Origin of the sequence: Bradyrhizobium sp. 186, assembly GCF_023101685.1 — a bacterium.
Classification (GTDB): Bacteria; Pseudomonadota; Alphaproteobacteria; order Rhizobiales; family Xanthobacteraceae; genus Bradyrhizobium.
In genome coordinates this window covers 6367062-6479977 of the sequence record NZ_CP082164.1, presented here as the reverse complement: position 1 = coordinate 6479977, position 112916 = coordinate 6367062, and the positions used below count along the sequence as shown (strand labels likewise).

Annotated in this window: 111 protein-coding genes and 4 pseudogenes (1 of these 115 only partly in view); 72 read left to right on the top strand and 43 right to left on the bottom strand. The window is 62.9% G+C overall.

Translation table 11 applies throughout. The annotated features are described in order from the left end of the window. The 7 genes from IVB18_RS31255 to IVB18_RS31225 all read left to right on the top strand — a co-directional run. Positions 1-894 carry the 3' portion of an AMP-binding protein gene (locus tag IVB18_RS31255; RefSeq protein WP_247984196.1) on the top strand. It extends 765 nt beyond the left edge of the window, so only the last 894 of its 1659 coding nucleotides appear in the window; the start codon falls outside the window, past its left edge; the stop codon is at positions 892-894. Continuing rightward, positions 891-1652 carry an SDR family oxidoreductase gene (locus IVB18_RS31250; RefSeq protein WP_247984195.1) on the top strand — a complete coding sequence of 254 codons (762 nt, stop codon included), beginning with the start codon at positions 891-893 and terminating at the stop codon, positions 1650-1652. The genes IVB18_RS31255 and IVB18_RS31250 overlap by 4 nt, the downstream gene beginning before the upstream one ends. Positions 1653-1662: 10 nt before the next feature. Then, entirely contained in the window at positions 1663-2448 is a 786-nt protein-coding gene (locus tag IVB18_RS31245) for an SDR family NAD(P)-dependent oxidoreductase (protein WP_247984194.1), read from the top strand. A gap of 40 nt (positions 2449-2488) precedes the next feature. Beyond that, positions 2489-3733 (top strand): acyl-CoA dehydrogenase family protein, encoded by a 1245-nt coding sequence (locus IVB18_RS31240; protein ID WP_247984193.1) that lies wholly within the window; start codon positions 2489-2491, stop codon positions 3731-3733. Positions 3734-3738: 5 nt separating this feature from the next. Then, positions 3739-4779, top strand: a complete 1041-nt coding sequence (locus IVB18_RS31235) for a phosphotransferase family protein (RefSeq protein ID WP_247984192.1) — start codon at positions 3739-3741, stop codon at positions 4777-4779. Continuing rightward, complete coding sequence (locus IVB18_RS31230; protein ID WP_247984191.1) at positions 4776-5459, top strand: nitroreductase family protein; 684 nt, start codon at positions 4776-4778, stop codon at positions 5457-5459. The genes IVB18_RS31235 and IVB18_RS31230 overlap by 4 nt, the downstream gene beginning before the upstream one ends. Before the next feature lie 78 nt (positions 5460-5537). Then, positions 5538-6689, top strand: coding sequence for a CaiB/BaiF CoA-transferase family protein (locus tag IVB18_RS31225; protein WP_247984190.1), 1152 nt, complete (start codon positions 5538-5540; stop codon positions 6687-6689). Positions 6690-6719: 30 nt separating this feature from the next. Here IVB18_RS31225 and IVB18_RS31220 read toward each other — a convergent pair whose 3' ends face one another. Both IVB18_RS31220 and IVB18_RS31215 read right to left on the bottom strand, forming a co-directional pair. Continuing rightward, positions 6720-7904: an ABC transporter substrate-binding protein gene (locus IVB18_RS31220; protein WP_247991775.1), complete on the bottom strand. Its 1185-nt coding sequence runs from the start codon at positions 7902-7904 to the stop codon at positions 6720-6722. A gap of 64 nt (positions 7905-7968) precedes the next feature. Continuing rightward, the gene (locus IVB18_RS31215) at positions 7969-9108 is read right to left on the bottom strand and encodes an acyl-CoA dehydrogenase family protein (RefSeq protein ID WP_247984189.1); all 1140 of its coding nucleotides are present in this window, start codon (positions 9106-9108) and stop codon (positions 7969-7971) included. A gap of 80 nt (positions 9109-9188) precedes the next feature. On the opposite strand from IVB18_RS31215, the gene IVB18_RS31210 reads away from it, so the two are divergent. From IVB18_RS31210 to IVB18_RS31190, 5 genes are all read left to right on the top strand, one after another. Continuing rightward, on the top strand, positions 9189-10055 hold the full coding sequence (locus tag IVB18_RS31210; RefSeq protein ID WP_247984188.1) for a GntR family transcriptional regulator: 867 nt from the start codon (positions 9189-9191) through the stop codon (positions 10053-10055). A 60-nt stretch (positions 10056-10115) separates the two neighbouring features. Then, complete coding sequence (locus IVB18_RS31205) at positions 10116-10925, top strand: enoyl-CoA hydratase-related protein (protein WP_247984187.1); 810 nt, start codon at positions 10116-10118, stop codon at positions 10923-10925. 47 nt (positions 10926-10972) lie between these two features. Further along, positions 10973-13174, top strand: coding sequence for an acyl-CoA dehydrogenase (locus IVB18_RS31200; protein WP_247984186.1), 2202 nt, complete (start codon positions 10973-10975; stop codon positions 13172-13174). A gap of 11 nt (positions 13175-13185) precedes the next feature. Further along, positions 13186-14373 (top strand): CaiB/BaiF CoA-transferase family protein, encoded by a 1188-nt coding sequence (locus IVB18_RS31195; RefSeq protein ID WP_247984185.1) that lies wholly within the window; start codon positions 13186-13188, stop codon positions 14371-14373. A gap of 118 nt (positions 14374-14491) precedes the next feature. Further along, positions 14492-15727, top strand: coding sequence for a cytochrome P450 (locus IVB18_RS31190; RefSeq protein WP_247984184.1), 1236 nt, complete (start codon positions 14492-14494; stop codon positions 15725-15727). A gap of 32 nt (positions 15728-15759) precedes the next feature. Here IVB18_RS31190 and IVB18_RS31185 read toward each other — a convergent pair whose 3' ends face one another. Then, positions 15760-16254: a MarR family transcriptional regulator gene (locus IVB18_RS31185; protein ID WP_247984183.1), complete on the bottom strand. Its 495-nt coding sequence runs from the start codon at positions 16252-16254 to the stop codon at positions 15760-15762. 210 nt (positions 16255-16464) lie between these two features. Between IVB18_RS31185 and IVB18_RS31180 the strand changes: the two genes are divergently transcribed. From IVB18_RS31180 to IVB18_RS31150, 7 genes are all read left to right on the top strand, one after another. After that, on the top strand, positions 16465-16785 hold the full coding sequence (locus IVB18_RS31180) for a hypothetical protein (RefSeq protein ID WP_247984182.1): 321 nt from the start codon (positions 16465-16467) through the stop codon (positions 16783-16785). 27 nt (positions 16786-16812) lie between these two features. Then, entirely contained in the window at positions 16813-18132 is a 1320-nt protein-coding gene (locus tag IVB18_RS31175) for a Rieske 2Fe-2S domain-containing protein (protein WP_247984181.1), read from the top strand. Positions 18133-18185: 53 nt separating this feature from the next. Then, the gene (locus IVB18_RS31170; RefSeq protein WP_247984180.1) at positions 18186-19148 is read left to right on the top strand and encodes a PDR/VanB family oxidoreductase; all 963 of its coding nucleotides are present in this window, start codon (positions 18186-18188) and stop codon (positions 19146-19148) included. 33 nt (positions 19149-19181) lie between these two features. Next, positions 19182-20405: an ABC transporter substrate-binding protein gene (locus IVB18_RS31165; RefSeq protein ID WP_247984179.1), complete on the top strand. Its 1224-nt coding sequence runs from the start codon at positions 19182-19184 to the stop codon at positions 20403-20405. Positions 20406-20478: 73 nt separating this feature from the next. After that, a complete protein-coding gene (locus IVB18_RS31160; protein ID WP_247984178.1) occupies positions 20479-21771 on the top strand; it encodes a CoA transferase in 1293 nt (430 codons plus the stop codon). Continuing rightward, a complete protein-coding gene (locus tag IVB18_RS31155; RefSeq protein WP_247984177.1) occupies positions 21771-22964 on the top strand; it encodes an acetyl-CoA acetyltransferase in 1194 nt (397 codons plus the stop codon). Before IVB18_RS31160 ends, IVB18_RS31155 begins: the two co-directional genes overlap by 1 nt. Then, complete coding sequence (locus IVB18_RS31150) at positions 22961-23419, top strand: zinc ribbon domain-containing protein (protein WP_247984176.1); 459 nt, start codon at positions 22961-22963, stop codon at positions 23417-23419. Before IVB18_RS31155 ends, IVB18_RS31150 begins: the two co-directional genes overlap by 4 nt. A 98-nt stretch (positions 23420-23517) precedes the next feature. Here IVB18_RS31150 and IVB18_RS31145 read toward each other — a convergent pair whose 3' ends face one another. From IVB18_RS31145 to IVB18_RS31135, 3 genes are read right to left on the bottom strand one after another with little or no spacing between them, the layout of a single operon-like run. Then, the gene (locus IVB18_RS31145) at positions 23518-24747 is read right to left on the bottom strand and encodes a pyridoxal phosphate-dependent aminotransferase (RefSeq protein ID WP_247984175.1); all 1230 of its coding nucleotides are present in this window, start codon (positions 24745-24747) and stop codon (positions 23518-23520) included. A 13-nt stretch (positions 24748-24760) separates the two neighbouring features. Continuing rightward, positions 24761-26242, bottom strand: coding sequence for an aldehyde dehydrogenase family protein (locus IVB18_RS31140; RefSeq protein ID WP_247984174.1), 1482 nt, complete (start codon positions 26240-26242; stop codon positions 24761-24763). 11 nt (positions 26243-26253) lie between these two features. Beyond that, positions 26254-26535: a helix-turn-helix domain-containing protein gene (locus IVB18_RS31135; RefSeq protein ID WP_247983521.1), complete on the bottom strand. Its 282-nt coding sequence runs from the start codon at positions 26533-26535 to the stop codon at positions 26254-26256. A gap of 38 nt (positions 26536-26573) precedes the next feature. Between IVB18_RS31135 and IVB18_RS31130 the strand changes: the two genes are divergently transcribed. Then, positions 26574-27704 carry an IS630 family transposase gene (locus tag IVB18_RS31130; RefSeq protein ID WP_247984173.1) on the top strand — a complete coding sequence of 377 codons (1131 nt, stop codon included), beginning with the start codon at positions 26574-26576 and terminating at the stop codon, positions 27702-27704. A 196-nt stretch (positions 27705-27900) separates the two neighbouring features. On the opposite strand, the gene IVB18_RS31125 is transcribed toward IVB18_RS31130, so the two are convergent. Then, entirely contained in the window at positions 27901-29625 is a 1725-nt protein-coding gene (locus IVB18_RS31125) for an IS1634 family transposase (protein ID WP_247983724.1), read from the bottom strand. Between the two features lie 347 nt (positions 29626-29972). Next, positions 29973-30434 (bottom strand): MarR family winged helix-turn-helix transcriptional regulator, encoded by a 462-nt coding sequence (locus IVB18_RS31120; RefSeq protein WP_247984172.1) that lies wholly within the window; start codon positions 30432-30434, stop codon positions 29973-29975. A 244-nt stretch (positions 30435-30678) separates the two neighbouring features. On the opposite strand from IVB18_RS31120, the gene IVB18_RS31115 reads away from it, so the two are divergent. The 15 genes from IVB18_RS31115 to IVB18_RS31045 all read left to right on the top strand — a co-directional run bounded on the left by IVB18_RS31115 (position 30679) and on the right by IVB18_RS31045 (position 43930). Next, a complete protein-coding gene (locus IVB18_RS31115) occupies positions 30679-31728 on the top strand; it encodes a substrate-binding domain-containing protein (RefSeq protein WP_247984171.1) in 1050 nt (349 codons plus the stop codon). Between the two features lie 65 nt (positions 31729-31793). Beyond that, positions 31794-33032, top strand: coding sequence for an ABC transporter substrate-binding protein (locus IVB18_RS31110; protein ID WP_247984170.1), 1239 nt, complete (start codon positions 31794-31796; stop codon positions 33030-33032). A 63-nt stretch (positions 33033-33095) separates the two neighbouring features. Then, positions 33096-33962: a branched-chain amino acid ABC transporter permease gene (locus tag IVB18_RS31105; protein WP_247984169.1), complete on the top strand. Its 867-nt coding sequence runs from the start codon at positions 33096-33098 to the stop codon at positions 33960-33962. After that, entirely contained in the window at positions 33962-35026 is a 1065-nt protein-coding gene (locus IVB18_RS31100; RefSeq protein ID WP_247984168.1) for a branched-chain amino acid ABC transporter permease, read from the top strand. Before IVB18_RS31105 ends, IVB18_RS31100 begins: the two co-directional genes overlap by 1 nt. A 2-nt stretch (positions 35027-35028) precedes the next feature. Next, positions 35029-35757, top strand: coding sequence for an ATP-binding cassette domain-containing protein (locus IVB18_RS31095; RefSeq protein ID WP_247984167.1), 729 nt, complete (start codon positions 35029-35031; stop codon positions 35755-35757). Continuing rightward, entirely contained in the window at positions 35754-36455 is a 702-nt protein-coding gene (locus IVB18_RS31090; protein WP_247984166.1) for an ABC transporter ATP-binding protein, read from the top strand. The genes IVB18_RS31095 and IVB18_RS31090 overlap by 4 nt, the downstream gene beginning before the upstream one ends. 84 nt (positions 36456-36539) lie before the next feature. Beyond that, positions 36540-38054, top strand: a complete 1515-nt coding sequence (locus IVB18_RS31085) for an amidase (protein ID WP_247984165.1) — start codon at positions 36540-36542, stop codon at positions 38052-38054. After that, the gene (locus IVB18_RS31080; RefSeq protein ID WP_247984164.1) at positions 38054-38356 is read left to right on the top strand and encodes an antibiotic biosynthesis monooxygenase; all 303 of its coding nucleotides are present in this window, start codon (positions 38054-38056) and stop codon (positions 38354-38356) included. Before IVB18_RS31085 ends, IVB18_RS31080 begins: the two co-directional genes overlap by 1 nt. A gap of 17 nt (positions 38357-38373) precedes the next feature. Continuing rightward, positions 38374-38841 carry an urease accessory protein UreE gene (gene ureE, locus IVB18_RS31075; RefSeq protein ID WP_247984163.1) on the top strand — a complete coding sequence of 156 codons (468 nt, stop codon included), beginning with the start codon at positions 38374-38376 and terminating at the stop codon, positions 38839-38841. After that, positions 38831-39511, top strand: coding sequence for an urease accessory UreF family protein (locus tag IVB18_RS31070; RefSeq protein ID WP_247984162.1), 681 nt, complete (start codon positions 38831-38833; stop codon positions 39509-39511). Before ureE ends, IVB18_RS31070 begins: the two co-directional genes overlap by 11 nt. Next, positions 39489-40226, top strand: a complete 738-nt coding sequence (gene ureB / locus IVB18_RS31065) for an urease subunit beta (protein WP_346732562.1) — start codon at positions 39489-39491, stop codon at positions 40224-40226. The genes IVB18_RS31070 and ureB overlap by 23 nt, the downstream gene beginning before the upstream one ends. Before the next feature lie 2 nt (positions 40227-40228). Next, positions 40229-41935 (top strand): urease subunit alpha, encoded by a 1707-nt coding sequence (gene ureC / locus IVB18_RS31060; RefSeq protein WP_247984160.1) that lies wholly within the window; start codon positions 40229-40231, stop codon positions 41933-41935. Then, a complete protein-coding gene (gene ureG, locus IVB18_RS31055; RefSeq protein ID WP_247991774.1) occupies positions 41932-42582 on the top strand; it encodes an urease accessory protein UreG in 651 nt (216 codons plus the stop codon). Before ureC ends, ureG begins: the two co-directional genes overlap by 4 nt. 26 nt (positions 42583-42608) lie before the next feature. Beyond that, a complete protein-coding gene (locus IVB18_RS31050) occupies positions 42609-43427 on the top strand; it encodes an urease accessory protein UreD (protein WP_247984159.1) in 819 nt (272 codons plus the stop codon). Between the two features lie 104 nt (positions 43428-43531). Continuing rightward, positions 43532-43930 (top strand): DUF2891 family protein, encoded by a 399-nt coding sequence (locus IVB18_RS31045; protein WP_247984158.1) that lies wholly within the window; start codon positions 43532-43534, stop codon positions 43928-43930. Positions 43931-43955: 25 nt separating this feature from the next. On the opposite strand, the gene IVB18_RS31040 is transcribed toward IVB18_RS31045, so the two are convergent. The 4 genes and pseudogenes from IVB18_RS31040 to IVB18_RS31025 form a co-directional block, all read right to left on the bottom strand. Next, positions 43956-45680, bottom strand: a complete 1725-nt coding sequence (locus IVB18_RS31040; protein ID WP_247984157.1) for an ABC transporter ATP-binding protein — start codon at positions 45678-45680, stop codon at positions 43956-43958. After that, positions 45659-46507, bottom strand: a complete 849-nt coding sequence (locus tag IVB18_RS31035) for an ABC transporter permease (protein ID WP_247984156.1) — start codon at positions 46505-46507, stop codon at positions 45659-45661. The genes IVB18_RS31040 and IVB18_RS31035 overlap by 22 nt, the downstream gene beginning before the upstream one ends. After that, positions 46504-47514, bottom strand: a complete 1011-nt coding sequence (locus IVB18_RS31030) for an ABC transporter permease (RefSeq protein ID WP_247984155.1) — start codon at positions 47512-47514, stop codon at positions 46504-46506. The genes IVB18_RS31035 and IVB18_RS31030 overlap by 4 nt, the downstream gene beginning before the upstream one ends. A gap of 62 nt (positions 47515-47576) precedes the next feature. After that, positions 47577-49206 (bottom strand): annotated as a pseudogene (locus IVB18_RS31025) (ABC transporter substrate-binding protein). A 462-nt stretch (positions 49207-49668) separates the two neighbouring features. Between IVB18_RS31025 and IVB18_RS31020 the strand changes: the two are divergent. From IVB18_RS31020 to IVB18_RS31000, 5 genes are read left to right on the top strand one after another with little or no spacing between them, the layout of a single operon-like run. Next, positions 49669-50598, top strand: a complete 930-nt coding sequence (locus IVB18_RS31020; protein WP_247984154.1) for an ABC transporter permease subunit — start codon at positions 49669-49671, stop codon at positions 50596-50598. Further along, positions 50595-51323 carry an ABC transporter ATP-binding protein gene (locus tag IVB18_RS31015; RefSeq protein ID WP_247984153.1) on the top strand — a complete coding sequence of 243 codons (729 nt, stop codon included), beginning with the start codon at positions 50595-50597 and terminating at the stop codon, positions 51321-51323. The genes IVB18_RS31020 and IVB18_RS31015 overlap by 4 nt, the downstream gene beginning before the upstream one ends. Positions 51324-51343: 20 nt before the next feature. Beyond that, positions 51344-52426, top strand: coding sequence for an ABC transporter substrate-binding protein (locus IVB18_RS31010; protein WP_247984152.1), 1083 nt, complete (start codon positions 51344-51346; stop codon positions 52424-52426). A 36-nt stretch (positions 52427-52462) separates the two neighbouring features. Next, positions 52463-52888, top strand: coding sequence for an OsmC family protein (locus tag IVB18_RS31005; RefSeq protein WP_247984151.1), 426 nt, complete (start codon positions 52463-52465; stop codon positions 52886-52888). A gap of 3 nt (positions 52889-52891) precedes the next feature. Further along, positions 52892-54223, top strand: coding sequence for an LLM class flavin-dependent oxidoreductase (locus IVB18_RS31000; protein WP_247984150.1), 1332 nt, complete (start codon positions 52892-52894; stop codon positions 54221-54223). A 1023-nt stretch (positions 54224-55246) separates the two neighbouring features. Here the strand turns inward: IVB18_RS31000 and IVB18_RS30995 are convergent. Beyond that, positions 55247-55759, bottom strand: coding sequence for an Lrp/AsnC family transcriptional regulator (locus tag IVB18_RS30995; protein ID WP_247984149.1), 513 nt, complete (start codon positions 55757-55759; stop codon positions 55247-55249). A 45-nt stretch (positions 55760-55804) separates the two neighbouring features. After that, on the bottom strand, positions 55805-55957 hold the full coding sequence (locus IVB18_RS30990) for a hypothetical protein (RefSeq protein WP_247984148.1): 153 nt from the start codon (positions 55955-55957) through the stop codon (positions 55805-55807). Here IVB18_RS30990 and IVB18_RS30985 point away from each other — a divergent pair. Continuing rightward, positions 55956-56252 (top strand): hypothetical protein, encoded by a 297-nt coding sequence (locus tag IVB18_RS30985; protein WP_247984147.1) that lies wholly within the window; start codon positions 55956-55958, stop codon positions 56250-56252. The genes IVB18_RS30990 and IVB18_RS30985 overlap by 2 nt on opposite strands. Before the next feature lie 105 nt (positions 56253-56357). Next, the gene (locus IVB18_RS30980) at positions 56358-57626 is read left to right on the top strand and encodes an IS256 family transposase (RefSeq protein ID WP_247984146.1); all 1269 of its coding nucleotides are present in this window, start codon (positions 56358-56360) and stop codon (positions 57624-57626) included. Positions 57627-57908: 282 nt separating this feature from the next. On the opposite strand, the gene IVB18_RS30975 is transcribed toward IVB18_RS30980, so the two are convergent. Genes IVB18_RS30975 through IVB18_RS30965 form a run of 3 tightly spaced genes read right to left on the bottom strand, consistent with a single transcriptional unit; the run spans position 57909 to position 60992 of the window. Then, positions 57909-58724 (bottom strand): MetQ/NlpA family ABC transporter substrate-binding protein, encoded by an 816-nt coding sequence (locus IVB18_RS30975; RefSeq protein WP_247984145.1) that lies wholly within the window; start codon positions 58722-58724, stop codon positions 57909-57911. 46 nt (positions 58725-58770) lie between these two features. Next, positions 58771-60114 (bottom strand): LLM class flavin-dependent oxidoreductase, encoded by a 1344-nt coding sequence (locus tag IVB18_RS30970; protein WP_247984144.1) that lies wholly within the window; start codon positions 60112-60114, stop codon positions 58771-58773. Positions 60115-60155: 41 nt separating this feature from the next. Continuing rightward, positions 60156-60992: a methyltransferase domain-containing protein gene (locus IVB18_RS30965; protein ID WP_256476443.1), complete on the bottom strand. Its 837-nt coding sequence runs from the start codon at positions 60990-60992 to the stop codon at positions 60156-60158. Positions 60993-61365: 373 nt separating this feature from the next. On the opposite strand from IVB18_RS30965, the gene IVB18_RS30960 reads away from it, so the two are divergent. The 5 genes from IVB18_RS30960 (at position 61366) to IVB18_RS30940 (ending at position 66831) form a co-directional block, all read left to right on the top strand. Next, entirely contained in the window at positions 61366-62805 is a 1440-nt protein-coding gene (locus IVB18_RS30960; protein ID WP_247984142.1) for an NAD(P)/FAD-dependent oxidoreductase, read from the top strand. 300 nt (positions 62806-63105) lie between these two features. Beyond that, positions 63106-64032 (top strand): TauD/TfdA family dioxygenase, encoded by a 927-nt coding sequence (locus IVB18_RS30955; RefSeq protein ID WP_247984141.1) that lies wholly within the window; start codon positions 63106-63108, stop codon positions 64030-64032. 21 nt (positions 64033-64053) lie between these two features. Continuing rightward, a complete protein-coding gene (locus IVB18_RS30950) occupies positions 64054-65112 on the top strand; it encodes an ABC transporter substrate-binding protein (RefSeq protein ID WP_247984140.1) in 1059 nt (352 codons plus the stop codon). Beyond that, complete coding sequence (locus tag IVB18_RS30945; protein ID WP_247984139.1) at positions 65109-65969, top strand: ABC transporter ATP-binding protein; 861 nt, start codon at positions 65109-65111, stop codon at positions 65967-65969. The genes IVB18_RS30950 and IVB18_RS30945 overlap by 4 nt, the downstream gene beginning before the upstream one ends. Beyond that, positions 65962-66831 (top strand): ABC transporter permease, encoded by an 870-nt coding sequence (locus tag IVB18_RS30940; protein WP_247984138.1) that lies wholly within the window; start codon positions 65962-65964, stop codon positions 66829-66831. Before IVB18_RS30945 ends, IVB18_RS30940 begins: the two co-directional genes overlap by 8 nt. On the opposite strand, the gene epsC is transcribed toward IVB18_RS30940, so the two are convergent. The 6 genes from epsC to IVB18_RS30910 are packed head-to-tail and all read right to left on the bottom strand — an operon-like array spanning position 66828 to position 72258. Next, a complete protein-coding gene (gene epsC / locus IVB18_RS30935) occupies positions 66828-67778 on the bottom strand; it encodes a serine O-acetyltransferase EpsC (protein ID WP_247984137.1) in 951 nt (316 codons plus the stop codon). The genes IVB18_RS30940 and epsC overlap by 4 nt on opposite strands. Before the next feature lie 39 nt (positions 67779-67817). Next, on the bottom strand, positions 67818-68390 hold the full coding sequence (locus IVB18_RS30930) for a flavin reductase family protein (RefSeq protein ID WP_247984136.1): 573 nt from the start codon (positions 68388-68390) through the stop codon (positions 67818-67820). Between the two features lie 49 nt (positions 68391-68439). After that, on the bottom strand, positions 68440-69672 hold the full coding sequence (locus IVB18_RS30925; protein WP_247984135.1) for an acyl-CoA dehydrogenase family protein: 1233 nt from the start codon (positions 69670-69672) through the stop codon (positions 68440-68442). Between the two features lie 23 nt (positions 69673-69695). Continuing rightward, positions 69696-70700 carry an NrtA/SsuA/CpmA family ABC transporter substrate-binding protein gene (locus tag IVB18_RS30920; protein WP_247984134.1) on the bottom strand — a complete coding sequence of 335 codons (1005 nt, stop codon included), beginning with the start codon at positions 70698-70700 and terminating at the stop codon, positions 69696-69698. A 17-nt stretch (positions 70701-70717) separates the two neighbouring features. Continuing rightward, on the bottom strand, positions 70718-71446 hold the full coding sequence (locus IVB18_RS30915) for an ABC transporter ATP-binding protein (protein WP_247984133.1): 729 nt from the start codon (positions 71444-71446) through the stop codon (positions 70718-70720). Next, positions 71443-72258: an ABC transporter permease subunit gene (locus IVB18_RS30910; protein WP_247991773.1), complete on the bottom strand. Its 816-nt coding sequence runs from the start codon at positions 72256-72258 to the stop codon at positions 71443-71445. The genes IVB18_RS30915 and IVB18_RS30910 overlap by 4 nt, the downstream gene beginning before the upstream one ends. Before the next feature lie 341 nt (positions 72259-72599). Here IVB18_RS30910 and IVB18_RS30905 point away from each other — a divergent pair, with 341 nt between their 5' ends. Further along, positions 72600-73691: an LLM class flavin-dependent oxidoreductase gene (locus tag IVB18_RS30905; RefSeq protein WP_247984132.1), complete on the top strand. Its 1092-nt coding sequence runs from the start codon at positions 72600-72602 to the stop codon at positions 73689-73691. Positions 73692-73704: 13 nt separating this feature from the next. On the opposite strand, the gene IVB18_RS30900 is transcribed toward IVB18_RS30905, so the two are convergent. Beyond that, positions 73705-75045, bottom strand: a complete 1341-nt coding sequence (locus IVB18_RS30900) for an LLM class flavin-dependent oxidoreductase (RefSeq protein WP_247984131.1) — start codon at positions 75043-75045, stop codon at positions 73705-73707. Between the two features lie 321 nt (positions 75046-75366). On the opposite strand from IVB18_RS30900, the gene IVB18_RS30895 reads away from it, so the two are divergent. Genes IVB18_RS30895 through IVB18_RS30880 form a run of 4 tightly spaced genes read left to right on the top strand, consistent with a single transcriptional unit; the run spans position 75367 to position 80524 of the window. Continuing rightward, the gene (locus IVB18_RS30895) at positions 75367-76977 is read left to right on the top strand and encodes an ABC transporter substrate-binding protein (protein WP_247984130.1); all 1611 of its coding nucleotides are present in this window, start codon (positions 75367-75369) and stop codon (positions 76975-76977) included. 6 nt (positions 76978-76983) lie between these two features. Further along, complete coding sequence (locus IVB18_RS30890) at positions 76984-77901, top strand: ABC transporter permease (RefSeq protein WP_247984129.1); 918 nt, start codon at positions 76984-76986, stop codon at positions 77899-77901. Then, a complete protein-coding gene (locus IVB18_RS30885; protein WP_247984128.1) occupies positions 77898-78806 on the top strand; it encodes an ABC transporter permease in 909 nt (302 codons plus the stop codon). The genes IVB18_RS30890 and IVB18_RS30885 overlap by 4 nt, the downstream gene beginning before the upstream one ends. Next, complete coding sequence (locus IVB18_RS30880; RefSeq protein ID WP_247984127.1) at positions 78803-80524, top strand: ABC transporter ATP-binding protein; 1722 nt, start codon at positions 78803-78805, stop codon at positions 80522-80524. Before IVB18_RS30885 ends, IVB18_RS30880 begins: the two co-directional genes overlap by 4 nt. Before the next feature lie 13 nt (positions 80525-80537). Here the strand turns inward: IVB18_RS30880 and IVB18_RS30875 are convergent, their stop codons facing one another. From IVB18_RS30875 to IVB18_RS30860, 4 genes are all read right to left on the bottom strand, one after another. Continuing rightward, positions 80538-81446 carry an aliphatic sulfonate ABC transporter substrate-binding protein gene (locus IVB18_RS30875; protein WP_247991772.1) on the bottom strand — a complete coding sequence of 303 codons (909 nt, stop codon included), beginning with the start codon at positions 81444-81446 and terminating at the stop codon, positions 80538-80540. A 271-nt stretch (positions 81447-81717) separates the two neighbouring features. Continuing rightward, positions 81718-81999 carry a hypothetical protein gene (locus IVB18_RS30870; RefSeq protein WP_247984126.1) on the bottom strand — a complete coding sequence of 94 codons (282 nt, stop codon included), beginning with the start codon at positions 81997-81999 and terminating at the stop codon, positions 81718-81720. Positions 82000-82026: 27 nt separating this feature from the next. Continuing rightward, positions 82027-83436: an LLM class flavin-dependent oxidoreductase gene (locus IVB18_RS30865; RefSeq protein WP_247984125.1), complete on the bottom strand. Its 1410-nt coding sequence runs from the start codon at positions 83434-83436 to the stop codon at positions 82027-82029. Between the two features lie 15 nt (positions 83437-83451). Next, positions 83452-83640 carry a hypothetical protein gene (locus tag IVB18_RS30860; protein WP_247984124.1) on the bottom strand — a complete coding sequence of 63 codons (189 nt, stop codon included), beginning with the start codon at positions 83638-83640 and terminating at the stop codon, positions 83452-83454. A 48-nt stretch (positions 83641-83688) separates the two neighbouring features. Here IVB18_RS30860 and IVB18_RS30855 point away from each other — a divergent pair, with 48 nt between their 5' ends. From IVB18_RS30855 to IVB18_RS30830, 6 genes are all read left to right on the top strand, one after another. Next, positions 83689-85008 (top strand): PLP-dependent transferase, encoded by a 1320-nt coding sequence (locus IVB18_RS30855; RefSeq protein ID WP_247984123.1) that lies wholly within the window; start codon positions 83689-83691, stop codon positions 85006-85008. A gap of 36 nt (positions 85009-85044) precedes the next feature. Then, on the top strand, positions 85045-85839 hold the full coding sequence (locus IVB18_RS30850) for a MetQ/NlpA family ABC transporter substrate-binding protein (RefSeq protein ID WP_247984122.1): 795 nt from the start codon (positions 85045-85047) through the stop codon (positions 85837-85839). A 30-nt stretch (positions 85840-85869) separates the two neighbouring features. After that, positions 85870-86121, top strand: a complete 252-nt coding sequence (locus IVB18_RS30845; protein WP_247984121.1) for a hypothetical protein — start codon at positions 85870-85872, stop codon at positions 86119-86121. A 43-nt stretch (positions 86122-86164) separates the two neighbouring features. Beyond that, positions 86165-86947 carry a MetQ/NlpA family ABC transporter substrate-binding protein gene (locus IVB18_RS30840; RefSeq protein ID WP_247984120.1) on the top strand — a complete coding sequence of 261 codons (783 nt, stop codon included), beginning with the start codon at positions 86165-86167 and terminating at the stop codon, positions 86945-86947. A gap of 68 nt (positions 86948-87015) precedes the next feature. Beyond that, a complete protein-coding gene (locus tag IVB18_RS30835) occupies positions 87016-88644 on the top strand; it encodes an FAD-binding protein (protein WP_247984119.1) in 1629 nt (542 codons plus the stop codon). Continuing rightward, complete coding sequence (locus tag IVB18_RS30830) at positions 88641-88961, top strand: ferredoxin family protein (protein WP_247984118.1); 321 nt, start codon at positions 88641-88643, stop codon at positions 88959-88961. Before IVB18_RS30835 ends, IVB18_RS30830 begins: the two co-directional genes overlap by 4 nt. 90 nt (positions 88962-89051) lie before the next feature. Here the strand turns inward: IVB18_RS30830 and IVB18_RS30825 are convergent, their stop codons facing one another. Genes IVB18_RS30825 through IVB18_RS30815 form a run of 3 tightly spaced genes read right to left on the bottom strand, consistent with a single transcriptional unit; the run spans position 89052 to position 91693 of the window. Beyond that, positions 89052-89876 carry an ABC transporter permease gene (locus IVB18_RS30825; RefSeq protein WP_247984117.1) on the bottom strand — a complete coding sequence of 275 codons (825 nt, stop codon included), beginning with the start codon at positions 89874-89876 and terminating at the stop codon, positions 89052-89054. Beyond that, positions 89869-90684 carry an ABC transporter ATP-binding protein gene (locus tag IVB18_RS30820; RefSeq protein ID WP_247984116.1) on the bottom strand — a complete coding sequence of 272 codons (816 nt, stop codon included), beginning with the start codon at positions 90682-90684 and terminating at the stop codon, positions 89869-89871. Before IVB18_RS30820 ends, IVB18_RS30825 begins: the two co-directional genes overlap by 8 nt. Before the next feature lies 1 nt (position 90685). Beyond that, the gene (locus IVB18_RS30815; protein WP_247984115.1) at positions 90686-91693 is read right to left on the bottom strand and encodes an ABC transporter substrate-binding protein; all 1008 of its coding nucleotides are present in this window, start codon (positions 91691-91693) and stop codon (positions 90686-90688) included. 469 nt (positions 91694-92162) lie between these two features. On the opposite strand from IVB18_RS30815, the gene IVB18_RS30810 reads away from it, so the two are divergent. After that, the gene (locus IVB18_RS30810; protein WP_247984114.1) at positions 92163-93767 is read left to right on the top strand and encodes an FAD-binding protein; all 1605 of its coding nucleotides are present in this window, start codon (positions 92163-92165) and stop codon (positions 93765-93767) included. Continuing rightward, on the top strand, positions 93764-94147 hold the full coding sequence (locus IVB18_RS30805) for a ferredoxin family protein (RefSeq protein ID WP_247984113.1): 384 nt from the start codon (positions 93764-93766) through the stop codon (positions 94145-94147). Before IVB18_RS30810 ends, IVB18_RS30805 begins: the two co-directional genes overlap by 4 nt. On the opposite strand, the gene IVB18_RS30800 is transcribed toward IVB18_RS30805, so the two are convergent. Next, positions 94131-94589: a VOC family protein gene (locus IVB18_RS30800; protein ID WP_247984112.1), complete on the bottom strand. Its 459-nt coding sequence runs from the start codon at positions 94587-94589 to the stop codon at positions 94131-94133. The genes IVB18_RS30805 and IVB18_RS30800 overlap by 17 nt on opposite strands. A 215-nt stretch (positions 94590-94804) precedes the next feature. Between IVB18_RS30800 and IVB18_RS30795 the strand changes: the two genes are divergently transcribed. The 3 genes from IVB18_RS30795 (at position 94805) to IVB18_RS30785 (ending at position 97128) form a co-directional block, all read left to right on the top strand. After that, positions 94805-95797, top strand: a complete 993-nt coding sequence (locus IVB18_RS30795) for an NAD(P)-dependent oxidoreductase (RefSeq protein ID WP_247984111.1) — start codon at positions 94805-94807, stop codon at positions 95795-95797. A gap of 13 nt (positions 95798-95810) precedes the next feature. Continuing rightward, complete coding sequence (locus IVB18_RS30790) at positions 95811-96593, top strand: class II aldolase/adducin family protein (RefSeq protein ID WP_247984110.1); 783 nt, start codon at positions 95811-95813, stop codon at positions 96591-96593. Positions 96594-96765: 172 nt separating this feature from the next. Further along, entirely contained in the window at positions 96766-97128 is a 363-nt protein-coding gene (locus IVB18_RS30785) for a VOC family protein (RefSeq protein ID WP_247984109.1), read from the top strand. A 40-nt stretch (positions 97129-97168) separates the two neighbouring features. Here IVB18_RS30785 and IVB18_RS30780 read toward each other — a convergent pair whose 3' ends face one another. Next, positions 97169-98449 (bottom strand): FAD/NAD(P)-binding protein, encoded by a 1281-nt coding sequence (locus IVB18_RS30780; protein WP_247991771.1) that lies wholly within the window; start codon positions 98447-98449, stop codon positions 97169-97171. Here IVB18_RS30780 and IVB18_RS30775 point away from each other — a divergent pair. Continuing rightward, positions 98372-98662, top strand: a complete 291-nt coding sequence (locus tag IVB18_RS30775) for a hypothetical protein (RefSeq protein WP_247991959.1) — start codon at positions 98372-98374, stop codon at positions 98660-98662. The genes IVB18_RS30780 and IVB18_RS30775 overlap by 78 nt on opposite strands. A 25-nt stretch (positions 98663-98687) precedes the next feature. Here the strand turns inward: IVB18_RS30775 and IVB18_RS30770 are convergent, their stop codons facing one another. Continuing rightward, complete coding sequence (locus IVB18_RS30770) at positions 98688-99602, bottom strand: LysR family transcriptional regulator (protein ID WP_256476439.1); 915 nt, start codon at positions 99600-99602, stop codon at positions 98688-98690. Between the two features lie 89 nt (positions 99603-99691). Here IVB18_RS30770 and IVB18_RS30765 point away from each other — a divergent pair, with 89 nt between their 5' ends. Both IVB18_RS30765 and IVB18_RS30760 read left to right on the top strand, forming a co-directional pair. Next, positions 99692-100615 carry a hypothetical protein gene (locus tag IVB18_RS30765; protein WP_247984107.1) on the top strand — a complete coding sequence of 308 codons (924 nt, stop codon included), beginning with the start codon at positions 99692-99694 and terminating at the stop codon, positions 100613-100615. Further along, positions 100612-101625, top strand: a complete 1014-nt coding sequence (locus IVB18_RS30760) for a DUF2891 domain-containing protein (protein ID WP_247984106.1) — start codon at positions 100612-100614, stop codon at positions 101623-101625. Before IVB18_RS30765 ends, IVB18_RS30760 begins: the two co-directional genes overlap by 4 nt. A gap of 540 nt (positions 101626-102165) precedes the next feature. Here IVB18_RS30760 and IVB18_RS30755 read toward each other — a convergent pair. The 7 genes from IVB18_RS30755 to IVB18_RS30725 form a co-directional block, all read right to left on the bottom strand. Further along, positions 102166-103104 carry an NAD(P)H-binding protein gene (locus IVB18_RS30755; protein ID WP_247984105.1) on the bottom strand — a complete coding sequence of 313 codons (939 nt, stop codon included), beginning with the start codon at positions 103102-103104 and terminating at the stop codon, positions 102166-102168. A gap of 86 nt (positions 103105-103190) precedes the next feature. Then, positions 103191-104012 (bottom strand): alpha/beta hydrolase, encoded by an 822-nt coding sequence (locus IVB18_RS30750; protein ID WP_247984104.1) that lies wholly within the window; start codon positions 104010-104012, stop codon positions 103191-103193. 134 nt (positions 104013-104146) lie between these two features. Further along, positions 104147-105157 carry a nitrilase-related carbon-nitrogen hydrolase gene (locus IVB18_RS30745; protein ID WP_247984103.1) on the bottom strand — a complete coding sequence of 337 codons (1011 nt, stop codon included), beginning with the start codon at positions 105155-105157 and terminating at the stop codon, positions 104147-104149. 105 nt (positions 105158-105262) lie between these two features. Further along, positions 105263-105661 carry a hypothetical protein gene (locus tag IVB18_RS30740; RefSeq protein WP_247984102.1) on the bottom strand — a complete coding sequence of 133 codons (399 nt, stop codon included), beginning with the start codon at positions 105659-105661 and terminating at the stop codon, positions 105263-105265. A gap of 162 nt (positions 105662-105823) precedes the next feature. After that, on the bottom strand, positions 105824-106198 hold the full coding sequence (locus IVB18_RS30735; RefSeq protein ID WP_247984101.1) for a hypothetical protein: 375 nt from the start codon (positions 106196-106198) through the stop codon (positions 105824-105826). Between the two features lie 44 nt (positions 106199-106242). Further along, on the bottom strand, positions 106243-106695 hold the full coding sequence (locus tag IVB18_RS30730; RefSeq protein ID WP_247984100.1) for a hypothetical protein: 453 nt from the start codon (positions 106693-106695) through the stop codon (positions 106243-106245). Then, on the bottom strand, positions 106692-107564 hold the full coding sequence (locus tag IVB18_RS30725; RefSeq protein WP_247984099.1) for an alpha/beta hydrolase: 873 nt from the start codon (positions 107562-107564) through the stop codon (positions 106692-106694). The genes IVB18_RS30730 and IVB18_RS30725 overlap by 4 nt, the downstream gene beginning before the upstream one ends. 147 nt (positions 107565-107711) lie before the next feature. On the opposite strand from IVB18_RS30725, the pseudogene IVB18_RS30720 reads away from it, so the two are divergent. The 6 genes and pseudogenes from IVB18_RS30720 (at position 107712) to IVB18_RS30695 (ending at position 112195) form a co-directional block, all read left to right on the top strand. Continuing rightward, positions 107712-108667: pseudogene (locus IVB18_RS30720) on the top strand (GlxA family transcriptional regulator). A 161-nt stretch (positions 108668-108828) separates the two neighbouring features. Further along, complete coding sequence (locus tag IVB18_RS30715; RefSeq protein ID WP_247984098.1) at positions 108829-109800, top strand: GlxA family transcriptional regulator; 972 nt, start codon at positions 108829-108831, stop codon at positions 109798-109800. A 168-nt stretch (positions 109801-109968) separates the two neighbouring features. Continuing rightward, positions 109969-110115 (top strand): annotated as a pseudogene (locus IVB18_RS30710) (GDP-L-fucose synthase); the annotation flags it as partial. Positions 110116-110190: 75 nt separating this feature from the next. Further along, complete coding sequence (locus IVB18_RS30705; protein ID WP_247984097.1) at positions 110191-110634, top strand: DUF2231 domain-containing protein; 444 nt, start codon at positions 110191-110193, stop codon at positions 110632-110634. After that, positions 110631-111965 carry a sorbosone dehydrogenase family protein gene (locus IVB18_RS30700; protein ID WP_247984096.1) on the top strand — a complete coding sequence of 445 codons (1335 nt, stop codon included), beginning with the start codon at positions 110631-110633 and terminating at the stop codon, positions 111963-111965. Before IVB18_RS30705 ends, IVB18_RS30700 begins: the two co-directional genes overlap by 4 nt. Positions 111966-111991: 26 nt before the next feature. Continuing rightward, complete coding sequence (locus tag IVB18_RS30695; protein ID WP_247984095.1) at positions 111992-112195, top strand: hypothetical protein; 204 nt, start codon at positions 111992-111994, stop codon at positions 112193-112195. A gap of 16 nt (positions 112196-112211) precedes the next feature. Here IVB18_RS30695 and IVB18_RS30690 read toward each other — a convergent pair. After that, positions 112212-112597, bottom strand: a pseudogene (locus IVB18_RS30690) (type II toxin-antitoxin system VapC family toxin). Beyond that, positions 112594-112851: a type II toxin-antitoxin system prevent-host-death family antitoxin gene (locus IVB18_RS30685; RefSeq protein WP_247984094.1), complete on the bottom strand. Its 258-nt coding sequence runs from the start codon at positions 112849-112851 to the stop codon at positions 112594-112596. The pseudogene IVB18_RS30690 and the gene IVB18_RS30685 overlap by 4 nt, the downstream one beginning before the upstream one ends. Positions 112852-112916 lie beyond the last annotated feature (65 nt).

Genomic DNA, 112916 nt, shown 5'->3' with positions numbered 1-112916 from the left:
CTGCTTGGTCTGAAGATCGGCGCGACCGTGATCTTTCAAGACATCTGGGAGCCCAGGCGCGGCGTCTCGATCATGGCCAAGGAGGGCGTCACCTATTCCGCCGGCGCTGCGACGTTCCTCGCCGACATGTGCGAGGCCGTCGCAGCCGGCGCAGCGAAGCCGGCTCAACTGCGCAAGTTCCTCTGCGCTGGCGCGCCAATCCCGCCGGCGTTGATCGATCGCGCCTATCGCGAGCTCGACCTCAAGGTCTGCTCGTTGTGGGGCATGACCGAGTCTCTGTCGAGCACGTTGACCGAACCCGAGCGCGCGCTGGAAAAATCGTCGAAGACTGACGGGCGACCGGTCGAAGGCGTTGCTGTGAAGGTGGTACGTACGGATGGATCTCCGGCTCCGGTCGGAGAGAAGGGACTGCTCAAGGTCCGCGGCGCGCAGATGTTCCTTGGCTACTACAAGCGGGCGGACATGGAGCCGTTTGACGCCGACGGGTGGTTCGATACCGGCGATATGGCCTACATGGACGACGAGGGCTACATCCGGATCGACGGCCGCATCAAGGACATCATCATCCGCGGCGGAGAGAACGTTCCCGTCTTCGACATCGAGAATCTGCTGTTTAAGCACCCGGCCGTGCTTTCCGTCGCAATCGTCGGATATCCGGATCCACGGCTGGGAGAGCGGGCCTGTGCCTTCATCATGCTGCGTCCCGGTCAGACGCTCGATCTGGCGGACGTGCAGTCCCACCTGGCCGAGCACAAGGTCGCCAAGCAATACTGGCCGGAACGCATTGAAATCGTCGCTGATCTGCCCAAAACACCGGCCGGCAAGGTGCAAAAATATCAGCTCCGCGAGATCGCCAAGGCATTCGCCGAACCGCCACACAAGGCCAGCGCATGACCCCCCGTCTCAAGGATCGGGTCTGCGTCGTCACCGGCGCGGCGCGCGGGATCGGTCTTTCGATTGCGGAGCGCTTCGGCCAGGAGGGCGGGCGCCTTGCCTGCGTCGATGTCAGCGCGCGACGGCTCGAGCCCGCGGTCAGCCGGCTGAAGGACATGGGGTTCGAGGCGAGGGGCTACGAGGTCGATGTCGGCAGGCGCGATGACGTTCACGCGCTCTTCGAGCGCGTCGAGCGTGAATTCAGCGCACCCGTGGCCGTCCTCGTCAACAATGCCGTATGGGCGCGCTTTGAGCCGCTGCCGCGGATCGAGGTCGAGACGGTCGAGCGGATGTTCGCGGTCGGCGTGCATGGCTTGATTTGGACCACGCAGGCCGTTGCTCCGCAGATGGAGCGGCGCGGCGGCGGATCGATCGTGAATCTCAGCTCGGTGTCGGCGTTTCACCCGGCCAAGGACTCGATTGCCTATTCCGCGCTCAAGGCCGGCGTCGTCGGGCTCTCGCGGGCGTCCGCGATCGAACTCAGCGCGAAGAAGATCCGCGTCAACGTGATCGCGCCGGGCATGATCGGAACACCGGCCTCGATCGCACAATTCGATGAAGTGACGATTGCGGCGCGGCAGGCCGAGATGCCGGCGGGGCGCTTCGGCGCACCGGAAGAGATTGCCGCGCTTGCGGCGTTCCTCGCAAGCGACGACGCCAGCTACATCCAGGGCGCGGTCATCACGGCCGACGGCGGTTGGACTATTCCTGCCAGATAGGAGAACGCGCATGAACCGGCTCGAGGGCAAGCGCGCGGTCGTCACCGGCGGTGGAAGCGGAATCGGTCGCGCCAGCGCCATTCGTTTCGCGCGCGAGGGCGCGGCCGTCCTGGTGGTCGGCCGCGCCGGCAATGCCGAGGAAACCGCCGCGGCAATCCGGGGCGAGGGCGGAGTCGCGTCTGCCCTGATCACGGACGCCTCGATCGAAGAGAACGTAGCGGCGATCGTGTCGCGCTGCGTCTCGGAGTTCGGGGGGATGGAGATCTTCTTCGCCAATATCGGCGTCACCGGGACCAACACGCCGTTGCTGGAACAAACGGTAGAAGAATGGTCCGAGGTCTACCGCATCAACACGATCAGTTGTTTCCTCGCCATCAAATATGCCGGCCGTCACATGACGGCGCAGGGTTACGGCTCTATCATCCTGACCTCGTCGGCCGCATCACTGCGCGCCAACGCCGGCGCGATCTCCTACAGCGCAAGCAAGGCGGCCGTGAACAATCTGGCGCAGACGGCGGCCAACGCCTTTGCCGGGACCGGTGTGCGCGTCAATGCTGTGCTGCCGGGGCTCGTCGAGACGCAATTGACCCGCAAGGTGTTCGAGGACGCACGTGCCCGCGGCGTCGAATCCAAGCTCGGGCATGTGACGCCGCTGAAGCGCCCGGGGCGCGCCGAGGAGATCGCGGCTGCGGCGGCATTCCTTGCCGGCGACGACTCGTCTTATGTCGATGGCCAACTGCTCTCCGTCGACGGTGGCGTCAGCAGCACCCATCCCTACGGTCGGATCGCGCTCTAGCAACGCTGTTGCTCAGGACAATAAGAACAGGAGAAGCGCCGTGGATTTCGAACTGCCCAAGGACATCACCGATAAGCTCGCAGAACTCGACGCGTTCATCGAGGCGGAGATCAAACCGCTCGAGCGCGACCATAAGCAGTTCTTCGATCACCGTCGCGAGAACGCCCGTACCGATTGGGACAATGACGGCCGCCCCCGAGACGAATGGCGCGCCCTGATCACCGAGATGGAGCGCCTCGCCGACAAGGCCGGGCACCTGCGCTACGGTCTGCCGAAATCCTGTGGTGGCCAAGGCGCGTCGAATCTTGCCATTGCCGCGATCCGTGAGCACCTCGCCGCCAAGGGCCTTGGTCTGCATAACGACCTCCAGGACGAGTCCTCGATCGTCGGCAACTTTCCGATCATCCCGGCGCTCGCCGACTACGGCACGGAGGAGCAGAAGACCTATATCGAGGGAATCATCTCCGGCAGGAAACACCTTTCGTTCGGCCTGACCGAGCCGGGGCACGGAAGCGACGCCACCTGGCTCGAGACCGCGGGCGTGCGCGACGGCAATCATTGGGTCATCAACGGCCGCAAGCGCTGGAACAGCCAGGTCGCCCGCGCGCACGCCAATCTGGTGTTCGCCCGCACGTCGGGTAAGCCGGGCGAAGCCAAGGGTATCACGGCCTTCATCGTGCCGACCGATACGCCAGGCCATAACGTTCTCTACAATCACTGGACCTTCAACATGCCCAGCGATCATGCAGAGACGGAGCTGCTCAACGTGCGCGTGCCCGATAGTGCAATCCTGCACAGGGAAGGTGAGGGGCTCGTCGTCGCGCAGCGGTTTGTGCACGAGAACCGTATCCGGCAGGCAGCGGCGAGCGCAGGCGCTGCGCGCTATTGCATCCAGGAGACGGTCAAATACGCGAAATCGCGCGTCGCCTTCGGCGAACCTCTCGCCAAGAAGCAGGCCGTGCAGTTTCCGCTGGTCGAGCTCTGGGCGGAATACCAGATGGTGCGGAATTTCATCTTCCGGACCGCCTGGCAGATGGATCGCCAGAACCCGCTGTCGATCAGCGACATGGTGTCGATCTGCAATTTCCGCGCGAACCGGCTGTGCTGCGAGGCGGCGGATCGCGCGATGCAGGTGCATGGCGGCATGGGCTACAGCCGTGCATTGCCCTTTGAGCACATCTACCGCCATCACCGTCGTTACCGTATCACCGAAGGAACCGAGGAGGTGCAGATGCGGCGCGTGGCGCAATATCTGTTCGGCTTCAGCGGCAAGAGCGCGAGCTGAGCGCGATGAACCGGCAGGCGGGCGATGGCAATATGGATTTCGACCTTCGTCGGCTCGACGCATATCTGAAGGAATGGCTGGGCGGGTCCGCGGAGACGCGGGTCACGCGCACCAGCGGTGGAATGTCGAACCCGACCTACTTTGTGACGCGGGGCGGTTGGCGTGCGGTGCTGCGCAAGCAGCCGAACAACGTGCTGATGCCGTCGGCTCACGCGATCGACCGCGAATATCGGGTGCTCACGGCCCTTGAGGGAAGCGACGTCCCGACGCCAAGACCTTACCGTTATTGCGCGGATCGGGAGGTCCTTGGCACGCCGTTCTATCTCATGGAATGGCTGGAGGGTCGTATCGTCTACGACTACGCCTTGCCGGGTTTTGCGCGCGAGGAGCGCACCGCGTGCTATCGCTCGATGTGCACGACGCTCGCCGCGATCCACAAGCTCGATTACAAGGCGGTTGGCCTCGGCGACTTCGGCAAGCCAGGAAACTACTTTGCCCGGCAGCTCAATCGCTGGTCCAAGCTGTGGGGCGAGTATCGCCGGGGCGACGATGACAATCCGGCGCTCGACAGGATGGTGCGCTGGCTGGCCGAACGCGTCCCCATGAGCGAGAGTCTTGCACTTTGTCATGGCGATTTTCGGATGGCGAATCTGGTGTTCCATCCGACCGAGCCGCGCGTGGTCGGTGTGCTCGACTGGGAATTGTCGACACTGGGCCATCCTCTTGTCGACCTCGCGTTCAACAGCCAGGCCTGGCGCATGGCACCGGACGAGAACGGAGGTCTGCTTGGCCTGCCGCTCGACGACATGGGAATCCCGAGCGAGCAGGATCATCTCGATCGCTACTATGAATGCGCAGGCGCGACCGAGCGGCTGACGGTGTTCCACCAGGTCTTTGCGATGTTCCGCGGCGCCGTCGGAAGCGCCGGCGTGGCGGCGCGTGGCGATCTCGGCAACAACGTGCTGCCCGACGCCGCAAATGTGGGCCGACGGCTCGCGCGTGCTTACGCAACGCGCGGAATGGCATTGATCGAGAGCGCGCCATGAGCATCGCGGAGCCCATGATGAATGTCGACGAGGCGATCCGCCTGCGGCGGTCCGTGCGCGGCTTCCTGCCGCGCGAGGTTCCGGAAGCGACGCTGCGCGAGGTTTTCGCGCTCGCGCAGTTCGCGCCGTCCAACTGCAACGTGCAGCCTTGGAACCCGCATGTCGTATCCGGAGACAGGCTCAAGCGGCTCCGTGAGGCGCTCGTTGCGGCGGGGATGCGCGACGATCCGATCAGGCCGGACTGGCCAGCCGACGGCAAGTTCACCGGGATCTATCGCGAACGCCAGGTCGGCGCGGCGCAGGCCCTTTATGGGGCCATGGGGGTTGCGCGGAGCGACGCGGCTGGACGCAAGCTCGCGTATATCCGCAACCACGCGTTCTTCGATGCTCCGCACGCCGTCTTCATCTTCATGCCGGAGCCTTTCGATACGCGCGAGGCGACCGACATCGGCATGTATGCGCAAACCATCATGCTGGCGCTCACCGCGCGTGGAATCTCCTCTTGCGCGCAAGGCGCACTCGGACTGTTTCCGGACATCGTTCGCGAACAACTCGAAGTTTCCGGCAACTACAAGCTGCTGTTCGGCATTTCGTTTGGGTATGAGGACGGCGACGTCAAGGCCAATGCGGCACGGGTCGACCGGGCAAAGATTGATGACATCGTGCGCTTTCACCGTTGAGGACGATCGGCAGGGGTACCGGGGTTCGATCGTCGTAAGTCGCAAGCCCACCGATTTCCGAGAAGAGGAGAGTTCGTCTTGACCGGCCCCCTGGATGGATTTCGTATTGTCGAAATGGGCGGCATTGGCCCGGCGCCTTTTGCGGGCGCGCTGCTCGGTGATCTCGGCGCCGACGTGGTGCGCATCGACCGTATCGCGAAGCCGGGCGTCGAACCGGAACTGCCCGCGCGGTTCGACTTCTACAATCGCAACAAGCGTTCGGTTGCACTCGATCTCAAGCAGCCGCAAGCGATCTCGACGGTGTTGAAACTCGTGGCGCAGGCGGACGCGCTGATTGAAGGTTTCCGTCCTTCGGTCATGGAACGGCTCGGGCTTGGACCCGAACCCTGCCACGCCGCCAATCCGCGTCTGGTCTATGCGCGCATGACGGGGTGGGGGCAGGAGGGACCGTTGTCGCAGGAGGCGGGGCACGACATCAACTATCTTGCGTTGACCGGTGCGCTGCATTGTCTGGGCGACGCCGACCGGCCGCCGCAGCCTCCGCTCAATCTCGTCGCGGACCTTGGCGGTGGTGCGCTCTACTTGACGGTGGGACTGCTTTCAGCCGCCATGGAGGCGCGGCGATCCGGGAAAGGACAGACGGTCGATGTCGCGATGATCGACGGCGTGACGCATCTGATGTCGGCCTTTCAGGCCTTCCGTCAGCAGGGAAGCTGGACCGAGCGGCGCGCGGATAACATCGTCGATGGTGGCGCGCCCTTCTATCGAAGCTACGCGACCAGCGATGGCAAGTTCATCGCGGTGGGCGCGATCGAGCCGCATTTCTACGCCAACCTGCTGAAGGTGATGGGTCTCAGCGGGGAGGCGCTTTTAGCCCAGAACGATCGGGCGGCATGGCCGCAGATGCGTGAACGCTTCGCGAAGATATTTGCCGGACGAACGCGTGATGAATGGGTCGCCCTCGCTATGGGACGCGACGCCTGTCTTGCACCTGTCCTCACAATCGACGAGGCGCCGACGCATCCGCAGATGGAAGCGCGAGACGTTTATGCTGCCTTCGACGGATTGCGTCACCCAAGCCCGGCGCCGCGCTTCTCCCGCACCCGCTCCGACCTTCGCCGACCGCCACCGGCGCCGGGGTGCGACAGCCGGGAGGTGCTCAAGGATTGGGGCATTCCGCGGGATGAGATCGACGCACTTCAGGCGGTTGGTGCGATGGCGGACGCCTGACGCCGGCCACCGCCGTCGAGAGATGCTGATCTATTCTGCCGAGACGGGATCGCCAGAGAGGGCCCAGCTTGTTCCATCAAACTTGGCGATCCGGAGGATCTTGAATGGCGTGTAGTCGCCGGGTGCCGTGCTGATCGAGACGCCGGGAAGCATCAGAGGCATCCGCGTGCCATGAAGCGAGGTCGCCTGACGGATGAGATTGTCTCTAGTCAGTTCGTCCCCGCATTTCTTCAATACGGCGGTGAGGGCGTTCACGTTCATGTAGGCCACCAGCACTGAATAGTCGTCCGGATTGGCCGATGGTGCGTACTTCTTCAGGAATGCCTTGTAGGTTTTCATTTCCTCATCGTCTGCCCAGGCGGGGTCGCCCGGCTGTTTGAGGAATTGAGTGGTGATCAATCCCTTTGACGCATCAAGGCCGGCGGGCTTCAAGACGGTTTCAACCGATGCCGTCGAGCCGCCGATGACATGGAGCGGGTTCCAGTTGAGCTCATGCACCTTGCGAATGGACTGAGCCGCGGCCTTTGCTGAGGACTGTTCGATCAGCGTATCGACACCCGCCGCCTTGAGCTGAACGATCTGGGAGTCGATTGTCGGGTCGGCCAGCTCATAGGAGACCTCGGCGACGATCTGGGATGCTTTGGGCCCAAGGCCGGCGCGCAATCCTTTGACATAGTCCCGCCCGTAATCATCATTCTGGAACAGGACGCCAATCTTCGCGTCCGGTCTGGCATTCAGGATGTATTTTGCGATGGCGCGGCCTTCGGTCTCAAAGTCGGGATAGAGCGGCACCGTCCACGGGAAAGTCTTCGGATCGTTGAAGCGACGTCCACCGGCAGTGATGAAGAGCTGCGGGACCTGCTTCGAGTTCAGATATTTCTGGATGGCGACGTTCGGAACCGTGCCGATAGTGCCGACCTCGGCGAGGATGCCGATATCCTCCACGAGCTTGCGCGACTGCTCCACCGCCTTCGGCGCGCTGTAGGCATTGTCAAGCTGCGTGAAATTGATCTTGCGCCCGTTGATGCCGCCTTGTTCGTTGATCATCTCGAAATAACCGACGACGGCGCGTCCTGCGCCGGCACCAAAGGCTGACGCCGGGCCGCTGAGCGGGGTTGATTGCCCGAGCTTGATTTCCGTGTCGCTGGCTCCCGGACCATAGGCCTTTTGCGCATGGACCGGCGCCGAAGCGAGCGCTGCTGATGCTGCAAGCATGCCCAGAGTCTGACGAATGCTGTTATGCAAAGCTTCCTCCCAATATTGCTTATTGTTTTGGCTCTTATCGTAGAAGTTCGCGGGCAATGACCATGCGTTGGATCTGGTTGGTGCCCTCAAAAATCTGGGTCAATTTGGCATCGCGCATCATACGCTCGACCGGATAGTCCATCGTGTAGCCGTAGCCGCCGAATATCTGCACGGCATCGGTGGTCACCTTCATCGCCATGTCACTGCCGACGCATTTGGCCATGCTGGCAAGGACGTTCAGACGCTTCCAGTCGCCGGCGTCGCCGGCGCGGGCGCACTCATAGACGAGCGCGCGCGCGGCTTCGATCTGCATGGCCATGTCCGCCAGCATGAACTGCACGCCCTGAAACTCGGAGATCGGCTTCTTGAACTGCTTGCGCTCCTTCGCATAGGCAACGCAGACATCGAGCGCGCCCTGGGCCAGTCCGACGGACTGGGCGCCGATGGTGGGACGGTTGAGGTCGAGGGCGCGCATCGAGGCGCGAAAACCCTTGCCTTCCTCTCCGACGAGATTTTCGACTGGCACCCGGACGTTGTCGAAGAAGATCGGCGTATTCGGTGCGCCACGAAAGCCCATCTTGCGTTCGTGCCGTCCGAAGGTGATCCCCGGCATGGTCTTCGGCTCGACGATAAAGGCGCTGATGCCGTCCGCGCCGGAACTGTCGCTCGTCCTCGCCATCACAACGATGAAATCCGCGACGACACCATAGCTGCACCATTGTTTGCGGCCGTTGAGGACGTAGCAGTCGCCGTCCTTCTTGGCGCGGGTGTTGATGGCGGTGACGTCGGAGCCGGCCTGGGGCTCCGAGATCGCGATCGCGGTCACGACGCCGCCCTTGGCGATGATCGGCAGGAACTTCTTTCGTTGCTCCTCCGAACCGAAATGGAGGAGGGGCATGATGAACATGGTGTTGAGGCAGGCGATCGAAGCGCAGGCCGGCGATATCTTTGCGATCTCCTCGCGCGCAATGCACGCCAGGGTCAGATTGCCGTTCGGCCCGCCATATTGCTCGGGGACCCAGAGCTGCATCAGCCCCATCTCGCCGAACAGCTTCACGATCTCGAGCGGGAAACGATCGGTCTCGTCGATCTCGGCTGCGATCGGCGCCACGTGCTTGGCGGCCATCTTCCGGACGTTGTCGCGGAACGCGACCTGCTCCTCGGTGAAATTCATCGACGACCTCGCCATATTTTCGTTGGGACGCCCAAAAAAAGGCTTCCATTGAATGGGTGATCCATTTAATAATTCATCCCATGTCGCGCAAGTCAAGCCCGCATACCGCCGTCAGTCCCCGGTCGCCATCGTCCAAGCGGCGGGATCGGGTCGCCGACCACCGCGCGGCCGGCACGCCGCCTCCGCCGACGTTTCGGCCGATTCACACCCGACGCGCCTTTGAGGAAATCTGCGCGCGAATTCGCGGGCAGTTGGCGCTCGGTGTCCTCAAGCCGGGCGACAAATTGCCGCCCGAGCGGGATCTCGCCCAGCAGCTTGGCGTCAGCCGCAATGTCCTGAGAGAGGCGCTGCGCAGTCTCGAGATGGCCGGGGTGCTCCGGCTGCAAAAGGGCGTCAAGGGCGGCGCTTTCGTTCAGGCGGGCGACACCAGCCGCATGAACGTGGTGATGCAGGACATGCTGAGCCTCGGCACGATCTCGGTGCGCGAGTTATCCGAGGCGCGGATCCACGTTCTGGATCTTGTCGTGGGTTTGGCATGCGCGAACGCGCGGCAGGCCGATTTCGCCGCGCTGGAGGCCAATATCGAGCGTACGGATATCGCGACAGCGGAAGGCCGGTTGTTGGACCGAGTGGAATGTTCGCGGGAGTTTTACAAGATTCTCGCTGCAGCGACCGGAAACAAGGTGATCGCCATGATCATGGATTCCGTCACCGAGATCCACATGCGCTTCGTCTATGCCAAGGTGGCGTCGAGCGGTGTTGCGATGGCGGGGCTGTCCGAACGGCGCCGGAAGTTCTTAACGGCGCTTCGCGAACGAAATGCCTCGTCCGCAACGCGCTTGATGCGCAGTCACCTGGAGGCCGTGCAACGCATGCTGGAGCAGGATCCCGGCGCGATGTCGCTTCAAGTCGCGCTCGCGGAGATGCAGCCCGGCATGAGGCGGTGAGCGGTGTGCGACCCGCGACACTAAAGTCTTACATCAATAATAATATGAACGGAGGAAGCTGTGTCTCAATATGCCAAGTATGAATGCCTGACCGTCGATGTCGCCGATAAGGTCGCGACCGTGACCTTGAACCGACCGCAGGCGCGCAATGCGATCAATCAGAAGCTGATCCGCGAACTCCGCACCATCTGGGACGATCTGGCTGATGATCACGCCGTCAACGTCGTCGTCCTGACGGGCGCCGGCGAATTCTTCAGCGTCGGCGGTGACGTCAAGGCAATGTCCGAGCGGCCGGGCGGCGATGTCCTCGAAGAGGGGGAGGTGCACGATCCCATGATCAGCCGGCGCGGCGTCACCCGCCAGCTCGAGCTCGACAAGCCTATCATCGCGGCGATCAACGGTGATGCCATCGGTCTTGCGGCGACCCATGCATTGCTGTGCGACATCACGGTGATGGCCGAAGACGCTCGCATCGGCGACACGCATGTGTCGCGCGTGGGCCTGGTTGCAGGCGACGGTGGGACGGTGATCTGGCCGCTGCTTGTCGGCGTCAACAAGGCCAAGGAGTTCCTCATTCGCGGGACGCTGTTGAAGGGCAAGGAGGCTGAGCGGATCGGCCTGGTCAATCATATCACGCCGCGCGCGGAGGTTCTGGCGAAAGCCCGTGAGATCGCAATCGAGCTCGCGAATGGTCCGACCTGGGCCATTCGCTGGACCAAGCTGTCGATCAACCAGATCCTCAAGGATCGGGTGAACATGCTGCTCGAGGCCTCGATGGCGCTCGAACAGGTGACATTCGAGACCGCCGACCACAAGGAGGCGACGATGTCGTTCAAGGCGAAGCGCAAGCCCAAATTCGGCCAGCGCTAGTTCCGCCCATGCACGCGACAGAGCTCCCAAGCGACGACATCAGGGAGATGCTCCGGGATTCCCTGCGCGGGTTTCTCGGCGAGCAGTGGACCGCCGATTGCGTCAGGCGTGGACCGTCTCCACAGGATGTTGCAACGATATGGAGCAAGCTCGTCGGACAGGGCGTCGCCACTCTCGGCTGCAGTCCTGACGAAGGCGGGCTTCGCGAGGTTGCGGTTGTGCTCGCAGAGCTCGGCCGCGCTGCCTGCCCGGCCCCGATGTGGTCCGCCGCGCTTGCCAATTTCTCACTCTTCACCTCGCAATCCGAGGCGGCAGTTGATCCTCTCAAAGGGCTGCACGCGGGCTCGGCCCGGATCGCGTTCTCATTTGGGGCGCTCGACCCTGATCGAGGCACCGGCTCGATCCGGGTCAGGGATGACCGTGCGAGCGGATTGCTTCGTTTTGTGGAGGCGGCGGGGAGTTGTACGCATCTGCTCGTAGCAATCGACCGGACAGTCCTGGGGCTTGTCGCGCTGGATGCGACAGGCGCCGAGGTCGTCCCGACCCGTGCCATGGGCGCCTGGGGTTTTTATGAGGTCCGGCTGAATTCAGCGCCGGTCGCCCTCATCGCCCTTGACGACGGCGTCCTCGACGATCTCCTGCTCAGGGGAAAGCTGGCGCTGACGGCGCGGGCGCAGGGCGCCGCCCGGCGTGCTTTCGAACTGGTGACGGACTACGCCAGAGAGCGTCACCAGTTCGGCCAGCCGATCGGAAAGTTCCAGGCGATCCAGCACAAGCTCGCGAACGGCCTCATCGCCCTCGAAGGCGTGCGCCTGCTCGTCGATCATGCGGCGAAGCTGCATGATCTGGAGGATGGCAATTGGCGTTACTTCGCCAACTGCGCCGTCGTATTTGCGAGCGATGCCTTGCGGCGGGTTTCGCTCGAGACTCACCACACGTTCGGAGCGATCGGCTATGCCGACGAACATGAGGCGCCCCTCCACTTCAAGCGAGTGCATATGGACACGATGGCGCTGGGCGGATCGCTGCAAGCGAAGCGGTCACTGGCTTCGTCCTTGCTGGGTCCGGATAGCTCGGGCTTGCCCGAGCACGATCTCGGTCCCGCCGGCAACGCGCTACGCGAACAGGTGAGGGGATGGCTCAAGAAGAACTGGTCCGGCGACCGGAAAGCCGAGTTCGATCGCAAGCCGTTCTCCAAGCGGGAGTTCGATGCCGATTTCGCGCGCGATATTGGCAAGTCCGGCTGGATCGGCCTCGGCTGGCCCAAGGAGTTCGGCGGTCAGGCACGTTCGCCGCTCGAACAGATCGCCTTCATGGAGACGATGGAGCGCGGCGAGGCGCCGCGCATCGGCGCGGCGATCCAGGCCAATGCGCTGATGATGTTTGGCTCGCCCGAACAGCAACAGAGCTATCTGCCCGAAATCCTTTGTGGCGAAGCCATGCACGGCATGGGGTACAGCGAACCGCAAGCGGGTTCCGACCTCGCGGCGTTGCGCACCAGCGCGGTGCGTGAAGGTGATCACTGGGTGATCAACGGCCAAAAGATCTGGACCACGACGTGGTGGGGCAAATACATGTTCCTCGCGGCGCGAACAGACAAGGATGCGAAGCCGCCACATGCCGGCATCAGCATGTTCATCGTACCGATGAATGCTGAGGGGATCACGATCCGGCCGGCGACCACGATGTACGACGGCTCCTTCGCCAACGTCTTCTATGACAACGTCCGCATCCCCTTGGAGAACATCGTCGGCGAGGTCAATGGCGGCTGGAAGGTGTTGACGGGTGCGCTCGCTTTCGAGCGCGGTCTGGTCGGCGGAGGCATCGTCTTGAAGGTCGCCCATGCCTTTGAGCAACTGCGTCGGCATGTCGTGGAAAAGGACGCCGACCGGTCGACGCTGGGCGATGATCCGATCATCCGCGACCAGATGGTGACGCTTGCAACCGAAATCGAAGTCGGACGCCTTTTGATGATGCAGTGCGCGGACCTTGCCGCAGATGGCGTGACGCCACCGGAATATGGCGCGATGAGCAAGGTCTTCTCAGGGGAATTGATGGAACGTTTCGGCGAGGTTGCGCTCGACATCCTCGGCATGCGTGCGACGCTGTCCGAACAAATGCCGGGTGCGATCGACAACGGCCGCTTTGAGCAGAACCTGCGTCATTCGTTGATGTGGGTCATCAGCATTGGCACCAACGAAATCCAGCGCAGCCTCATCGCCCAACGTGCGCTTGGGTTGTCCAGGTAGGAGCAAATCGCATGCAGGAGCAGAAAACCCCGACCGCGCCACTCGCCGGCGTGCGCGTGCTCGATTTTTCGATCATACTGGCGGGCCCTTATTGTGCACGGCTGCTCGCCGATGTCGGCGCGGAGGTAATCAAGATCGAGCCGCCCGAGGGCGATGACATGCGTCTGCGGACGCCGCTCCGGGACGGCCACAGCGCCTATTTCGGTCAGCTCAATGCCGGAAAGCGCAGCCTCGCCCTCGACTTGAAAAGTGCTGACGCAATCAAGCTGGTGCATCAATTGGTCAAGGAGACCGACATTCTGGTCGAGAATTTCCGGCCGGGTGTGATGGACCGTCTTGGCCTCGGCTACGAGGCGCTGCGCGCGATCAATCCGCGCCTGATCTATTGCTCGATCTCCGGCTACGGACAGTCGGGCCCCGCCGCGGAGCGCGCGGCCTATGCCATGATCGTTCACGCCGAGAGCGGCTTCGACCGTTCGTTGATGCGATATGCCGGCGATCGAGATCGGCCGGCGGCCGGCGCGGTCTTCGTTGCCGACGTGCTTGGCGGGATCTTCGGCTACGCGGCGATCCAGACCGCGATGGTCCAGCGCACGCGAACGGGGGTCGGCCAACGGATCGATGTGGCCTTGATGGACTGCATGCTGAACCTGCTGGTCTACGAATTGCAGGAGGCGCAGTTCCCGATCAGCTCGCCGCGGGCGGCCTACGGCCCGGTGCGCGCCCTCGACGGCGACATCCTGATTGCGCCAATCACACCGCGAAACTTTGCCGCGCTCTGCGAGGTGACGGGGCAGAGCGAATTGGCCAATGACCCGCGCTTCAAGTCCGTACCGGGGCGTGGTGCGAACTGGACTGCGATGATGCAGGTCATCGAGACGTGGACCGAGCGGCACTCGGTGCGCGAGTGCATGGCTGCGCTCGACAAGGCCGGCGTTCCCAGTGCCGAATATCGCGATCCAGGCGCGACGTTGAGCGATCCGCATCTGCTGCAACGCGGCGCGTTCGCTGCAATCGCGGACGAAGCCGGCGAATTCATGGGCGTAAATGCGCCTTGGAAAATGTCCGGTGCGCCGACATCCATGCAGCGCGACATTCCCGCTGTCGGTGCTCATCGTGATGAGGTGTTGTCGCGGATCCTCGGCCTGTCGGGCGAGGCGATCTCCCGCCTTGCAGAAGCGGGAGCGTTCGGAACCTAGCGAAATCAAGGAAGAGGGCAGCGGACATAACGGCGCCAGAGGATGCTGCGTTGTGGCCGCTGATGATGCGAGAGATTGGAAGTGCTGCATAAATCATAAATAGCGGGGAGGCGTAAAAATGCTCGATATCGCATTGGACAATGCAATCGCCGATCACAAGACTTACGGTAATGTCGACCTCCAGCATCGCGTCTTTGCGAGCTTGCGACGTGATGATCCAATCCATTGGACCCGGCCTGACGGGTGCCGTCCATTCTGGACAATTTCCAAATACGCCGACATCATCGAGATCGAACGCCAGGCCGATCGGTTTATTAACGCGCCGCGGACGAAGCTGCTGAGCATCGAGTTCGAAGGCAAGGTACGGGAAGCCATGAACGGCAAACCCATGCTGGTGCGGGCCTTGCCGCAGATGGATAATCCGGACCACGCCAAGTATCAGAAGCTGACCCATGCCTGGTTCCAGCCGCGCCACATCCGGACGCTGGCGGAGCGCATGGAGACCTTGGCAAGGGAGAGCGTCGATCGACTTCTTGCGATTGGCCGCGAATGCGATTTCTACAACGAGATTGCGATCTACTATCCGCTGCGCGTCCTGATGACGATTCTTGGGCTGCCGCGTAGCGACGAGGCACGCCTGCTGAAGATCACCCAGGCCTATTTCGGCGGTGGCGATCCGGACATGCAGAACGGCTCGGACCTGATCGACGCGACGATCGCCTATGTCGACTATTTCAGGGATGTCGCAAAGGAGAGGCGGCAAAATCCGCAGGACGACGTCGCAACCGTTATTGCAACGTCGGAAATCGACGGTCGACCGATCGAGGATTTTGAGGCCTATTCATACTACGTTGCGCTCGCCAGCGCCGGCCACGACACAACGAGCGCGACGATTGCCGGCGGTCTGCTCGCGCTGATCGAGAATCCGGATTGCATGGCGCGCCTCCAGAACGATCCCGATTTGCTGCCCGATGCTGCGGAGGAAATGGTGCGCTGGGTATCGCCGGTCAAGCATTTCTTCCGGACGGCGGCGGTCGACTACGAGATTCGTGGCAAGACGATCAGGGCCGGCGACAGCCTCTTCATCAGCTATCCGTCCGGCAATCGCGACGAAGAAGCCTTCGATCGTCCGTTTGAGTTCATGCCGGAGCGTTCGCCCAACCGTCATCTCGGTTTTGGCTTTGGTATTCACGCCTGCATCGGCAGGCACCTCGCTAAGGCTGAAGTTGTGGCGTTCTTCCGTGAATTGGTCAGGCGGGTCGACCGGATCGAACTTGCGGGCAAGCCGGCCTGGACGGAAACTTCCTTCCTCGGCGGCGTGAAGCGTCTTCCGGTGCGTTATCGTGCACGGTAGTCGAGCCGCCGGAGTACAATGGCGTCCCTTTGTCAATCGTCTGAGGAAGAAGGTTCGGCCGCCGAGGTCTTTGCGATCGCCAACATGCACTTGAGGAAATGCGCGCGATCGTCCTTGCTCAGGGGAGCCAGCATGGTGCTCTGCAGCTCGGCTGCGGCTGGAACAACGTTCAGGAGGGTTTCTTCACCTTTGGCGGTGATCTGAACCCGAATGGATCGGCGGTCCTCCGAATTGCTCTTTTTCGAGATCAGCTTCCGGGCCGTCATTCTCTTGAGCATCTCGCTCAGCGTATTCCGGTCGCAGCTGATACGCTCCGCAAGCGCGGACGGAGTGAGAGGGCCGTTTTGATAGAGAGCGATCAGCACGCCGAACTGTCGTGGTGTGACATCGCTCTGGCCCGTCAGGTCTTGGTAGAGCACGTCATAGCGGGCATCAAGCAATCGGAGGAGGAATCCGATACCTCCCTCCAGCCGCCAGTTGCGCGCGATATCCGCCGCGGTCGTTTTCGTTGCCTTGTCGGCTGACATGCCGTCGTTGACCTGAGTTGTCGCCTCGAAACACGCTTAGCCGTTAGCAGCTTGGCCAACGGCTCTCAACCCCGCGCCAGACGATTGGCCCGAGCAGTCCGTTCGAAATCACCGACTAACCTCCACTGGTTATTGCAACTCATTCGACAAAGTAGTACGTATACGTATTAAGAATGACGTTAAGGAAATGTCGTCGCAGGGGAGGGTTGCTTGAATCTGCGCGAGTTCTTGTCGATTCCCTACCTTCTCGAGGCCGAGGCGGTTGAAACCGAGCCCGGCAACTGGCGTGTGCGGCTTGCCTATCCAGAGCTGCCGGGCTGCACCGCGGAAGGCCTCGTCATCGAGGACGCCCTGAAGCAGTTGGAGCGGCGCCGGATCGAAATGATCGTGAATCTTGTGGAGATCGGCAGGGAGCCCCCTGTGCCGCGGAAGCCTCTCGCTGCGGCCGATCCGCTTTGGACTGCACGTGATCTCGGACTGTCATGCCGCGTTGCAGCGCTTTTGGGCGGCCCCTCGAAGCAGGGCGCATGACTGTGCGCAATTCAACGGAGGAAACTCATGCTCTCGCGTGAAGACAATGAACGCCTGGTGAGGGTTGGAAAGGGCACCCCCCTCGGGGATCTCTTTCGTCTCTACTGGATTCCATTCCTGCCGTCGGCGGATCTGGTCAACGACGGCCAACCGAAGCGCATCCGGCTGCTGGGAGAGGATCTTGTCGCCTTCAGGGACTCAGAGGGCCGTGTCGGGCTGGTCGATCAGGCTTGTCCGCATCGGGGTGCGCCGCTGATCTTTGGAAGAAACGAGGATTGCGGCCTGCGGTGTGTCTATCACGGCTGGAAGTTCGACGTGACGGGCGCCGTGACAGATATGCCGGCCGAGCCAGCCCGCAGCCGCCTCAAGGAGCGTCTGCGGATCAAGGCCTATCCCTGCAAGGAGCGCAACGGGATGATCTGGGCCTACATGGGGCCGGATCAGGCCGACCTTCCGCCGTTGCCGAATGTCGAGTGGAATCTGGTCCCGCAGGAGCAGGTGCATATCTCGGTCCGCGTCCAGGAGTGCAATTGGCTTCAGGCGGTTGAAGGCGAGATCGATTCCGCCCATGCGCCCCTGCTTCACGGTCGACTGGATTCGCAGGGCACGACAAGTGCCTGGATCCAGAAGCGTGACCTTCGCCCGACGTTCGAATGCATCAAGCAGGATTTCGGGATGAGCATCGCTGCGCGTCGAAACTACGACGCAAACACGCTGTACTGGCGCGTCAATCAGTTCATGCTGCCGTTCTACACGCTCGTTCCGCCGTTGTCGCCGTTCCCGGATTTGAGTGGCCACGCCTGGGTGCCGATCGACGACGAGAACACGCTCTGCATCATGTTCTCATATCATCCGTCGGAGCCGCTGCTGCCGAAGACGCGGCAGATATTCGCCGAAGGGCACAATGGCCGCGAAAGCGGGCACGCCAGCCGCCATTCGCTCGTCCAGCATCCGGTGACGGTCCCGTACGCGGGCTACTGGACGAAATACAATCCCCAGAACGGCTTCCAGTTCGACCATCAGGCGCAGCAAACGACCTGGTTCTCCGGCCTGCCGGGACTCTGGGTCCAGGATGGCGCCTGCCAAAGCGGCGTGTCGCCGATCTTCGATCGAACCAGGGAGAACCTCTGCTCGAGCGACACCGGAATCGCGATGACACGGCGTTTCATCCTGGAGGCGCTCGGTGCCTATCGCGATCACGGAACGAAGCCGAAAGGCGTGACCGATCCCGACGTCTTCATGGTGCGAGCGGTATCGCTGCGGCTGCCGCCGGAGGATTCCTGGGTCGATGCTGGCGCACCCTTCATGCGCGCAAGGCTGGGTGCCGATTTCGGGTACGAGCTGTGAGCGCATCAAGCCCTCCACAACGCTCCGCGGGCGTCAATCCGGAGGTCTGCGCCATGGCTGAAAGCCTGATCGAGCTCCGGGTCAAGCGCATCAGCTATGAGGCCGATAACATCAATTCGTACGAATTGGTGTCGCCGGCGGGAGAAGATCTTATCCCTTTCACAGCCGGCGGCCATATCGACCTCCATCTGCCGAATGGCATGATCCGCAGCTATTCGCTGCTGAACGATCAGTGTGAGCGGCACCGCTATGTCATCGCCGTCAACAAGGATCTCGCCGGCCGGGGCGGCTCGAGCTTCGTGCACGACAATCTTGGGGTGGGCGACATCGTCACGGTGTCCCGTCCGCGGAACAATTTTGCGCTTTGCGAGGCGGCCGAGCACTCGGTCCTGATTGCCGGCGGGATCGGGATTACGCCCCTGTTGTCGATGGTCCGCCGCCTGGAGACGCTGGGGCGCTCCTGGGAGCTTGTCTATGCCGCCAGGACGCGGCGCGCCGCGGCATTTCTCGACGAGCTCAATGCGCTTGGATCGAACGAGCCCCCGAAAGTGCACGTCGACTTTGACGATGAGCGGTCCGGGCGCATGTTCGATCTTCCAGCACTCGTCAGAACTGCGCCGATGCGGGCTCACCTCTATTGCTGCGGCCCGCTGCCGATGCTCGAAGCATTCGAGGCTGCGACGGCGGATCGTCCCGTCGGCCATGTGCATGTTGAATATTTCAAGGCCAGGGAAACACCGGCGATCGAAGGCGGTTTCGAGGTCAGGCTCGCCCGAAGCAACCGGACGATCGAGGTCGGCGCAGGCAAGACCATTCTCGAAGCCCTGTTGGATGCGGGAATCACTGCCAATCACGCTTGCGCCGAAGGGGTCTGCGGCACCTGCGAAACGCGTGTGCTCGAAGGCATACCTGACCATCGCGACCAATTCCTAAGCAAAGAGGAGCAGGCGGCGAACAAGATCATGATGATCTGCTGCTCAGGCGCCAGATCACGCACGCTCGTCCTCGATCTCTGAAAGAACAAATAACATCGTCAAGGGTGGAAAATAATGAAGGTTCTTGCGTACATTTTCGGAGCTTCCTTCCTCGCCATCACTGCCTACTCGTCTGCTCTGGCGGATACGGTGCGCACGATGAAGATCGGCGTCCTGAACGACGCTTCGGGCCCGTATTCTGACAATGCCGGCGAGGGCTCGGTCACCGCGGCGAAGATGGCGGCTGAGGACTTCATGCAGCAGCATCCCGATTTCAAGGTCGAGATCATTTCGGCGGATCACCAGAACAAGGCGGATGTCGGGGCCGGAATTGCGCGTCGATGGATCGATCAGGAAAAGATTGATGCGGTCGCCGACGTGCCGAACTCGGCGGTAGGTCTCGCCGTCAACGAGGTCGTGCGCGGCAGCAAGACGGCGTTGATTGCGTCCAGCGCAGCCTCATCCGACCTTACCGGCAAGTACTGCTCGCCGAATACGATCCAGTGGACGTTCGACACCTGGGCGGCCTCGCACACGATCGGAAACTACCTCGTGCATCACGGCGGCAAGAAGTGGTACTTCATCGCGACTGACAATGCGCTTGGCAAGTCCATGGTGCGCGATGGCACGTCGGTGATCGGCACGGGCGGCGGCACCGTGCTTGGATCGGTCAATGTGCCCATCAACAACGCCGACTATGCCTCGTTCATTCTGCAGGCGGACGCTTCGGGCGCCGACGTGATCGCTTTCGCGACCGCCGGCGGCGACACCGTCAACCTGATCAAGCAATCCTCTGAGTTCGGGCTGAAACAGAACGGCAAGACCTTCGCCGCGTTGTTGACCACGACGAATGATGTCGAGGCGAGCGGCCTCGCCGTAGGGCAGGGGCTCATTATCACGCAGCCGTTCTATTGGGACCTCAACGATGCCAGCCGAGTCTGGTCGGCGAAGTTCAGCGCGCGTCAACACGGGCAGTCACCAACGGCGTTTCACGCGGGAGTCTATTCGTCGGTGCTCGCCTATCTGAATGCGGCGCTGGCTGCGGGGACCAACGACGCACAGCCGGTGATCCGAAAGATGAAGGAGCAGCCGATCGATGACGAGCTGTTTGGACCCGTCGTCGTACGGGCAGACGGCCGCGCCATCCATAACATGTACATCCTGAAAGTGAAGGATCCCAAGGCGTCGAAGGGCAAGTGGGACCTTCTGGAAAACGTCGGCGTGCTGAGTGGCCCGGAGGCATTTCGGCCGATCGATCAGGGTGGATGCGCGACGGGCGAGCAATCGAAAGGCAACTGACGCGTCGTGGCCGAGCTGGCGACGGCCAACGCGAATCTCACGGCCGCCTTGCGGCAAACCGGTGGATATAGGCATGTTGGACAACATCGAAGCGGACTTTCCTGAGCATACGCCACGCCCGGCCCAGGCGCCGAAAGCCCTCCAGGGGATACGGGTCGTCGATTTCTCGCACTTCATCGCCGGGCCTTTCGCGACGATGATCCTCGCCGACATGGGCGCCGAGGTCATCAAGATCGAGGCGCCAGGCCGCGGCGACGACCTTCGTCGCTATCCGCCCGTGCATCCCGGGCTCAATCACGGCGCGCCCTTCGTTTGGACCAATCGCAACAAGCAGAGCGTCGCCCTCGACCTCAAGTCGCCGGAGGGCGTCGCGATCGCGCGCGAATTGATCGCGACCGCGGATGTCGTCGTCGAGAACTTCTCGACCGGCGTCATGGCGCGGTTTGGGCTTGACTATGAGGCCTGCCGCAAGATTAGGCCCGAGATCATCTATTGCTCCGTGTCGGCCTATGGACGCGAGGGGAGATTTTCCGATCGACTTGGTTTCGACCCGATCGCGCAGGTCGAGAGCGGCTTCGTGTCCATGAACGGCTACGCCGATCGCGAAGGTGTGCGGGCGCTGTCGCCGGTCATGGACATCAGTACGGCGATGATGGCCTGCAACGCGATCCTTGGCGCGCTCGTTGCCCGCGAGCGCAGCGGCCACGGCCAGGCGGTCGAGATCTCGCTGTTCGACAATGCCGTGCTGATGACGGGCTATGCCACAATGCAACATCTGTTCAGCGGCGCAAATCCGCAGCGGCAGGGAAACACCAGTCCGGATACATGTCCGTCAGGCGTGTTTCAGGCGCAGGACTGTTCCTTCTATATCAACTGCGGCAACGACAAGATTTTTCAGCGTCTGGTGTCGCAGGTGATCGATCGCGCCGATCTCGCTTCAGCCGACATCTACGCGACCGGACCCGACCGCATCCGGCGGCGCGAGGAGCTGTTCGCGATCCTTGGCGATGCGTTTGCCCAGAAGCCCTGGTCGCACTGGCAGGCGCGGATGCGGGTGGCCGGCGTTCCCTGCGGGCAGGTGCGGACCGTCGGGGAAGCCATCCGCTCACCCGAAGCGCGGGAGCGTGGCCTTGTCACGCGAATTCCGCACGATAGGCTGGGTTGGGTTCCGAACGTCAACCTGCCGATCCGCTATTCGCGCACGCCGATCGTCGATCCTGTTGCGGCACCCGCGGTCGGACAGCATACCGAAAATGTACTGCGCGAGCTGCTCGGCTACGACGACGCGCGCCTCGCACGGCTTGCCGAAGCGGGAGCGTTCGGCGCTGATGCGGCAAGACCTCCGCGGCAGGATGTTGAAGTGTGATGGTGCGGGCGCAAGCCGAACGCACGCTCAGGGGCCGGGTCGCCGTGATCGGGATCGGCGAAACGGACTATTTTCGCCATGGGGCATCGCCCGATCCGGAGTTCAAGTTGGCTCTCAAGGCGATTCTGGCGGCTTGCGCGGATGCAGGTCTGGACCCGCGCGACATCGATGGCTTTGCATCGTATAGCGAGGATCGCAGCGATGCGTCGCGGCTCGCCGCGGCGCTGGGCACACGAAGGCTTCGTGCGGCGACCATGCAATGGGGTGGCGGCGGTGGTGGCTGCTGCGCGGCAGTTGCCAATGCGGCCTCGTCCATCGTCGCGGGCTTGGCGGATTGCGTCGTCGTGTTTCGCTCACTCGCACAAGGCCAGTATGGTCGCTTCGGGCAGACGACGGGTATCGACACGATTTCCGGCGAGAAGGCGTACCTGATGCCGTATGGCGTGCTGGCGCCCCCACAGCGCTTTGCCATGCGCGTGCGCCGCTACATGCACGAGCACGGCGTGCGACAGGATGCAATGCGGGCCATTGCGCTGGCGTCCTACCATCACGCCCAGGCGAATCCGCGCGCAGTTATGCACGGCAAGCCGCTGGACGAGGCTAAATACGATGCGTCGCGCTGGATCGCCGAGCCGTTTCATCTCTATGACTGCTGCATGGAAAATGACGGCGCCGCCGCGCTCGTGCTCGTACCTGCGGAGCGTGCCGGGGAATTCCGGCACAAGCCCGTCTACGTGCTAGGTGCGGCGGTCGGTTCCGGATATCGCACAGCGGCTATGCCCCACAATTCGCCGCTCTATGCCAGTGCGAGCTTCGATACGGTCGCGCCCGACCTTTACCGGATGGCGGGGCTTGGGCCATCCGATGTCGGCGTGGTTCAATGCTACGAAAACTTCACGGGCGGTGTGGTGATGGCGCTGGCAGAGCATGGCTTCTTCAAGCCGGGGGAAGCCAATGACTTTCTGACAGTCGAAAACCTGACGGCCCCATCTGGACGGCTTCCGCTCAACACCAGCGGCGGCAACCTGGCTGAATGCTATATGCACGGCTTCGAGCTCGTGTTGGAGGCGGTGCGCCAGGTACGCGGCACGTCGACGAGTCAGGTGCAAAGGAACGACGTGGCAATGGTCATCGGCGGTCCGATGGTCACACCGGTCAGCAATCTTCTTCTCGGCTCGGAAGCGAGCCTATGAGCAGCAAGGCAATCCCGACCTATCTTCCCGCGGGCCTGCCAATCCCGATAGCCGAGCCCGACGGCTTGTCAGCGCCTTACTGGGCGGGGTTACGCGAAAACCGTCTCCTGGTTCAGCGCTGCAGTCATTGCAACACGTGGCAATTTGGGCCGGAGTGGATCTGCCATCGTTGCCATGCCTTTGATCCCCAGTGGACTGAAGTCGAGCCACGGGGCAGGATATTCAGTTGGGAGCGAGTCTGGCATCCCTCGCACGTGGCGCTAGCGCAACACGGCCCCTACCTCGCCATACTTGTAGAGATTCCGCAGGCCGACGGCGTCCGGATGGTGGGTAACCTGCTGGGCGATCCACTACAGAACGTCGCGATTGGAACCCATGTCGAAGGTGTATTCGAACATCACGCTGAGTTCGATCCGGCCTATTCCCTTCTGCAATGGCGAGTGCACGGACCATAGATAGCGTCTGACTTGCCGGCGTCCATAAGGCGGCAGCCAGTTTGAGGCCAGCAGCTGTCGACCTCTGTTAATCGACATTGTCAAGCGTGTGGAGGCTCTCACGAAAGCTGCGCAGCTGCGCAAGCGATGCGCTGGCACGCGTCCTCGAGCTCGGCGGCCGATGTCGCGTAGGAAATCCTGAAATACGGTGCAAGCCCGAAAGCCGATCCAGGGATGACGGCAACGCCAACGGCGCGAAGAAGGTACTCCGCGAAGTCGGTGTCGTTACGCAGTGTTTGACCGTCCGGCGTGATTTTGCCGATCAGGCCGGCGCAACTCGCAAATGTGTAGAAAGCGCCGTCGGGCATGCGGCAATTGATGCCGTCAATCGCGTTCAACGCGCCGACGACAAGATCGCGCCGCTGTTGAAATGACCGGCAGCGGTCCCGGATGAAATCTTGCGGGCCGTTCAGGGCCTCAATGGCCGCAGCCTGGCTGACCGATGACGGGCAGGAGGTCGATTGGCTCTGGACGACAGCCATCGCACGGATCAGAGGGCTTGGCCCAGCCCCGTAGCCGATGCGCCAGCCGGTCATCGCGTAGGCTTTCGAGACGCCATTGACGGTCAGTGTCCGGCTGCGGAGAGCCGGTTCGATCGCCGCCGGCGTGACGAAACGAAAGTCGCCGTAGATGATATGCTCGTAGATGTCGTCGACCATCAGCCAGACATGCGGATGCTTGATAAGTACGTCGAGGATCGGCCGATAATCGGTTTCCGAATAGGCCGCGCCGGATGGATTGGACGGCGAGTTCAGCATCAGCCATCGCGTGCGAGACGTGATGGCGCGTTCAAGGGCATCACCTTGAAGCCGAAAGCCATTGGCCTCGGAACATGGCACCAGCACCGGCGTGCCGCCGGCGATCGCGACGATGTCGGCGTAAGTCACCCAGAACGGCGTCGGGATGATGACCTCGTCGCCGGGGTTGATGGTGGCCATCATGGCGTTGAAGAGCACCTGCTTGGCGCCGGCTGACACGGTGATCTCGTCTTGCGCGAAATCGAGCCCGTTATCGCGCTTGAACTTTGCGCGGATGGCGGCCTTGAGCTCGAGCGAGCCGTCGAGAGCGGTGTATTTGGTGGCGCCGGCGCGCATGGCGCGCTCGGCGGCATCCTTGATCGACTCCGGCGTATCGAAGTCGGGTTCGCCGGCGCCCAGGATGATGATGTCCTGGCCCTGGCGCTTCATCGCGGCAGCGAGCCCGCTGATCTTCAGAATCTCCGACACGCCGATCGCGGAGAGGCGGTTCGCCGGCCGAAGCAGCGACGACGTGAGTATGGGAGCGTTCATGCGTGTTTCTCCCTCAGGTCACGTCAAACTTGACGCCCTGGGCGAGCGGCAAAGTCCGGCCGTAGTTGATGGTGTTGGTGGCGCGCCGCATATAGGCTTTCCACGCGTCCGAGCCCGACTCGCGCCCGCCGCCGGTCTCTTTTTCGCCACCGAAAGCGCCGCCGATCTCGGCTCCCGACGGGCCGATATTGACGTTGGCGATGCCGCAATCGGAGCCCCGCGCCGACAGGAAGGCTTCCGCCTCGCGCAAATCGTTGGTGAAGACCGAGGACGAGAGGCCTTGCGGAACTGCGTTGTGCAGGCCGAGCACCGCGTCGAAATCGCGATATTTGATGACGTAGAGGATGGGCGCGAAGGTCTCATGCTCGACCGGTCCGGTCTGATCGGCGATCTCGACCAGCGCCGGCCGAACGTAGTAGGCCTCATCGGCCCCCTCGAACACAACGCGATCGCCGCCGAGCACCGAGCCGCTGGCCGCGCGAGCTTCACCGAGCGCCCTCTGCATGGACGAATAGGCCGTGCCATCGATCAGCGGACCGACCAGATTGCCGTCCTCGAGCGGATTGCCAACCGTCACGCTTTGATAGGCCCGCTTCAGACGCGGAACAAATGTGTCGTAGACGCTCTCGTGGACGAAGAGACGGCGCAGCGTCGTGCAGCGCTGCCCGGCCGTGCCCATGGCCGCGAACGCGACACCACGCAATGTCAGGTCGAGGTCGGCGGTCGGCGTGACGATGGCGGCGTTGTTGCCGCCGAGCTCCAGGATCGCGCGGGCAAAACGCCGGGCAAGTCGCGGCCCGACGGCGCGGCCCATGGCCGTCGATCCGGTCGCTGAAACCAAAGGCACCTTGGCATGGTCGGCGAGGATTTCGCCGATGGCGCGGCCGCCGATCAGCACGATTGAAAGCGCGTCCGGAGCGTGACCGCCCTCCAGCCTGAAGCGTGCGAGGGCGCGCGCGAACAGCGCTTCGGTCGCTAGCGCGGTCAGCGGCGTTTTCTCGGACGGCTTCCAGACGATGCTGTTGCCGCAAATCAGGGCCAGCGCCGCATTCCACGACCACACCGCGACCGGGAAATTGAATGCCGAGATGATCCCGGTGACGCCGAGCGGATGCCACGTCTCCATCATCCGATGCTCACTTCGCTCCGTTGTGATGGTCAGGCCATACAGTTGACGAGACAGGCCCAAGGCGAAGTCGCAGATGTCGATCATCTCCTGGACCTCGCCGAGGCCCTCCGACTTGATCTTGCCGACTTCGATCGAAACGAGCGTGCCGAGAGCCTGCTTGTTGGCGCGCAGTTCTTCGCCAAGAAGCCGGACGAGTTCGCCGCGTTTCGGGGCAGGAACCAGGCGCCATTCGAGGAAGGCGGCATGAGCCTTGTCGATTGCGGTCTGCGTCTCCTCGGCGCCGATCTCGTGCACATGGGCGGTGATCTCGCCTGTGATCGGCGACCGTGCCGCAAGCGTACCGCCGACATAACGGCTTCGCGCCACGCAGTGGTTCATCACAGTGATTTTGACGTTTTGATACCGAGCCATTCGAGGATCGGCAAGCTTTCCGGCGGCACGAGGATTTCGATGCTTCTGGGGACGCCAGGTTGACGGCGAATGAAACCGTTTCGTTCGAGGGTGACGATCATCTGGTGGACCGAAGGCGGGCTGACGCGGAAATGGCGCTGCATGTCGGTTTCGGCGGGTGGGCGTCCGAACATGTGCGCGTAGGTGTAGATAAAGGCCAGGTAGTGTCCCTGCTTCTCCGTGAAGTGCGTGCCTGATTTTTGACTCATCGCTGGATTCGTCCCGGCCTCCGACAAGGAGGCGAAGCATGAATGTACGTTATCGGGTCGAATTGAGCCAAATCGAGCGGGACGAACTGACGGCGATGCTGGGCGGCGGGAAGCATGCTGCCCGCAAGCTCAAGCGGGCGCAGATTTTGCTGGCGGCCGATGCCGGCAGTTGCGACGCGGAGATTGCCCGGTCTGTCCGGGTCAGCCTGTCCAGCATCGGCCGGACCAAGCGCCGCTTCGTGGAAGGCAATCTGGAGCGGGCCTTGAGCGAGGAACCGCGTCCGGGCGCAGAGCGCAAATTGACCGGCAAGGAGGAGGCCCTGCTGGTGGCGACGGCGTGCGCCAAGCCGCCCGCCGGCCGCAAACGTTGGACGCTGACGCTGCTGGCGGACACGATGGTCAAGCTCACCGATCATGACAGCCTGTCGGGCGAGACCGTGCGTCGCCGGCTGGCCGAGAACGACCTCAAGCCATGGCGCAGGGACATGTGGTGCATCCCCTATGTCGACGGCGAATACGTCGCCCGCATGGAGGACGTGCTCGACCTCTACGCCGAGGCGCCGGATCCCGTCCGGCCGCTGGTCTGCTTCGACGAGACCCCCGTCCAGCTCATCGGCGAGGTCCGTCAGCCGATTCCAGCCGAGCCGGGACAGCGCGAGCGTTACGATTACGAGTACCGCCGCAACGGCACCGTCAATCTCTTCGTTACCTTCGACCCGCATCGTGGCTGGCGCAACGTCAAGGTCACCGAGCACCGCGCCGCCGTGGACTACGCCTACTGCATGCGCGAACTCGTCGACGTCCATTATCCCGACGCCGACTGCATCCGCCTCGTGCAGGACAATCTGTCGATCCATACCGCCGGCGCGTTGTATCAAGCATTTGCGCCTGCTGAGGCCCGTCGCATCCTGCGCCGCCTCGAATTCCACTTCACCCCGAAACACGCCAGTTGGCTCAATATGGTCGAGTGCGAGATCAGCGTGCTCCAGCGCCAGTGCCTCGGCCGCCGCATCGACGACCCCAAAAGGCTCCGAAACGAGATCGCAGCATGGCAAAAGCGGCGGAATAAAACCCGAGCCCGCATCAAATGGATGTTCACAACCGACAAGGCCCGCGCCAAACTCGGCCGCGCCTATCCAGCCACCGCCAAAGAGTCAAAATCACTGTGATGAGCCACTAGGTCCAAGGTGTATGCGAAATCTGCCCCTCGCGAAGGATTGCCCCTAAGCTGGTGCGGCAATCGGCGGTTCCGGAGCGCAAATCGGACTGTTTCCGAACTCTTAATCCGAACTTCCCCTTGAGTAGCGACGTAAGCATTTGAGCTGGCGTGTAATTCCAGCGGGCGTGACGGCGCGTCTGCCTACATTATGGGGCGATAGGAATGCCGAGCCGATTGAAGACGTCTTGTTGTAGTGGGGTTGGACTTGTGAGCATAGCGGCCGGGGCGTCCTGACCGATGCGAACGATGTTGCGTGTGAGCGTGGCGAGATCCTGCAACAGCGTTCGAAAGCTGTGCACGGGCCGGCCATCGTGGGTGTGCTTGCGATTAGCCTTGGTTCTGGCCGCGGCCGAGACTCTGGCCTTGGCGACGGGCGAGACGCGCGCGGCGTCGGCGGCCTCGCGGTCGTGATCGTCGAACAGGATCGGGGCCAGCGCGCGGCGCATGTGCCAGACGATGTAATAAGCGAGCATGCAGAGGAAGACGTGGGCGCGCACGCGGCCAGCGAGGCGATGGTGGATCGGGCGCACCTCCAGTTCGACGGTCTTGATGGTGCGGAAGGCGCGTTCGACCTGGGCCAGGCTCTTGTAGGCACGCACCGTGGCGGCGGTGTCGAGGTTCTCGGCCGGCACGTTGGTCCGTAGCACATAGAAGCCGTCGAGCGACGCTTCGTTGGCGATGGCATCCTCGATCCGACTGAAGTCGAACGAAGTGTCGGTGATGGCGAGGTGGAAGTGCTTGGCCATCTTACGCTTGCCCAGCACGGCGCCGACCTTCAGACCGATCTCATCCTCGCCGCGCAAGGGGTTGCGCTGACGCTGCACGGCGGCCTTGACGCGGGCGAGATCCTTCTCGGTCGCCGCCAGCAACTCGCCGCGCTTGCGCCGACGCTCGTCGGCCAGATCCGGGTTGCGGCACACGATCAGGCGCTCGCCGGGGAAGTCGGGGGACGTGATCTCGGCCATATCGCGATCGTCGAACAGCGACAATTGCAGCGGGCCGCCGTCCTCGGCGAGCTTGCGGATCGCCGGCGCCCGCAGAGCGGTGATCCAATCGAGCCCGGCCGGCATCAGATCGGCTTCGATACGGGCGCTGGTGATCATGCCGCGATCGCCGACCAGTACCACACGCGACAGCTTGAAGCGGGCCTTCAGTTTGTCGACTTGCGCGGCCAGCGTGCTCGGGTCGGCGGTGTTACCTTCGAACACCTCCACCGCCACCGGGCAGCCGTCGGCGGCGCACAGCAAGCCGAACACGATCTGCAGCTTGTCGGAACGACCGTCGCGGCTGTAACCATGCCGCGCCAATTCGCAATGTCGCCCCTCCAGATAGCTGGAGGTGAGATCGTAGAGCACCAGCGAGCCGTCATGCAGATGGCGCTTGGCGAGCGTCGCCTCGATCCCCGGTTGGGCCGTGCCGAGCAGGTCGAGCGCTTCGTAAAGCTCGTCCTCGTCGACGGCGCTGAGATCGAGCAGTTCGCCCAGCGAATGCGCCGCCGTCGCCTCGCTGAGCTGGCGCGCCGTGGCCAGCTTGGCGGCCGGTTCGATCACCCGTGCCACGATCAAGGCCAAAGCCAGCCTGGCCAACCGTCTGGGCTTGTCCGGGACAAGGCGATGCAGTCCGAGCTGGCGCGCCATGCCGAGCACCGCGGCCACGTGGCCGTGCGGCAGCGAGCGCTCGATCCGCAGTTGCTCGGCCGGCGAGACCAGCTCCTCGCCTTTCAGGACGCGGCGCAGCGCATCGATCTTCTCATCCGGCCAATGCGACAGGTTGGCCAGCGTGCGCGACTTGATCTTGTCGCCCTCGCGATAGCTCTCGCGCAACAGGATCGCGGGCGGTGAGTTGCGGTTGGGAATGCGGGCGACGAACATGCCGGAATCGAATCACGGAAACCTGCCATTCGCAAGCCAAAAATCATCATTTACATGCCTACAAAATCAGCCCGATCCAAACTTCTCAAATCCTCTCAACGCTCTAACAAAAATCCCGAGGGGAAGTTCGGCTTAATCAGCGGGTCCCAGGTTCGAGCACTGGTGCGCCCACCATATAAATCAGTCACTTAACGGTTCGGGCGGGCGGAGAAATCATCGCCGTTTACAGCTTGTCGTCGCTCGCAACGTCGGGCCGTCGATACCCGCGCGATCGCAGGCCTTTCCCACTCCACAAAGCCTGGATCAGCGCGGCTGGATCTCGCCCGACGCGACCGGGAGAGCGGCCGCTATGTCATTCGTACGTCACCATCTCGCGTGCGCGACTCGGGCGAGGATAGCGGGAGGACGGAGCAGGCCATTAGTTTCGAGAGCAGGGTCGTCAAGGCCGCGGCTTCCGACGCGCCCAGCCCGCCGAGGATAGCCTGCTGAATAGAGATGCCGAGCTCGCTGATGTCGCCGAAGCGTGCCGCGCCCCTCCGCGACAGGAAGATCAGGACCTTGCGTCGGTCGTGTGGATCGGGACCGCGGTAGACCTCGGCCGATGCGACCATCCTGTTGACGATCTTTGTAAGTGTCGGACCGTCGATCAGGAGACGGCTTGCAAGATCACCCATCGGCTGGCCGTTTCGATCGGCCAATGTCTCGAGCAGGCGATAGTGATGGAGCGACATGCCCCTTGGCTTCAACTGCGCTTCCAGCGCCTGCTCAAGCCGATGATTCACTCCCCGGATCAGGTCGGGCAAATCCACGTTTTGTCCTCTGGCCAATTAGTTGCTATTTCAACATTTGCTTTCGACTATAAAATGCCGGTGGTGGAAAGCAAATCGATTTGCCCCCGCACAATGAATAGGCGCACCGAGAGGCCAGCGCCGGAAAGAAGGGCAAGCCCGGCTCAGAATTGATCGCTTCCGCAGCAAAACTGGCTTCCTCGGGACCCGATCAAGGTTGGCACGATTCGTGAGTAGTGGTCTCCGAAAGACGGAGTGACCGCTTTTGCGCAGCGTTCGGGTATGTCTGCTGATCCCACAAAACGGCGCGGCGGGGCTGTGGGCTCCGTCGGCCGAAGCCTGCGGACGCCTGGCCGTCGACGAGATCAACCGGATGTCGGGCATCCTGCGTCGCCCGGTCGAATTGCGCGTTGTGAATGCCGGTGAAACGCGCGAGAGCGCAGGTCAGGCCGCGCGCGCTGCAATCGATATTGACGGGGTCGACGGCATTGTCGGAATGCTGCCCAGTTTTGCGCGGGACGCCGTGGCGAGCGCAGCCCAGGGTCGCGTCCCCTTCATATACACACCGCAGTTTGAAGGACGTTCTTCAGCGCGCGATGTCATGACGACCGGAGAGACCGCCGACGAGCTTCTCGCTCCGGCAACTCAGTGGCTGTCGGAGTCCAAGCACGCACGCCGCTATTTCCTCTGCGGCAACGACTACATATGGCCGCGCTCGTCCCTGAGGATTGCCCGCGCGTTGATCGCTCGCTTCGGAGGGACGGTGACGGGAGAGCAATACCTGCCCGTCGGCTTGCACCACTTCGGCGAAATCCTGGACCGGATCAAGGCTACGCGTTCGGACGTCGTTCTCCCGTTTTTCCTGGGATTGGACAGCATCGCCTTCAATCGGGCGTTCTGCGCGGCGGGTCTTAGTTCACGGGTTCTGCGATTTTCCACGGCGATCGACGAGACCATCGTGTACGGACTCGAGGCGCACGAAACTGAAAACCTCTATGCGGCTTCGAGCTATTTCGCCTCGATCCGCTCTCGCAACAATGGGGCATTCCTGGAGCGTTACCACACGGCGTTTGGTGATAATCCGCCGCCGGCCAATGCCTATGGGGAGTCTTGCTACGAAGGCATTTATTCGCTTGCGGCCCTGTTCGAGGAAGCTGGCAGTCTCGATGCGCTGGAATTGACCCGCTTCTACGGGCGGACGATCCAGCAACGCACGGCGCGCGGCGACAATGCGCGACCGGTGGTTGGGAGCAGGCATCCCATCTATCTCGCCCGGCTCGACGGCTACGACTTCTCGATCGTGGCGCGGCAATAAAACGCTTGCTTTTTCAACTATTGTATTTTTAATATTTGCCGTATCAAAAACAAATGGGGACTCTTATGACTTTCTCCCGCCGTCGCTTCCTACAGCACTCGGCCATTGCAACGACGACGTTGATGGCGGCGCCTGCGGTCTTCCGCTCCGGCGCGCTTGCTGCCGAAAACCCGATCGTCGTCGGCAGCCTGCATGACCAATCGGGTCCTATCGCGGCGTCCGGCACGCCGATGGTCTACGCTCTGCAGCTCGCCGTGGATGAGATCAACGCAGGCGGTGGACTTCTCGGCCGGCCGCTGAAGGTCATCCATTACGATACCCAGTCGAACATCCAGATGTATTCGCAGTTCGCCCAGCAGCTCGCGGTGAAAGACAAGGTCGACGTCGTTCACGGCGGCATCACGTCTGCCTCGCGCGAGGCGGTGCGCCCGACCTTCGACCGTTTCAAGGTGCTGTACTTCTACAACGTGCTCTACGAAGGCGGCGTCTGCGATCGCAACACGTTCTGCACCGGCACGACGCCCGCGCAGACCGTCGAGAAACTGGTGCCGAGCGCGATGAAGAAGGCCGGCAAGAAGGCTTACATCATCGCCGCCGACTACAATTACGGTCAGATCACCGCGAAGTGGATGACGAAATACGTCAAGGATAACGGTGGCGAGGTGCTGTCGACCGACTTCTTCCCGCTCGATGTCACCAACTTCGGCACGACCATTTCGAAGATCCAGGCGGCGAAGCCCGACATCATCCTGTCGGCGCTGGTCGGCGGCAACCACACCGCCTTCTATCGACAATGGACCTCGGCCGGCATGAAGGGCAAGATCCCGATCGCCTCGACCACCTTCGGGCTCGTCAACGAGCCAAGCACGCTCGATGCCGCCGAAAGCGACTCCATTCTCGGCGCCTACGGGTACTTCGAGGAGCTCACTACGCCGGCCTCCAAGACCTTCGTCGAGAAGATCAAGAAGGCGCATTCCGACACGCCCTACATTAGCGAGCTCGCCGCCTGCACCTATGAAGGCGTCATGCTCTGGGCTGCCGGCGTCAAGAAGGCCGCCAGCATCGACCGTATGAAAGTGATCGAGGCGCTGGAAGATTCCGTCGCGTTCGACGGGCCGAGCGGCAAGGTCTCGCTCGACAAGGCGACGCATCACACCACCCGCAACGCCTTCCTCGCGGAAGTGAAGGACCGCAAATGGTCGGTGCTGGAGAGCTACTCCGACGTCAAGCCGGCCGACACCGCGAGCGTGTGCGACCTCGTCAAGAACCCGACGGACACCAAGCAGTACATTATCAGTCTCTGACGTGGACCGGGCCCCGCCTACGGGCGGGGCCCACTGCATCGATGGCCTGAAAGAATCTGAAGAATGGCGATCTACTTAATCGTCGCGCTCGACGTCCTGAACGGAATATCGTCGCTGTTCCTGTTGTGCCTTGGACTGGCGATCATCTTCGGCATGATGAAGATCATCAATCTCGCCCATGGCGAGTTCATCATGCTCGGCGCTTACGCGACCGTCATATCGGCCAATGCCGGCGTCAATATCTGGATCGCGATGCTGATCGTCGCGCCGCTCTTTGTCGGCCTCGTCGGGCTCGTCATTGAGCGGTGTCTTATCCGCTTTCTCTACGGGCGTCTCGTCGACTCGATGTTGGCGACCTGGGGGCTGAGCCTCCTGATCATCGGCATCATCACGACGATCTACGGCAACACCCAACAGGGCGTGCCGACGCCGCTCGGCGGCTTCTCGATCGGGTCGTATCAGTCGAGCTACTACACGCTGTTCCTGGCCGGCATGGCGATCGTGATGATGGCCCTGGTCTATGGCGTCATGAGCTACACCCGCTTTGGCTTGATCGCCCGCGCCACGATGCAAAACCCCGCGATGGCGGCCACGCTGGGTGTCAATCCCGCGCGGGTCTATATGAGCACGTTCGCGGTAGGAGCGGCGGTCACGGGTCTCGCCGGAGGCTTGCTGGCCCCGGTTTCCGGCATCACGCCAGGCATGGGAGGTGCCTACGTCGCGAAGGCCTTCATGACCGTTGTCGGCGGCGGCGCCGCCATTCTGTCGGGCACGATGTCGGCGGCGAGCCTGTTCGGCGCCGTCAATCAGATCGGCGCCTATTTCACGACGCCGGTCTATGGCGAAGTCCTGGTGTTCACGGCGGCGATTGTCCTGATCCGTCTGCTGCCGCAAGGCATCTCCGGCCGCTTCTTCAAGGGGAATCTGTAATGCCCATCCGCTTTCGCCTCGCGGCCCAGGCGGTTGCCGTCGTTCTCGCGATTGTTGCGATCGTTCTGATTCCGAGCGTGGTCGAACTGTTCGCGATGATGCAGTTGACGTTGTTCGCCGCGATGGCGGTGCTTGCGCTCAGTTTGGCCTTCATCTGGGGCTATGGCGGCATTTTATCGTTCGGCCAGACGGCCTTTTTTGGCCTCGGCGGCTATGCCTACGCGATCGCCGCGGTCAACTTCCAGGATTCGACGCCGTCGATCCTGCTTGCCATCGTCATTCCGTCATTGTTCGCTGCGATTCTCGGCTATTTCATCTTCTTCGGCCGCATCTCCGACGTCTATCTCGGCGTGATCACGCTGACCGTCACCCTGATCCTGTTTAATTGCGTCAACTCGACCTCCGGCGACGAGTACAGAATCGGCAAGGCGTTGCTCGGCGGCTTCAACGGCATGCCGGCGGTGCCGACTTTCAACGTGCCGTTCTATCCGGACCAGGTTCTGTCGCCTGAGCAATCCTGGTGGACGACGGGCGGGGCATTGCTCGGGGTCTTCCTGCTGCTGCGTCTGGTTCTGTGGCTCCCGGCCGGGCGCATCGTCGTGGCCGTGCGCGAGAACGAGGTCCGTGCCTCGTTGCTTGGCTATGACCCGCGTAAGGTTAAGCTGCTTACCTTCATCCTCAGCGGTGCGATCGCGGGGCTCGCCGGCGCGCTCTACGTCAACTGGGGCGCGTTTGTCGGGCCGACCATCTTCAGCCTATCGCTGTCGGCCGAGATCATTATCTGGATCACGGTGGGCGGTCTTGGCACCTTGCTCGGACCCATCGTCGGCTGCGTTCTGATCGAATACATCGTCGCCTATATCGGTTCGCAGCAGGCCTTCAATTCGAACCTTGTCCTCGGTACCGTGCTGGTCGTGTTTGTGCTGTTGCTGCCCACGGGCCTGGTGCCGACGGCGCGCGATCTCCTGATGCGGCTCGTGCCCGCTCCGAAACCGAACGGACAGCTTGCAGATGAGCAGGCGCCGCCATCGGCGGCGGCGTCGCATTTGGCCGGAGCGGAATGACCATGGCGGACCTTGTCCCTCTGCTCAAGGCCGAGCACCTCACGATGCGCTTTGGCGGGGTGGTCGCCAATGACGACATCACGTTCACGCTGGAAGAGATGGAACTGCGCTGCCTGATCGGACCGAACGGCGCCGGCAAGAGCACCTTCTTCAAGACGCTGACCGGACAACTCGTGCCGACCTCGGGCGCGATTGCGTTTCGCGGGCAGCCGATCGCCGGCAAGCTGTCGCACGAGATTGCCCGCATGGGGATCGGGATCAAGACCCAGGTGCCCAATGTCTTCAACGGTCTCTCAGTCCGCGAGAACATCTGGCTCGCCGTCCGCCGCAAGGCGACGCCGCGTGCTCAGGGGCCTGCGGTCGATGCCGTGCTCGAGATGACCCGGCTGACCGATCATGCCGACCGCATCGTCGCGACGCTGTCGCATGGCCAGCGCCAGTGGGTCGAGATCGGCATGGTGCTGGCGGCGGAACCGGAATTGATCCTGCTCGATGAACCGGCTGCCGGCATGACCGATGAGGAGACCTTCCACACCGCCGCGATCATCCGCGAGATCAACCGAAGCCGGGCGATCATCGTCGTCGAACATGATATGGAATTCATCAAGCAGATCGCCAAGAAGGTGACTGTGTTTCATCAGGGGCGGGTGCTGGTCGAAGACACCGTGGACAAGGTTCTGGCCGACCAGCGTGTCCGCGACGTCTATCTCGGCAAGAAGGTAGCGGCATGACTGCGCTTCTCGAGGTCAAGGACCTGCGCTCCGGCTACGGCCGCATTCCGATCCTGTTCGGCGTCGACATGACGGTGCAGGACGGCGAGTATCTTGGCATTCTCGGCCACAACGGGATGGGCAAGACCACGACCCTGCGCGCGTTGATGGGGCATCTGCCGACGACCGGCGGCACCGTCGTCTTCGCCGGCAAGACGATCACCCATCTCAAGCCGCATGAGCGGTCCCGGCTCGGAATCGGGCTTGTGCCGCAGGGCAGGGAGATCTTTCCCGACCTGAGTGTGCACGAGAACCTGCGGATGGGCCTCGCGGCAGCGCCGAAGGAGGACCGCACGATCATCGACGCCGTGCTGCAGGAATTTCCGCGCCTGGTGCGGCTGCTCGACCGGCGCGGCGGCGCTCTGTCGGGCGGCGAGCAGCAATTGCTGGCACTGGCGCGCTGCCTTTGTACAAAGCCGCGGCTGATCCTGCTGGATGAGCCGACCGAGGGTATCCAGCCTTCCATCATCGAGGAGATCATCGAGACCCTGCTCGCGCTGAAGAGGCGCTGGAGCATGTCGCTGATCGTCGTCGAGCAAAATCTCGAATTCATCACGTCGCTGTCCGACCGCGTCCTCAATATCCAGAAGGGACGCATCACGGAAGAGCTCCACCGCGAAAGCCTCCTGGCACGGGACGCCGCCATGCACCCAACCTAGGTTCGAATTCCGGCGCGGCTGCGCCGGCCGTTGCGATCGTTGATTTTGTTGCTGCCAGCTTGTCCTCACAAGAAAGGATGACTCATGTCTATCAAACGCCCGACTGCCGAAGACGTCGCGGAGCTCGCTGCGAGCCTGCACATGAACATGACGGTCGAGGAGGCCGGAGAATATCTGTCGCTGATGGGCGGGATGTTCGACGCCTATGATGTCATCGACGAACTGCCGAACCCGCTGCCGCCGGTCAAATATCCGCGTATGCCCGGTTCAAAGCCGATGCCGAAGGACAACAAATACGGCGCTTGGGCGATCAAGACAGAGGTCAAGGGCGCGCCGGGCGGCAAGCTCGCGGGCCGCACCGTCGTGCTGAAAGACAACGTCGCCCTGGCCGGTGTCCCCATGATGAACGGCTCGACGACGCTCGAAGGCTTCATCCCCGCCGCCGACGCCACCATCGTGACCCGCATTCTCGACGCCGGAGGCACCATCGTCGGCAAGGCCGTGTGCGAGCATTTCTGTCTGTCGGGCGGCAGCCACACGTCGCATCCCGCACCGGTTCATAACCCGCTCAAGATGGGCTATTCGGCCGGCGGTTCGTCCTCGGGGAGCGCTGCGCTGGTTGCGGCCGGCGAGGTCGACATGTCGATCGGCGGCGATCAGGGCGGCTCGATCCGCATCCCGGCGTCCTATTGCGGCATCTACGGCATGAAGGCGACGCACGGGCTCGTGCCCTATACGGGCGTGATGCCGATCGAATCGACCATCGACCACACCGGTCCGATGACGGCGAACGTCGCCGACAACGCGTTGCTGCTGGAGGTGCTGGCGGGAGCCGACGGGCTCGATCCGCGCCAATATGCGCCGAAGGTTTCGAAATACACCGAGACCCTCAGCGCGGGCGTGAAGAAGCTGAAAATCGGGGTCCTCAAGGAAGGCTTCGCCACGGCGAACATGCAGGAGGGCGTCGTCGCGAAGGTGAAGGCCGGTGCGGAACGGTTCGCAAAGCTCGGCGCCAGCGTGTCGGAGGTCTCGATACCGGAGCACTTGCATGCGCTCGCCGCCTGGAACCCGATCACACTGGAGGGTTTCCTGGTCCAGATGATGATCGGCAACGGCATGGGCTTCAACTGGAAGGGGCTCTATGACGTCGGCCTGCTCGACGCCCATTCCAGCTGGCGTACCCGTGCCGACGACCTGTCGGAGACGCTCAAGCTCACCATGCTGGTCGGGCAGTGGGGCGTCAGCCACTATCGCGGCCGCTATTACGCCAAATCGCGCAACATCGCGATCGCCGCCAAGGCCGCCTATGACGCGGTGTTCGGCTCCTATGATCTGCTGCTGATGCCGACTTTGCCCTGTGTCGCCACGCCGATCCCGGCCAAGGACGCGCCGCTCTCCGAGATCGTCCAGCGCGCTTTCGAGATGACGGCCACGACCAGTCCGTTCGATGTCACCGGCCATCCGGCGATGAGCATACCCTGCGGCCTCTCGGACGGTCTGCCGGTCGGCCTGATGCTGATCGCGAAGGACTACAACGAGGCGACCATCTATCAGGCGGCCAGCGCCTTCGAAGCCGACGGCGATTGGAAGAAATTCTGATGATCACGATCACCGCCGTCATCAGGGCGAAGTCCGGCCATGAGGTCACGATGCGCGACGGACTCGTCGCCGTCGCGGCCCATGTCGCAGCCAACGAGCCGGAAACGATTGGGTTCTTCATCTCGCAGAGCGAGGACGATCCCTGCGTGTTCACGACCTACGAACGCTTTGCCGACATGGCCGCGATGGATCGCCACAACGGTTCGGCGGTCGTCGCGACCTTCTTCGGGATCGCCAAGCCCATCCTGGATGGCGAGGTCACGCTGGTGACCTCGAAGGAGGTGTCGGCGATGGTCCGGTAAGCGGGGCGCCAGGTCAATTGCGGGAGAGCATCGTGTCACTAAGGCTTCACGGCATCATTGGGAGATCGGACGACGCGGCCTATACGGGTCGTCTCCATCACATCGAGCATCACGGTGGAATTGAACTGCTGTTCGTGCCGCCGTCCGACGTCGGCCGCAAGCGGTTTCGCCTGACGACCGATCGCGGAACCGACTGCGCGGTCAGCCTGGACCGCGACGAGGAACTGGTCGATGGGGCCTTGCTCTTTCTGGAGCACGATCGCGCCATCATTGCCCGCTTCGGCGAGCAGGAATGCTGGCGGTTGAAGCCTTTCGACCAAGCGGCGGCGCTCAAGCTCGGCTGGAACGCCGGCAATTTGCATTGGCGGGTTCGCTTCGAGGGCAATCACCTTGTCGTACTGCTCGACGGGCCGCTCGACTCATACCGGGCGCGGATCAAGCCGCTGCTCGAGGCGGGCGAGGTGGTTGAAAGCGATGCTGTTTGACAGATCGCAGGCGCTGGCATTGCTGCAACTCGGCGACAGCGCCTATCCGGCGGGCGGCTTCGCGTTCTCCTGGGGGCTCGAAGGTCTCGCCGCCGACGGCATGCTTGCCGATCGCGGCGAACTGGATCGGATCATCGCTGACCAACTCACGCGGCGTTGGGCAAGCATGGACCGCATCCTGCTGCGTCAGGCTTTTCACGCGGAGGATTGCGAGGCTATCGCTGGCGTCGACCGCCTTGCCGAGGCGGGAACACCTTCGGCCGAAATGCGGGACGGTTCGCGCCGCGCGGGCAGGGCCCTCCTTGGGGTATGGGTCAAGCTCGATGGAGCGCTGTCGGTCGCTTATCGCGGCCTGGTCTCGTCGGATGCGAGGCTGGGCCATCTGCCGGTCGCGCAGGCCGTTGTGAGCCGGGATGCGGAATTCAGCCTCGACGCAGCGGAACTGGTTTCGGGCTGGACGCTCGTGACCGGCCTTGTGAGCGCTGCTGTGCGGCTCGGGATCGTCGGCCATATCGAGGCGCAACGCAGCCAAGCCACCGCGCGCGTCTTGCTGGCGGAGCTGCTCGCGGAGGCGCCACCGCCCGATGCACTGCCTGCGAGTTTCACGCCGTTCATTGACATCGCGGTCTCGCGCGGGCCGCTTCGACATGTCCGCATGTTTACGACATGAGAGAGGTAACTTCGTCATGATGAACCTGTCGCCGACCGAGATGGATCGCCTCGTGATCTTCAATGCCGCGCAACTGGCGCGCCGAAACCGGTCGCTGGGGATCCGTTTGAGTCACCCGGAGGCGGTCGCCTACATCACCGACGAGGTGATGACGGCGGCGCGCCGCAATATGCCCTATGCCGAAATCCGCGACATGGCGGGCCGGTTGTTGACGGCCGACGATGTCGAGCCCGGTGTCGGGCCGATGATTCCGATGCTCTACATCGAGTGCATGTTCGCTGAAGGCACCAAGGTGATGGCGGTGTTCGAGCCGATCGCCGCCAGCGACATGCCTGCCACTGACGACATCATACCCGGCGAGATCATCGCGGGCGGCGGCGACATTGAAAGCTTCGCCGAACTGCCTGCTATCAGCATCGATGTCATAAACACCGGCGATCGCGATATCCAGGTACGCAGTCACACCCACTTCTTCGAAGTCAATCGTGCCTTGCGCTTCGATCGTGCCGCGGCCTGGGGCATGAAGGTCGACCGACCCGCGGGTGCCGGCGTCCGCTTCGAGCCGGGCGTCACCAAATCCGTGCGACTTGTTCCGATTTCGGGTGACCGTGTCGTGCACGGGCAGGCCGGGCTCGTTAACGGTCCGCTGGATGCGCCATCTGCGCGGGACGATGCGCTCAAGCAGGCCCGCGCGCGCGGCTATCAGGGAGCTTGAACATGGCCATACTCTCCCGCCGCGCCTATGGCGAACTCTACGGGCCGACCAAGGGCGATGTCGTGCGACTCGCCGACACCAGTCTGCTTGCCGAGATCGAGCACGATTACACCACCTACGGACATGAGCTGCTGGTCGGTGCGGGAAAGAACCTGCGCGATGGCGAGGGCGTCAACGCCTACCGGACGGCATCGCATAAGATTCTCGATGTGGTCATCAAGAATGCCACAATTGTCGACGCGGTCGCCGGCATTGTGAAGGCCGACATCGGCATCCGTGACGGGCGCATCGTCGGCATCGGCAAGGCCGGCAATCCCGACGTGATGCCGGATGTGCATCCCGATATGGTCGTAGGTCACACCACGGCGCCGATTGCGGGTGGTCCCTTCATCGTCACCGCTGGTGCCATCGAGTCGCACGCCCATCTGATCTCGCCCGAGCAATCCGACCATGCCCTCTCCGGCGGCACCACCACACTGGTCGGGAACGGGTCGGGTCCGGTTTTCGACGTCGGCAGCGGTGCCGCTTCGACCTTTGCGCGCTTTCTCCAGGCAATCGAGTTTTCACCCCTCAATTTTGCGCTGTTCGGACGTGCCGGGTCCAATGCAGAGGCCGTCGAGGAAGCGGTCGCCGCGGGCGGCATGTCCGTGAAGATTCACGAGGATTTTGGTGCTGCTCCGGCAGTGATTGACCAGAGCCTCATTGCGGCGGACCGCAATGATTTCGCTGTTCACCTTCACACCGACTCGATCAACGAGTACGGCTTCTGCGAAGATACGATGGCGGCCGTCGAAGGCCGCACCATCCACATGTATCACGTGGAGGGCGCCGGCGGCGGCCATGCCCCGGATTTGCTCAAGGTGGTGTCGTGGGACAACGTCATTCCGTCGTCCACGAATCCGACCAATCCCTATACTTCCTACGGTATGGAGGAAGGCGTGCCGATGACAATGATCTGCCATCAGCTGAACTACAACGCGCCCGAGGACGTGATGTTCGGCGAGGCGCGGGTACGTGCCCAGTCAATGGCGGCGGAAGATTTTCTTCACGACATGGGCGCGATCTCGATATTCGGCACCGACACGCAGGGCATGGGACGTCTCGCCGAGAATGTCGCCAAATGCTGGCAGCTTGCCAGCGTGATGAAGGATCGCATCGGCCGCCTGCCTGAGGAGAAGACGGCGCGTGCGGACAATGAGCGCATCAAGCGTTACATTGCCAAGCTCACCATCAATCCGGCGATCGCGGTCGGCATCGACCACATGGTTGGCTCGATCGAGCCCGGCAAGATGGCCGATCTTGTCCTGTGGCCGCGCGCTTCCTTTGGCATAAAGCCCTACATGGTCATCAAGAACGGCTTTGTCGTCTGGGCCGCCATGGGGGACGGTAACGGCAGCCTCGGTCTGTCGGAGCCGATGATTCAGAAGCGGATGTGGGGCGCGCTCGGCGCGGCCTCGCAACGGCTGGGTGTCAACTTCATGTCAAAGCTCGCCATGGCGGCCGACGTCAGCCGCAAGCTCGGCCTCACTCGCGCCCCCGTCCAGATCAAGAATGTGCGGAAGCTGCGGAAGACCGACATGGTCCGGAATGCCGCCATGCCCCATGTGGATGTCGATCCCCAGACGTTCGAGGTCCGCGCCGATGGCAAGCTTTTGATGTGTCCGCCCGCGACGAAGGTGCCGCTGGCCAGGCGGTACATGCTCCGATGAGCCGGATCGCAATCAAGGGCGCTTCGGACGAACCACGCATTGCGGCGGCGCGGGTCGGGATCGGCGGACCGGTCGGATCGGGCAAGACGGCGCTGGTCGAGCGCCTGATCCCGGCGCTCCTTGAGCGCGGCATCGATATCGCCGTCATTACCAACGACCTCGTCACGGCCGAAGACGCGGAGCGGATCAGGCGTTCCGGGTTGATCAATCCGGCGCGCGTGTCGGCGGTCGAGGCGGGCGCCTGTCCGCACACCGTCATTCGCGAAGATCCGACACTGAATATCGAAGCCGCAGACGAACTCGAACGACGCTTCCCCGGCGTCGAACTCATTCTGCTCGAAAGCGGCGGCGACAATCTCGCCTCGACCTTTTCGCGCGACCTGACGGACTTCTGGATGTTCGTCATTGATGTCGCCGGGGGGGACGACATCCCGCGTAAGCGTGGCCCAGGGGTCATCCGGGCCGACCTCCTTGTAATCAACAAAGTCGATCTGGCGCCTCATGTCGGCGTCGACCTGGAGCGAATGCGCCGGGAGGCATTGAGCGTCCGCGGCGATCGCCCAGTGCTGCTCACCAACTGCCGCCGCGGCGAGGGGATCGACGCGATCGTCGACCTTCTCGAACGCGAGGTTCTGTTCAGAACGTGAGCCCCGCGGCGACAAGGGATGCTGTGTTGTTCGACCTGAGCTTTGTCCGTCGTGCCAACCGCACGGTCATCGACCGCCGTCTGTTCGCCTGGCCGTTCGTTCTGACACGCAGCTTCTATCTCGATCCGGATCGGCCGAACTGCCTCAGCGTGATCGTGCAGACCGGAAGCGGAGCCGTTCATGGGGAGGATCGCCTCGTACAGCGTCTCGTGCTCAATCCCGGCACGGCCGTATGCTTGACCAATCAAGGTGCAACATCCGTGCATCGTGCGGACCCGGCTGCCCGCGCAGTGGAGACGATCAACCTCTGTGTTGCTGGTGGTGCCAGTCTGGAATATCTGCTTGAGCCGCGCATCTTGTTTCCGGATGCCGCGCTATCCCAGTCCGTCGAGCTCGATTGTGCAAATGACGGCTCTGCCTTGATCGTCGACGCCTTCACGATGCACGATCCCCGCGGCGAAGCCCGCGGCTTTCGTGAACTGGAATCGACCTTCTGCCTGAGGAGATCAGGCAGCGAGCCGCTGGTGATCGAACGGACGCGTTTGCACCGTCCGGATCCCGGCATCTTTCGCGGATATCTTGCCTTTGGATCGGCGTTCCTGGTGCTAACCCCTTCGCATGATCACGCAGATATTCAGGCCTCGCTGATCACCGCTCTGAGCGGAATTTCAGGGCTGTACGCCGCGGCAAGCGTGCTGCCGGGGGCCGCGGGGCTCGGTGTCCGCCTTGCTGCCTCGGATCTCACGGGCATCCGGGCTGCGTTCGCGAGCATCAGCGCGATCTATCGTCAGGCGTTGCTGAGCGTTACGGAGCAGCAAGCTGCTCCGCTCTTCGTTTCACGCTGACCGAAATGGGCCAGAAAGCCGACGGGTGGCGAGCCAGCCGCGGCACGTGCGATAAAATCGGAGCGACCGCGCCCAGGACCGCCGGACGCACGAGATCGGTTGTCTTGCAGGACATCAGCTTCGATGTCAGGGCGGGCGAGGTCGTCGGCATCGTCGGGGAGTCCGGTTCCGGCAAGTCCACCTGCGCCAAGATCGTCCTTGGCTTGCTTGCGCCCGATGATGGCGAGGTGAGATTGTTTGGCCAGCCCTGGTCGGCGATCTCCGAAGCAGAGCGGCGCCCGCTTCGCCGCAAGCTGCAATACATCCCGCTGGATGCGCTCAGCAGTTTCGACCCGAGATACCGCGTCGGCGAGGCCTTGCCGGCAAGCGATCCAAGGCGCGTCATTGCTCACGAAGCGGCGCGAGAGCATCTGGCCGCGGGCCTTCCCCATATCGCCGAGCATTATATGGGTGAGCACTGGCTCGCGAGCTTTGCCGTGCTTGCGCTGGATGACGAGAATTAAGCGGGCAGGCGCCCGCTGCGGTTACTCAATCCGCAGTCACCAACTGCCGAAGGCGCGGGTGCGGCAGGTGTGCGGCGCCGGCGACACCTGATGGGATCGACGCCAGCAGGGACCTCGTATAGGGCTGCCGGGGATTGTCGAAGATCTCGGTGACAGCCCCGTGCTCGACGATGCGCCCGCGCTGCATCACGGAGACGGTGTGGGCGAGTTGGCGCACCAGTGCGAGGTCGTGAGAGACGAACACATAGGTCAGGCCAAGGTTGGCCTGTAGCGAGAGCAGGACTTCGACGATGTCAGCCTGGACGCTGACGTCGAGCGCGGAGGCGGGTTCGTCGAGCACGATCACATCAGGCTTGAGCACCAGCGACCGGGCGATGGCGACGCGCTGGCGCTGCCCGCCTGACAGGGCTTGCGGCTTGCGGGAGAGCAGGTGATCGCCGAGCCCGACGTCGGCCAGCGCCTCGCGAACCCGCTCGTCACGCTCCTTGCGGGTTCCGATTCTGAACCGGTCGAGCGGCTCGCGCACGAGATGCTCGACCGTCCAGGTCGGATCGAGCGACGTGAATGGGCTCTGATAGACCAGCTGAAGGTGGCGCCACACCGAACGTAGCTCATCGGGCGAGCGATCGGTGATCTGCTCGTCTGCGACCGAGATGGTCCCGGTGTCGGGTTGCTCGAGGCCCAGCAGCAGCCGGACCGCCGTGGTCTTGCCCGAACCGGACTCGCCGACCAGCGCGTGCGTGGTGCCGGCCGGGACGGTGAACGACAAATCGTCGACGGCCGTCAGCGTCTTGCCATCGACAGTGAAGGTCTTGGTGACGGCGCTGACCTCGATCTTCGGTGTCGTGCCGGCGCCGGTCTTGAGGGCTCGGATGCCCGTGTCGCGTAGCGCGGCGTAGCGGTCGGGGTTGAGGGCCGGGACATCCGCGCGCAGCTTCCTTGCGTAGGCCGACGCCGGTGCGGCGAAGACAGAAGCGGTTCGGCCGGCCTCCTGGATGATGCCGTCCTTGAGCACGACGAGCGCGTTCGCTCGCTCGGCGGCGATCGCAAGGTCGTGAGTAATAAGCAGCAGGCTGATCTTGAGGTCGTGCTGCAGCCGCGTGAGCAGGTCGAGGATCCGCTTCTGAATCGTGACGTCGAGCGCGGAGGTCGGCTCGTCCGCAACCAGCAGTGTCGGCCTTGGAAGGATCGCGAGGCCAATCAGCACGCGCTGGAGCATGCCGCCGGACAGCTGGTGCGGGTAGGAGTCGTAGACGCGCTGGGGGTTGTCGAGCCCGACCTCGGCGAACGTCTCCAGGATGAGCTGCTTGCGGATCGCCCTGTCGGGCTCGTCGAGTAGCGCGGCCGCCTCCTGGGCCTGGGCACCGATCGTCCGCACCGGGTTGAGTGAGTTGGCGGGATCCTGCGGGACGAATCCGATGGCTCGCCCCCGCAGCGGCCGGAAGCCGCGCTCGGATATCCCGAGCACCTCCTGGCCGTCGAACGCGACGCGGCCGGTTGCGTGTCCGCCGCTCGGGAGCAGCCGCAGCACCGCGCGGGCGATCATCGACTTGCCCGACCCGGACTCCCCGATGAGGGCGAGGCTCTCGCCGCGCCCCAGTTCGAACCCCACATTGGTCACGACCTCGTGCTTCCCGTAGGAGACCGACAAGCCGTCGACGCGGAGCAGCGGAATCGAGCGCAGCGGCACGGGCCCGACAAGCTCGGCGCGCGCGAGTGTGTTGGCGGTCAGTCTGTCTTGCGCAGCCATCGGCTGATCCTGTTCACGGAGAGGACGGTCGCGATCGTGACGAAGGCCGGTGCGTACACCAGCCACGGCCATTTGAGGTAGTCCTTGCCGATCGAGATCAGCAGGCCCCAGTCGGAGGCGGGCGGGGGATCGCCGTAACCGAGGAAAGCAAGGCTCGCGATCACCAGGATCGACAGGCCGAACTGCAGCACTGCGAGCGGGAGCACCGAGCGCGACGCGTTCGGCAGCACGTGCCGCAACAGGATGTGCCAGCGTGAGCCGCCCATCAGAAACGCCGCCTCGACGAAAGTCGCCTGCCGCGTCTTGATGACTTCCGCACGCATCACCCGGGCGAAGACGGCCACCGCCGAGACGCCGGTCGCGATCGCGGCGTTCGTCGTGTCGAAACCGATTGCGGTGACGACGATGACCGCCAGCAGGAAGTTCGGGATCGCCAGCAGCACGTCGACCAGGCGGGCGAGCACGATGTCCACCCAGCCGCCGAGGAAGCCGGCCAGCAGGCCGATGAAGCCGCCGGCGACGGCGGCGATGACGACGGCGATGAGCGCGCTCGTCACCGAGGACGCCGTGCCATAGACGACGCGGGTATAGAGGTCGCGGCCGAGGTGGTCGGTGCCGAACAAGTGCGCAGCGCTGGGGCCAAGCAGCTTGTCAGTGGGGACACCGACGACCGGGCTATGACTCGTGAACAAGCCCGGCGCCAGCGACCAGGCGATCACGAGCGCGATGATCGCGAAGGAGAGCGCGACGGTCGGCGGCAGCCGGAGGCCCGTCAGCCGGCTGATCGCCGTGACCCGCGACGCGGAGGAGACGGATGCGAGAGTCATGACGTCACCGCTTGGGACGTGGCAGCGGAGCTGTCGTCAGCGGTGGTCGGGCGATACTTGTGACCGCCGATGAGCTTCACGCGCGGGTCGAGCAGCGGGTAGACGAGGTCGGCGATTAAATTGACGGGCACGAATACGATTGCCGCGAGCGAGACGACCGCCTGCAGGACAGGCAAATCCTGCGTGCTCACCGAACGCTGCACCAGGCTGCCGATACCGGTGCGTCCGAACACCGTCTCGGTGATCAGCGAGCCGCCGAGCAGTTCCCCGATGGCGAGGGCGATGAAGGTGACGACGGGGAGCGAAGACGGCTTGAGCAGGTGCTTGGCAAAGAAGCGCATCTGCCCGAGACCACGGCCGCGCGCAACAGTGGCGTATTCCTGCTCGGACTCCTTGTCGAGGTTCGCGATCAGCACCTCGGCGATCCGCGCGGAGACGGGCACCCCAAGCGCGATCGCGGCGAAGAGAGTGGCCCAAAAGCTGTTCGGCGCAATCACGCGGAAGAGGCCGAGCTGAAACCCGAAGATGTGGATCAGCACCAGGCCGATCACGAAGTTGGGCACCGACAGGAATAACGATGGGAAGCCGCGCAGCAGGCCCTGGCCGAATCGTTTCGGAAGAAATTGCGTGCCATAGCCAATCGTCACCGCCAGCAGCAGCGCGATAACGAAGGCCGCGGACGCGAGGATCAGCGTCGAGGGGAGAACCTCGGCGATCAGGGTTGTGACGGGTCGGTTGGACCGCATCGACAGGCCGAGATCGCCGGTCACGAAGTGGGACAATGATGTCCAGAGCTGGACCGGGATCGGCTGGTCCAGGCCCTGGGCGGCGACGATTGCTTTTATCTCGTCTTCGGTGAAACCATTCTGCGGGTCGCGCAGCACGTTGGTGATGGGGTCGCCGGGCAGAATACTGACGACAACAAAGGTGAAGACGTAAGCCAGCAGGATGACGACGATGGCCTGGGTGAAGCGCTTGGCGGCATAGGATAGGTAGGCGCCTCTCATGCCGGTTGCCTCCTTAAATTGCATGGTTGCACGGCGCCTTACTCGCTGATTGTCGCCGTGTATTAGCTGGCGTAGGCGATGCCGTTGTAGACCTTCCCCTTGAGCTTCGGCGACTGCACGTAGATGCGCTGGACGATCTGCGTGCGTGGAATGAAGTAGCCCTGCTCGAGGACGTAGGTCTGGAGCTGGTCGAGGAGCGGATCACGGATTTCGGTCGAGGCGGCGCCGGCGATCTTGTCGCGCAGCTCGTTGAGCTGCTTGTCGCTGTCGCCGAGGTTGAACCAGTTCTCGCCGTTGTTGGCGTCGGTGAGGATGCTGGCCACAGTGCCGGCGTCGATGAAGCTGCGCGTCACCTCGTAGGCCGGCCCGGCGGGGCCGCCGAACCTGACCTTCTCGCCGAACGTCACGACGTCGTAGGCCCGGATGGTGACCTTCCAGCCGATCTTGCCGAGTTGCTGGGCGACGAGCCTCGTCGATCGACTTCGCGGTCGCGAGGTAGGGGTTGGAGTACAGCGTCAGCGACAGCTGCTTGCCGTCCTTGGTCCGAATCCCCTTGGCATCCTTGATCCAGCCTGCTTCGTCCAGAAGCTTCTCGGCCTTGCCGGGATTGTAGGCCAGGAGGTCGCTGTGATCGGTCGCGCCGGGCACGTTGCTCTGGATGAAGGACGTCGCCAGCTTCCAGTCGGGTGTGTAGACGGTATCGATGATCTCCTTCCGGTCGATGCCGGCCTGGAGAGCCTGGCGTACCTTCACGTCGTTGTACGGCTCCAGCTTGGTGTTGATCGCCAGGCCGTTGACGAAGCCGAGATAGCGCGGTGTCGCAATCGTAAATCCGGCGTCCTTGAGGGACTTCAATTCCTGCGGCGAGGGGCTGTAGGCGACATCGGCTTGTCCAGACTGGACGGCGGCGACCCGCAGCGACGGCTCCGACACAAGCTTGTAGGTAATCGAATTGAGGTAGGCCGGGCCGGTGTGACCGACTGCGGCGGGACCCCAATTGTAGTCCTTGCGCTTGACCAGCTTGACGAAGTCGCCCTCCTTCCAGGACTCGACCACGTACGGTCCGCTGCCGGATGTCTTGGCCAGATCAGCCTGCTGGGCGGCGGGCTGCGCGATGCTCCTTGGCGAGATGAGGATGGAGCCATGGTAGCCGAGCGTCGGGATGAACCCGAGCGTCGGCGCCTTGAAGGCAACCTTCACGGTGGTTGCATCGACCGCCTCGGCGCGGTCGTAAGTCTTCGGGAAGAGGCCAACCGGGTTGATGCCCTCGTTCTTGCGGCCGGCGTACCAGATGTCGAGATTGGCGACGACGGCCGAAGCGTCGAGCGGTGTGCCGTCGGAGAAGGTCACGCCCTTCTTGAGATGAAGGGTAAACTGCGTGGCGTCGCTGCTCTGCTCCCATCTCTCGGCGATCCAGGGACTGACCTTGCCGTCGGCATCGACATAGACGAGCTTGTCGGTCACGTGGCCCCAGATGTGGCCCTGGAAGCTGGAGATGGAGCTGTTGTTCGGGATCCAGGTGCTGCCCAGCGAGTCGATGAGGAAGGTGATGTCACCGCCATTCGGAGGAGCGCCGGCACTCCGAACTGGAGACAGGCGTGCCATTGCTGTGTAGGCAACGGCTGCCACCGCGGAGGTCGCGACCAACAGGCGACGCCGGGAGAGCGAAAGCGAAGACAAGCGTGCGGTCATGGATAGCCCCTGATGATTGGCGGCGTCGATCGGGGCTCCGCGCTCATGGAGATGCTTCGGCACGATCGGCGTTTCTGCGTAGGAGAAGCGAAATGAAGAGGCGTGGCCATTCCAAATTTCGCGTGAGACGGACAACAAATGCCTCAGGATAGGGGCAATGAGCGCGATAGTCGTTTTGTTTCCAGTGCGAACGCGCTCGATTGAAGTCAGCCTGTGACCGAACACCGCGACAGTTGCCGCCTCGATCGCGCGTCAGTTCGAGTTCAGCTTCGAGAGAATCTTCTCGAGCGCGTTATGTCGCGCGGCGCATCGCCAAATTGAAAAGACATTCTGCAAAAGGCCGCGCGCAGTAGAACGGCATCGATGCCGACGAGCGAAAAATGAATTTTGCTACCATCGAATTGCGCGTCGGAGTTTGCGAAGGTGGCGCGGTCTCAGGTGAGACGGAGCAAGTTCGATTTCATGACGGATGCGTCGCTACTTTCCAGGCCTGCCGATGCGACGGCGGCACCTGCGGCCGGTCGCACGGAGCCATTTTCCCGTGCCGGCGAATCCGTGGTGACGGTGGTCGCCGACGTTGCGCATCCGTCGGAGATATCGGGATCGCGCGCGCGCGGCCTGACATGGCGCTCGTTCGTTCTACCCTGGCTTCTGCCGTTCGGCCTGCTTCTGGTCTGGCAATTGCTCTCGGTGACGGGGATTGTGTCCACGGCGATCGTGCCGCCTCCGTCCGATATTTGGGAAGCTGCGCGGCAGCTTGCCGAGCGCGGCGAATTGCAGCACGACATCCTTGTCAGCCTTCGCCGGGTTGCGATCGGCTTCAGCATTGGCGCCCTCGGTGGGCTGCTGTTCGGCCTGGCCGTCGGGCTGTTCGAGCCGCTGCACGATCTTATCGATCGGTCGCTGCAGATGATCCGCACCATTCCGCACCTGGCGTTGGTGCCGCTGATGATCCTCTGGTTCGGCATCGGGGAGGAGCCGCGGCTCATTCTCGTCGCCATGGGGTCGCTGTTCCCGGTCTACATCAACACGGTCGGGGGCATCCGCAACGTCGATCCCAAATTGATCGAACTCGGAAAGTCCTACGGTCTTGGCCGCGCTGAGCTGGTCTGGTCGATCATTCTGCCGGCGGCGCTGCAGCCGATCCTGGTCGGGATGCGCTATGCGCTCGGCGTAGCCTGGCTCACTCTGGTCGTAGGTGAAACGATCGCGTCGCGGGACGGCGTTGGATATCTCGTGCAGAACGCCCGTGAGCTGTTGCGCATCGACATCATCGTGCTGGCCATCGTCCTTTACGCCATCGCAGGCTGGCTGTCGGATCTCGTCACACGCTTGATCGAACGTCGGCTTTTGCGCTGGCATCCGAATTATGCGGATCGGGTGAAGGCATGAGCGGAGCCAGTGTCAGCCTGCGTTCGGTCGGAAAATCCTACGCTGGCCGCACGGTCCTGAACGGTGTCGATCTCGACATCGCCGCCGGCCAGTTCGTCTCGATCATCGGGCCGAGCGGAGCGGGCAAGTCGACGCTGCTGCGCCTTGTCGCGGGGCTGGATGCGCCATCGCGCGGCCGCATCGAGCTTCGCGCGACCGGCCGCAAGGCTGACGTGCGCCTGATGTTCCAGGAGGATCGTCTGCTGCCGTGGCGGACAGTCCTCGGCAATGTGCTGCTGGGCATCAGGGGCCGGAAGCAGGACGCCGGGCGCATCCTCGACGCAGTCGGCTTGCAGGGACGCGAAAGTGAGTTTCCGATCGGGCTGTCGGGCGGCCAGCGCCAGCGTGTCGCGTTGGCGAGGGCGCTGATCCACGAGCCGGACCTGTTGCTGCTCGACGAGCCGTTCGGGGCGCTCGACGCCATCACCCGGGCTGCGATGCAGTTGCTGCTGGAGCAGTTGCTCGTCGCGCGGCCCCGCACCGTCTTGCTGGTGACGCACGACGTCGAGGAAGCACTGCTGCTCTCCGATCGCGTACTCCTGGTCAAGGATGGCGGCATCGCGCGCGACCTGATCTTCAATCAGCCGCGTCCCCGCCATCGCGGTGATCCGGCGCTGGCGACCCTGAAGGAAGAGCTGCTCGACGGTCTGCTGACGGCCGAGCGCGACTTGGCTGCCGTTGCATAAAAAGACGAAAGGATGACGATATGACTTTGAGTGGCTCGACGAGCGGTGGCGCTGGTATCTCGCGGCGAACGGTGTTGTCGGTCGGCGGTGGACTTGCCGCGGCCTCGACAGGTTTGGGTGGAATGCCGCGCGCGAAGGCGGCCGACCCTGCACCGTCGCAGCTGACCGTCGCAGTCATCGGAGACGGCCGCACCGGCGTCTGGGCATCGCTGCGGGCAGGCGTGGGTGGCCGCAATCTCGAGCAGGAGCTCGGCACCAAAATCGTCTGGCAACCGGGATTCACGGCATCGCTTCCGGTGATGGAGGCCATCAAGGCCGGCTCGGTCGACTTCACGTTCGCAACCGCGACCGCGGTCGTGAACGCCGTTCCGGCGCGCGTTCCGATCGTGCCGCTTGCGGCTTATCCGTTGCCGGTCGACGAAGTCGATTTCCTGGTGCAGGCCAATTCCCCGATCAAGACCGCGGCCGATTTGAAGGGCAAGAAGATCGCCCATCAGAATGGAACGACGGGTACCTACAGCCTGATCAAATATCTGGAGACCGCCGGCCTCAGATTGTCTGACGTCTCGGCCGTCAGCCTGAGCGGGGCAGACGCGTTCACGGCATTCGCGCAAGGAAGCATCGACGGCTGGATTCACTGGCAGCCGGCCACGGCGCTCGCGTTGACGAAGCTCGGCGGCAAGGCGCGTCTGCTGCCCGACGTGAAGACCTACGACTATGCCTTCTACGTGGCGCGGAGTGACGTCGCTGTGAAGTATCCGCAGCTCTTCGCCAAGTTCGTGAAGTTCATCCGGGAAACCCAGGCCTATATCTTCGCGCATCCGGCCGAATCCGTTGCGCTCTGGGCCTCGCAGGGCGGCTTTCCGCCGAACGGGACCGAGCAGGCCGTCTACGAGAAGCTTGTCCGCGATGCCAGATTGTCTGAATCGACCGCCGTCGCGCTGAAGCCGATCGATGAAGCAGCGGCAGCATCGACCCAGGATCTTGCTGACAATTTCCACGCGTTGGGCGTTCTGCCGAACAGGGTCGATGTTCGATCGTTTCTGCTGGGCACGCAGTTCGATACCGCGAAGAAGGCCGTCGCACTGGAGCTCGGTGCTTAAGCAGCGACGGCGGGGCCGACAACACAGAGAATCATCATGAACGCTCAAGTCGGTGAGACGGTGTCGATCACCTCCGCCACCATCGGCCCGTTCGGCCGCTATTTGCTCAGCGCGGGAACGAACCATTTCGTCTCGGACCAGCGTGTCGCGGTCGGCGGTCCCGGCGAGGCGATTACCGCCGGCGAACTGCTGCTGTCGTCTCTCGGCAGTTGCTCGCTCGGCCTCATCCAGAAGACGGCGAAGGAGCTGGGAATCGTTCTGCGCGAGGCTGGCTCCGACGTCTCGTTCCGGCGTCACGCCACCGATCCGACGCAGTACGAATGGATTCGCATCGCCGTGCGCCTGTCCGGCGTGACGGCGGGCGAGGCTGAAACGCTGGTTGCCGGCTTCACGGCCAACTGCCCGATTTACAACACGCTGAAGCGTGGCGGCCCCGTCGAGATCTCATGGACTGTGAGCTGACCTATGCCTGACAAGAAACTGCACCTTGCCGCCTTTGTCTCCGCAGGTCCTGTCTCCGGCAGCCATGCCGGATGGCGGCATCCGAAAGCGGACGGCGATTTGCTGTCCGCCGCTTACTACCAGAATATCGGCCGGCTGCTGGAGCAGGGGCGCTTCGATCTTCTCTTCATCGCGGACATTCTCGCGATCCCTGACACGCTGGGCGGCAGCCTGGACAGCCAGCTTCGCTACGGCGCGCTGGGCGCGCTGCGGCTCGATCCGCTGGTGGTGCTTTCGATCATCGCGGGTGCGACGAAGCATCTCGGTCTCGGCGCGACCATTTCGACGACCTATGCTCAGCCCTATGCACTGGCGCGGGCGCTCGCGACGCTCGACCATCTCAGCGGGGGCCGTGCCGCCTGGAACATCGTCACCTCGTTCCAGGAGGCCGAGGCGCGCAATTTCGGCTTGACCGAGCAGCTCTCGCGCGAGGAGCGCTACGAGCGCGCCGACGAATTTCTCGAGGTCGTAACCAGGCTGTGGAATTCGTGGGAGGATGGTGCGCTGGTCCGGGATCGCCAGACGCCGCTATTCGCCGACCCCACGCGGGTGCACCGGATCGACCATTCCGGCAAATGGTTCAATGTGCAAGGCCCGCTCAATGTCAGCCGGCCGCCGCAGGGGCGCCCGGTATTCATCCAGGCCGGCGCCTCCGATCGCGGCCGCGATTTCGCAGCCCGATGGGCCGAGATCATCTTCGTGACCCCGGGCCTGATCGACGTCGCCGTCGAATTCCGCAACGACCTGCGCGCCCGCGCGGTCCGTTTCGGCCGTGACCCGGACACGATCAAGGTGCTGCCCGGCATCGTCCCTGTCATCGCCGACACGGAGAAGCGGGCGAAGGCACTGCACGACGAACTTCATGAACTTTCGCATTCAGAGTCTGGTCTCTCGACATTGTCGTATCATCTCGGCGTCGATCTCTCACGCTTCCCGCAGGATCAGGTCCTGCCTGAGAATCTCGACGTTCCCGGTGTCGAAGGGCACTACCGTGAGGTCTCCGAGCTGACACGGCGCTCGGGCTTAAGTCTTGCCGACCTGGGACAACGCTACGGTGCGGGGAGAACCACTAGCGGATTTTCCGGGACGCCCGGTACGGTGGCCGATCGCATGCAGGAGTGGTTCGAGGCCGGCGCCTGCGACGGCTTCATGTTGCAAGTCCCCTATCTTCCAGGCGGGTTGGAGGAGTTGGTCCACGGCCTCGTGCCGGAACTGCAACGTCGCGGCCTGTTTCGCACCGAGTACGACGGCTCGACCTTGCGCGATTCGCTGGGCGTGCCTCGCCCGGCAGGCTGAGCGGCTTCCATGGCCTCGTTACGCTCTCCCACTATTGGTGGCGCAACAAGGTACTATGACCGTGCGACGAATGCCCGTTTTCGGCCGGATAAGCCCAGGGATGCGACCAGCAAGGCATTGATTATTCTTAACCCGTGGCTGACTCTTAATCAGCTGCTCTGTCGGGACCGAGGCGATCGCGCGACGCTGTTGGCGTAGCGGATCGGTTCGATAGCTTTCAGGACCAGGAAGCGAGACTAGCTAAGCCGACCCATTAAGTCGCAGGGAGTCACCCAACCGAGCGAGCTGTTGACCGCGTATCGCCGTTGCAGTTGTCCTGACAACACAGGGTGCGCGAGTCGGTGAATCATGAGTTAATTTTCCGGCAAATTTCGCCACTCGCCGGTCCCGCGACTCAGTCTACGACGACTTCGTCGCACAAAAAAGCGGGTGCACGCGGATGCCAAATTCGAATGACGTCGCCAGCAACGAGATGCTTCGGGAACGCGTCCTGTCCTTGCTCGTGGTGGGGGCCAGCGTGTTGGGGGAAGCGCCGTCTTACTGATACAGGCGTTACCGCCAATACTTCATGGGTTTCCGTAGGGGCGGAAACGAGTTTCGAGCGGCACACGAGCCATGTTAAGCCGGGAACAAGTGTCCAATTAAACGTCCAACAAAGCGTCCAACACGAAAATTGGCCAGCACGCGTGAGTAATTGGAATTACGAGCAAAAACCTGCAGAAATATTTGCGTCGGAGCGCTTCACCCGCTCCACGGCACGATTTTCTGCGCTTTCCTACGATCTTGCGCGATCGGGCCAGTTTGCGCTCGGAGCTTCATCAGTCTCATGCCGCCCATGATGGATTGGACCGGGGCATCTCGAAAAGCCAAACTTGATCAGGACTTAAGAACCCAGATCTGAAGGAATTGGGCTGCCGATGTCGAGGGCTGGGCTCTCCCGGGCGGTCATCTTCAACCGGAAGATCAGCCCGACGCCGTCCTCGATACCGTCAGGCCATTTCTCGCGCGTCACGCGCGGAGACTTTAGTGTGCGGCCACCACCAGCGGAATCGGCAGCGCCGTAATCGACTTGATCTTTTCCATCGCAAAGCGCGAGGTGACGTTCTTGAGCGGAACGGCGTGGATCAGCTTCTTGTAGAACACGTCGTAGCTCAACATATCCGGAATGACGACGCGAAGCATGTAGTCGACATCACCGGCCATCCGGTAGAATTCCATCACCTCGGGCATGGCGCTGACGGCCTCGGCGAAGCGCTTCAGCCAGGCGTCCGAGTGATCGGAACTCTCCACCGAGACGAAAACCGAGAGGCCGAGCCCGATCTTGTTCTGGTCGACCAGCGCAACCCGCCTCAGGATCACGCCGTCGGCCTCCAGTCGCTGGATGCGCTTCCAGCAGGGTGTCGAGGACAAGCCGACGCGGTCCCCGATTTCCGCAACCGAGAGCGAAGCGTCATCCTGAAGAACTGCCAGGATCTTCCGGTCGATGGCGTCGAGACGGCGGGCAGTCTCGGCGAGCTGCAACGCAGCGTCGGTCATGGGAGAAACCTCAATGTGATGAGAAGTCGAACACGCTTGCGGGTGTCAGCCGTGGGGCCCGAACAGGTAGATCTCGTAGAGATCGTCCTGCTTGTCGTCCGGGCCACCTGTCCGCGGCCGCAGTGAGCGCTGGAACCATCCGCGTGCCTGTTCGATCAAACGAGCGCAGCCTGATTGCAGCGAGATGACATAGCTCATGTTCACTCCGGACAGCGGTGTAGGGCGAGAACCCGAAAAAGCTATCACGGCAGGGATGGCGTTGAACATTGCTACACTCTCGTCGGGATCAGTTTGGTTGAATCGTGCTGGCGTCGTCGCCAGCGCGATTCGAAAATTCCACGGGGCTTGGCAGCGATGGATGATTTTGATGTCTATCGCCGGGCCAAAAGCAAAAGGCATCGCCTTGCTAGTCGACCGCCAGCAGCGCAAGCACGTCGGCCTGCCGGAGCCGCGGTACGGAACCGAGGTTGGATGGCCTGCGGCAGGACGCTGATGCTGGATGAGCTATGCGGGAAAGTGGGTGATGACGGAATGAGATAGGCGGCGTATCGAGGCGGGTGTCGAGCCTGCCAGAACCTCTCAAGGAGAGCGATACGCCATGAACGAGACTAGCAATATTGTTGCCCTTCGTCAGCCCGACAATATCGACGATCCACTGACCAATATTCTGCGAACTGGTGCGCGGCAGCTTCTGGCGCAGGCCGTCGAGATCGAAGTCGAGACGTTTCTTGCCACGGTGAAGGATTTGAAGCTTGCCGACGGGCGCGCCCGTGTCGTGCGGCATGGTTACGGCCCGGCGCGAACGATTGCGACCGGCATCGGCCCGGTCGAGATCGCGCGGGCGAAGATTCGAGACCGCGGGGCGGCCGGTGACGGCGAGCGGATCCGCTTCAGCTCGGCGATCCTGCCGCTGTGGGCGCGGAGGACCAGGAGCCTGGATGCGCTGTTGCCGGTGCTGTACCTGCGCGGCATCTCGACCGGTGATTTCCAGGAGGCGCTGACGGCCCTACTGGGCAAGGACGCGCCGAACCTGTCGCCGGCGGTCATCTCCCGGCTGACGGCCGAGTGGCAGGGCGAGTACGAGCGCTGGCAAAAGCGCGATCTGTCGGCGCGGCGCTACGTCTATGTGTGGGCTGATGGCATATTCCTGCAGGCACGCATGGAAGACCACGGCGAATGCATGCTGGTGCTGATCGGCGCGACGCCGGAAGGCAAGAAGGAGCTGATTGGCTTTCAGGTCGGCGTCCGGGAGAGCACGCAGAGCTGGCGTGAGCTCCTGATCGACGTCAAGCAGCGCGGGTTGCAGATCGCCCCGGAAATTGCCGTTGGTGACGGTGCGCTCGGCTTCTGGAAGGCGCTTGACGAGGTCTTTCCTGGCACGCGGCACCAGCGCTGCTGGGTGCACAAGACCGTGAACGTCCTGGACAAGGTGCCACTCTCGGTGCAGGCCAACATGAAGAAGGACCTGCGCGAAATCTACTGGGCGCCGAACCGGGCGGCCGCCGAGGCGGCGATCGACGTCTTCGCCGAGAAATACCGCGTCAAGTACGGCCGGGCGGTCGAATGCCTCGCCAAGGACCGTGACGCGCTGCTGGCCTTCTACGACTTCCCTGCCGAGCATTGGGATCACTTGCGCACGACCAACCCCATCGAAAGCGTGTTCGCAACCGTGCGGCACAGAACCGTGCGGACGAAAGGATCACTGTCGTCAACGACAGCAAGGCTGATGGTGTTCAAGCTGGTCGTCGCCGCATCGAAAACCTGGCGGCGGCTCAAAGGCACAAATCAGTTGCCGAAGGTCATCGCAGGTGTCAGATTCAACGACGGCATCGAGGTCATCCACATGCCGGCAAACCACGCCGCCTGATCGCCTCGTCACCCAAAATCCTGCATAGCTCGATGCTGGATAGAGCATGGGCATGCCCATGCCTCCGGACACGAGATACGGCAAGGCCCCGTCAGCTCGCCCATGCAAATGCGCGCCTGTCATGATGCCCAGCGCGAACAGGAAGGTGATCAGCAGGACCAGCGGCAGGATGAAGGCCTCACGGAAGCCGACCTGATCAGTCACCGCCCGCGCGTCGATCGTGCGCTCGGCAACGGAACGGCGGCTGGCCCATTCGAGCGTGAATTCGAACATGCGCTCTGCTCACTTCATGTAGTCAGGCAAAGTGAACCCGTCATAGAACCGATCGCCCTGGATCGCCGTCTTGAACGCGGGCGATTTGTAGCCGGCGACGATGTCCTGGGCCCATTCGGCGTTGGCATTGGCCTTCTTCACGGCAAGGACGTTGATGTAGGGCGTCGTCATCTTCTCCAGCGCGAAGGCGTTGGTCAGCTTCAGCCCGCTGAAAATCGCGAAATTGCCCTGGATGGCCGCGAAGTCGACGTCATCGAGCACCCGTGGTGCCTGCGCGGCTTCGAGTGGAACGAGCTTGATGCCGCCGGGACTCTTGAGGACATCGAGCTCCGTGACGTCGACCGGCTTGCTGTCGCGGATCTCGATCAGACCGAGGTCGCGCAGAACCCACAGCGCGCGCTGCAAATTGACGGGATCATTCGGCACCGCGACGCTCGAACCCGGCTTGATCGGCGTACCCAGCGGGTGTTTCTTCGAATAGAGACCCATCGGCGGGGTGGGGACGTGCACGATGCCGACGAGATCGGTCTTCTGCCGCTCATTATAAGAGTCGAGGAAGATCGTGTGCTGCATCACATTGGCATCGATCTCGGACTTGAACACGGCGTTGTTGGCTTCAAGGCCGGTCGAGAACTCGACATAACGGATCTTGTAGCCCTTCTTCTTCAGCTCGGGCTCGACGCCGATCTTGAACTCGTCAATGTACGGTCCCGGCACGAAGCCAACCCGCAGCTCCGGTTTTGCGGGCTGCTGTGCAAAGCCGTCTCCGGCAGCGAGCGGAGAAAGAGCCAAAAGGCCGGAGAGGAGAAACAACGCTGTCTTCATGTCTGCTTACTGATCTCGAATTGGGATATGAGTGCGGAGGGCGGTATCAGGCGATCGCCTTGGCCGCGCTGGAATAGATGCTGGCGAGACGCGTCAGGCCGTAATGCTCACGCAAGGTCGTGCCGGTGTAATCCTCGCGGAACAGGCCGCGCTTGCGCAGGATCGGGACGACCTGCTCGGCAAAGACATCGAAGCCGCCAGGCAACCACGGCGGCATGACATTGAAGCCGTCGGCGGCGCCGCCTTCGAACCAGGTCTGGATGTTGTCGGCGATCTTTTCCGGCGTGCCGGCAATCACCCAGTGGCCGCGCGCGCCGGCGAGCCGCTGTACCAGCTGGCGAATGGTCGGCTTCTCGCGATCGACGATGTCGACAACCAGCTTGAAGCGGCTGGCGACACCGCGCGCGCTCGCTGTGTCGATGAGGTGGCGCGGGACGGGACCGTCGAGATCGTAGCCGGTGAGATCGACACCGATCATCTGGCGCAGTTGGGTCAGCGAATATTCGGGCTGGATCAGCTCGTTGAACTCATCCTGGAGGCGGTCCGCTTCGGCTTGCGTGCTGCCGATGAAGGGACTGATTCCGGGCAGGATCTTGATCTCGTCGGGACCGCGGTCGAAGGTGCGGGCCTGGCGCTTGATGTCGGCATAGAACGCCGTTGCCGACTCCAGTGTCTGATGCGCCGTGAAGATTGCCTCCGCGAACCGGGCGGCGAAGGCGCGGCCGTCGTCGGAGGCGCCGGCCTGTACGTAGACCGGCCGACCCTGCGGCGTGCGCGAGATGTTCAGCGGGCCACGAACGCGAAAGTGCTTGCCGACATGGTCGAGCGTGTGGATCTTGCTGGTATCGGCGAAGATGCCGGAAACGGGGTCGTTGACCAGCGCGTCGTCCTCCCAGCTGTCCCAGAGCCGCGAGATGACGTCGAGATATTCGCGGGCGCGCTCGTAGCGCTCGTGGTGAGGCGGATGCTCGGGCAGCCCAAAATTCTGCGCGGCCTGGGGCGCGCTGGTGGTGACGATGTTCCAGCCGGCGCGGCCCCGGCTGAGGTGATCGAGCGAGGCAAACAGTCGCGCCAGATTGTAAGGCTTGGTATAGGTCGTCGACGCCGTCGCGATCAGGCCGATGCGCGTGGTCACCGCCGCGATCGCCGCGAGCCACGTAATTGGCTCGAAACGAAAACGCTGGGCGTAACGGACATTATCAGCCAGCGCCGGCCCGTCAGCAAAGAAGATGGCGTCGAACTTACTCGCCTCGGCACGCTGCGCCAGCTCCTGGTAATAGGTGATGTCGAGAATGCGGTCCGCCTCGGACCCCTTGTAGCGCCAGGCGGCTTCGTGGTGGCCGCCCGGATAAATGAAGAGATTGAGAACAAGCTGCCGTTGGTTGCCCATGATTCGAATATCCAGGTGCGATTGCCGGGGTGACGCGGCGACTAGGAAACGGACGGGATATTTTGCGACTCCGGCTTTCGCGCGAACGCGAATCGCAGATATCGCTCCAGGCGGAGGCCCTCCGGCGTGCGCTTCGCCTCGACCAGCGCAGCGAAGGCGGCGTCGATCGCTTCCCGTTCCTCCGGGGAAAAGTCGCCGAGGAAGTTGCCGAATGCGCTGGCTTCGGACCATCCGAGCACCGAACTCACGTCGCCGTGCAAATCGACGAGTGATCGCAGGTCGCTCCGGTAATCAACGAAAGCGGTTTCGGCGAATAGCGCCTTGAGCTCGACGTCGGTTGCTCCGAGCACACGGTGCGACTCGCCGCTTCGTTCGCCGAATCCGGCCTGTTCGATTGCCTGGCGAAGCAAGGTCCGCGACTCGTGAGGTTTGGTCGGGTCCTGAACGTTCAACCCGACCCGGCCTCCCGGCTTGAGGACGCGGCGAATCTCGTGCAACGCGCGCTGCTTGTCCGCGATCCAGTGGAAGACGCTGTTGAGGTACACGGCATCGAATTCGCCGGACCCAAAGCGCGAAAGGTCCTCGGCGCGGCCGACATCGAAGCTCAGCGTCTTCGACGCGCGGAGGCGCGCGATAGCGATACGGTTTTCGAGCGGATCGATGCCGATCACGCGGCCGTCAGGGCCGACGAGTTTCGCGACGAATTCGGTGAGCCGGCCAGTGCCCGCGCCGATATCGAGCACGCGATCCCCGGACTTCAACGCCAGAGGACCGACGAGGAATTTGCCGTGGTGAAACTGGAGGATACCGGCCTGCTCGTAGGTGCGAGCAAGCTCGGGCGTGTCCCGTTCGAGGCTGATGACGCTGGGGGTCGACATCGTGTTGTCCAAAATCTCAAAGGGCCGTCGAGGTGGCTTGATCAAGATAAACTCTATGTTGTCAGGGAGAGAAATGTCGATGAAATGGATTTGCGTTGTTCGGTTCGATGCGAGCATGAATCTAGCGGCAGGAGTGCGCGAAATAGATGATGTCGCGAGCTGATCGTCTTAATCCGAAAGCGCTACGCACGCCGAACGTTTCACCCTGTTCGATGGCTATGCCGCGCTATCGACGCAAATCTTTCAACGCGTTGTAACCTCGCGATGGGTTCGTTGTCCGGGTGGCTAAACAAGACCGATTCCATTTCATTGACTGAGTGTCGTTCGCTTCTACGATTTGATCGCATCTGATCCTGACAAATCCGGGTGCAACATGTTTCAGTCCGATATCGACACCGCGGCTCGCGAGACCATGCGTCTGATTGGTCCAGATCCGCAGAACTGGATCCCGGATCGTCAGGGGATTGATCACAACGTCGCCATCATCGGCGGCGGGCAATCCGGAAGCGCCTTCGCCGTTGCGTTGCGTCGTGCCGGCATCGGCAAGGTCACGGTGATCGATGCCGCCGGCGACGCTGCTTCGTCTGGTCCCTGGTTGAGCAGCGCGCGCATGAACAAGCTGCGTACGCCGAAAGGGTTGCTGGGGCCTGAACTCGGTTTGACCGGACTGAGTTTCCAGGCCTGGTATGAAGCCCGCCACGGCGCCGCCGCATATGAAGCGATCGATCGTATTGCCCGGGTGGATTGGGCCGCCTACCTCGATTGGTATCGCAGCACGCTTCGTATCGACGTGCGCTATCGGACGCGGCTTCTCCGTGTCGAGCCGGCCGATGACCATCTGCGGCTTCATCTCGACGTGGCCGGCGAAGCGCGAACGGAAACGGCCCGCAAGGTCATTCTTGCCAGTGGATTCCCCAGTAACGGCGGTCCGTCCGTTCCCGACGTGCTCTCGCGCAATCTGCCAAAGGAGCTTTACGCTCATACGCTGGAAGCGATCGATTTCGAGAAGCTGCGCGACAGGTCAGTCGCGGTGCTGGGCAGCGCGGCCTCTGCATTCGACGCCGCGGCGGTGGCGCTCGAAGCCGGGGCGAGGGAGGTGCATCTCTTCGCGCGGCGCGACAGGCTCGCCTCGGAGCCGGTGATCAGGACGCGCGGCTATCCGGGAGCTTACGACAATTACGGATCGTTGCCGGACGCTCTTCGCTGGCATCAGGCCATCCGTTTCCGCCGTGCCGGATCCACGCCGCCGCCTGATGCGGTCGGGCGCGCCGTCAGGTTCCCGAATTTCCACCTTCATCTGGCGGCGCCGTGGACGTCGGCCAAGCCGTTCGGGCGGCGGCTACTTGCAACCACGTCGCATGGCGATATCGCATTCGATTTCGTCATCGCCGGTACGGGTTATCAGGTCGATCTCGCAAAGACGCCGGAGCTGGCCGCCTTCTCCGACAAGATCCTGTTGTGGCGCGACCGCTTATCGCCTTCTGCGGACGAGCAGGACGAAACGCTGGGCGCACATCCCTATCTCGGGTCGGGGCACGAATTCCTGGAGAAAGCGCCCGGCCGCGCGCCCTATCTCCGCAACATCCACGTCTTCAACCCCGCGGCGTTCGTGAGCTTCGGCTTGCCGATTGGAGACGTCCCGAGCTTCAGGCGCGATATCCCGGGCGTCGTCGCGCGGATCAGCAGGGATCTATTCCATGACGACCTTCCGGCGCATGAGGCGCGGATCAATGGACAGATCGCCGATGATTTCGAGCCCGCGCTATATGCGTCGGCCGTCTGGCGTTCGCCGAGCACAGTCGCAGCAGAATAGAGGAGAGCGCAAATAACAACCGGACACGCCATGACAGCGGACGCGTCTGTTTCGTACTTGCCTTGAACTTTGGAAGCTATTTCCGGAGCCCTTGAGTTAACATCGTGTGACTGAACAAGAGGCCGCATTGATGCAGCCTCTACGGAAAGATCCCGCCAGACGCGATTGCCGCCAGTGCAGACGGCAATCCCGCAAGAGGATCGATCGCAACATCACTGTGTTTTTCTCCGCCGTCGCGTCAGCGATCGGCGAATGGCGGAGCCTTGTCCAAAAATCGATCGCGGTCTTGGGGAAGATGACATGACGGACGCAATCACCATCGACAACGTCATTCCGCGCGCGGACATCGTCAAGCGCTCGGCACGTATTGGCGCCGAAATCAGGAACATCAAGCTCTCCGGCGATCTCCCGGACCGGACGGTCGCGGCGATCAACCAGGTTTTGCTCGAGCACAAGGTCGTCTTCTTCCGCGACCAGAACCATCTCGACGACGCCGAGCAGGAGAGCTTTGCCCATCGGCTTGGCAAGCTGGTGCCGCATCCGACGGTTGGCGCGACCAAGGGAACGGCGTCGATCCTGGAGCTCGATTCCGGACGCGGCGGCGGCCGCGCCGACCAGTGGCACACCGATGTCACCTTCGTCGACGCCTATCCGAAGATCTCCGTGCTGCGCGGGGTCGTGATCCCCGAGTTCGGCGGCGATACGATCTGGTCGAACACGGCAGCGTCCTATCTCGATCTGCCGGCGCCGCTGCGCAAGCTCGCGGACGAACTCTGGGCAGTGCACAGCAACGCCTATGACTACGCCGTCAAGACCCGCGCGAGCGAGGCCGATAGGAAGCACTTCGAGGAGGTCTTCACCGGCACGATCTACGAGACCGAGCATCCCGTCGTTCGCGTCCATCCCGAGACCGGAGAACGGACGCTGGTGCTCGGCAATTTCGTCCAGCGCTTCGTCGGCCTGTCGAAATATGACAGCCAGAAGCTGTTTGACCTGTTCCAGTCCCACATCACCGCGCCCGAGAACACGGTGCGCTGGAGCTGGCAGCAGGGCGATGTGGTGATCTGGGACAACCGCGCCACCCAACACTACGCTGTCAACGATTACGGCGACCAGCACCGCGTCGTCCGGCGCGCCACCATCGACGGCGAGGTGCCGGTCAGCATCGACGGCCGCAACAGCGTCACCCGCGTCAAGTCGAACAAGCCGCAGGCGAAGGCCGCCTGAAACGAGCAAGGAGTGAATACAATGACAAACGCTATCTCTGCGTTGCGTCGCCTGGTTGCCGGTCTGCGTGCAAGAGGACGGCAACTTGGCATCGCCGCCCTCGGGCTGACGGGACTCGTCGGCAGCGCCATGGCCGAGCCGCAGCTCGAAAAGACCGAGATCCGCTACCAGGGCTGGGCCGGGCAGGTGACCTTCGTCGAACTGGCCGACGATCTCGGCTATCTCGCCCCGCTCAAGCTGAAATGGATCGGCAACACCATCAGCGGTCCGCAGGACATCCAGACGGTGGTGACCGGCGACATCGACATCGGCGGCGCGTTCTATGGCGCGATCATCAAGCTGATCGCCGCCAAAGCGCCGATCAAGGCGGTGGTCGGCTATTACGGATCGGACGACAACACCTACAACGGCTATTACGTGAAGGAAGACAGCCCGATCAAGACCGCGCGGGACCTGATCGGCAAGAAGGTCGCGGTCAACACGCTCGGTGCACATCTCGAATTCGTGCTGCGCGAGTATCTGGCGCGCAATGGCCTGACGCCGGCGGAGGCGAAGCAGGTGACGCTGGTCGCGATCCCGCCCGTCACCGGCGAGCAGGTATTGCGGCAGGGGCAGGTCGAGGTGGCCACGCTCAACGGCGTGCTGCGCGACAAGGCGCTCGAACGCGGCGGCATCCGCAGGCTGTTTGCCGATACCGACATCTTCGGAAACTTCACCGGCGGGTCCTACGTGCTGCGGGACAAGTTCATCAAGGACAATCCCAACACCTCGCGCAAGCTGGTCGAGGGCGTGTCCCGTGCCATCGCCTGGGCGCAGACGACGCCGCCGGAGGAGGTTCGCGCCCGCTTCGAGCGCATCATCGCCGATCGCAAGCGCAACGAGGACGCCACGCCCATCAAGTACTGGAAGAGCACGGGTGTTGCGACCAAGGGCGGCGTGATCGGCGACGTCGAGCTTCAAGTGTGGGTCGACTGGCTGGTCAAGGATGGTCTCTTGAAGCCGGATCAGCTCAAGCCGTCTGATCTCTACACCAACGCGTTCAACTATTTCCGTCCCGGCAAGACCGCGGAGGCCAAATGACCACGGCCAAGATCAGATTCGAGCATGTACGGAAGGAATTCCTGGTCCGGGGCCCGGGTGGCGGGCCGGCGCAGCGCTTCACTGCGCTGGACGACATCACGCTGGATGTCCGTCCCGGCGAGTTCCTGGCGCTGGTCGGGCCGAGCGGCTGCGGCAAGTCGACCTTGCTGGACCTGCTCGGCGGCCTGACCGCGCCGAGCAGCGGGCGCGTCCTGCTCGACGGCAAGGTCATCAATGGGCCGGCACGTGATCGCGGCATCGTGTTCCAGCAATACGCGCTGTTTCCCTGGCGCACGGCCGCGCAGAATGTCGAGTTCGGACTCGACATCGCCGGCCTGAAGGCCAGGGCGCGGCGGGAGAAGGCGCTGCACTATCTCGATCTGGTCGGGCTGTCCGGCTTTGCCGACCGGTATCCGCACGAGCTCTCGGGCGGAATGAAGCAGCGCGTCGCGATCGCGCGAAGCCTCGCCTACGACCCGGAGGTGCTGCTGATGGACGAGCCGTTCGCGGCGCTCGACGCGCAGACGCGCGAGACGCTGCAAGGCGAGCTGTTGCAGATCTGGCGCAGCACCGGAAAGACCATCCTGTTCATCACGCATGGCATCGACGAAGCCGTCGTCCTTGGCCAGCGCGTGGCGGTGATGACCTCGCGTCCCGGCCGCATCAAGCAGATCGTCGATATTCCCGACGAACTGCACAGCGAGACCGAGGACGTCCGCTCGTTGCCGCAGTTCGGGCATGTGCGGCATGAGGTCTGGTCCTTGCTGCGCGACGAGGTGTTGAAGGCGCAAGGAGCTCAGGTAGCCGCAGCTGAAGGCGAGCGCGTCGCAAAGGCGAAGGAATTGGCTCATGTCTAATCTGGAGATGCTGACGCTGCTGGAGCTGGCCGAGGGAAGTCCGAAGGACCGGGCCGCACAACACGCCGGCGCACTTACTGCGCTGACAGGCGGTTTCGCGCGATGGTTCGGCGCCATCGGACAGCGATCGCTGCTGCTGCTGTTGTTCCTGACCGTCTGGGAGACGGCGCCGCGGCTGGGTCTGGTCGACGTGACGTTTCTGCCGCCGTTCTCCGAGGTGATCGCCGCGGGCTGGCAGCTCGCGCAGAGCGGTGAACTCTATGACGACGTCGGCGCGAGCCTGCTGCGGGCGCTGAGCGGATTCCTGATTGCCGTCGTTCTGATGGTGCCGCTGGGCCTGCTCACGGGATGGTACGCCCGGCTGGGCGATCTCCTGAACCAGACCATCGAGATTGCGCGCAACACGGCGCCGCTGGCGCTGCTGCCTGTGTTCATCCTGCTGCTTGGCATCGGCGAACTCTCGAAAGTCACGATGGTGGTCTATAGCTGTGCCTGGCCGCTGCTGCTCAATACGATCGCGGCCGTCCGGCAGGTCGATCCGCTGCTGGTCAAGTCGGCGCGGACGATGGGCGCGACGCCAAGCCAACTGTTCCGGAAGGTGATCCTGCCGGCGTCGCTGCCGACAATCTTCGTCGGCATTCGGCTGGCAAGCGCCTCCGCGATGCTGGTGCTGGTGGCCTCCGAGATGGTCGGCGCGAAGTCCGGGCTCGGCTATCTCATCATCAACAGCCAGTACAGCTTCCTGATCCCGCAGATGTATTTCGGCATCCTCGGAATCACCGTGATCGGCCTCGTCTTCAACGCGATCCTCGAGGCGCTGGAACGTCGCTTGATGCGCTGGAAGGCGCCCGTGGCGGCCTAGCCGGGTTTGTTGCGGGCCGTAGCCTGCGTCACGATGCTGTTCGGCGGCACATCCTGGGTCACCCAGACGTTGCCGCCGATCGTCGAGCCGCGGCCGATCGTGATCCGGCCGAGAATGGTCGCGCCGGCATAGATCACGACGTCGTCCTCGACGATCGGATGCCGGGCGTCGCCCTTGATCAGACTGCCTTCATCGTCGGTTGGAAAGTGCCGTGCCCCGAGCGTCACCGCCTGATAGATGCGGACGTTGTCGCCGATGATGGCAGTCTCGCCGATCACGACGCCGGTGCCGTGATCGATGAAGAAGCCGGAGCCGATGCTGGCGCCGGGATGAATGTCGATGCCGGTCCTCGTATGAGCGATCTCGGCGACCAGCCTCGCGACCAGCCGTGCCCCGAGCTGATGGAGGATGTGGGCGAGGCGGTGGTGGATGATCGCGGTCATTCCGGGATAGCCGATCAGGATCTCGGGGAAGTTCCTGGCCGCGGGGTCGCCGACGAAGGCGGCGCGGAGATCACTGATGATCAGGCCACGCACGTCGGCAAGCTGTGACGCGAACCTGCGCGTCAGCTCGATCGCATCGTCGCGCCGGAAGCCGGCCGTGAGCTCGTCGCCGATGAAGATCGCGGCGCGATGGACCTGGTCGCACAGGCTGTCGAGCGCAATGCTGAGGCGGTTTCCGACGAAATAGTCGATATTCTCCCCGTCGAGGTCGAACTGGCCATAATGGCGCGGGAACAGCGCTTCGGTCAGGCTGTCCAGGATGATCTGAAGGGCCTCGCGCGAAGGGGCGCGGCGGGCCTCACCATCCCGGCGGATGCTGTGGGTCTCCTCCCGGGAGACGCGGAGCGCGGCGACGACTCGCTCAAGCTGCCACCGCTTCTGCGTCGAATTATCGGGGCTGCGCGCCTCGTTGTCGGACGGCTCGTGGGGGATTTCGTGCTTCATGCCGCCTCAGTCCCATCGGGGTGATGTCGGATGATAATGTCACCTGACATGGGCCAGGGGAATACTGATCTCGGCGAGCAGGTCCAGGTCAACGTCGTGATTGATCTCGATGTACTGGCCATTCCAGTAGACCAGTCCCGACACCTGGGGTGACAGCTCGAAGCTCAAGATGCTGCCGACGATGATCCCGTGCGAATGTCGCTCGATGATCTCCTCCACCTGGCATTCGATCGTTGCCAGCGAATGGCCGAGCAGAGGGACGCCCGATGTGCCGGTAGTCCAGGATATATCTTCGAAGCGCTCCGCACCTTTGAGCCTGCTGTTGCTGAACCGGCTTGCCAGCTCCTGCTGATCGGACCCGAGGATGTTGACTCCGAACACGCGATGACGATCGATCGGGGCAAAGGAGGAGGCTTGCCGATTGACACTGACCAGCACGCGGGGCGGGCTTGCGCTCAGCGATGTCAGCGACGTCACCGTCATGCCCGTGATGTCATGGTCGCGGCCCGCGGTGATGATGCTGACGCCACCCGCAAGACGACGCATGACGGCACGAAACTGGTGCTCGATTTCGTTGCCGGCGTTGACCAGATGAATGTCCGACTTTCCCATCTGTCTCTCCTCGCGTCGCGCCTGCCGGGGCTGGATTTGGGTCCTTCCGCTAGAAGAACCCCTTGGCGGGCAATGGACTGCCGTTGATCTCGAATTCGCCGATCGAGCGTGCCTTGTAGGTGGTCGGATTGTGCGAGGACAGCGTCCGCGCATTGCGCCAGTGGCGGTCGAAATTGGTGACCTTTTTGGTCGCGGACGCGCCGCCGACGTCGAACAGCAGGCTGCCGCCGCGGATGGCGAAATCGTCCGCGATGATCTTGGCCTTAGCGGAAAGTAGCGCGGCAGTGTGGGCAGCTTCCGCCGCATTCGTCGCGCCCGCCTCGAAGGCGTCGGTCGCGACGTCCAGCGCCTCGGCGGCCGCCAGCACCACGGTCTCGGCGGCGAAGGCGCCGCTGGCGATCTGGCCGACCGTCTGCTGGAGAAGCGGGTCGTCGGTCGGGATTTCGGTCGGCGCGTAGTAGAAGGTGCGCTTGCGCGAGCGCACCAGCGCGGTCGCATCACGCAGCGTTGCGCGCGCAATGCCCGCAACGATCGCCGTCAGGAAGAGCTGGGCGAATGTGTTGGAGTAGGGCACACCATAGCCCGTGTCCGGCGCATCGAAGACGATCTCCTGGCGCTTGACCTTGACGTTGCGGAAGTGCGTCGTGCCGGTGGCCGTGAGCCGCTGCCCGAGGCCGTCCCAGTCGTCGACCAGCTCGATGCCTTCGCGCTTGATCGGGACGATTGTTGCGCCGCTGGTGCCGGATGGATCGGCCGCGCGCACCAGGACATAGTCCGAGTACAATGTTCCGGTGCTGTAATATTTGGTGCCATTCAGCAGGTAATCGCCGTTTCCATCGGGTGTGAACGTCGTGCTAGGGGTGACATTGCCGACGCGCGGGCTTTCGAGCTCGGTCGTTGCAAGCCCGATGATGGCCCCTTCGGCAACCGCCTTCTGCCATTGCCGGCTCTGCTCGTCCTTGGGGTTGCGCACCAGCCGCTCGACCACGCTGAAATGATTGCGCAGGATATGCGCCACATTGGCGTCGGCCTCGCCGAGCCGGATGACGAAAGCGAAGAGATCGCGGATCGTGCTGCCGGCGCCGCCGGCCGGAACGGGGAGCCGCAATGCGCCCAGACGAGCGCGGCGAATGAGATCGATGACATCGAAGGGCAGGATCCGTTCGCGTTCGCGGTCGCTTGCGCCCTCGGCGATCTGGTTGAGCAACGCCTCCAGTTCGGGCGAGCCGGTCTTGAACGGCTCGGATGTGTTCAGGGAGGGCGTGGATACGGACTTGTTCATTGTCTTGGCCTGTTGGAATGGTCTCAGAGTTGGGCGAGGTGGTCGGTCACCTTGACAGGCTCGGGCAGGACTTTGCGGGCAACGAGCCAGTCGGCCGCCTTTTGCAGCTCGCCAATGAATTGCTCGTCGTTGACCGCGAAGTAGCGATACTGGCGCTTCAGCGCGATGAACTGATCGCGAACCTCGTCGCTGTACTTTCCGGCCTTCTGCGCGATGTACTCGGCATCCTTGCCGTTCTCCGAGATCCATTTGCCTTCGGCGCGGAACGCATCGTTCACGGCGCGAACCAGCGCGGGATTATCGGTCGCGAATTTGCGGGTGGTCAGGTAGGAGGTGTAGTCGATCTGGAATTCGAGGTCGCGGCCTTCCAGGAAGATGTCGTGCGCCTTGTACTCGCGCCGGGCGATGTCGACGCCGGGACTCCACATCGACCAGGCGTCGACCTTGCCGGAGGCAAGTGCCGGTGCCGCGTCGGGCGGATTGAGATAGACGAACTTCACCGCGGTGCGGTCGACCTTGTGCTTCTCGAGCGCGGCGACCAGCAGGAATTCGCCGAGGCCTGAACGGTTGACCGCGACCGACTTGCCGACGAGATCCTCGATCTTGTCGATGCCGGAGCCGTCCTTGGCGATGATCGCCGTGGTGCGCGGCTCGTAGACCACGAACTGCGTGAACACCAGCGGAGAGCCGGCGATGATGGCGGCCAGGGCCGGCGTGGTGCTGCCGCCGAAACTGAAGTCGGCACTGCCGCCAGTGACGGCCTGCAAGGTCGGCGCATGGTTCGGGAAGGGCCCGAGCCATTCGACCTTGATGCCATCCTTGGCCAGCACCTTCTCGAACTCACCGCGTTCTTTGGCGATCAGATTGAGGCCGCCGAGACCCCAGGTCAGGCGAACCGTGTCGGTGACACGGCCGGACGCGGCCTCGGCAAACTCGCCGAAGTTCATGCCGGCAAGGGCGCCAACGCCAAAGGCTGCCGAGCCGAGGAAGCTGCGCCGGGACGGTTTGGCGATCGGGGATTCAGACATAAGAGCCTTCCGGTAACCTAGTTGGGGGAATGAGATATCACGCCAAGCTCGCCCAAAAGTTCGGCGCGCGAGATGGGTGTCGCGCCGTCGCGCACGGCGCTGTGCTCGAAGGCAATGGCGCCATGACGCATCACCAGGATGCGGTCCGCCAGCGCGATCGCCTCATCGACATCGTGGGTGACCAGCAGCACACCCGGCTGATGATTGGCGACGAGTTCCCGAACGAGCTCATGCATGCGGATGCGGGTGAGCGCATCGAGCGCGGCAAACGGCTCGTCGAGCAGCAGAAGCTCGGGTTGCTGAACCAGCGCGCGGGCAAGTGCCACGCGCTGGGCCTGTCCGCCGGAGAGGTTGCGCGGCCAGTCGTCGAGACGATCGCCGAGACCGACCTCGGTGAGGGCTTCGGCGGCGCGTTCGCGCGCGTTGGGTGCCCGCAAGCCGAGCGAAACGTTGCGCCAGAGGTTGTCCCAGGGCAGGAGCCGATGCTCCTGGAACACCACTGCAGGCCGGCGAGGCGCCACGATGCGGCCACCCTGGATGTCATCGAGGCCGGCGAGGGCCCGTAGCAGCGTGGTCTTGCCGCAACCACTCTCGCCCAGCAAGGCGACGAACTCGCCGCGCTCGATGCGCAGGTTCAGCTTCTCGATGACGACGCGGCTGCCGTAGCTGCGGACGAGATTGCTGACAACGACGGCCGGCCCTGACTCGGATAACGCGGGGGACAGTGGAGCGACGTGAACGTTCATCGTGCCGCTCCATAGTTCGGATGCCAGGCGAGCAGGCGCCTTTCGAGAAAGCGGGCAATGGCGTCGGCCGCGACGCCGATCAGCGCGTAGATCACGATCGTCAGGAAAATAACGTCGGTGCGCAGAAATTCGCGCGCATCCATCGCAAGAAAGCCAATTCCCGACTGCGCGCCGATGGTTTCAGCCACCACCAGTGCGAGCCAAGCCGTGGCCAAGGCATAGCGGACGCCGGTCAGAATTGACGGCAACGCGCCGGGAAGGATGATGCGGCTGATCAGTTGGATTGAGCTCAGGCCCTGGACCCGGCCGAGTTCAAGCAGTTTGGGGTCGACCTGGCGGATGCCGAGGACGGTGTTGATGTAGATCGGGAACGTGACACCCAGCGCCACAAGGAAGATCTTCTCCGCTTCGCCGACGCCGAGCCAGACGATGACCAGAGGAAGCGCGGCCAGGAAGGGGATCGCCCTGATCATCTGAACGCTGCGGTCGATTGCTGCTTCCGCAATCCGCGAGAAGCCGACGAGGATGCCGAGTCCGGTGCCGACCGCCGCACCGATCGCGAAGCCCGCCGCCGCGCGCAGCAAGCTCACGCCGAGATCGTTCAGCAAGGTTCCGGTAGTCGCAAGCTTGAACGCCGTCCGGATGATCTTGCTCGGCGCGGGCAGCACCTGTGGCGAAAGCCATCCCGCCTGCGCAAGCGATTCCCAGACGATCACCAGCAGCACGGGTGCAAGCCAGGAGAGGAGCTGAAGGCCGCCAGCGCCAAGCCTGCTCGCCGATGCGAGCGGTTTGTCACTGCTTTGCGACGGCAGGTTGCCATCCGCACCGATTACGGTGCGGTCGATTTGGCTCAGTTCGATATTGCTCAAGACGTGAGACCTCGTTCCACTCACTGCATCTGATGCAGGAGGTGTGACGCCAATGACCTGCCGTCCACGTAAAATGTCCCACGAAATCGAGCCGACAGAAATAGAGCGCTATTTCAATTGTCGTTCGTTCTGGAGTGATCTGCTGTCGTCACAGTGCTGGCGCGCGACAAAGAAAATCTTTTGATGATCGGCTGCTTGATCTCGCGTCAGTCCTTGACGAGAACGCGTGATAATTGCTGGCGGGAATTCGCTGGTATGCGTTGAGAGAGTTACAGGAGAGCACGATGACGGTTGCACCTCTTCGCTTCGGGATTTGGGCGCTGGTGCACGGCCCGCGTGCGGCGCATCAGGACCCGGAAGAGCCCTATGATGCTTCCTGGGAGCGCAATCGGGATCTCATCCTCGCCGCCGAGGAACTCGGCTACGATTCGACGTTGATCGCGCAGCACACGATCAATCCGCATCAGGAGGATCTCGATCAGCTCGAAGCCTGGAGCGCTGCCGCCGCGATTGCGGCACTGACGAAGCGCATCGAGATCATCGCTGCGATCAAGCCCTATCTCTATCACCCCGTCGTACTCGCAAAGCTGGCGCTCGGGATCGAGAACATCAGCCGCGGCCGGTTTGCGCTCAATCTAGTCAACGCCTGGAACCGGCCCGAACTGGAGAAAGCGGGAATCGGCTTTCCCGAGCACGATGCGCGCTATGCCTACGGCAAGGAATGGATCTCCATCGTGTCGCGTCTGATGGAGGGCGAACGCCTCAATTACAGCGGCGAGCACTTCAACGTCTCCGACTATGCGCTGCGGCCGACCAGCCTCTACCGCAAGCGGCCCGCCATCTATGTCGGTGGCGAATCCGAGCCGGCGCGCGATCTCGTTGCCGGCCATGGCGACGTCTGGTTCATCAACGGCCAGCCGCTCGACGATGTCGCCGGCCTGATTTCCGATGTCGCGACACGTCCGCGCGGCTCCGCGCCGCCGCTCCGGTTCGGTCTGTCTGCTTTTGTCGTCGCGCGCGAAACGAGAGAGCAGGCGCAGGCTGCCCATGAGCGGCTGCTTAGCCTGGCCGCAAGGGATGCGCCGATGAAGGCGATCCAGAAGCAAAATACCGACCCCAAGGTCGTGATGATGCAGACCATGCAGAAGACGCCGCGCGTCGGCAGCAATGGTGGCACGGCCGCGGGGCTGGTCGGCAGCTATGACGAGGTCGCCGCGCGCATCGAAGCGTTCCATGCCGCGGGCATCGAGCTCTTCATGCTGCAATTCCAGCCGTTCGAGGCCGAGATGCGGCGATTTGCGCACGAGGTGATCCCGCGTGTGCGGGCGAGGCAATCGGCAGGGCCTGCCGAGAAGCTGACCCACTCCCTGGGATAGATTGTCGTGACGGCTAGGCCGTTGCGACTTCCGGCGGCTGCTTCGCGTAGCGGCTTGCCGGTCGCGACAGGCCAAAATGATCGCGGAGCGTCGAGCCGGTGTATTCGGTTCGGAACAGCCCGCGCTTCTGCAAGATCGGCACGACGGTATCGACGAAGGTTTCGAGCCCGGACGGCAGAACGTCCGGCATCAGGTTGAAACCGTCGGCGGCACCTGCCTTGAACCAGGCCTCGATATCGTCAGCGATCTGCTCCGGTGTGCCGACGATGATGCGGTGTCCGACGCCGCCGCCGAGCGCGCGGATCAACTGGCGAACGGTGAGGTTGCCGCGTCGGGCAAGATTCACGGTGCCCTGGAACATCGTGTGATTGGCGTTGACCGGCAGCGGCAGCGGGTCCGGCAGGGGCTTGTCGAGCTCGAGTAGGGCAGCGTCGATCTGGAGTGTTCCGGCGAGGCGCGCCAGGCTGTATTCGATCGGCACCAGCTCCCATAGCTCGTCCTGCCGCCGCTTGGCTTCCGCCTCGGTGCTGCCGATGACGGTGGCGAGCCCCGGCAGGATGACGATGGAATCGCCCGACCGACCATAAGTCGCGGCGCGCGCACGCAGGTCGCGCGCATAGGCGACGCCTTCCTCGATGCTCTGCGCCAGCGTGAACACGGCTTCTGCATAGGCCGCCGCGAAGTCGCGTCCGTCGTTCGAACCGCCCGCCTGCACCGTGACCGGACGGCCCTGCGGCGAGCGCGGGACGTTCAGCGGTCCGGCCACCGAATAATGCGAGCCGCGATGGGCGATCGGATGCACCTTGGACGTATCGACAAATCTGGCGCTCGCCTTGTCGCCGACGAAGGCATCGTCCTCCCAGCTGTCGAACAAGGCGTGGACGACTTCTGTGAATTCCTTGGCGCGCTCGTAGCGGGCTTTGTGCTCCGTCACCGACGAGAGGCCGAAATTCCGGCCTGAAGCGGCGTCTGCCGTCGTGACCGCGTTCCATCCCGAGCGCCCGCCGCTGGCGTGATCGAGCGTCACGAAGCGGCGCGCGATATTATAGGGCTCGTTGTAAGTCGTGGACACCGTCCCGATCAGGCCGATGTGCCTGGTCGCGGCGGCGACTGTCGCCAGCACGATGGTCGGCTCCATCGATGTGAACGACCGGTAGTCGATGCGATCGTTGACGGCCGGTGAATCCGCCAGAAAGATCGCGTCGAGCTTCCCGCGCTCCGCGATCTGGGCGACGCGGACATAATGACCGAGATCGAAGAAGGCGCGCGGATCGCTGTCCGGCAGGCGCCAGGCCGACGGATAGACGCCGGAGTGAAGCAGGTTGACGTTCAGGTGCAGTTGGCGTGGCGGCATGGGATTTCCGGATTCAGCGTCTAGTCGGGGCGCGATGTGTAACAAGCGGGCAGCATCGAATTGCCGGATTCGCGTTCGATGTCGTCGATTTCATCCATCGTGGGTTCATGCGCACGAATAATTTTTCAAACTTCATGCGTGGCCATCATGCCGCTCGTTTGCGTGTTGCGTTTGCGCGCGACGACGAATTACATCGCGATGCAACAAGAGATAACGCCTAGCGCGGATCGAATGAAGCGTAAACGCGCATCATCTCTCATTTGGTGATGTTCGATGTGTTGATTGCGCCGGCGGTAGCAGAAACAAACGTGGGTGATGCGGATGAAGAAGAATAATTTGCTGGTGAGTGGCGTGGCGATCGCCTTGCTTGCGTCGAATCCCGCGAGCGCCGAGGAACAGCCGGTCTCTGGCGGCGCGCTCCGATGGGGCGTGACGACCGAGCCGGCCTGTTTCGACCCGCATTACGCATCGCAGCAGGCCGCGTTCTTCGTGGCTCGCAACTATATCGACTCGCTAATCGCGAAGAAGACTGATGGCACGTTCGCGTCTTGGCTTGCGACTGAATGGTCGATCTCGGCCGATGGCAGGGAATACACCTACAAGCTCCGTGAGGACGCCGTCTTCCATGATGGCGAGAAGTTCGATGCAGCCGCGGTGAAAGCAAACTTCGATTTCATCAAGAAACCGGAGAACGCGGTGACGGCCGTGTCGCTGCTGCAGGCCTACGACCATGCCGAGGTGGTGTCGCCCTTCGTGGTCAAGTTGGTGCTGGCCGCCCCGGACTCGAGCTTCCTGGAATCGACATCGAACGTGAAGCTCGGCCTGATCTCGCCCAAATCGCTGGCGAAGGGCGATCTCTGCGGCGGCGGCCGCACATTGGCAGGCACCGGACCATTCGTGTTCGACGGCTACATTCGCGGCCAGTCGGCGGTGTTCGTCCGCAATCCCGCCTACAATTGGGCGCCGGGCAATGCGGCCCACAACGGACCGGCTCATCTGGACCGCGTGACATTCCGCTTCCTTCCGGAATATGCCGTTCGCACCGGCGCGCTGACATCGGGGCAGGTGGATCTGATCGAAGGTGTGCAGCCGACCGATGCGCCGCTGTTTGCGGAGCAGCCGGGCTTCAAGCTCCTGACCGGGCCTTCCGGTGCCAGCACCTCGTTCACGTTCAATATCAACTACACCCGCCCGCCGGCCGACGATGTTCGTGTCCGCCGCGCATTGCGCGACGGCTTCGATCTCGAACCGATCGTAAGGCAGGTCTATCTCGGCACCGTTCCGCGCGCCTGGTCGATCATCGGCCCGGCCAACCCCGCCTACAACAAGGCCCTGGTCGGCTCCTGGGGCAACGACGTCGCCGGTGCCAACAAGCTGCTCGACGAAGCCGGCTGGACCGGCCGCGACTCCGAGGGTTTTCGCACCAAGGACGGCAAGCGCCTGTCGATCGAGGTTGGCTATCCCCAGCCCTATGTGCGCGACAGCCGCGATATCCTGATCCAGGGCGTTCAGGCCGCACTTCGCAAGAATGTAGGTCTGGATCTGAACTTGCGCCTGATAACCGCGGGCGAATACGCCAAGAACAACGCCAACGGCACCTGGGTGATCTATCCCAACACGGACAATCCGTCGGACCCGGCGCGCGAACTCTGGGACATGCTGGGCTCGAAGGGCTTTCTCTATTCCAACATTCCCAATCCTGATGCCGAGATCACCGGCCAGATCGACGAGGCGCTGCGATCGACCGACCCGGTTCGCAAGCGGCAGCTCACCGACGCGATCCAGAAGCGCGGCGTCGATCAGGCCTTCATCGTGCCGTTATTCGCGCCGAGCTGGTTCCTGGCGGCGAAGAGCAACGTCAATGGTCTGGGATTCGAGGCCGGCCTCGACTCGCCGTCCAACGCCTACGACTTCTGGATCGCGAAGAAGTAATCGACCATGTGGTCCCGCATCATCTCCAGGCTGTTCACCAGCCTGGTGGTTGCCTGGGCGAGCGTGACAGCGACATTCCTCGCGCTGCATGCCTTGCCGGGGCGCATCCAGGACATTCTGGCTGGCGATCTCGAATATCCCGGCCTGCGTGAGGCGATCGCGGCCGAATGGGGGCTCGATCGTAGCCTGCCGGCGCAGTATTTCGATTTCCTGTCTCGGATTTGTCGTGGTGATTTCGGCACGTCCTATGTACTGCGGCAGCCCGTGATCGAAATCGTAGGGTCGCAGCTTATGCCGACTGTCGAACTCGCGCTGGCGGCGGGCGTGCTGGCGATTATCCTTGCCGTCCTCATCGCACTGCTCACCGCGGGGCGCGGGAGGTTCTCGCGCGAGCTGGCCTCGCTGGTGGAGCTCGTGTTCGCTTCGACGCCGGTGTTCTGGCTCGGCATCCTCCTGCTAATGGCGTTCTCGTTCAATCTGCGCTGGTTTCCGGTGTCCGGGGCTGAGGGGTGGAATTCCCTGATCCTGCCATCGATCACCCTGGCGCTGCCCACGGCTGGCTTGCTGACGCAGGTGCTGCGCGAAGCCATGGAGAAGACGCTCGATCAGCCTTTCGTCACAACCGTGCGGGCGCGTGGCGTCGGCGAGTTCGTGATCCGTTGGCGCCATGTGCTGCGGCACGCGCTGCTTCCCGTCGTCACACTTGGCGGCTGGCTGATCGGCGGGCTGCTCGGCGGCGCTGTGATTACCGAAAAGGTCTTCGGCCGGCCCGGGCTCGGCACCGTGACGTTGGGTGCGGTACTGACCCACGATGTGCCGGTGGTGCTCACGGTCGTGCTGCTCGCCGCATTCATCCACGTGGCAGCTTCGACGCTGCTCGACGTCCTCTATGTGCTGATCGATCCAAGATTGAGGGCCCAATGACCGCGCCATCGCACCGCTCGTTCGATCGCGCCGTTGCGCTCGATCCGCCGGAAGACTTCTTCGGATTGGACTCCCCGGCGCCCGATTTTCGCGAGCGACGCCGGCCGCATTTCGGGCTGATCCTGTCCTTTGTGTTTGTTGCCGCGCTAATCGTGGCCTCGGCCGCGCCGTCGCTGTTCACGCATTTCGATCCGCTGGTCGGGGAATTCACGGAAGGACTGAAGCCGCCGGGCTTGGCGCATCTGTTCGGGACGGATCGTCTCGGTCGCGACGTGTTCGCGCGAACGGTCTACGGCACCCGCTATTCTCTCCTGATTGGTATTGGCGGCGTGGCCGTTGGCCTCGGCTTCGGGATCGTGCTCGGCATCCTTGCCGGGCAGCGAAATCGCATTCTGGACGAGGCGGTGTCACGCCTATTCGACATGTTGTCGTCGTTTCCGGGTGTGCTGCTCGCGATGCTGATCGTGACTTTCCTCGGGCAGGGCATGCTCAAGATCGCTATTGCGGTCGGAATCGCCGGCATCCCGAAATTTGGGCGCGTGGTACGGGCGCAGACCCAGCTCATCCGGGATGCGGACTATGTAACGCAGGCCGCGATCTATGGATTGAGCCGCTGGCAGGTCTTTGTCCGGCACGTGCTGCCCAATGTTCTCGTCGCCATCCCGATCATTGCAACCGTCTATATCGGCAGCACGATCCTGATCGTATCCGGACTGAGCTTCCTCGGGCTCGGCCCGCAGCCGCCGACGCCGGAGTGGGGTGTGATGCTGGCCGAGAGCCGGGATGTGCTGCGCGTCGCCTGGTGGCCCGGCGTATTTCCCGGGCTCGCCATCACCGCAACCGTGATTGCCTTCAGCGTGATCGGCAATCACCTGCAGCAGCGATTTGAGGGGCGGCTCGCATGAGCGGCGCATGTTCGCAGAAGGATCGGGCGGCTCCGATCGTCGACGTCCAGGGACTCAGCATCGGCTTTGCGGGCGCCAATTCCGGCCGGCCGATCGTTGCGGATCTCGATCTGACAATCAGGCCCGGCGAATGCGTGGCGCTTGTCGGCGAATCCGGCTCGGGCAAAAGCATCACCGCACGCAGCCTGCTCAACCTCGCGGGCGAGGGTGCGCGGACGAGCGCGCGGCGGTTCGAGATCAAGGGGCGCGATGCGCGCAAATTCGGCGAAGCCGACTGGCGCAAGCTGCGCGGGACCGTGACGGGTCTCGTGATGCAGGATGCCCTGGTCTCGCTCGATCCCTTGCGCACCATCGGCCAGGAAGTCGGAGAAGTCATCTCGAGCCATGGCATCCTGACCGGTCCGGATGCCATCAGAAACCGGACGTTGGAGACGTTGGGCAAGGTCGGCATCCCCAATCCGGCCGACCGTATCCTGCAATATGCGCATCAATTGTCGGGCGGTCTGCGCCAGCGCGCGCTGATTGCCTCGGCGATCGCTGCCGATCCGGATCTGATCATAGCGGATGAGCCGACCACCTCGCTCGATGTCACCGTGCAGGCGCAGGTGCTCCAGGTCCTGACTGAAAGAATTCGCGAAGGGGCGGGGCTCTTGCTGATCAGCCATGACCTCGCCGTCGTGGTGGGGATTGCGGACCGCGTGATCGTGATGCGGGACGGCAGAGTGGTCGACAGCGGACCGACTCGTGATGTCCTCACCCGTCCGCGTCATCCCTATACAAGGCAGTTGATCGCAGCCGTTCCTTCGACACAGTCGAGGGGATCGCGGCTTGCCTCCGCCCGATTCGAGCTCGACGCAGTCTCGGGCGGAGGGGCGATGGCCATCGTCCGGGAGCGCCTGCCCGAGCGCCCCGCCGCCGGCGAGGTCGTGCTTGAAGTCAAGAAGATCTCGAAAAGCTTCGTGTCGCCGAAAGCCACGGGACGCACGACGTCGGTGGTCTTGCAGGACGTCAGCTTCGATGTGAGGGCAGGCGAGGTCCTCGGCATTGTCGGAGAATCGGGTTCCGGCAAATCCACCTGCGCCAAGATCGTGCTTGGCTTGCTTGCCCCTGACGAAGGCGAGGTGCGATTGCTCGGGCAGCCATGGTCGTCCGTGGCTGAGGTCCGGCGCCGTCCGCTTCGCCGCAAGCTGCAATACATTCCCCAGGACGCGCTGAGCAGCTTCGATCCGCGCTACCGCGTCAGCGACGTCATAGCCGAGAACCTTCCGTCACCTGGGAGCCGCATCGTACGTCTGGACCGGATCGTGTCCTTGCTCGAACTGGTCGGCCTGAGCGCTGATCATCTCGACCGCCCACCGCGATCGCTGTCCGGCGGCCAGCGTCAGCGGGTGTCGATCGCGCGGGCTCTGGCGGCCGAGCCGGCCATCATCGTTTGCGATGAGCCGGTTTCCGCGCTCGACATCTGCATCCAGGCCCAGGTGCTCGATCTGTTGGCGGAGCTTCAGTCGCGGCTTGGAACCGCGCTGCTCTTCATCTCGCATGATCTGGGCGTCATCGAGCATCTCTGCGACCGCGTGCTCGTTTTCCAGCACGGCCGGATTGTCGAGCAGGGCGCCACCGAAGCGGTGCTGGAACGTCCGCAGCATGCCTACACCCAGACCCTGCTGGCCTCCGTGCCGGATATCCAGCGGGGATTGAGTGCAAGCTTTACCGCTTAGCGGCCAGCGAGGCTCAAGACCCCTTCGGTGACCAGATCTTGATTGTCGTGGTGTCGATCTTCACAGGGATCAGGCCTTCGGTATGGAACGCATCGGCAATGCGTTGCTGCTCCGACAGGCCCGGGACGGTGACCGCACCCACCTGGTAGGAGCGGTGGCTGTTGGCCTCTTCGACCGTGGCCGCATCGATCCCCCAGAGACCGGCGAGCAATGTGGCCGCTTCCTTCGGCTGCGCCTTCACCCATTTGCCGGTGTCGGAGAGTTTGGCGAAGATCACATTGAGGACGTCGCCATGCTTGTCCGCGTACGCTGCCGAAGCGAGGTAGTAGCGCTTGTAGCTTGCGAGGCCATTGCTGCCGTCCGTCAGGATGCGACCGTTGGATTGATGAAGCGCGCTGGTCAGGAATGGATCCCAGGCGACCCAGGCATCGACATTGTTGCTGACGAAGGCCGCGCGGCCGTCCGCCGGCGTCAGGTAGGCGGGCGTGATCTCCTTGAAGCTGAGCCCGGACTTCGCCAGCGCCGCGAGCAGTAGATAGTGGCTGCCGGCGCCCTTGGTCACGGCGATCTTCCTGCCCTTGAGATCGGCGATAGTCTTGAGCGGGGACGACTGCGGAATCACGATCGCCTGCGCCGCCGGCGAGGCGGCTTCCTCCGCGACATAGGTGATCTTGGCGCCGGCCGCCTGCGCGAAGACCGGCACGGTGTCGGCGACATCGGCGCCGAAATCGATGCTGCCGATATTGATGGCTTCCAGCAGCGGCAGGCCGCTGGTGAATTCGTGCCAGGAGACGGTGATGCCCAACGGCGCCAGCGCCTTCTCCAACTCCCCGTTCGTCTTCAGGATCGCGGTCAGCGTCGAGGATTTCTGATAGCCGATGCGGAGCTCCTCGGCCATGGCGGGGCTGGCGAATGACGTCATGACGAAGAAGGCGAGCGCAGCCGCGGCGAGGGCCCGCAGGCGGGATGGAAGACGATGCATTTTGGGTATCCTGTTCAACGAAGCTGCCGTCTCGACCGCTGTTTGGGAGACCGGACGCCCGCAATTTGCCGACAAACGTGGTCGCGTGGCAATTTCGCAGTGTGGCGCAAAACGGAACGAACATTCTCTCGCGCGATACGAACTGAGAATGGAATTGTCTACCCGACAGGACCGTGGGTTCGGAACACCGTAACGATCCTTGCGATAGCGGCTAATGTCTGGGCCGCGTGGCCCGGATCGCAGCAGCCAGTGTTCTCAGCGAGTGTTTGGTCTGCTGGTCTAGGGGACTTGTATGCATGACAACGTCCCGTGAAGGGAGCGGAGGCAGGCCCAACTGCGTACCGACATCGATCGTGCCGGCAGGAGCGACGCGTCGCCCGAGCGCCGCGACCGCGAGACCCGCCGAGATCGCCGCGCCAATGGTGGCGACGCCGCCGCCGACGAAGACTTCGGTCCAGGCGATGCCGGCCTTGTTGAGCGCGTCGACAGCCATGCTGCGTAGGCGTGAGCGGCGCCCTTGCTATTCGGTGGCGTCGGATCGGAGCGCGCCCGTCGTCGAGGGCAAACGACGAAAGCTCGCGCCGGGATGTGTCGTGTGCAGCCGCGGACCGCGTCCCGGGAACAGCTTTTCGCGCAGCGTGCCGTCGCGATAGGCGGTCTTGTAGACACCGCGAGATTGCAGCTCCGGCACCACGAGATCGACGAAGGCGTTCAGCGACTCCGGTGCGACCAGGCGAAACAGGTTGAAGCCGTCGACGTCGGTCTCATCCGCCCAGGCGATCAGCTCGTCCGCGACGTCCTGCGGCGAGCCGATCACGAAAGGGGACCGGGCGCCGGCGCGGCTCAACGCGGCGAGGTCGCCGACGTGGACCGGCCGCTCGCTCCGCACGGTGAAGTTCTCCACCATCGACTGGATGGCGTTGCTCTCGACATATTCGATCGGCTGGTCGGGCCGATAGGTCGAGAAGTCGATGCCGGTCCAACCCGACAACAATGCGAGCTGGCCGGTCTGGTCGACATGCCTCGCATAATCCTCCAACAGATCATTCGCCTCGCTACGCGTGGGCGCCACGATCACGGTTGCGCCGGCAAACAGGCGGATGTCATAGGGATCGCGGCCAAAGGCCTTGGCGGCCTCGCGTATCTCGCGCACGGCGCGGGCAAGGATCGGCTTGGTCTGCCCGTTGAGAAAGATCGCTTCCGAATGTTGTGCCGCGAAGGCGCGGCCGCGCTTTGACGTGCCGGCCTGATATAGGAGCGGCGTTCGCTGCGGCGAGGGCTCGGCGAGATGGATGCCATCGACCCTGAAATAGGGGCCCTCATGTAGCACCCGGTGAAGTTTGGCGGGGTCCGTAAAGGTCCGGCTGCCGCGATCGCGTCGAACGGCGTCGTCCTCCCAGCTTCCTTCCCATAATTTGTAGCTTGCGGTGAGAAAATCCTCGGCCGCGTCATAGCGGTCGTCATGGGCTCGTCCTGCGGGAAGGCCCATGCCGCGCGCGCCGCTGTCGAGATAGCCGGTGACGATGTTCCAACCGATTCTGCCCCGCGTGAGGTGGTCGAGTGTCGAAAACCGGCGTGCCAGTTGATAGGGATGCTCGAAGGTCAGGTTCGAGGTGATGCCAAAGCCAAGATGGCTGGTGACAAGCGCCATGGCGGACACGAGCAGTGTTGGGTCCGCGTTGGGAAGCTGCACCGCGTGCAAGGCGGCGGCATCGGCATTGCCGCCATAGACGTCGTACACGCCGAACACGTCCGCCCGAAAGATGCCGTCGAGCAGTCCGCGCTCCGCGGTCCTGGCGTAGTCGACCCAATAGTCGAGCGTGTTGTAGTCAATGGAGGCATCGCGCGGATGCGACCACAGACCTGCCCAATTGTGGCTCGGTGCGGTCATATTGAAAGCGTTGAAGCGCAGCTCGCGCGGTTTCGTCATGGTCTGGCCCAATCATCAACGGCGAAGGATTTCTCTCCGCGCGACCATTTTTAACATTTTGCCCGAGCGAGTTTGTTTCCAATTCGACGAGGGAGCGGAAACAAACGAGTTGCGAAGCGATGATGATGCAGCACGTGCATCGCTATTTTCCAAGCCGGCTCGACAGCCGAAGAATCCGACCGCATCATTTTGATCGTCAAGCATGGCTTGCCGCGCTCGTTGCGCGCTCTCGAGATCGAAAGGGAATTGCAGATGGCGTTGGAGACCCGGAATTTCGAGACGCTGGCGTTGCATGGCGGGTCGTATCGCACCGACCCCGCCACCGGCGCGGTGGCGGTTCCGATCTACCAGACCACGTCATTCCAGTTCGAGAACGCCGATCATGCCTCGCGCCTGTTCGCGCTCGAGCAACTCGGTCCGATCTACACCCGCATTGGCAATCCGACCCAGGACGCGTTTGAAACGCGACTGGCCGCCCTGGAGGGAGGCGCTGCTGCTCTTGCGGTAGCCTCAGGGCAAACCGCCACTGCATTTTCGATTCTCAACATCGCGCAAGCCGGCGACAACATCGTATCGTCGACCGATCTCTACGGCGGGACCTGGACGCTGTTGTCGCAGACCCTGAAGCAGTTCGGCATCGAGGCCCGCTTCGTCGATCCAGCCGATCCCGAGAACTTCCGTCGCGTGACTGACGCCAAGACGCGGGCCTATTTCGGCGAGACGCTCCCGAACCCCAAGCTGAATGTATTCCCGATCAAGGAGGTTGCCGATATCGGTCGATCGCTGGGCGTGCCCCTCATTCTCGACAACACGGCCTCGCCCCTGATTGCGCGCCCGTTCGAGCACGGCGCGGCGGTGGTGGTCTATTCCACGACGAAATATATCGGCGGCCACGGCACGGCGATCGGCGGGGCGATCGTTGACGGCGGCAATTTCGACTGGGCTGCGCATGCCGAGCGCTTCCCGCTGCTGAACAAGCCCGACGAGGCCTACCACGGCGCGATCTGGACGGAGGCCGCGAAGCCGCTCGGCCCGATCGCCTATATCCTGCGGGCCCGCGTCAAGCTGTTGCGGGATCTTGGCGCGTCGATCGCGCCACAAAATGCCTTCCAGTTCATCCAGGGTCTCGAAACCTTGCCGCTGCGCATTCGTCAGCACAACGAGAACGCCGTCAAGGTCGCGAACTTCCTTGCGAAGCATCCTTCGGTGTTGAACGTGATATTCCCGGGCTTACAAAGCGGAGAGAACAAGCGCCGGGCGGACGCGTATCTGAAGGGCGGCTACGGGGGCCTGGTCGGGTTCGAACTGAAGGGCGGCGTCGAGGCCGGCCGGCGGTTCATCGACGCGCTAAAACTGTTCTATCACGTCGCCAATATCGGTGATGCTCGCTCACTGGCCATCCACCCGGCATCGACAACGCATCAGCAGCTTACTGCGGACGAGCAACTCGCCGCCGGCGTCACGCCGGGTTACGTCCGCCTGTCGGTCGGGATCGAGCATCCCGACGACATCCTGGCGGATCTCGGTCAGGCGCTGGCACAGGCCGACGCCGGCGCGCGCAAGGCCGCGTGAGACACATCATCTGAATTGGAACGGGAACTTGAGACAATGAAGATCCTTCGTACCGCCCAGGCCGTGGGACTCTGGCTTGCATTCACCGCGGCTGCCTTCGCCGGCGAGCCTCTGAAGATTGCGACCAGCGCCGGCCCGGTTGGGCAATTGGCCGCTTTTGCCGCCAAGCTTGCCAAGGAGAAAGGGCAGGACGTCACGATTGTCGAGCTGTCGGATTGGGTGGCGCTGAACGAGGTCGTGAACAGCGGCGATGTCGATGCCAATCTGTTTCAGCACGCAACCTATCTGGCGCTTCAGAACAAGCAGCGCGGCTTCAATCTGGTGCAGGTCGACAAGGTCGGCGTGATCGCGCCGGTCGGCCTGTTCTCGAAGAAGATCAAGAAGCTCGACGAGATCAAGTCAGGCGACAGCGCCGCCATTCCAAACGAGCCACTCAACGGCGCCCGCGGCCTGATCCTGCTGGAGCGCGCCGGGCTGATCAAGCTGACACCGGGTAAGGGCTTTTCGGTCAGCAAGTTCGACATCGTCGACAATCCGAAGAACCTCAAGATCGTCGAGCTCGACCCGGCTCAGACCTACCGATCACTCGACGACGTGACGCTGGCGCTGGTCAACATCACCTATCTCATTCCGGCCGGCGGCGATCCGAAATCGGCGCTGGTCATCGATCGCACCGTCGACGACGGACTCGTGCTGCGCTTCACGGCACGACCGGACAAGAAGGACGATCCGCGCCTGAAGGCGTTCATCCAGGTGTTCAATTCACCGGAGGTGAAGCAGTTCATCGAGGAGAAGATTCCGGCGTTCATTCCGGCCGGGTTCGGCAGCTAGACGAGTGTCCAGCGCCGGGAAGTGCACGCAATGATATATGTCGTCGACATCGATCACATGAGCCTTGCGTTCTCGGCCGGGAGCGAGACGCAGGCTGCGCAGATCGCTGGCTCGTCATGGTTTGCCCGGGCGATCGATGGGGTCTGTCTGACACGACAGGGCTCGGAGGCGTCGAACTACCATCCACGTGCTGCGACGGTTCGGGAGCTTGTCGCCTTCCACGAAATGTCGACCGAATTCGCAGACGCCACGGCTGACGTCCTGGTCGCCCGCGTCGGGTAGCATTCTGAATCAAACGGTTCGCTTGAAGAGGAGATCGTAGATTATGAAGCGCCGCTTGTTCCTGGCGATGGCCGCCTTTGCATTGTTCGCTGGGCCGGCGTCCGCGGATCAGAAGATCAAGGTCGGGATATCAGGCGGCGACGCCGAAATCATCTGGGCCAAGGTCAAGGAGATCGCCGCCAAGGACGGTCTTGACGTGCAGGTCATCGTCTTCAACGATTATCTGTTACCCAATGCTGCGCTGGATGTGGGCGATCTCGACGCGAATGCCTTCCAGCACAAGCCGTTCCTGGACAATCAAATCAAGACGAGAGGATACAAGATCGTTGCCGTCGGAGAGACGATCGTCGCTCCGATCGGACTTTATTCCAGGAAGGCAAAATCGGTTGCCGAGATCAAGGACGGCGCTTCGATCGGTATCCCGAATGATCCGTCGAACGGCGGCCGCGCGCTCCGGCTGCTTCAGGCGCAGAAGCTGATCCAAATCAAGGACGGGGTCGGCATCCTCCCGACCGTCCTCGACGTCGTCGATAATTCGAAGAAGCTCAGAATTCGCGAGATCGATGCTGCTCAGCTGCCGCGCAGCCTTGACGACGTCGATGCTGCGGTCATCAACACGAACTACGCCGTTCCGGCCGGCCTCGTTCCAGGCAAGGATTCCATCGCAATCGAATCCTCGGCCAACAATCCCTACAACAACTTTATCGCCGTTCGCGACAAGGACAGGGACGTCCCCTGGGTGGCGAAGCTGGTGCACGCCTATCAGAACGATACGATCCGCCAGCTCATCAAGGATAAATTGCCGGGACAGATACCGGCGTTTTGAGCCATTCCGGCGGGGAACGGCTGCGTCGCGAACGCAGAGCCGCACAGAAATCAATCTGGAGATTAGCGATGACGAATCCATCTGGTCGTGCGGAAAAGTTATCGGGCTCGGCGGGATCGCTTGTGTTCGGCGCGGATGTCCTGGTGCTCGGCGGTGGTCCTGCAGGCACGTGGGCCGCGATCAGCGCTGCGGAGCATGGCGCGCGCGTGGTGCTGGCGGACAAGGGATTTTGCGGCACGTCCGGAGCGACCGCGGCAGCCGGCACCGGCGTGTGGTATGTCGACCCCGATCCCGAACGCCGCGAGGCGGCGATGGCCGGCCGGGAGAAGCTGGGTGGTCACCTCCAGGATCGCCGCTGGATGACGCGCGTGCTGGACCGGACCTATGCCCAGAGCAATCGGCTCGCGGATTGGGGCTATCCGTATCCCGCCGATGAAGACGGCAAGTCGCAGCGGAATTCGCTCCAGGGCCCGGAATATATGCGGCTGATGCGGAAGCGGACAAAGCAGTCCGGTGTTACCATTCTCGATCACGCGCCAGCGCTCGAACTGCTCGTTGACGGAAGCGGCGTGGTTGCCGGCGCTGCGGGTTTGCGCCGTCAGAAAGGGGATCGTTGGGCGGTCAATGCCAAGGCCGTGGTGATCGCGACCGGCGGATGCGCCTTCCTCAGCAAGACGCTCGGGTCGAACGTGCTGACCGGCGACGGTTATCTTCTCGCCGCGGAGGCAGGTGCGGAATTTACCAGCATGGAGTTCTCGAACGCCTACGCGATCTCACCGGCATTCGGATCGGTGACCAAGACCTTGTTCTACAGCTGGGCAAGCTTCACCGATGAGCAGGGCAGCGTCATTCCGGGCGCGTCGTCGAAAGGCGGTCGATCGGTGATTGCACGCGCGCTTCGGAAGGGTTCGGTATACGCCCAACTCGAGGAGGCCGATGCCGAGACCCAGCGGCATATGCGCGTGTCCCAGCCGAATTTCTTTCTTCCGTTCGACCGGACCGGCATCGATCCCTTCACGCAGCGTTTCCCGATTACGCTGCGCCTCGAGGGGACCGTTCGCGGTACGGGCGGCCTGCGGATCATCGACGACAGCTGCGCCACCACCGTTCCAGGTCTCTACGCGGCAGGCGATGCAGCGACCCGCGAACTGATCTGCGGCGGCTTCACCGGCGGCGGCAGCCACAATGCCGCCTGGGCGATGTCTTCAGGGTATTGGGCCGGTCAGGGCGCCGCCGAGTTCGCTTATCAGCTTGGCAGCACAAACGGGCGTCAGGCATTCCGACGCGGCACCGTTGGTCTGCACTCCCGCAATGGACGACAACTGCAACCCGATGTGCTCACAAGGAACGTTCAGGACGAGGTGTTCCCCTACGAACTGAACTATTTCCGGGAGGCCGGGCGGCTTGGCGAATCGTTGCGCCGTCTGGATGGATTGTGGTCGAATGCTTCAAAAGCCGGTCCGTCGGACGAGCAGCACTTGCTTCGGGCGCGCGAGGCGGCCGCCATGCTGGCGACCGCGCGTTGGATGTATCGCAGCGCGCTGGCGCGTCAGGAAAGCAGGGGAATGCATCGCCGCGACGATTACCCCGAACAGGACGACCGCTATCTGCATTTGGTCACAACCGGCGGGCTCGATGAGGTTTGGACGTCGGCGCGTCCGCTGGTGTCTGCGCAATATTCGGAGGCTGCGGAATGATCGAAATCATCGATGCCGAGCGTTGCACGTCCTGCGAAATCTGCGTGAGCGTGTGCCCAACCAACGTCTTTGACAAAACCGACGGCATTCCCAGAATCGCACGCCAAGGCGATTGCCAGACCTGTTTCCTGTGCGAGCTCTATTGTCCCGAGGATGCGCTGTTTGTCTCGCCGTTCGCCGACGCGCCGCAAGAGGTCGACGTCGCCGCGTTGAAGGAGGCCGCAGTGCTCGGTAGTTATCGACGTGCAGTGGGCTGGACCGATGAGAGCCGCCACTTGCGCGATGCGGATCGCAGCTACCGGCTATTCGGCCATTGAGGACTGGCCGGGATCGCCTGGTCGAAGAGCTGCGCGCCTTGGGATTTCCGCCCAAGTGAGACAGGACGAAACCGGTCGAGGTCACTGGCGCTAGGTCTGGACCTGACCCCAGCGCTGGACGGTGATCCGCGTCAGGCTTCGGAAGATCACGCCTTCCACGACGAGACCGATCACGATCACTGTGAGCAGTCCGGCAAAGACGCTGGCGGTCTCCAGTTGCGCGCGGTTGGTGTAGATGAACCAGCCGATTCCGCCGGAGCGTGCGCTGACGCCGAAGACCAGCTCGGCCGCGATCAGCGTGCGCCAGGCGAAGGCCCAACCGATCCGCAGACCCGACAGGATCTGGGGAAACGCCGCAGGGACCAGGATCTCCACCACGAAGCGGCCACCGGACAGGCCGAGATTGCGGCCGGCCATTCTCAGCGTTGGCGGCACGGCGAGAAAGCCGCCGTGACAAGCCAGTGCCACCGGCCACAGAACCGAATGGACGATGACAAAGACGAGGCTCGGCGTGCCCACGCCGAACCACAATAGCGCGATGGGAAGCAGCGCTATCGCCGGAAGCGGATTGAACATTGACGTGAAGAGGCCAAGCGCCTCATTGCCCCAGCGCGTCAAGGCGGCGAGGGTGGTGAGTACTGCGGCGACGGCAACTCCGATTGCGTAGCCGGTGAGGAGAACCCTCAGCGAGGTCAATGTGCGATTGGGTAACTCGCCCGACGGGATCGCCGACCAGAGCGCCGACAGCGTCGCGCCTACGGTCGGCAGCAGAAGCGCGTTGTCGAGCCATCGCGCGTAAAGTTCCCATATGAGAGTGAAGCCGGCGAGGATGACGACTCGCCGCCAGGGCGTTCCGTCCAATGCGCGCTGAAGTGCCGATGCGCGAACCAGCTTTGGGGCCGCAATGTCAGACATGGTCGAGTTCCGGGTCGGCGAAGACGGTCTGCTGGATCTGCCGTTCCAATTCGGCGAAACTTGCGGTGCCCCTGGTGCGTGTCTCCGCCGGAACATCGAACGACGCGGCGAGCCGCCCCGGATGCGGCGTTAGGGCCAGGATGCGGGTTCCGACACGGATCGCCTCGTCGATGCCGTGGGTTACAAACAAGGTGGTGTTGCCGGTCTCCTCGCACAGCTTGAGGAGTTCGTCCTGCATCTGCCGCCGCGTCAGCGCATCCAGTGCGGCGAAGGGTTCGTCCATCAGCAGCAGCGCCGGCTCGAGCGCAAAAGCCCGCGCGATCGCGACGCGCTGCTTCATTCCGCCGGATAAGGTGTGGGGAAAGGCGTCGACGAAGTTCTTCAGCCCGACACGCTCGAGCCAGCGGCGCGCGATACTGTCTGCGTCCCGGCGCGGCAGCGATTTGCCGCGCTCCAGAGCATAGCGGACGTTGCCGAGCACGGTGCGCCATGGCAGCAGCTGGTCGAACTCCTGAAACACCGTCATGCGGTCGGGGCCGGGAGCTCCGATGCGCCGGCCGTTCATGCGAATCTCGCCCGCGCTTGGCTTTATAAAGCCGCCCACCGCGCGCAACAGCGTGGACTTGCCGCACCCCGACGGACCCAACAAAACCAGCCGTTCGCCGGCCGAGATATTGAAGCTGACATCCTCGACCGCGGTGAGAATGCCGTCGCGGGTCGGATAGCTGATGCTGACGTGATCGAGCGCGAGCAGCGCCGGCGATGCGGTATCGCCGGCGAGACCGGTCAGCCGCGGAGCGACGTTCATGTCAGCTTCCCGGCTTCTCTCCGAGCCCCGACCAGAACAAGTCGCGCCAGGACGCCGGTGCCTGCTTGATCAGGCCGACCTTCGCCTCGAAGTCGGCGAATTTCTGGGCGCCTTCCGGAGCGGTCGTGAAGTTGACGTCCTTGTCGCGAATGATGCCTTCGACGAAGTCCGGCGCGAGCTTCGAGCCCTCCGCCTTGATGTAGAGCGCGGCGGCGTCCTTCGGATTGGCCTTGATCCATTCATTGGCCCGGTCGAGACCGCGAACGAATGCCTGGATCGTCTTCGGGTTGTCGTTGATGAATTTCGCGGTGGAGTAGACCACGTTGAAGGTATGAGGGCCGCCAAGCACGTCGTAGCTGTTGAGGACCTGGTGCACCTTGCCACTCGCCAGTTGCTGCTGCGAGAACGGCGGCGAGGTGAAATGCGCCGTGATTTCCGAATGGCCGGAGAGGATCTGGGCCGTCGCGTCCGGGTGGGGCATGCTGACGGTGAGCTCGTCGAGCTTGTCGTATTTGCCGAAGGCCTTGTCTGCCGCCATCTGAAGCACGATCGGCTGGAAGCCGACCTTGACCGAGGGAAGCGCGATCCGGTCCTTGTCGGTGAAATCGGCCAGCGTCTTGATGTTCGGGTTGTTGGTGGTCAGGATATTGGCCATCGAGCCCAATGCGGTGACACCGATGATCCTCGCAGTGGTCCGCGTCTTGTCCCAGGTCAGGATCATCGGTGTGATGCCGGCGGTCGCGAAATCGAGCCCGCCCGAAATCAGCGCCTCGTTCATGGCAGCTGCGCCGGAAAGCCGGAGCCATTCGATCTTTGGCGGCGTGATGCCCAGCGCCTTGGCTTCCTCCTCGATCAGTCCCTTTTCGCTGGCGACGATGAGCGGGAGATAGGCGATCCCAAATTGCTGGGCGATGCGAAGCTGAGCCGTCTCCGCGCGGGCGGCATTCGCGCCGCCTACCGTCATGGTCAGCGCGAGCGCCGCTGCCTGCAAAAGCTTCGATCTATTCATTTTATTCTCTTGAATTCCCGTTCGTCCGGCCCGCCACGAGCCTTTGCGGGCACACTTCAGGAAATCAGGCATATGGTCCAGTGAACTGATGTCGCTGCGTCATTTTCGAAACAATCCCGCTTGGCCAGCCACATTTGGCAGGAAGTTTGTCCTCCAATCGCGCTTCCACAAGGAAGCTTGTTTCCAGGCTTGGGGAGGTTTCAGTCTGCCTCTCGGCTGGCGCATCCCGAGAAGCTCCATTTCATCCGCCATCCCAGCTGTGGAAGTCTGTTCTACGGCGAAACGAGCATCTTTCCGACATCGATGACGACGGTACGACTCATTCGCTGTGAGTTGCCAAAAGAGTTTTGCTTTTCATTGACGCCGATATCGCGTGGCCCAAACATGTCGGGAGAAACGGCGCCTTCCTGAAACCGGCATTGCTCCAGTGTCGATGCGAGCGTTCGTGTGTTGGCGAGGGGCGGAGATTGTGACGTCGTCCTTATTCGAAGAGCTCTCGATAACGACCGACGTACTGATCGTCGGCGGCGGGATGGCGGGCGCCTGGGCTGCGACCTCTGCCGCGCAGGCTGGCGCGAAAGTCGTGCTGGTCGACAAAGGCTATTGCGGGACCAGTGGCGTCACGGCCGCGGCTGGGCCGGGTCATTGGTGGGTCCCGCCAGATCCTCCGGCGGCGCGCGATGCGGCCGTGGCGAATCGAGTTGCGAGCGGCCTTGGTCTTGGCGAACCGGAATGGATGTATCGCATCCTCGACCAGACCTGGCGCACGCTGCCGACGCTTGCGCGCCAGTACAAGTTCGGGGCCGATGACGAGGGGCGGGTAAACTACCGCGCCGTGCGAGGGCCCGAATACATGCGCGCCCTGCGGCAGCAGGTGCTGAGCCATGGCGTCACCATCCTCGATCATTCGCCCGTTCTTGAACTTTTGGCACGATCCGACGGCTCGATCGGCGGTGCCCGCGGCCAGCGTCGGCAGGATGGCGGCCGCGCATATCAGATCGAGGCGGGGGCAGTGGTCCTCGCCGCCGGCGGGACCAGCTTCCTGTCCCATCTGCTGGGATCGCGAACCAACACGGGGGACGGCTATCTGATGGCGGCGGAGGCTGGCGCCGAGATGTCCGGCATGGAGTTCACCGCGGCCTACACCATTGCGCCGGCGCATTCGACGATGACGCGAAGCATGGCCTATGCGTTCGCGACCTATTACGACGCCGACGGGCACGAACTCGATCTTCCGTTCGGTCCCGACCAGACCATCCGCCTGGCGCGCGCGCTCCAGCGCGGCCCGGTCTACTGCTCGCTGCACCGTCTGCCTGACGACATCAAGGCGCGGATGCATACAATTTCGCCGAACGTACCGCTGGTGTTCGATCGCTGGGGTATCGATCCCTATCGTGAGAGGTTCGAAGTCACCTTGCACAATGACGGCACCATTCGCGGCATCGGCGGGGTACGCGTGCACGATGTCGATGGCGCGACATCGGTGCCCGGGCTGTTCGTCGTCGGCGACAACGCTTCGCGCGAGAAGGTCGCAGGCGCGATCTCCGGCGGCGGCAATGTCAACTCGGCCTGGGCGCTTTCGTCAGGGGTGTTCGCCGGACGTGCTGCTGCACGCCTAGCGCGTAGCGCAACGGCGGGCAGGAGCCGGCTTCGCCCGCTTGGCCGCCTCGGGCGTGAGCCGCGCAAGGGCGCGAAGACCATCGATCTCGCCGCGCTACGCGACGGTGTGCGCGCCGAAATGCACCCGTTCGACAAGAATCTGTTCCGAGCGGGCCAAGGACTTGCGGCATCCATGCGCGTGCTCGAGGGCTTGTGGGCCGAGCTCGCCGATCACGCGGACACAGGCACAATCGCCTCGCGCGAGACGGCGGCTCTGCTGGCAACAGCACGCTGGTCCGTCGTCACGGCGGCAACGCGCAAGGAGAGCAGGGGTCTCCACCGCCGCGAGGATTTTCCTTCGCGGGATCCCGGACTTGCGGTCCGTCTGCTCAGCGGCGGCCTGGATCAGGTCTGGGTCGCCGCCGATGGAGAACCTGCGGGTGCCAAAACTGGTCAATTCGAGGTGGCATCATGATCGAGCTCATCGTCGCGGACCGCTGTACGGATTGCGGGATATGCATCGAGGTCTGTCCAGCCAATGTAATCGATCCCGGGCAAGACGGCCGGCCGGTTCTCGCCCGTGTCGAGGATTGCCAGACATGCTTCATGTGCGAGCTCTATTGCCAGGCGGATGCGATCTACGTGGCGCCGGATTGCGACCGACGCGTCGCTGTGAATGCGGAGGACGTGGTGGCCTCCGGCCGTCTCGGCCAATACCGCAAGCATTCCGGCTGGGACGAATGGTCCGATCGCTTTCCAAACGAGCAGTGGCTGATGGAAACCGTATTCCGTCGCGCCGGTGAGGCTGCGATACAGGCGAAAGCGGAGCCGCTTGACATCATCGGGAGGAAATAACCACCAAATCGCTCTGGCTGCGGCAGCTCGCAACAGTCGTCCTACGCGGCCGGCTCGACGGCAGTACGTCCGCCGGATGTTTGTCGCGATGCTCGACATATTCGACGAGTGTCTGATCTGGATGGCGCACCAGCATGTTTCGACCGGTCGGCGCCAGCTTGGGCGCTTCCAACACCATCGCACCAACCGTCGGAAGGTGGGCGGCGAAGGCATCAATATCCTCGACCATGAACGTCATGTGAGTTGCGGTGAACCGCTTCAGGCTCTGTTCGGTTCCGGCGATGAACAGGATTGATGCAACCTGCGCCAGTCTCAGGTCGTACTCGGGATAATCGAAGCGAAGGCGTGCCTTTTGACCTATCAGAGCCTCATAGAAAGCGACGGCCGCATCCAGTTCACCCAGTGGCAAATAACGCCGCGTCAGGATGTTGAGTATCTTCATGGGTAGCCTCCCTGATTGTTGCTCAAGATCGTATCGCTCATGGCAATGTCAAGCCGCGAACGCGATTGCGGTCGGCGTGCCGCCACCAGAGATAAATTCTTATGCCTTGCCGAGGCGCATCGTCCTGTTGTTGCAAGAGGCCAGCCATCTTTGAAAAGATTATCTTGCTGCAACCGCCTAGCATGTCGACCTCGTTGCGATCATGAACGCGTGACATGAACACTCCCCGAATTGAAAGCAGGCATGCATCCACCAGCGTGCGATCGCCGATCATCGTCAATCAGCTGGGTGCGGAAATTCGTGCCGCGCTGGTCGATCACTGGTCGCGCCCGATGATCATCGATCATCCCGCCGATCGCGCGTCGTGGGAGGTCACTCCCGAGGCCGACGTGCTGCTGACGCGGCCGCTGGCGGGCTGGCATAAGGCGCCCGCGGACAAGCCTGCGGGTTGGCCGTTCGGCCTACGCTGGATCCAGACCGCATCGACGGGAGTCGATTTCTTTCCGGCGTGGCTGCTCGACGGTCCCGTGGTCACGGTCGGCCGTGGCATCTCGGCCGATCCGATCGCAGAATATGTCCTCGCGGCAATCCTGGGCTTCGAAAAGCGGATACACGACATCCGGCCGCGCAGCCGCGAGCAATGGAAGATTACCCAGCTCGGCTCACTCGGTGGCAAGACGGTCGGCATCGCGGGCTTCGGCGCCATCGGCCGCGCCGTCGTCGAGCGCGTCAAGCCGTTCGGTGTCAACATCAGCGTTTTGCGACGCTCGGCCTGGCCATATCTCCTTCCGGGCATCCAGCCCGTCGACAGCATCGAGCAACTGGTCGAAGTCTCCGACCATCTCGTCCTTGCGCTGCCGGCGACGACGAAGACGGCCCGTCTGATCAACGCCGACGTGCTCGCACGAGCCAAGACATCGCTGCATCTGATCAATGTCGCGCGCGGCCGGATCATCGACCAGGCCGCCCTGCTGCAAGCGCTCGACGACGGAAAAATTGCGGGCGCCACGCTCGATGTGACGGATCCGGAGCCGCCGCTGGATGGTGATCCGATCTATAGCCATCCCAAGGTCGTCCTGACCCCGCACGTCTCGTGGACGGGAGGAGAGGACGTCAAGCGTCTGGCCGATAAGACGCTGGTCAACCTCGACGCCTATGCGCATGGCGTGCCGCTGGCCGACGTCTTCGACAGGAACCTCGAATACTAAAGGAGCCACAACAATGAACAAGTTCATCGCGAAGCCCAGGAAATATTCGCTGGTCGAACGTACGCCGGCCGCTTCGTTCGAAGAGGAACGGCTGCACCGCAAGCAGCGGCTTGCCGCGACGTTCCGCCTGTTCTCGCGCTATGGCTTCGATCAGGGCCTCGCAGGCCACGTCACCGTGCGCGATCCGGAGTTCCCCGAACGCTTCTGGATCAACCCGCTGTCGAAGCATTTCAGCCAGATCAAGGTGTCCGACCTCCAGCTCGTCGATCACGACGGCAACATCCTGATCGGCGACAAGCCGATCAACCAGGCCGGCTTCGTGATTCATTCGGCGATCCATGCTGCGCATCCCGAAGTGATCGCGGCCGCCCACACCCATTCGACTTACGGCAAGGCCTGGTCGGCGCTCGGCCGACTGCTCGATCCACTGACGCAGGACTCCTGCGCCTTCTACGAGGACCACGTGCTGTTCGATCCCTTCTCCGGCGTCGTGCTGGAGGCTGAAGAGGGCCGCAAGATCGCGCAGGCGTTGGGTTCGAAGAAGGCCGCGATCCTGCAAAATCACGGCCTGCTCACGGTGGGACCGACCATCGAGGCCGCCGCCTGGTGGTACATCGCCATGGACAATGCAGCGCGCGCCCAGCTGCTCGCCGAAGCCGCCGGTGCGCCAAAGCCGATCCCGCATGAGATCGCGAGCCTGACCTCCCGACAGGTAGGCACGCACAAGGGCGGCTATTTCAGCTTCCAGCCGTTATGGGACTGGATCACCGAGGCCGAACCGGACCTGTTCAACTAGGAGCGTGGCTCCTGAGCCGGGCCGATGGCCCGGTTCGCTGGAATTGCGCCACGCCCTGACATCGTGACATATGGCGGCCAGCGGCTTGTCTCGTTCACGCAAGCCGGCGCGACAACGGTGAGGAGCAGGGCGACATGGCCATGGTCTGCCGAACGAGGTTGAAGTCATTACCTTGTTCGTCGACGAGATCGCGTCGTCGAAAGCCTTTTACGCCAGGGTCTTCGCACCTGAAGTCGTCTGGGAAGATGCGGTCTCATCCGTGCTTAGATTTGGCGGACTGCTGATCAATCTTCTCGACGTGTCTCAGGCGCCTCCGCTCGTTGAGCCGTTGCCCGTTGGGAAGTCTTCTGCAGGAGCGCGGGTCTTGTTGACCATCAGGGTTCGTGACGTCGATCAAGTGTGCACGACCCTTCGGGAGATCGGTGTCGATCTGCTCAATGGGCCGGTTGATCGCCCCTGGGGAAGGCGAACCGCGTCCTTTGCAGACCCTTCCGGTCATGTCTGGGAGATCGCACAGGTGATTGAACGGGTATAGAGAGCGCTTACAGCGAATTTGGCAGACCGTTTCCGTGAATCTAAAGCGAATGGTTGCCGAGTCGCGCCGCCAGCTCCGCGCATTGCTGGCGGATATCAGGAACGGCGACGATCTCCCAAAATGCGGCGCGCGTGAGCGGGCCGACGGCGTAGAGACGTCGCGATGGCGATCCATCACGATTGACGATCGCGCACTCGCGCGTGACGTCGATGCCGATCCGCAGCGGATCGATGCGGGCAAGGCCGTCGTCGAGCAGACTACGTACGGCCGGGTTGTTGCTGGCGCCGGGATCGCGAACGATACCCGTGCAGTCGACGATGGCTCCAACTTGCAGCTCGGACATCTCGTCTTGGCCGCGCCTGCGATAGCGGGCCAGGGCGCCGCCGGGGTTCGGCGCGACGTTGGCGAGCTTGCCGGCGATGATCGTCAGCCGCCCCATAGTAAGGGCCTCCGCAATGCGAGCTTCGACCTCCGGTGCGGTGCGGTGGCGATGGACATCCCACCAGGCGCGGGCGTGTTCCAGGAATCGGCGCTTGGAACTCAACGGAAGCTCATGCCAAAGCCGCTGGGTGAACGGCCTGATCGCGTCGATTGCACCGCGCCAGTCGCCACCGTCGGCGACATGCATTTCGACGCGACGACGAAACCAGCGCAACAGCGGCCTGATTTCGACGCCGAACGGAATCTCACTCTTGGCGAAGCGCATCGGATCGACGCGTCGATGAGCTCTCGGCAGCAGGCCCCGCCGCGACATGGCGACGATCCGCCCCTGATGTCCGTGTCGGAGCAGTGACAACACGTAGTCGACCATGGACAGGCCTGTCCCCAGGATCAGCACCGTCGCGTTCGTATCGATGCCGGCGTCGGCGGGTGAGGCCCAGGGTTCGGCATGGCCGGCCAGCAACGGAGCTGCGGCATCATGGCCGGTCGCGAGAATGGCCGTACTGCCAGTGATGCAAGTTCCGTCCGCGAGGGTGACTGCGACGTCGGACGGATTTTCGCGGATGGCCGCGCACTCGCCGCGCACGATGGTCAGGCCTCGCGTCGCGTCGGTCGACATCAGCGGCGCGATCAGATCGGCGAGGTAGTCCCCGTAGGTCTGCCGGGGTACGAAGCAGTAGGGATCGGGACACAGCGGCCCGCCGGGCCGTGCACACAACCAGTTCCAGAAGTGTTCGGGATCGTCGGGCAGCGCGCTCATGTTCGTCACGCGGACATTGAGCAGATGTTCGGGATTGCCTGCATGATAGGCAAGGCCACGGCCGATCTCGGGCCGTTTCTCGATCAGCGTGACGCGGAAATGGGGTGGGTTGGTCTTCAACAATTGAAAAGCCAGCAGGACGCCGCTGGCGCCCCCGCCTATGACAATCGCGTGCCGCCCCTCCGGACCCATCGTGCCGCCCCCCGTTATGATTGGTCGATCAACGTCGCAGGACTGCGATTGGTTCTACGGCCCAATGCGTTGATAGTCAGACAAGTGCGATATTCTCTTCTTCGGCAAATCAGGCAAATCAAGAGTGACGACGTCTGCTAAATCGCCCTTTGTTGGAACGATCTTGTCAGAGTTCCCTGCAGACACGATTGACCAGCTCGATGAACCAGCGCAGCGCCGGGTCGGCCATGGCGCGGCGCGTGTGGAGGAGGTCGATGGTGAACGCCTTCACATCGTAAGGAAGCGGAACGACGGACACACCGGCGGCTGCGGCGAAGCGGCGGGCGATGCGTTCGGCCATGGTCGCCACGAGATCGGTGCCGGCGACGGCAAACGGTACCGCAACGACATGGGCGAGTGTGATCGCTGTGCGCCGTTTGCGCCCATGCCGGGCCAGCATGGTGTCGATCGCGCCGGGAATTCCGTCGCCGCCGGCCGACGAGAACAGCACGTGCGGAAGACGCGTGTAGTCGTCTTTGGAGAGGCCAGCCTTCTGCCTGGCGCGCTTGCCATCACGAATGCAGACGAAATGTTCCTCGAACAGGGTGCTCCGGGTGATGCGCGCGGAGGCGGGAAGATGGCCGCCGATCAATGCGTCGATATCGCCGTGTTCGAGGCTCGCGACGCTCAAAGCCGTGTCGATGATGGGACGCACCACCAAATCGATATGAGGCGCCTCCCGCCGCAGCGCCGTGACCAGTGGCGGCACCACGACGAGGTCGCCGTAGTCGGTCACCGCAATGGACAGGCGGCGGCGGGCTGTTGCGGGATCGAAGCCTGATCCAGGCTCAAGCACGTCCCTGATCTGCCCGAGCGCGTCGTTGATCGGCCGGACCAGCGCCAGCGCCTTGGCCGTGGGTTGCATGCCGGAGGCCGAGCGCACGAACAGATCGTCGCCAAACAGCGCCCGTAGGCGCATCAAGACGCTGCTCATGGACGGTTGCGCCAGGCCGACGCGCTGGCCGGCGCGGGTCACGTTGCGCTCCTCCATCAGCGCCTCGAAAGCGACCAGGAGGTTGAGATCGACGGAAGCTAAATTCATTAGAGAAATGATAGGCATAGTAAAAATCGATTTCAAGAATGTTGCGGAGAGTGGTCTATTGGGGCGGTAGACCTGATCGGACGAGGCGTATGCGATCCTCACTCCTGCGCCTCATCCCGTGCGGACCGACATTGCTGGCGTTTGGCGTGCTGCTCGGGCTTGTATGTCCGGCGCTCGCGGATCTGGCTCGCCCGTTGATGCCGACAACGATCTTCCTGATCGTGCTGGGGACGCTGTTGCGGATCGATGGCGAGGCGGTCGTCGCCGCGCTGCGTCGGCCGTCGCTGTCCGTGCTCCTGCCGGCCGTTGTCATGGTGGCCTGTCCGTTGACGATCGGTGTTGCCGGTCATGCCCTCGGTCTGGCTCCGGAACTCGCGCTTGCGATCGTGCTCGCCGTTTCGGCGCCGCCGTCGAGCGGCACGGCGGCGGTGGCGCGCATGCTCGGGCTCGACGGCGCGGTGCCGCTCGTCGTGACCGTGTTGTCCATGGTGCTGGCTCCGGTCACCGTGCCACTTCTGGCAGGCTGGTTCGGGGGGCTTGAGATCAGCGCACTCGAACTTGCGCTGCGGCTGGCGCTATTGATCGGCAGCGCCGAGGGCGTCGCTTTTCTGCTCCGCCGGCATGCGGCGCCAGTGCTGGCTGCCCATGGCGGCGTTGTCGACGGGGTCATCGTCACGGCGCTTCTCGTCTTTGCGGTGGCGACCATGACCGGCATCCGTGCGCAGATCGCGGCGGATTTGCAGGCCGCAATGCTCTGCCTCGTGCTTGCTTTCGCCTGCAATATTGCCCTTCAAGTTGCGGGCGCCGCGTTGCTGCCGGGGACTTTTGCCCAGCGGCTGACTGTCGGGCTCATTCTCGGCAATCGCAATGTCGGGCTGGTCTGGTCGGCGCTCGGCGCTGCCGCCTCGCCACGCATGGCTCTATACTTTGCGGCGACGCAATTGCCGATTTATATCCTGCCGCGCCTGATCGAGACGTTGATCGGCCGTGACAAACGAAAGGCCAGAGCATGACCACGTCCCGTCTCACCCGCGAGCACGCCGCGCATTTCGCTGGTATCGCGCTCGGCCATGTCGGGCGCGAATATCCGAACAATGTCGACCACGCGCTGGCTGAACCGGCGGATGCCCGCACGCCGAGCGAGCTGCATCCGATCTTCTACGGCAGCTATGACTGGCATTCCTGCGTCCACAGTTACTGGATGCTGGCGCGACTGTTGCGCCGCTTTCCGGATCTCGCAGCGGCGTCCGATATTCGTGCGCTGTTCGATGCGCAGTTCGTCCCCGACAAGGTCGCCTCAGAGTGCGCTTACTTTGCCCGCCCGACTGCCCGCGGCTTCAAGCGGCCATATGGCTGGGCCTGGCTGCTGAAGTTGGCGACCGAGCTGGCACTCCAGCCCGACGGTCGTTGGGGCCGCAGTCTCGCGCCGCTGTCCGAAGTCATCGCGCAGCGCTTTCGCGACTTCCTGCCGCTGTCGCTTTATCCCGTGCGTGTCGGAACACATTTCAACACGGCGTTTGGCCTGCGGATGGCGGCGGACTACGCCGGCATCAAGGGCGATGACGGGCTCGCCAGGCTGCTGCGCGAAACCGGCTTGCGCTGGTATGGCGAGGATCGCGACTGCCCGGCCTGGGGCGAGCCGAGCGGCGACGATTTCCAGTCCTCGGCCCTGATCGAGGCCGAGTGTATGCGGCGCCTGTTGCCGCCAGACGAGTTCTTGCCCTGGTTCGATCGGTTTCTGCCGCTTCTATCCGAGAAGCAGCCGGCAACGTTGTTCCGGCCCGCGACGGTGGCCGATCGTACCGATGGCAAGATCGCTCATCTCGACGGACTCAATCTCAGCAGGGCCTGGTGCTGGCGCTCTCTCGGCGAGGCCTTGCCGGCAAGCGACGATCGGCGCGCGGTTGCCCTCGACGCCGCGCGGGATCATCTGGCCGCGGGTCTTCCCCATATTACCGGCGACTACATGGGCGAGCATTGGCTTGCGAGCTTCGCGGTTCTCGCGCTCGACGATGAGGATTGAGTGTCGCCGATGCATGCAACCTAGCCAGGAGCATCAAGGACCTTAGAAGTGCGTTCGGGACGCAGCGGGCGCTCCGTAAGGATCATTGATCGGATCGCGACGTGAAGTGAATGTCGGCATCGGTGGTTGCATCTCCGGGATTTGAACCTTCCTCGCGCCCGAGCCGAATGTTCTGCGACCATGGGGCTCGCTATCGCCATTCTGACAACGAGAAATTCTGTAACGATCTCAAGGGGCCAAAAATGTCGAAAATGTCAGAATGGTCGCTGAAAATGCTACAGTACTTCCCGACTTCCAAGCTGAATACGAGGGTTCGATTCCCTTCACCCGCTCCAATCTTTCAAAGACTTAGCGAGAGGCTCGGATTTCATTCTGGGCGATCTGCATCTCGGTCCCGGAATTGAAGCTGAGCCGCTTGGTTTTGACCAATCGCCTAAACTAGACTCGCGGGACATCGACCCATAACTGAAGGTCACAGGTTCAAATCCTGCCGCGTAGCCACGCTCCTTTGCGAAGCCGTACCCCTGTCTACGATGCCGTTTATTCAGTCGCGCTCGAAGGCGCGACCGGTGCGAACGCATGTGCGTTCTTCTGCACGAATTCCCGAACGCTCATCGGACCCATGCCAGTCAGCCTTTCGACATCATTGCTGAGCCGATCGTACCGGTTGTCCTGATGTAGCCCCGCCATGGTCGCCACGTGCGCAACGACATGCGGGGGCATTCCGAAGGCGGCGAGTTGCCCCTTCATGACCTCAAGTGGAACGTTGACGTACGAGATGGTGCGACCAAGCGCGGCCGAGAACTCGCGTGCAACCGCGTCCATGTCCTGCGAAACCGGGCCGGTCAGATGGTAGGTCTGGCCGATATGCTCGGCGGGCTCACTCAAGATCTCGGCGAGTACCCGGGCGACATCGGCTGCAGCGATGGCTGAGTTCTTGCCCCTTCCAAAGGGCGCCATGATTTTGTCCTGCATGGAGACGGTTTTCGCGGTTTGAAGCAATAGCCCTTCCATGAAGGCCGTTGGTCGTACTTCCACCACCGGCAGCCCGGACCACGATAATATCTGCTCCGCCAACCAATGCTGCTTTTGCTGTGGGCTGGGGGTCGTATTGAAGATGTCCATCTCGTTGACGGTCATCTGGGAGAGATTGACGAACGCCTTTACGCCATGGTGCTTCGCGACGACGGTGACGTTGACAGCCGCTTCGAGATAGGTCGGCGCGACCGACATTGCGAAGCAGAGACGTTCGCACCCTTCGATCGCCCGATGTACCGCCATAAGATCGAGCAGATCGCCGACCACGACTTCTGCACCGAGCGCGCGCAACCTTGTGGCCCGGTCGTCGTCCACACGAACCTGCGCCCGTACCCGGAACCCACGGGCGAGAAGCAGCTCCGTCACGGAGCGGCCCACCGAGCCGATCCGTCCAGCCGCCCCGGTCACGAGAATCGGAAGTTCATGTTGTGCCTTGCTCATCTTTCGCCTCACTCAGAATGAATATGCTTTGCCGCGCGACGTATCCGCTTTGCGGCCGGTCGATCGGCAGGAGGACTTCGTCCCCGTCATCCCTTTAGGAAGGCCAGCAGGTCTGCGTTCACTTGATCGCCGTGGGTGACGCACATGCCATGTGGAGCACCGGCATATTCCTTCAGGCTCGCGTTTGGCAGGACCTTCACCGAACGCCGGGAGGCGATGTCGATAGGAACGATCTGATCGTCATTACCCTGCAGGAGCAGGGTTGGGATCGTCATCTTCCTGAGATCATCCGTGAAATCGGTCTCGGAGAAAGCCTTGATACAATTATACTCGCCTTGGAGGCTCCCCATCATGCCCTGAAGCCAGAAGGATTCGATCTGGCCCTGCGAAACCTTCGCGTTGGGACGGTTGTAGCCAAAGAACGGCATCGATAATTCCTTGAAGAACCCCGCCCGATCGGCAATTAGGCTCGAGCGCAGGCCATCGAACACGCTCATCGGCGCGCTGTTAGGGTTGGTGGGCGTCTGCGCCATATGGGGAGGCACCGCTGAAATTAGGACTGCTTTCGATACACGCGATGTGCCATGGCGGCCGATATAGCGCGCCACCTCGCCTCCACCGGTCGAATGGCCGATCATCGTCGCACCCTTGACGTCGAGCGTCTTGAGTAGCGTGGCGAGATCGTCGGCATAGGTATCCATGTCGTTGCCGGTCCACGTCTGATCCGATCGACCATGGCTGCGACGATCATGCGCGATAACACGATAGCCGTTGTTGCCCAGGAACAGCATCTGGGCGTCCCAAGCGTCTGCGGTGAGCGGCCATCCGTGAGAGAACGTCACGACTGGACCAGTGCCCCAGTCCTTGAAGTAGATCTTCGCGCTGTCTTTCATTGTCGCAGTCGTCATTGGATTCGATCCTTTGTGAGCAGGTTGGTAGGCTGGCGGCTTGGCGACCTTCGTCGCGTCCGTAAACGCCGCTTTCGGGAGGCCGAGCGTGGCGGCGAGACCGCCGCCAGCGAGAAGGAGATGCCGGCGTGAGGTCATGAGATTGTCGCCATTGCCGGGCGCGATCCCGCTTCTTCCGGCCGATCGGCCTGGTCGAGGGATTCCGGCGCTGGATGCGCGCTACGCTCATGCACATGGGACTTCGGCGTGCGGTCGATCAGCAGGCTGAGAAGTTCCGGTCGGCTGTAGTGACCGCGCGAGTCCATCAAACGCTTGCGCTTGTCGATGGCCCAGAAATCGAGATCGGCGATGACCTCGCCTTCGCCGGATCGCAGCGGCGCGCCCATCAATGCGCTCTCTGGAGAGACGATCGTGGTGAAGCAGCCGCTGGAAATCGGCTCGATGCTGCAGCCGGTATCCTTCATGATCTGGGCTTGCTGCTCAGCGTTCAGCCAGGCGGTCGCACAAACCACGAAGCATCCGGCCTCCAGTGCGTGCTGGCGGATATTGACTGAAATCTGCTCGGAGAAACCGTCGCCCGCGAACGAGCCAGGATACATAGCCGAGTGAATCTGCTCGCCGTCGGCCATCAAGGCGTAGCGGGCTAGGGGGTTGTAATGCTCCCAGCAGGCGAGTTGACCGATGCGCCCTACGGCGCTGTCGACACAGCGCAGCCCAGAGCCATCGCCCTGACCCCAGACCATGCGTTCATGATAGGTCGGAGAAATCTTGCGACGGTGCTGGATGAGTGTGCCGTCAGCATCGAACAGGAGTTGCGCGTTATAGATCGTGCCGCCATCGCGCTCGTTGACGCCGACGGAGACGACCATGCCGCCTTGCTTGGCGGCCTCGCCGATAGCCCTGGTGGCGTCAGACGGCACGGTCACCGCCTGATCGAGCAACTTGTAGTGCTCCGCGCCCATCAGGTAGGGCGCTTCGACGAAGGAAAAATAGGGGTAGTAGGGAATGACCGTTTCCGGGAAGGTCGCGAACTGGACGCCTTGGCGCCCAAGCTCGAGAATCTTCTTGACGACTTTGCCAACAGTGCCGTCCCGGCTGTAGAGAACGGGACTGATCTGCACGGCTGCGGCTTTGACAACAGGCATCGTGACGGGTCCTTCTTGGCGGGTTGTTAGTGTAATCTTTGGTCCGCGCGACGCGGCTTCACCATGCCCCAGCCGGCTTCGATCGGTTGGTGAACGCTACCAAGGTTACAACGAGGCCCGCGGGTCGCATTGCGAACGCGGAGGTTCGGCGATGAGCATGGCGAGCGGCGCAAGCGGGCCGATAGCGATCAGCTCGAATTCCATCATTCCAGCGACGCCGAGTGGAAGCTTCTCCAGGAGTTCGTGCGCCTCTGCCGTGCTGGTGGCGTTCACGATGAAGACAACGCCGCGGCCCTCTGTCTGGGAGAACCACTGCTCGATTTTTCCGGCGAGATGATTGCGAACCGTCGCGCGAACCTCATGGGGTCGGACCGAGGCGATCGCCCCGGGTGTACCCTTCGCTGTGACCGAGCCGATTGCCAGGATCTTGGTCATCGCACCGACAACGGAAGCGAGCGCGGGCAATATCTCGGCATGGACGCGCGGATTCTTGACGTCAGCCATTTTGCTGTTTGCTCTCGTCGTATCGGTGTGGGGAGGGGAAGCGACTTCGCGGTATCCATAAAAAACACCCGAAGCGGAGCGATCGGGCGGTCACGAAGCTACGAAAGCGGTCCGATCGAGTCTGGACTGTTACCAAACTCAAGACGACGCCCGCGGGTCGCATTACGGACGGGGAGGTTCTGCGATGAGCATGGCGAGCGGTGCGAGCGGCCCAAGAGCGATCAGTTCGAATTCCATCATGCCGGCGACGCCTAGAGGAAGTTTTTCCAGGAGTTCGTGCGCCTCTGCGGTACTGGTGGCGTTCACGATGAACACGACGCCGTAGCCCTCCGTCTGGAAGAACCATTGCTCGATCTTGCCGGCGAGATGGTTGCGAACCGTTGCGCGGACTTCGTGGGGCAGGACGGGGGCGATCGCCTCGGGCGTTCCCTTGGCCGTTACCGAGCCGATCGCCAGGATCTTGGTTGTCGGACCAACGACGGCGGCAAGTGCGGGCAGTATCTTCGCATGGACGCGGGGGTTCTTGTTATCGGACATTTTTGCTGTTTCCTTTTGTTGAATCGGTTCTTGGCAGCTGCCAACTACTTCGCAGGCTCAGTCAAAAGCACGCGGAGCGGGGCGATCGGGCCGAGTGAGATGATCTGGAACTCCATCAGCCCGGCCTGGCCGAAAGGAAACTTGCCCAGCAGGTCCAGAGCCTCCTTCGGATCGGTGACGTTCATCATGAAGACGACGCCGCTCTGGTCCTGCTTGAGGTACCACTGGTCGATTTTCCCAGCGAGATAGAGCCGTACCGTGTCGCGCACTTCGGCAGGCAGGAGCGGCTTCCACCGCTCCGGCGACCCTTTGGCTGTGAAGGTGCCGATCGCGAGCAATTTGGTCGTCGGGACGTCGAGGCTCGATGATGGTGGCGCTGACTGAGCGAACGAAGCGGTCGGGCTGATCACCGCCAGTACCGTGACGAGGCCAACGGCGCGAGCGAGCTTGGTCAAGCGTACGCGAACGGTGAGCTTGTCGAGCGCGCGCGGGCTCATGACAGCATCGCCTTCGCTACTTGCGCGGGCTCATCGGCCTGCAGCCAATGGCCCGCCGGTATGACGGTGAGGGACGCATTTTTGAGCTGAGATTGACGCCGCTCGGCCATGGCGACGGGGAAGTAGGGGTCGTATTGTCCCCAGATCAGCTTGACCGGAATATCGAGCGTCTTGAGCGCGGTCAGATGCTTGGCGTTTCGGGCGTGTTCATCGAAGAATTCCGCCGCCAACTGCACGAAGGCAGGACCGGCGCCGGGTTGGGCGATGAAGTTGTCGCTGATCAGCGGACCGATGAACGCGCTGAAATGGGGTCTTTGCGCCTCAGGCAAGGGGTCCAGGAATTTCTTCTGCTGCCATTTCAGCAGCCAGCCAAACTGTTCGGGGCTCTGGGCGATCGCTATTGCAAGGGCCTGCATGCTCCGAGTCGCAAAGAGCGTGATCATCTCGGGCCAAAGAACCGTGGCGTCCTCGCTATAGGCCGAGTTGAGCATGATCGCGGAGTCGACGCCTCCCGGATGGGCGAGCGCGTAGTTGAGCGTCGCCATCCCGGAGGAATCGTGAGCCACCGGAACGATCTTTCCCAGGCCCAGCCCCCCGACGACCGCTTCAAGGTCGCCCAGTTGCTGCTTAAAGCTATAGACAGCGCCGGCGGGCTTGTCCGAGGCGCCGAAGCCCAGGAAGTCGAACGTCACCACGCGCCGGCCGCTGGCAACCAGGAACGGGATCAGGTCATCCCAGATATGCAGGTTATCAGGGAATCCGTGCATGAGCACAAAAGCCGGGCCAGAACCCACATAATCTCGAGCGTAGACTTTTCCTTCTCCCCTGGGAATGCGATGCTCGACGAAAGCGGCGTGATCGGAATACATGCATCATCCTTTCTTCCTCACGGAAGCGCTGACATGCGCGTCGTTTAGCGGCGAGGAGCCAGTGCGAGGTTTGTTGCTCGGACTCTAGCGATTACGGCGGGGCTGACGTAGGTCGTTCTTGCCACCATTCGTGCCACAGGAGCGAAAATGCATCGGGTCGGTTTCATCGTGCCGCCACGGTTTCAACTGATGAGCCTTGCGGCCCTGACGGCATTCGAAATCGTCAATCTGCCCCCGGCCGACCAGCGCTACGACATCCATTTGTTGTCAGAACATGGCGGTCCGGTTCGGTCTTCCTCAGGGATGACGCTGGAAACCGAGGCGTTCGGAGATCCCGCCTTCGACACAGTCATCGTGGGTTCGATCACCGAGATGGAGATGCCTTCCTCCGATGCTACTATGATCGCATTCGTGCAGGAAGCCGCCAAGGCGTCGAGGCGGGTCGCCTCGATCTGCAGCGGAGCGTTTGTGCTGGCTGAAGCGGGCCTTCTGAGTGGTCGACGTGCGACGATGCACTGGGCCATGCCGCTAGCTTCAGGGCTCGGTTTCCGGATGTCAGGGCGGAAGAGGACCGGATCTTCATCAATGACGGTCCAGTCTGGACGTCGGCGGGAATGACCGCGGGGATCGACCTCGTTCTGGCGTTGATCGACAATGATCTTGGTCCCGAAGCCGCGAAAATGGTCGCCAGGCTTCTGGTCATGAACCAGCGTCGGATGGGTGGACAAAAACAGCATTCCGCACTCCTTGATATGACGCCGAAGTCCGATCGCATCGAATTGGTCCTGGCGTACATCCGTCAGAATTTGCGGAAGCCGCTCACGATCGAGGAGCTTGCGGCGGTCGCTAGCCTAAGCCCCCGCCAGTTCAGCCGCACCTTTCTGGGTGAGACCGGCCAGTCACCAGCAAAGGCTGTGGAGCGGCTTCGGCTGGAGGCCGCCAGGTTCATGATCGAAGAGGGACGACACACGGTTAATGTCGTGGCGCAGGAAACGGGCTTTGCGGACCGAGAACGCATGCGTCGCGCGTTCCATCGGACCTTCGGCGTGCCGCCGGAGATATTGCGCAGGAACGCTCGACGGGAGGCGGTGGCGGCTGCCTGACTTGGGCCGTCAAGGATGTAGGCTTTTGAGTCAGGCTCTTAACGTGGCGCCGAACGGCGCTCTCGGCCCATCCGGCTCGCGCGTGAGCATCCGGGGAGAGCGTGCCTCCTAGATGATACAGATCTGGACTATCATCCGCATTTCGGACACCAGGAGTAGCCATGCATCGGGTAGGTCTCATTGTCCCGCACGGCTTCCAGCTCCTGAGCCTTGCGCCCATGACGGCATTCGAAATGACGGGTTTCGGACTTGCGAAGCCACCTCCGGTCGATTTTCACTATGACCTCCATCTGTTGTCGGAACATGGCGGTCCCGTTCGATCTTCCTGTGGTTTGACCGTTGACACCGAAGCATTCGGCGATCCGGCTTTTGATACAATTATTGTCGGTGCGATCACCGCGTTCGAAATGGCTCCATCAAGCGCAAACTTGATCGCCTTTGTGCAAAAAGCTGCCAGGGCGTCGAGGCGTACTGCCTCATTTTGCAACGGGGCGTTTGTTCTCGCTGAAGCCGGACTTCTCGATGGTCGCCGTGCGACGACGCATTGGATTCAAGCGGCGAGTTTCAAGGCTCGGTTTCCGGATGTCAGGATGGAGGAGGACCGGATCTACATCAATGACGGTCCGATCTGGACGTCGGCTGGAATGACCGCAGGAATCGATCTTGTCTTAGCGATGATCGATAAGGACCTGGGTCCCGAAGTTGCGAAAGTCGCTGCCAAGCTTATGGTCATTAATCAACGTCGGATGGGCGGACAAACACAGCATTCCGCTCTTCTCGACATGACGCCGAAATCCGATCGCATCGAATCGGTCGTGGCGTACATTCGTCAAAATCTGCGGAATCCGCTCACAATCGAGGAGCTTGCGGCCGCCGCCAACCTCAGCCCTCGTCAGTTCAGCCGCTCTTTTCTGGCCGAGACGGGTCAGTCTCCGGCGAAGGCCGTCGAGCGACTTCGGCTGGAAGCTGCCAGGTTCATGATGGAGGAAGGGCGGCACACCGTTAACGTCGTTGCGCAAGAAGCGGGTTTTGCTGACCGCGAACGCATGCGGCGGGCGTTCATCCGGGCCTTCGGTGTGCCCCCTGAGGTGTTGCGCAGGATTGCTCGACGGGAGGCGGTGGCGACTGCCTGACTTTGGGTCTGGCCAAGGTTTTCTGTCAGGATTGGCATCTACGGAGCGCCATTCTCTTTGGAGATGACCCCACTAAGCAGCGAGCCTGGGAATTGACCGCTCGACCAATCGCAAGAATCGGGTGTTGCGTACGATCGAGCCGAACGTTCAGCGACCATGAGGCTCGCAATCAGTTTCGACACCTCGCGTCCCGACGGTACGCCGCGCAAGCTGCTAGACGTCAGCCGCTTCGCCAGGCTCGGCTGGCCCGCGACGACCTCGCTTCACGATGGGTTGAAGCGGACGTATGCGGCGTATCAGGCCGGCGCGCGGTGACTGAGCTGGAGTAGGAACCTTCACTGTCAGCACGAGTTGCCCGGTCGGGTAGGGCGAAATGTCACGAGGCCAACCGTGCAAGAAGCTGTGCGCCTGCGTTCCACCGCGCAAATCGCCGGCCATCCGATACATCCGATGCTGGTGCCGATTCCGATCGCGTGCTTCATCGGGGCATTGCTGACCGACATCGCCTATGCCGTCACCGCCGAGATCATGTGGGCGAACTTCTCCGCCTGGCTTTTGATCGTCGGCGTTATCTTCGGCGTGCTGGCGGCCATCGCAGGCCTGACCGACTTCCTCGGCAACCGGCTGGTGCGAGCACAGGCGTCGGCCTGGCCGCACCTGATCGGCAACGCCGTGGCGCTGATCCTGGCGATCGTCAATGCGCTGATCCACACGCGCGACGCCTGGACCTCGGTGTGGCCAACGGGGCTCGCTCTTTCGGTGATCCCCGTCCTGATCCTGCCCGTCACCGGCTGGGCCATGGTGTATCGCCACGGTGTGGGAGTTGCGCGATGACGTCCATGTTTATCCGCGCACTGCTGTGCTCTTCGCTTTTGTGTCTTGCCGGCTGCGATGACGGAAGCGGCGATCCCAAGGCGCAGATCGGTGCCAATCCGACTTTGCCTGACATCCAGCAATATCTGCTGCCGCCGATACACATCGCGCGCATCGTCGGCTGGAAGAAGGACGAGACGCCAACCGTCGCGCAGGGCTTGCAGGCCAAGGCGTTTGCGACGGGCTTGCAGCATCCGCGATCGCTCTACGTGCTGCCCAATGGCGACGTGCTGGTGGTGGAATCCAAGGCGCCGAAGGGCGCCGCGATCAAGCGGCCCAAAGAAATCGTGATGGGCTTTGTCGAATCCTGGGCGACATCCGGCGGCGATACCGGTCCGAGCAACCGCATCACGCTGTTGCGCGACAGTAATGGCGACGGCGTGCCGGATACGCAAAGCGTCTTTCTCGACCATCTCAACTCGCCGTTCGGTGTCGCGTTGGTCGGCAACGATCTCTATGTCGCCAATACCGATGCGATCGTCAGATATCCCTATACGGAAGGCGACACCAGGATCACCGCGCCCGGCACGGTGCTGACGCCGCTGCCGGGCGGGCCGATCGACCATCACTGGACCAAGAGCCTCGTCGCAAGCCCCGACGGTTCGAAACTCTATGCCGGCGTCGGCTCCAATAGCAACATCACCGAGAACGGCATGGAGGCCGAGCACAATCGTGCCAGCATTCTCGAGGTCGACCGCGCCAGCGGCCGCTGGCGCATCTTTGCAAGCGGCTTGCGCAATCCGAATGGCCTGAGCTTCGAGCCGCAGAGCGGCACCCTTTGGACGGTGGTGAACGAGCGCGACGAGCTTGGTCCCGATCTCGTTCCCGACTACATGACGTCGGTCAAGGACGGCGGCTTCTATGGCTGGCCCTATAGCTATTTCGGTCAGCATATAGATCCCCGCGTCAAGCCGGAGCGGCCTGACCTCGTCGCCAAGGCGATCGTGCCGGACTACGCATTGAGCTCGCACGTTGCCCCGCTGGGGCTCGCCTTTTCCACCGGCACCAGCCTGCCGAGCGCCTATCGCGGCGGCGCCTTCGTCGGCGAGCACGGCAGTTGGAATAGGCATGTCTTGAACGGCTACAAGGTCGTGTTCGTGCCGTTCAGCGACGGCAAGCCGAGCGGACCAGCACAGGACGTCGTCACCGGCTTCTTGAACAGCGACAATCAGGCGCGCGGGCGCCCGGTCGGCGTCGTCATCGACAAGACCGGGGCGCTGCTGGTCGCCGACGACAGCGGCAACACGGTGTGGCGGGTGAGCTCAGCGCATCCGCAGCTCACGGAGCGATAGACGTCAAGAACTTGAGGAGATGGACTATGGGCCTTGCTCAATATGCCATCGTGCCGGTCCAGCACGAATGGGGCGTGCTGCACGACGGCAACGTCAACGGCAAATATGCCACCAAGGAATCGGCATTCGAATCGGCCGTGGCTGCCGCCTCGCTGGCGCTCCGCCAGGGGCATGAAGTTCACGTCAGCGTGCCCGGCCGCGAAGCAGGCGAGACTGCGCTCGGGAGCTAGGACGGCTGAGGGCAAATCAGGTCGCCCTTCCAATATCCGTCCTCGCAAAATCATCGCCAACGTAGAGCAACGCGCAGCCGTGTTTTTTTGGCCACCTCATAGGCAAAGCAATCGCCGAGGTTGAGGCCGGCGGGATGGGGGCCTTTTCCCCATCGTGAATAGACCTGCGCGATACGTTGGGCGGACGCTTGCGTAACCGGGATCACGTTCAAGCCGAGGTCGTCGATCAGGCTGGTCATCTCATCGCCGACACCACGCCGTGCGGCGACGATCAGGCTCTCGGCGACGGTGCCGGCCGAGATCAGAATCTCGTCGGGCGGTCTCCAGCGCTGTGATGCAGATATCGGCTTGCGGCTCATCAAGCACGATTGCCATGAGCGCCGACGTGTCGACCGCGATCATTTGGGCAGGCCGTCGTCACCGAAGAGAAAGTCCTGACTGCGGGCCGCGCTTGGTCCAGGAGCAGCTTTGGCGGCGCCGCTCTTCCGCGCCGCTTCAAGCACGGACCGACGGGTTGCCCGATCCGGCTGAAGTTTGATTGGAACGAGCCGTACCGCGGCGTGTCCGTGCCGCGTCAAGATCACCTCGTCGCCAGCTTCTGCGCGGCGGACGAGCTCCGTCAATTGTCCCTTGGCATCGGTCACGGAGACCCGCATCTCACTGCCCTCTGAAAGCTTTTCAAAAAATGGACCAGAAGATGGTCCAAGTCAATGATGATAGC

Coding starts and splice junctions, on each gene's coding strand:
- IVB18_RS31250 (WP_247984195.1), top strand. CDS start 891: ATGACCCCCCGTCTCAAGGATCGGGTCTGCGTCGTCACCGGCGCGGCG.
- IVB18_RS31245 (WP_247984194.1), top strand. CDS start 1,663: ATGAACCGGCTCGAGGGCAAGCGCGCGGTCGTCACCGGCGGTGGAAGC.
- IVB18_RS31235 (WP_247984192.1), top strand. CDS start 3,739: ATGAACCGGCAGGCGGGCGATGGCAATATGGATTTCGACCTTCGTCGG.
- IVB18_RS31230 (WP_247984191.1), top strand. CDS start 4,776: ATGAGCATCGCGGAGCCCATGATGAATGTCGACGAGGCGATCCGCCTG.
- IVB18_RS31220 (WP_247991775.1), bottom strand. CDS start 7,904: ATGCTTGCAGCATCAGCAGCGCTCGCTTCGGCGCCGGTCCATGCGCAA.
- IVB18_RS31215 (WP_247984189.1), bottom strand. CDS start 9,108: ATGAATTTCACCGAGGAGCAGGTCGCGTTCCGCGACAACGTCCGGAAG.
- IVB18_RS31210 (WP_247984188.1), top strand. CDS start 9,189: ATGTCGCGCAAGTCAAGCCCGCATACCGCCGTCAGTCCCCGGTCGCCA.
- IVB18_RS31200 (WP_247984186.1), top strand. CDS start 10,973: ATGCTCCGGGATTCCCTGCGCGGGTTTCTCGGCGAGCAGTGGACCGCC.
- IVB18_RS31195 (WP_247984185.1), top strand. CDS start 13,186: ATGCAGGAGCAGAAAACCCCGACCGCGCCACTCGCCGGCGTGCGCGTG.
- IVB18_RS31190 (WP_247984184.1), top strand. CDS start 14,492: ATGCTCGATATCGCATTGGACAATGCAATCGCCGATCACAAGACTTAC.
- IVB18_RS31185 (WP_247984183.1), bottom strand. CDS start 16,254: ATGTCAGCCGACAAGGCAACGAAAACGACCGCGGCGGATATCGCGCGC.
- IVB18_RS31175 (WP_247984181.1), top strand. CDS start 16,813: ATGCTCTCGCGTGAAGACAATGAACGCCTGGTGAGGGTTGGAAAGGGC.
- IVB18_RS31170 (WP_247984180.1), top strand. CDS start 18,186: ATGGCTGAAAGCCTGATCGAGCTCCGGGTCAAGCGCATCAGCTATGAG.
- IVB18_RS31165 (WP_247984179.1), top strand. CDS start 19,182: ATGAAGGTTCTTGCGTACATTTTCGGAGCTTCCTTCCTCGCCATCACT.
- IVB18_RS31160 (WP_247984178.1), top strand. CDS start 20,479: ATGTTGGACAACATCGAAGCGGACTTTCCTGAGCATACGCCACGCCCG.
- IVB18_RS31155 (WP_247984177.1), top strand. CDS start 21,771: ATGGTGCGGGCGCAAGCCGAACGCACGCTCAGGGGCCGGGTCGCCGTG.
- IVB18_RS31150 (WP_247984176.1), top strand. CDS start 22,961: ATGAGCAGCAAGGCAATCCCGACCTATCTTCCCGCGGGCCTGCCAATC.
- IVB18_RS31145 (WP_247984175.1), bottom strand. CDS start 24,747: ATGAACGCTCCCATACTCACGTCGTCGCTGCTTCGGCCGGCGAACCGC.
- IVB18_RS31135 (WP_247983521.1), bottom strand. CDS start 26,535: ATGAGTCAAAAATCAGGCACGCACTTCACGGAGAAGCAGGGACACTAC.
- IVB18_RS31130 (WP_247984173.1), top strand. CDS start 26,574: ATGAATGTACGTTATCGGGTCGAATTGAGCCAAATCGAGCGGGACGAA.
- IVB18_RS31125 (WP_247983724.1), bottom strand. CDS start 29,625: ATGTTCGTCGCCCGCATTCCCAACCGCAACTCACCGCCCGCGATCCTG.
- IVB18_RS31110 (WP_247984170.1), top strand. CDS start 31,794: ATGACTTTCTCCCGCCGTCGCTTCCTACAGCACTCGGCCATTGCAACG.
- IVB18_RS31105 (WP_247984169.1), top strand. CDS start 33,096: ATGGCGATCTACTTAATCGTCGCGCTCGACGTCCTGAACGGAATATCG.
- IVB18_RS31100 (WP_247984168.1), top strand. CDS start 33,962: ATGCCCATCCGCTTTCGCCTCGCGGCCCAGGCGGTTGCCGTCGTTCTC.
- IVB18_RS31095 (WP_247984167.1), top strand. CDS start 35,029: ATGGCGGACCTTGTCCCTCTGCTCAAGGCCGAGCACCTCACGATGCGC.
- IVB18_RS31090 (WP_247984166.1), top strand. CDS start 35,754: ATGACTGCGCTTCTCGAGGTCAAGGACCTGCGCTCCGGCTACGGCCGC.
- IVB18_RS31085 (WP_247984165.1), top strand. CDS start 36,540: ATGTCTATCAAACGCCCGACTGCCGAAGACGTCGCGGAGCTCGCTGCG.
- IVB18_RS31080 (WP_247984164.1), top strand. CDS start 38,054: ATGATCACGATCACCGCCGTCATCAGGGCGAAGTCCGGCCATGAGGTC.
- IVB18_RS31070 (WP_247984162.1), top strand. CDS start 38,831: ATGCTGTTTGACAGATCGCAGGCGCTGGCATTGCTGCAACTCGGCGAC.
- ureB (WP_346732562.1), top strand. CDS start 39,489: ATGTCCGCATGTTTACGACATGAGAGAGGTAACTTCGTCATGATGAAC.
- ureC (WP_247984160.1), top strand. CDS start 40,229: ATGGCCATACTCTCCCGCCGCGCCTATGGCGAACTCTACGGGCCGACC.
- ureG (WP_247991774.1), top strand. CDS start 41,932: ATGAGCCGGATCGCAATCAAGGGCGCTTCGGACGAACCACGCATTGCG.
- IVB18_RS31040 (WP_247984157.1), bottom strand. CDS start 45,680: ATGGCTGCGCAAGACAGACTGACCGCCAACACACTCGCGCGCGCCGAG.
- IVB18_RS31035 (WP_247984156.1), bottom strand. CDS start 46,507: ATGACTCTCGCATCCGTCTCCTCCGCGTCGCGGGTCACGGCGATCAGC.
- IVB18_RS31030 (WP_247984155.1), bottom strand. CDS start 47,514: ATGAGAGGCGCCTACCTATCCTATGCCGCCAAGCGCTTCACCCAGGCC.
- IVB18_RS31020 (WP_247984154.1), top strand. CDS start 49,669: ATGACGGATGCGTCGCTACTTTCCAGGCCTGCCGATGCGACGGCGGCA.
- IVB18_RS31015 (WP_247984153.1), top strand. CDS start 50,595: ATGAGCGGAGCCAGTGTCAGCCTGCGTTCGGTCGGAAAATCCTACGCT.
- IVB18_RS31010 (WP_247984152.1), top strand. CDS start 51,344: ATGACTTTGAGTGGCTCGACGAGCGGTGGCGCTGGTATCTCGCGGCGA.
- IVB18_RS31005 (WP_247984151.1), top strand. CDS start 52,463: ATGAACGCTCAAGTCGGTGAGACGGTGTCGATCACCTCCGCCACCATC.
- IVB18_RS31000 (WP_247984150.1), top strand. CDS start 52,892: ATGCCTGACAAGAAACTGCACCTTGCCGCCTTTGTCTCCGCAGGTCCT.
- IVB18_RS30995 (WP_247984149.1), bottom strand. CDS start 55,759: ATGACCGACGCTGCGTTGCAGCTCGCCGAGACTGCCCGCCGTCTCGAC.
- IVB18_RS30985 (WP_247984147.1), top strand. CDS start 55,956: ATGTTCACTCCGGACAGCGGTGTAGGGCGAGAACCCGAAAAAGCTATC.
- IVB18_RS30990 (WP_247984148.1), bottom strand. CDS start 55,957: ATGAGCTATGTCATCTCGCTGCAATCAGGCTGCGCTCGTTTGATCGAA.
- IVB18_RS30980 (WP_247984146.1), top strand. CDS start 56,358: ATGAACGAGACTAGCAATATTGTTGCCCTTCGTCAGCCCGACAATATC.
- IVB18_RS30975 (WP_247984145.1), bottom strand. CDS start 58,724: ATGAAGACAGCGTTGTTTCTCCTCTCCGGCCTTTTGGCTCTTTCTCCG.
- IVB18_RS30970 (WP_247984144.1), bottom strand. CDS start 60,114: ATGGGCAACCAACGGCAGCTTGTTCTCAATCTCTTCATTTATCCGGGC.
- IVB18_RS30965 (WP_256476443.1), bottom strand. CDS start 60,992: ATGTCGACCCCCAGCGTCATCAGCCTCGAACGGGACACGCCCGAGCTT.
- IVB18_RS30960 (WP_247984142.1), top strand. CDS start 61,366: ATGTTTCAGTCCGATATCGACACCGCGGCTCGCGAGACCATGCGTCTG.
- IVB18_RS30955 (WP_247984141.1), top strand. CDS start 63,106: ATGACGGACGCAATCACCATCGACAACGTCATTCCGCGCGCGGACATC.
- IVB18_RS30950 (WP_247984140.1), top strand. CDS start 64,054: ATGACAAACGCTATCTCTGCGTTGCGTCGCCTGGTTGCCGGTCTGCGT.
- IVB18_RS30945 (WP_247984139.1), top strand. CDS start 65,109: ATGACCACGGCCAAGATCAGATTCGAGCATGTACGGAAGGAATTCCTG.
- IVB18_RS30940 (WP_247984138.1), top strand. CDS start 65,962: ATGTCTAATCTGGAGATGCTGACGCTGCTGGAGCTGGCCGAGGGAAGT.
- epsC (WP_247984137.1), bottom strand. CDS start 67,778: ATGAAGCACGAAATCCCCCACGAGCCGTCCGACAACGAGGCGCGCAGC.
- IVB18_RS30930 (WP_247984136.1), bottom strand. CDS start 68,390: ATGGGAAAGTCGGACATTCATCTGGTCAACGCCGGCAACGAAATCGAG.
- IVB18_RS30925 (WP_247984135.1), bottom strand. CDS start 69,672: ATGAACAAGTCCGTATCCACGCCCTCCCTGAACACATCCGAGCCGTTC.
- IVB18_RS30920 (WP_247984134.1), bottom strand. CDS start 70,700: ATGTCTGAATCCCCGATCGCCAAACCGTCCCGGCGCAGCTTCCTCGGC.
- IVB18_RS30915 (WP_247984133.1), bottom strand. CDS start 71,446: ATGAACGTTCACGTCGCTCCACTGTCCCCCGCGTTATCCGAGTCAGGG.
- IVB18_RS30905 (WP_247984132.1), top strand. CDS start 72,600: ATGACGGTTGCACCTCTTCGCTTCGGGATTTGGGCGCTGGTGCACGGC.
- IVB18_RS30900 (WP_247984131.1), bottom strand. CDS start 75,045: ATGCCGCCACGCCAACTGCACCTGAACGTCAACCTGCTTCACTCCGGC.
- IVB18_RS30895 (WP_247984130.1), top strand. CDS start 75,367: ATGAAGAAGAATAATTTGCTGGTGAGTGGCGTGGCGATCGCCTTGCTT.
- IVB18_RS30890 (WP_247984129.1), top strand. CDS start 76,984: ATGTGGTCCCGCATCATCTCCAGGCTGTTCACCAGCCTGGTGGTTGCC.
- IVB18_RS30885 (WP_247984128.1), top strand. CDS start 77,898: ATGACCGCGCCATCGCACCGCTCGTTCGATCGCGCCGTTGCGCTCGAT.
- IVB18_RS30880 (WP_247984127.1), top strand. CDS start 78,803: ATGAGCGGCGCATGTTCGCAGAAGGATCGGGCGGCTCCGATCGTCGAC.
- IVB18_RS30875 (WP_247991772.1), bottom strand. CDS start 81,446: ATGACGTCATTCGCCAGCCCCGCCATGGCCGAGGAGCTCCGCATCGGC.
- IVB18_RS30870 (WP_247984126.1), bottom strand. CDS start 81,999: ATGGCTGTCGACGCGCTCAACAAGGCCGGCATCGCCTGGACCGAAGTC.
- IVB18_RS30865 (WP_247984125.1), bottom strand. CDS start 83,436: ATGACGAAACCGCGCGAGCTGCGCTTCAACGCTTTCAATATGACCGCA.
- IVB18_RS30860 (WP_247984124.1), bottom strand. CDS start 83,640: ATGCTTGACGATCAAAATGATGCGGTCGGATTCTTCGGCTGTCGAGCC.
- IVB18_RS30855 (WP_247984123.1), top strand. CDS start 83,689: ATGGCGTTGGAGACCCGGAATTTCGAGACGCTGGCGTTGCATGGCGGG.
- IVB18_RS30850 (WP_247984122.1), top strand. CDS start 85,045: ATGAAGATCCTTCGTACCGCCCAGGCCGTGGGACTCTGGCTTGCATTC.
- IVB18_RS30845 (WP_247984121.1), top strand. CDS start 85,870: ATGATATATGTCGTCGACATCGATCACATGAGCCTTGCGTTCTCGGCC.
- IVB18_RS30840 (WP_247984120.1), top strand. CDS start 86,165: ATGAAGCGCCGCTTGTTCCTGGCGATGGCCGCCTTTGCATTGTTCGCT.
- IVB18_RS30835 (WP_247984119.1), top strand. CDS start 87,016: ATGACGAATCCATCTGGTCGTGCGGAAAAGTTATCGGGCTCGGCGGGA.
- IVB18_RS30830 (WP_247984118.1), top strand. CDS start 88,641: ATGATCGAAATCATCGATGCCGAGCGTTGCACGTCCTGCGAAATCTGC.
- IVB18_RS30825 (WP_247984117.1), bottom strand. CDS start 89,876: ATGTCTGACATTGCGGCCCCAAAGCTGGTTCGCGCATCGGCACTTCAG.
- IVB18_RS30820 (WP_247984116.1), bottom strand. CDS start 90,684: ATGAACGTCGCTCCGCGGCTGACCGGTCTCGCCGGCGATACCGCATCG.
- IVB18_RS30815 (WP_247984115.1), bottom strand. CDS start 91,693: ATGAATAGATCGAAGCTTTTGCAGGCAGCGGCGCTCGCGCTGACCATG.
- IVB18_RS30805 (WP_247984113.1), top strand. CDS start 93,764: ATGATCGAGCTCATCGTCGCGGACCGCTGTACGGATTGCGGGATATGC.
- IVB18_RS30800 (WP_247984112.1), bottom strand. CDS start 94,589: ATGAAGATACTCAACATCCTGACGCGGCGTTATTTGCCACTGGGTGAA.
- IVB18_RS30795 (WP_247984111.1), top strand. CDS start 94,805: ATGAACACTCCCCGAATTGAAAGCAGGCATGCATCCACCAGCGTGCGA.
- IVB18_RS30790 (WP_247984110.1), top strand. CDS start 95,811: ATGAACAAGTTCATCGCGAAGCCCAGGAAATATTCGCTGGTCGAACGT.
- IVB18_RS30775 (WP_247991959.1), top strand. CDS start 98,372: ATGATAGGCAAGGCCACGGCCGATCTCGGGCCGTTTCTCGATCAGCGT.
- IVB18_RS30770 (WP_256476439.1), bottom strand. CDS start 99,602: ATGAATTTAGCTTCCGTCGATCTCAACCTCCTGGTCGCTTTCGAGGCG.
- IVB18_RS30765 (WP_247984107.1), top strand. CDS start 99,692: ATGCGATCCTCACTCCTGCGCCTCATCCCGTGCGGACCGACATTGCTG.
- IVB18_RS30760 (WP_247984106.1), top strand. CDS start 100,612: ATGACCACGTCCCGTCTCACCCGCGAGCACGCCGCGCATTTCGCTGGT.
- IVB18_RS30755 (WP_247984105.1), bottom strand. CDS start 103,104: ATGAGCAAGGCACAACATGAACTTCCGATTCTCGTGACCGGGGCGGCT.
- IVB18_RS30750 (WP_247984104.1), bottom strand. CDS start 104,012: ATGACGACTGCGACAATGAAAGACAGCGCGAAGATCTACTTCAAGGAC.
- IVB18_RS30745 (WP_247984103.1), bottom strand. CDS start 105,157: ATGCCTGTTGTCAAAGCCGCAGCCGTGCAGATCAGTCCCGTTCTCTAC.
- IVB18_RS30740 (WP_247984102.1), bottom strand. CDS start 105,661: ATGGCTGACGTCAAGAATCCGCGCGTCCATGCCGAGATATTGCCCGCG.
- IVB18_RS30735 (WP_247984101.1), bottom strand. CDS start 106,198: ATGTCCGATAACAAGAACCCCCGCGTCCATGCGAAGATACTGCCCGCA.
- IVB18_RS30730 (WP_247984100.1), bottom strand. CDS start 106,695: ATGAGCCCGCGCGCGCTCGACAAGCTCACCGTTCGCGTACGCTTGACC.
- IVB18_RS30725 (WP_247984099.1), bottom strand. CDS start 107,564: ATGTATTCCGATCACGCCGCTTTCGTCGAGCATCGCATTCCCAGGGGA.
- IVB18_RS30715 (WP_247984098.1), top strand. CDS start 108,829: ATGCATCGGGTAGGTCTCATTGTCCCGCACGGCTTCCAGCTCCTGAGC.
- IVB18_RS30700 (WP_247984096.1), top strand. CDS start 110,631: ATGACGTCCATGTTTATCCGCGCACTGCTGTGCTCTTCGCTTTTGTGT.
- IVB18_RS30695 (WP_247984095.1), top strand. CDS start 111,992: ATGGGCCTTGCTCAATATGCCATCGTGCCGGTCCAGCACGAATGGGGC.
- IVB18_RS30685 (WP_247984094.1), bottom strand. CDS start 112,851: ATGCGGGTCTCCGTGACCGATGCCAAGGGACAATTGACGGAGCTCGTC.